This window comes from Methylocystis sp. sgz306128 (genome assembly GCF_056032725.1).
The window spans coordinates 1-113,698 of the sequence record NZ_JBVYWO010000010.1 but is presented as its reverse complement, the minus strand read 5'-3'; the positions used below and the strand labels follow the sequence as shown (position 1 = coordinate 113,698).

98 protein-coding genes are annotated in these 113,698 nt (G+C 58.3%); 60 read left to right on the top strand and 38 right to left on the bottom strand.

What is annotated here, in order from left to right; genetic code table 11:
- The 3 genes from rfbA to AC0N03_RS14135 form a co-directional block, all read left to right on the top strand.
- Window positions 1-699, top strand: a 699-nt coding sequence (gene rfbA / locus AC0N03_RS14145; RefSeq protein ID WP_474289459.1) for a glucose-1-phosphate thymidylyltransferase RfbA, incomplete at its 5' end; no start/stop codon positions are given.
- Between the two features lie 75 nt (window positions 700-774).
- Window positions 775-1,581, top strand: coding sequence for a sulfotransferase family protein (locus AC0N03_RS14140; RefSeq protein ID WP_474289458.1), 807 nt, complete (start codon window positions 775-777; stop codon window positions 1,579-1,581).
- A 12-nt stretch (window positions 1,582-1,593) separates the two neighbouring features.
- On the top strand, window positions 1,594-4,479 hold the full coding sequence (locus AC0N03_RS14135) for a glycoside hydrolase family 99-like domain-containing protein (protein ID WP_474289457.1): 2,886 nt from the start codon (window positions 1,594-1,596) through the stop codon (window positions 4,477-4,479).
- Here AC0N03_RS14135 and AC0N03_RS14130 read toward each other — a convergent pair.
- Both AC0N03_RS14130 and AC0N03_RS14125 read right to left on the bottom strand, forming a co-directional pair.
- Entirely contained in the window at window positions 4,476-5,681 is a 1,206-nt protein-coding gene (locus tag AC0N03_RS14130; protein ID WP_474289456.1) for a rhamnan synthesis F family protein, read from the bottom strand. The two genes, AC0N03_RS14135 and AC0N03_RS14130, sit on opposite strands and share 4 nt — an antisense overlap.
- Window positions 5,682-5,830: 149 nt before the next feature.
- Complete coding sequence (locus tag AC0N03_RS14125) at window positions 5,831-5,986, bottom strand: hypothetical protein (protein ID WP_474289455.1); 156 nt, start codon at window positions 5,984-5,986, stop codon at window positions 5,831-5,833.
- A 316-nt stretch (window positions 5,987-6,302) separates the two neighbouring features.
- Between AC0N03_RS14125 and AC0N03_RS14120 the strand changes: the two genes are divergently transcribed.
- The 8 genes from AC0N03_RS14120 to AC0N03_RS14085 all read left to right on the top strand — a co-directional run bounded on the left by AC0N03_RS14120 (window position 6,303) and on the right by AC0N03_RS14085 (window position 14,342).
- Window positions 6,303-6,536, top strand: coding sequence for a hypothetical protein (locus AC0N03_RS14120; RefSeq protein ID WP_474289454.1), 234 nt, complete (start codon window positions 6,303-6,305; stop codon window positions 6,534-6,536).
- Between the two features lie 214 nt (window positions 6,537-6,750).
- The gene (locus AC0N03_RS14115; RefSeq protein WP_474289453.1) at window positions 6,751-8,502 is read left to right on the top strand and encodes a hypothetical protein; all 1,752 of its coding nucleotides are present in this window, start codon (window positions 6,751-6,753) and stop codon (window positions 8,500-8,502) included.
- A gap of 8 nt (window positions 8,503-8,510) precedes the next feature.
- Complete coding sequence (locus AC0N03_RS14110; RefSeq protein WP_474289452.1) at window positions 8,511-9,773, top strand: hypothetical protein; 1,263 nt, start codon at window positions 8,511-8,513, stop codon at window positions 9,771-9,773.
- A gap of 44 nt (window positions 9,774-9,817) precedes the next feature.
- Complete coding sequence (locus tag AC0N03_RS14105) at window positions 9,818-10,246, top strand: hypothetical protein (protein ID WP_474289451.1); 429 nt, start codon at window positions 9,818-9,820, stop codon at window positions 10,244-10,246.
- 22 nt (window positions 10,247-10,268) lie between these two features.
- Window positions 10,269-10,673, top strand: coding sequence for a hypothetical protein (locus AC0N03_RS14100; RefSeq protein WP_474289450.1), 405 nt, complete (start codon window positions 10,269-10,271; stop codon window positions 10,671-10,673).
- A 28-nt stretch (window positions 10,674-10,701) separates the two neighbouring features.
- On the top strand, window positions 10,702-10,875 hold the full coding sequence (locus tag AC0N03_RS14095; protein WP_474289449.1) for a hypothetical protein: 174 nt from the start codon (window positions 10,702-10,704) through the stop codon (window positions 10,873-10,875).
- A 74-nt stretch (window positions 10,876-10,949) separates the two neighbouring features.
- Window positions 10,950-11,933 (top strand): deoxyribose-phosphate aldolase, encoded by a 984-nt coding sequence (gene deoC, locus AC0N03_RS14090; RefSeq protein ID WP_474289463.1) that lies wholly within the window; start codon window positions 10,950-10,952, stop codon window positions 11,931-11,933.
- A gap of 12 nt (window positions 11,934-11,945) precedes the next feature.
- On the top strand, window positions 11,946-14,342 hold the full coding sequence (locus AC0N03_RS14085; protein WP_474289448.1) for an aldehyde dehydrogenase family protein: 2,397 nt from the start codon (window positions 11,946-11,948) through the stop codon (window positions 14,340-14,342).
- 51 nt (window positions 14,343-14,393) lie between these two features.
- On the opposite strand, the gene AC0N03_RS14080 is transcribed toward AC0N03_RS14085, so the two are convergent.
- Window positions 14,394-15,161, bottom strand: coding sequence for a helix-turn-helix domain-containing protein (locus AC0N03_RS14080; protein ID WP_474289447.1), 768 nt, complete (start codon window positions 15,159-15,161; stop codon window positions 14,394-14,396).
- 115 nt (window positions 15,162-15,276) lie between these two features.
- On the opposite strand from AC0N03_RS14080, the gene AC0N03_RS14075 reads away from it, so the two are divergent.
- Both AC0N03_RS14075 and AC0N03_RS14070 read left to right on the top strand, forming a co-directional pair.
- Window positions 15,277-16,215 (top strand): dihydrodipicolinate synthase family protein, encoded by a 939-nt coding sequence (locus tag AC0N03_RS14075; RefSeq protein ID WP_474289462.1) that lies wholly within the window; start codon window positions 15,277-15,279, stop codon window positions 16,213-16,215.
- A gap of 3 nt (window positions 16,216-16,218) precedes the next feature.
- Window positions 16,219-17,148, top strand: coding sequence for a 4-hydroxyproline epimerase (locus AC0N03_RS14070; protein ID WP_474289446.1), 930 nt, complete (start codon window positions 16,219-16,221; stop codon window positions 17,146-17,148).
- A gap of 9 nt (window positions 17,149-17,157) precedes the next feature.
- On the opposite strand, the gene AC0N03_RS14065 is transcribed toward AC0N03_RS14070, so the two are convergent.
- From AC0N03_RS14065 to AC0N03_RS14055, 3 genes are all read right to left on the bottom strand, one after another.
- The gene (locus AC0N03_RS14065; protein WP_474289445.1) at window positions 17,158-18,780 is read right to left on the bottom strand and encodes an ABC-F family ATP-binding cassette domain-containing protein; all 1,623 of its coding nucleotides are present in this window, start codon (window positions 18,778-18,780) and stop codon (window positions 17,158-17,160) included.
- Window positions 18,781-18,901: 121 nt separating this feature from the next.
- Complete coding sequence (locus tag AC0N03_RS14060; protein WP_474289444.1) at window positions 18,902-20,866, bottom strand: glycosyltransferase; 1,965 nt, start codon at window positions 20,864-20,866, stop codon at window positions 18,902-18,904.
- Between the two features lies 1 nt (window position 20,867).
- Window positions 20,868-21,845: an HlyD family secretion protein gene (locus tag AC0N03_RS14055; protein ID WP_474289443.1), complete on the bottom strand. Its 978-nt coding sequence runs from the start codon at window positions 21,843-21,845 to the stop codon at window positions 20,868-20,870.
- Between the two features lie 893 nt (window positions 21,846-22,738).
- Here AC0N03_RS14055 and AC0N03_RS14050 point away from each other — a divergent pair.
- Complete coding sequence (locus AC0N03_RS14050; protein WP_474289442.1) at window positions 22,739-24,622, top strand: hypothetical protein; 1,884 nt, start codon at window positions 22,739-22,741, stop codon at window positions 24,620-24,622.
- A 21-nt stretch (window positions 24,623-24,643) separates the two neighbouring features.
- Here the strand turns inward: AC0N03_RS14050 and AC0N03_RS14045 are convergent, their stop codons facing one another.
- Genes AC0N03_RS14045 through AC0N03_RS14030 form a run of 4 tightly spaced genes read right to left on the bottom strand, consistent with a single transcriptional unit; the run spans window position 24,644 to window position 28,103 of the window.
- Window positions 24,644-26,074 (bottom strand): amidohydrolase family protein, encoded by a 1,431-nt coding sequence (locus tag AC0N03_RS14045; RefSeq protein WP_474289441.1) that lies wholly within the window; start codon window positions 26,072-26,074, stop codon window positions 24,644-24,646.
- A 46-nt stretch (window positions 26,075-26,120) separates the two neighbouring features.
- Window positions 26,121-26,504 (bottom strand): oxalurate catabolism protein HpxZ, encoded by a 384-nt coding sequence (hpxZ, locus tag AC0N03_RS14040; protein ID WP_474289440.1) that lies wholly within the window; start codon window positions 26,502-26,504, stop codon window positions 26,121-26,123.
- Complete coding sequence (locus tag AC0N03_RS14035; protein WP_474289439.1) at window positions 26,491-27,924, bottom strand: AtzE family amidohydrolase; 1,434 nt, start codon at window positions 27,922-27,924, stop codon at window positions 26,491-26,493. Before AC0N03_RS14035 ends, hpxZ begins: the two co-directional genes overlap by 14 nt.
- Window positions 27,921-28,103 (bottom strand): DUF4089 domain-containing protein, encoded by a 183-nt coding sequence (locus AC0N03_RS14030; RefSeq protein ID WP_474289438.1) that lies wholly within the window; start codon window positions 28,101-28,103, stop codon window positions 27,921-27,923. Before AC0N03_RS14030 ends, AC0N03_RS14035 begins: the two co-directional genes overlap by 4 nt.
- Window positions 28,104-28,650: 547 nt before the next feature.
- Between AC0N03_RS14030 and AC0N03_RS14025 the strand changes: the two genes are divergently transcribed.
- Window positions 28,651-29,055 (top strand): allophanate hydrolase-related protein, encoded by a 405-nt coding sequence (locus tag AC0N03_RS14025; RefSeq protein ID WP_474289437.1) that lies wholly within the window; start codon window positions 28,651-28,653, stop codon window positions 29,053-29,055.
- A gap of 4 nt (window positions 29,056-29,059) precedes the next feature.
- A complete protein-coding gene (locus AC0N03_RS14020; RefSeq protein ID WP_474289436.1) occupies window positions 29,060-30,295 on the top strand; it encodes an amidohydrolase family protein in 1,236 nt (411 codons plus the stop codon).
- Window positions 30,296-30,306: 11 nt separating this feature from the next.
- Here AC0N03_RS14020 and AC0N03_RS14015 read toward each other — a convergent pair whose 3' ends face one another.
- The 4 genes from AC0N03_RS14015 to AC0N03_RS14000 form a co-directional block, all read right to left on the bottom strand.
- Window positions 30,307-31,209 (bottom strand): ABC transporter permease, encoded by a 903-nt coding sequence (locus AC0N03_RS14015; protein ID WP_474289435.1) that lies wholly within the window; start codon window positions 31,207-31,209, stop codon window positions 30,307-30,309.
- 3 nt (window positions 31,210-31,212) lie between these two features.
- Window positions 31,213-32,100: an ABC transporter permease gene (locus tag AC0N03_RS14010; protein WP_474289434.1), complete on the bottom strand. Its 888-nt coding sequence runs from the start codon at window positions 32,098-32,100 to the stop codon at window positions 31,213-31,215.
- 221 nt (window positions 32,101-32,321) lie between these two features.
- Window positions 32,322-33,617 (bottom strand): ABC transporter substrate-binding protein, encoded by a 1,296-nt coding sequence (locus AC0N03_RS14005; RefSeq protein WP_474289433.1) that lies wholly within the window; start codon window positions 33,615-33,617, stop codon window positions 32,322-32,324.
- Between the two features lie 15 nt (window positions 33,618-33,632).
- Window positions 33,633-34,646, bottom strand: coding sequence for an ABC transporter ATP-binding protein (locus AC0N03_RS14000; RefSeq protein WP_474289432.1), 1,014 nt, complete (start codon window positions 34,644-34,646; stop codon window positions 33,633-33,635).
- Between the two features lie 574 nt (window positions 34,647-35,220).
- Here AC0N03_RS14000 and AC0N03_RS13995 point away from each other — a divergent pair.
- Window positions 35,221-35,850: a hypothetical protein gene (locus AC0N03_RS13995; RefSeq protein ID WP_474289431.1), complete on the top strand. Its 630-nt coding sequence runs from the start codon at window positions 35,221-35,223 to the stop codon at window positions 35,848-35,850.
- 182 nt (window positions 35,851-36,032) lie between these two features.
- On the opposite strand, the gene ptsP is transcribed toward AC0N03_RS13995, so the two are convergent.
- From ptsP to AC0N03_RS13970, 5 genes are all read right to left on the bottom strand, one after another.
- Window positions 36,033-38,000: a phosphoenolpyruvate--protein phosphotransferase gene (ptsP, locus tag AC0N03_RS13990; protein WP_474289430.1), complete on the bottom strand. Its 1,968-nt coding sequence runs from the start codon at window positions 37,998-38,000 to the stop codon at window positions 36,033-36,035.
- A gap of 44 nt (window positions 38,001-38,044) precedes the next feature.
- Window positions 38,045-38,416 (bottom strand): PTS glucitol/sorbitol transporter subunit IIA, encoded by a 372-nt coding sequence (locus AC0N03_RS13985; RefSeq protein WP_474289429.1) that lies wholly within the window; start codon window positions 38,414-38,416, stop codon window positions 38,045-38,047.
- Between the two features lie 95 nt (window positions 38,417-38,511).
- Window positions 38,512-39,519 (bottom strand): PTS glucitol/sorbitol transporter subunit IIB, encoded by a 1,008-nt coding sequence (srlE, locus tag AC0N03_RS13980; protein ID WP_474289428.1) that lies wholly within the window; start codon window positions 39,517-39,519, stop codon window positions 38,512-38,514.
- Between the two features lie 21 nt (window positions 39,520-39,540).
- The gene (gene srlA, locus AC0N03_RS13975) at window positions 39,541-40,224 is read right to left on the bottom strand and encodes a PTS glucitol/sorbitol transporter subunit IIC (RefSeq protein WP_474289461.1); all 684 of its coding nucleotides are present in this window, start codon (window positions 40,222-40,224) and stop codon (window positions 39,541-39,543) included.
- A 93-nt stretch (window positions 40,225-40,317) separates the two neighbouring features.
- On the bottom strand, window positions 40,318-40,764 hold the full coding sequence (locus AC0N03_RS13970; RefSeq protein WP_474289427.1) for a transcriptional regulator GutM: 447 nt from the start codon (window positions 40,762-40,764) through the stop codon (window positions 40,318-40,320).
- Between the two features lie 239 nt (window positions 40,765-41,003).
- On the opposite strand from AC0N03_RS13970, the gene AC0N03_RS13965 reads away from it, so the two are divergent.
- From AC0N03_RS13965 to AC0N03_RS13940, 6 genes are all read left to right on the top strand, one after another.
- Window positions 41,004-41,660, top strand: coding sequence for an HAD family hydrolase (locus tag AC0N03_RS13965; RefSeq protein ID WP_474289426.1), 657 nt, complete (start codon window positions 41,004-41,006; stop codon window positions 41,658-41,660).
- A 269-nt stretch (window positions 41,661-41,929) separates the two neighbouring features.
- Window positions 41,930-43,255 (top strand): NAD(P)H-dependent oxidoreductase, encoded by a 1,326-nt coding sequence (locus AC0N03_RS13960; protein WP_474289425.1) that lies wholly within the window; start codon window positions 41,930-41,932, stop codon window positions 43,253-43,255.
- A gap of 45 nt (window positions 43,256-43,300) precedes the next feature.
- Window positions 43,301-44,341: a thiamine pyrophosphate-dependent dehydrogenase E1 component subunit alpha gene (locus tag AC0N03_RS13955; protein ID WP_474289424.1), complete on the top strand. Its 1,041-nt coding sequence runs from the start codon at window positions 43,301-43,303 to the stop codon at window positions 44,339-44,341.
- A gap of 7 nt (window positions 44,342-44,348) precedes the next feature.
- On the top strand, window positions 44,349-45,347 hold the full coding sequence (locus tag AC0N03_RS13950; protein ID WP_474289423.1) for an alpha-ketoacid dehydrogenase subunit beta: 999 nt from the start codon (window positions 44,349-44,351) through the stop codon (window positions 45,345-45,347).
- Between the two features lie 2 nt (window positions 45,348-45,349).
- Window positions 45,350-46,690, top strand: coding sequence for an acetoin dehydrogenase dihydrolipoyllysine-residue acetyltransferase subunit (locus tag AC0N03_RS13945; protein ID WP_474289422.1), 1,341 nt, complete (start codon window positions 45,350-45,352; stop codon window positions 46,688-46,690).
- Window positions 46,691-46,988: 298 nt separating this feature from the next.
- Window positions 46,989-47,687 carry a hypothetical protein gene (locus tag AC0N03_RS13940; RefSeq protein ID WP_474289421.1) on the top strand — a complete coding sequence of 233 codons (699 nt, stop codon included), beginning with the start codon at window positions 46,989-46,991 and terminating at the stop codon, window positions 47,685-47,687.
- A 41-nt stretch (window positions 47,688-47,728) separates the two neighbouring features.
- On the opposite strand, the gene AC0N03_RS13935 is transcribed toward AC0N03_RS13940, so the two are convergent.
- The 5 genes from AC0N03_RS13935 to AC0N03_RS13915 form a co-directional block, all read right to left on the bottom strand.
- Complete coding sequence (locus AC0N03_RS13935) at window positions 47,729-48,730, bottom strand: sugar-binding transcriptional regulator (RefSeq protein WP_474289420.1); 1,002 nt, start codon at window positions 48,728-48,730, stop codon at window positions 47,729-47,731.
- 268 nt (window positions 48,731-48,998) lie between these two features.
- On the bottom strand, window positions 48,999-49,346 hold the full coding sequence (locus AC0N03_RS13930) for a carboxymuconolactone decarboxylase family protein (RefSeq protein WP_474289419.1): 348 nt from the start codon (window positions 49,344-49,346) through the stop codon (window positions 48,999-49,001).
- A gap of 53 nt (window positions 49,347-49,399) precedes the next feature.
- Window positions 49,400-50,368 (bottom strand): carbohydrate kinase family protein, encoded by a 969-nt coding sequence (locus AC0N03_RS13925; protein ID WP_474289418.1) that lies wholly within the window; start codon window positions 50,366-50,368, stop codon window positions 49,400-49,402.
- A 106-nt stretch (window positions 50,369-50,474) separates the two neighbouring features.
- Window positions 50,475-52,166 (bottom strand): glycerol-3-phosphate dehydrogenase/oxidase, encoded by a 1,692-nt coding sequence (locus AC0N03_RS13920; RefSeq protein ID WP_474289417.1) that lies wholly within the window; start codon window positions 52,164-52,166, stop codon window positions 50,475-50,477.
- A 22-nt stretch (window positions 52,167-52,188) separates the two neighbouring features.
- Window positions 52,189-53,223: a zinc-dependent dehydrogenase gene (locus AC0N03_RS13915; protein ID WP_474289416.1), complete on the bottom strand. Its 1,035-nt coding sequence runs from the start codon at window positions 53,221-53,223 to the stop codon at window positions 52,189-52,191.
- Between the two features lie 564 nt (window positions 53,224-53,787).
- Between AC0N03_RS13915 and AC0N03_RS13910 the strand changes: the two genes are divergently transcribed.
- From AC0N03_RS13910 to AC0N03_RS13895, 4 genes are all read left to right on the top strand, one after another.
- Complete coding sequence (locus AC0N03_RS13910) at window positions 53,788-54,753, top strand: substrate-binding domain-containing protein (protein WP_474289415.1); 966 nt, start codon at window positions 53,788-53,790, stop codon at window positions 54,751-54,753.
- A 55-nt stretch (window positions 54,754-54,808) separates the two neighbouring features.
- Window positions 54,809-56,290 carry a sugar ABC transporter ATP-binding protein gene (locus AC0N03_RS13905; RefSeq protein WP_474289414.1) on the top strand — a complete coding sequence of 494 codons (1,482 nt, stop codon included), beginning with the start codon at window positions 54,809-54,811 and terminating at the stop codon, window positions 56,288-56,290.
- A 17-nt stretch (window positions 56,291-56,307) separates the two neighbouring features.
- Window positions 56,308-57,291: an ABC transporter permease gene (locus AC0N03_RS13900; RefSeq protein WP_474289413.1), complete on the top strand. Its 984-nt coding sequence runs from the start codon at window positions 56,308-56,310 to the stop codon at window positions 57,289-57,291.
- Window positions 57,292-57,366: 75 nt separating this feature from the next.
- Window positions 57,367-58,314 carry a sugar-binding transcriptional regulator gene (locus AC0N03_RS13895; RefSeq protein ID WP_474289412.1) on the top strand — a complete coding sequence of 316 codons (948 nt, stop codon included), beginning with the start codon at window positions 57,367-57,369 and terminating at the stop codon, window positions 58,312-58,314.
- A 109-nt stretch (window positions 58,315-58,423) separates the two neighbouring features.
- On the opposite strand, the gene AC0N03_RS13890 is transcribed toward AC0N03_RS13895, so the two are convergent.
- Window positions 58,424-58,627 carry a hypothetical protein gene (locus AC0N03_RS13890; RefSeq protein ID WP_474289411.1) on the bottom strand — a complete coding sequence of 68 codons (204 nt, stop codon included), beginning with the start codon at window positions 58,625-58,627 and terminating at the stop codon, window positions 58,424-58,426.
- Here AC0N03_RS13890 and AC0N03_RS13885 point away from each other — a divergent pair.
- Complete coding sequence (locus AC0N03_RS13885; RefSeq protein WP_474289410.1) at window positions 58,615-59,313, top strand: L,D-transpeptidase; 699 nt, start codon at window positions 58,615-58,617, stop codon at window positions 59,311-59,313. The genes AC0N03_RS13890 and AC0N03_RS13885 overlap by 13 nt on opposite strands.
- A gap of 243 nt (window positions 59,314-59,556) precedes the next feature.
- Here AC0N03_RS13885 and AC0N03_RS13880 read toward each other — a convergent pair whose 3' ends face one another.
- Window positions 59,557-59,865 (bottom strand): hypothetical protein, encoded by a 309-nt coding sequence (locus AC0N03_RS13880; protein WP_474289409.1) that lies wholly within the window; start codon window positions 59,863-59,865, stop codon window positions 59,557-59,559.
- Window positions 59,862-60,653, bottom strand: a complete 792-nt coding sequence (locus tag AC0N03_RS13875; RefSeq protein ID WP_474289408.1) for a DUF2092 domain-containing protein — start codon at window positions 60,651-60,653, stop codon at window positions 59,862-59,864. Before AC0N03_RS13875 ends, AC0N03_RS13880 begins: the two co-directional genes overlap by 4 nt.
- A gap of 356 nt (window positions 60,654-61,009) precedes the next feature.
- On the opposite strand from AC0N03_RS13875, the gene AC0N03_RS13870 reads away from it, so the two are divergent.
- Window positions 61,010-61,360 (top strand): HdeA/HdeB family chaperone, encoded by a 351-nt coding sequence (locus AC0N03_RS13870; protein WP_474289407.1) that lies wholly within the window; start codon window positions 61,010-61,012, stop codon window positions 61,358-61,360.
- Between the two features lie 188 nt (window positions 61,361-61,548).
- Complete coding sequence (locus AC0N03_RS13865; RefSeq protein WP_474289406.1) at window positions 61,549-62,007, top strand: hypothetical protein; 459 nt, start codon at window positions 61,549-61,551, stop codon at window positions 62,005-62,007.
- Window positions 62,008-62,138: 131 nt separating this feature from the next.
- On the opposite strand, the gene AC0N03_RS13860 is transcribed toward AC0N03_RS13865, so the two are convergent.
- Window positions 62,139-63,326, bottom strand: coding sequence for an alpha/beta hydrolase (locus tag AC0N03_RS13860; protein WP_474289405.1), 1,188 nt, complete (start codon window positions 63,324-63,326; stop codon window positions 62,139-62,141).
- Between the two features lie 100 nt (window positions 63,327-63,426).
- The gene (locus tag AC0N03_RS13855; RefSeq protein ID WP_474289404.1) at window positions 63,427-63,678 is read right to left on the bottom strand and encodes a hypothetical protein; all 252 of its coding nucleotides are present in this window, start codon (window positions 63,676-63,678) and stop codon (window positions 63,427-63,429) included.
- Between the two features lie 484 nt (window positions 63,679-64,162).
- Here AC0N03_RS13855 and AC0N03_RS13850 point away from each other — a divergent pair, with 484 nt between their 5' ends.
- The 8 genes from AC0N03_RS13850 to AC0N03_RS13815 all read left to right on the top strand — a co-directional run bounded on the left by AC0N03_RS13850 (window position 64,163) and on the right by AC0N03_RS13815 (window position 75,438).
- Window positions 64,163-66,613 (top strand): arylsulfatase, encoded by a 2,451-nt coding sequence (locus AC0N03_RS13850; protein WP_474289403.1) that lies wholly within the window; start codon window positions 64,163-64,165, stop codon window positions 66,611-66,613.
- 383 nt (window positions 66,614-66,996) lie between these two features.
- A complete protein-coding gene (locus AC0N03_RS13845; protein ID WP_474289402.1) occupies window positions 66,997-69,390 on the top strand; it encodes a tetratricopeptide repeat protein in 2,394 nt (797 codons plus the stop codon).
- Window positions 69,391-69,686: 296 nt separating this feature from the next.
- A complete protein-coding gene (locus tag AC0N03_RS13840; RefSeq protein ID WP_474289401.1) occupies window positions 69,687-70,934 on the top strand; it encodes an ABC transporter substrate-binding protein in 1,248 nt (415 codons plus the stop codon).
- A gap of 187 nt (window positions 70,935-71,121) precedes the next feature.
- Entirely contained in the window at window positions 71,122-71,988 is an 867-nt protein-coding gene (locus AC0N03_RS13835; protein ID WP_474289400.1) for a branched-chain amino acid ABC transporter permease, read from the top strand.
- Window positions 71,988-72,941 (top strand): branched-chain amino acid ABC transporter permease, encoded by a 954-nt coding sequence (locus tag AC0N03_RS13830; protein WP_474289399.1) that lies wholly within the window; start codon window positions 71,988-71,990, stop codon window positions 72,939-72,941. The genes AC0N03_RS13835 and AC0N03_RS13830 overlap by 1 nt, the downstream gene beginning before the upstream one ends.
- Window positions 72,938-73,690, top strand: coding sequence for an ABC transporter ATP-binding protein (locus AC0N03_RS13825; RefSeq protein ID WP_474289398.1), 753 nt, complete (start codon window positions 72,938-72,940; stop codon window positions 73,688-73,690). Before AC0N03_RS13830 ends, AC0N03_RS13825 begins: the two co-directional genes overlap by 4 nt.
- The gene (locus tag AC0N03_RS13820) at window positions 73,687-74,409 is read left to right on the top strand and encodes an ABC transporter ATP-binding protein (protein WP_474289397.1); all 723 of its coding nucleotides are present in this window, start codon (window positions 73,687-73,689) and stop codon (window positions 74,407-74,409) included. The genes AC0N03_RS13825 and AC0N03_RS13820 overlap by 4 nt, the downstream gene beginning before the upstream one ends.
- Window positions 74,410-74,706: 297 nt before the next feature.
- A complete protein-coding gene (locus AC0N03_RS13815; RefSeq protein WP_474289396.1) occupies window positions 74,707-75,438 on the top strand; it encodes a hypothetical protein in 732 nt (243 codons plus the stop codon).
- A gap of 99 nt (window positions 75,439-75,537) precedes the next feature.
- Here AC0N03_RS13815 and AC0N03_RS13810 read toward each other — a convergent pair whose 3' ends face one another.
- From AC0N03_RS13810 to AC0N03_RS13795, 4 genes are all read right to left on the bottom strand, one after another.
- On the bottom strand, window positions 75,538-76,734 hold the full coding sequence (locus AC0N03_RS13810; protein ID WP_474289395.1) for an efflux RND transporter periplasmic adaptor subunit: 1,197 nt from the start codon (window positions 76,732-76,734) through the stop codon (window positions 75,538-75,540).
- Between the two features lie 2 nt (window positions 76,735-76,736).
- Window positions 76,737-79,076 (bottom strand): ABC transporter permease, encoded by a 2,340-nt coding sequence (locus AC0N03_RS13805; RefSeq protein ID WP_474289460.1) that lies wholly within the window; start codon window positions 79,074-79,076, stop codon window positions 76,737-76,739.
- A 2-nt stretch (window positions 79,077-79,078) separates the two neighbouring features.
- Window positions 79,079-79,828 (bottom strand): ABC transporter ATP-binding protein, encoded by a 750-nt coding sequence (locus tag AC0N03_RS13800; protein WP_474289394.1) that lies wholly within the window; start codon window positions 79,826-79,828, stop codon window positions 79,079-79,081.
- Between the two features lie 110 nt (window positions 79,829-79,938).
- Window positions 79,939-80,640 (bottom strand): hypothetical protein, encoded by a 702-nt coding sequence (locus AC0N03_RS13795; RefSeq protein ID WP_474289393.1) that lies wholly within the window; start codon window positions 80,638-80,640, stop codon window positions 79,939-79,941.
- Between the two features lie 389 nt (window positions 80,641-81,029).
- Between AC0N03_RS13795 and AC0N03_RS13790 the strand changes: the two genes are divergently transcribed.
- Window positions 81,030-81,893, top strand: a complete 864-nt coding sequence (locus AC0N03_RS13790; RefSeq protein ID WP_474289392.1) for a DMT family transporter — start codon at window positions 81,030-81,032, stop codon at window positions 81,891-81,893.
- Window positions 81,894-82,284: 391 nt separating this feature from the next.
- Here the strand turns inward: AC0N03_RS13790 and AC0N03_RS13785 are convergent, their stop codons facing one another.
- The 3 genes from AC0N03_RS13785 to AC0N03_RS13775 form a co-directional block, all read right to left on the bottom strand.
- Window positions 82,285-83,031 carry an aspartate/glutamate racemase family protein gene (locus tag AC0N03_RS13785; RefSeq protein ID WP_474289391.1) on the bottom strand — a complete coding sequence of 249 codons (747 nt, stop codon included), beginning with the start codon at window positions 83,029-83,031 and terminating at the stop codon, window positions 82,285-82,287.
- Between the two features lie 100 nt (window positions 83,032-83,131).
- Window positions 83,132-84,388, bottom strand: a complete 1,257-nt coding sequence (locus AC0N03_RS13780) for a serine hydrolase domain-containing protein (protein WP_474289390.1) — start codon at window positions 84,386-84,388, stop codon at window positions 83,132-83,134.
- A gap of 277 nt (window positions 84,389-84,665) precedes the next feature.
- Entirely contained in the window at window positions 84,666-85,403 is a 738-nt protein-coding gene (locus AC0N03_RS13775; protein ID WP_474289389.1) for a GntR family transcriptional regulator, read from the bottom strand.
- A gap of 165 nt (window positions 85,404-85,568) precedes the next feature.
- Between AC0N03_RS13775 and hydA the strand changes: the two genes are divergently transcribed.
- The 13 genes from hydA (at window position 85,569) to AC0N03_RS13710 (ending at window position 101,859) form a co-directional block, all read left to right on the top strand.
- On the top strand, window positions 85,569-86,972 hold the full coding sequence (gene hydA / locus AC0N03_RS13770; RefSeq protein ID WP_474289388.1) for a dihydropyrimidinase: 1,404 nt from the start codon (window positions 85,569-85,571) through the stop codon (window positions 86,970-86,972).
- Window positions 86,973-87,165: 193 nt separating this feature from the next.
- Window positions 87,166-88,473: an MFS transporter gene (locus AC0N03_RS13765; RefSeq protein ID WP_474289387.1), complete on the top strand. Its 1,308-nt coding sequence runs from the start codon at window positions 87,166-87,168 to the stop codon at window positions 88,471-88,473.
- 55 nt (window positions 88,474-88,528) lie between these two features.
- A complete protein-coding gene (locus AC0N03_RS13760; protein ID WP_474289386.1) occupies window positions 88,529-89,263 on the top strand; it encodes a maleate cis-trans isomerase family protein in 735 nt (244 codons plus the stop codon).
- Between the two features lie 166 nt (window positions 89,264-89,429).
- Entirely contained in the window at window positions 89,430-90,635 is a 1,206-nt protein-coding gene (locus AC0N03_RS13755) for a serine hydrolase domain-containing protein (RefSeq protein ID WP_474289385.1), read from the top strand.
- A 448-nt stretch (window positions 90,636-91,083) separates the two neighbouring features.
- Window positions 91,084-91,686: a hypothetical protein gene (locus AC0N03_RS13750; protein WP_474289384.1), complete on the top strand. Its 603-nt coding sequence runs from the start codon at window positions 91,084-91,086 to the stop codon at window positions 91,684-91,686.
- An 860-nt stretch (window positions 91,687-92,546) separates the two neighbouring features.
- Entirely contained in the window at window positions 92,547-94,208 is a 1,662-nt protein-coding gene (locus AC0N03_RS13745; protein ID WP_474289383.1) for an extracellular solute-binding protein, read from the top strand.
- Between the two features lie 255 nt (window positions 94,209-94,463).
- Window positions 94,464-95,486 carry a zinc-binding dehydrogenase gene (locus AC0N03_RS13740; RefSeq protein ID WP_474289382.1) on the top strand — a complete coding sequence of 341 codons (1,023 nt, stop codon included), beginning with the start codon at window positions 94,464-94,466 and terminating at the stop codon, window positions 95,484-95,486.
- Between the two features lie 12 nt (window positions 95,487-95,498).
- The gene (locus AC0N03_RS13735; protein WP_474289381.1) at window positions 95,499-96,341 is read left to right on the top strand and encodes a sugar phosphate isomerase/epimerase family protein; all 843 of its coding nucleotides are present in this window, start codon (window positions 95,499-95,501) and stop codon (window positions 96,339-96,341) included.
- 59 nt (window positions 96,342-96,400) lie between these two features.
- Window positions 96,401-97,822, top strand: coding sequence for an ABC transporter substrate-binding protein (locus AC0N03_RS13730; protein ID WP_474289380.1), 1,422 nt, complete (start codon window positions 96,401-96,403; stop codon window positions 97,820-97,822).
- Entirely contained in the window at window positions 97,819-98,757 is a 939-nt protein-coding gene (locus AC0N03_RS13725; protein WP_474289379.1) for a carbohydrate ABC transporter permease, read from the top strand. The genes AC0N03_RS13730 and AC0N03_RS13725 overlap by 4 nt, the downstream gene beginning before the upstream one ends.
- A 1-nt stretch (window position 98,758) precedes the next feature.
- Complete coding sequence (locus tag AC0N03_RS13720) at window positions 98,759-99,589, top strand: carbohydrate ABC transporter permease (protein WP_474289378.1); 831 nt, start codon at window positions 98,759-98,761, stop codon at window positions 99,587-99,589.
- A 17-nt stretch (window positions 99,590-99,606) separates the two neighbouring features.
- Window positions 99,607-100,671 (top strand): ABC transporter ATP-binding protein, encoded by a 1,065-nt coding sequence (locus AC0N03_RS13715; protein ID WP_474289377.1) that lies wholly within the window; start codon window positions 99,607-99,609, stop codon window positions 100,669-100,671.
- Window positions 100,672-100,857: 186 nt separating this feature from the next.
- Window positions 100,858-101,859, top strand: coding sequence for a Gfo/Idh/MocA family protein (locus AC0N03_RS13710; RefSeq protein ID WP_474289376.1), 1,002 nt, complete (start codon window positions 100,858-100,860; stop codon window positions 101,857-101,859).
- An 8-nt stretch (window positions 101,860-101,867) separates the two neighbouring features.
- Here AC0N03_RS13710 and AC0N03_RS13705 read toward each other — a convergent pair whose 3' ends face one another.
- Together AC0N03_RS13705 and AC0N03_RS13700 are read right to left on the bottom strand one after the other, a co-directional pair.
- Window positions 101,868-102,938, bottom strand: coding sequence for a substrate-binding domain-containing protein (locus AC0N03_RS13705; protein ID WP_474289375.1), 1,071 nt, complete (start codon window positions 102,936-102,938; stop codon window positions 101,868-101,870).
- 60 nt (window positions 102,939-102,998) lie between these two features.
- Window positions 102,999-104,420, bottom strand: coding sequence for an ROK family protein (locus AC0N03_RS13700; protein ID WP_474289374.1), 1,422 nt, complete (start codon window positions 104,418-104,420; stop codon window positions 102,999-103,001).
- Between the two features lie 411 nt (window positions 104,421-104,831).
- Between AC0N03_RS13700 and AC0N03_RS13695 the strand changes: the two genes are divergently transcribed.
- From AC0N03_RS13695 to AC0N03_RS13660, 8 genes are all read left to right on the top strand, one after another.
- Window positions 104,832-105,662: a sugar phosphate isomerase/epimerase family protein gene (locus tag AC0N03_RS13695; RefSeq protein ID WP_474289373.1), complete on the top strand. Its 831-nt coding sequence runs from the start codon at window positions 104,832-104,834 to the stop codon at window positions 105,660-105,662.
- Between the two features lie 38 nt (window positions 105,663-105,700).
- A complete protein-coding gene (locus tag AC0N03_RS13690) occupies window positions 105,701-106,828 on the top strand; it encodes a substrate-binding domain-containing protein (protein WP_474289372.1) in 1,128 nt (375 codons plus the stop codon).
- A 71-nt stretch (window positions 106,829-106,899) separates the two neighbouring features.
- Complete coding sequence (locus tag AC0N03_RS13685; protein WP_474289371.1) at window positions 106,900-108,069, top strand: levoglucosan dehydrogenase; 1,170 nt, start codon at window positions 106,900-106,902, stop codon at window positions 108,067-108,069.
- Complete coding sequence (locus tag AC0N03_RS13680; protein WP_474289370.1) at window positions 108,048-109,625, top strand: sugar ABC transporter ATP-binding protein; 1,578 nt, start codon at window positions 108,048-108,050, stop codon at window positions 109,623-109,625. The genes AC0N03_RS13685 and AC0N03_RS13680 overlap by 22 nt, the downstream gene beginning before the upstream one ends.
- Complete coding sequence (locus tag AC0N03_RS13675) at window positions 109,618-110,586, top strand: ABC transporter permease (protein WP_474289369.1); 969 nt, start codon at window positions 109,618-109,620, stop codon at window positions 110,584-110,586. Before AC0N03_RS13680 ends, AC0N03_RS13675 begins: the two co-directional genes overlap by 8 nt.
- On the top strand, window positions 110,583-110,903 hold the full coding sequence (locus tag AC0N03_RS13670) for a putative quinol monooxygenase (RefSeq protein WP_474289368.1): 321 nt from the start codon (window positions 110,583-110,585) through the stop codon (window positions 110,901-110,903). The genes AC0N03_RS13675 and AC0N03_RS13670 overlap by 4 nt, the downstream gene beginning before the upstream one ends.
- Before the next feature lie 20 nt (window positions 110,904-110,923).
- Window positions 110,924-111,979, top strand: coding sequence for a sugar phosphate isomerase/epimerase family protein (locus AC0N03_RS13665; protein ID WP_474289367.1), 1,056 nt, complete (start codon window positions 110,924-110,926; stop codon window positions 111,977-111,979).
- A 41-nt stretch (window positions 111,980-112,020) separates the two neighbouring features.
- Window positions 112,021-113,202: a Gfo/Idh/MocA family protein gene (locus AC0N03_RS13660; protein ID WP_474289366.1), complete on the top strand. Its 1,182-nt coding sequence runs from the start codon at window positions 112,021-112,023 to the stop codon at window positions 113,200-113,202.
- The last annotated feature ends 496 nt before the right edge of the window (window positions 113,203-113,698 follow it).

The window sequence follows — 113,698 nt, the reverse complement described above, 5'->3', positions numbered from 1 at the left end:
GATCTGCCTCTGTTCCGGGAATTGCTGGGCGATGGCAGCCAATGGGGCATCGACCTGTCCTATATCGTGCAGCCAAGCCCGGACGGACTGGCGCAGGCCTATATTCTCGGCGCCGAATTTGTTGCCGGCGGCCCGTCGGCGCTCATTCTTGGCGACAATATTTTCTATGGTCACGGCCTTGAGGACACCTGCCAGCGCGCCGCGGAACGGAATAGCGGTGCGACGGTTTTCGCCTATCAGGTGCATGATCCGGAGCGCTATGGCGTCGTTGAATTCGATGCTGACGGCAAGGCCATCTCCATTGAGGAAAAGCCCGCAAAGCCGAAATCGAAATTCGCCGTCACCGGGCTTTATTTCTATGACGGCGAGGTGGTCGAAATTGCCCGCAATCTGCGGCCCTCCGCCCGCAACGAGCTGGAAATCACCGACGTGAACCGCATCTATCTCCAGCGCGGCCAGCTTTCCGTTGAAACATTGGGCAGGGGCTATGCCTGGCTCGATACCGGCACGCCGGAATCGCTTGTCGATGCGGCGACATTCGTGCGCGCGCTGGAAAAACGGCAGGGTGTGCGCATCTGCGCGCCGGAGGAAATCGCCTATCGCAACGGCTTTATCTCCCGTGCCGGGCTTGTGCATCTGGCTGAAAAACTGGGCAAGAGCAGCTACGGGCAATATCTGCAAAGCATCGCTGAAGAATAGTCCGGTAACTGAAGCGTTTTGTGTCCCGGCGCGTATGCCTGCCTTATCTGTCAAACATCATCAAGAGGATTGAATATGTCCCGAATAGCTCTGCTTGTGCTTGGAATGCATCGCAGCGGAACCTCAGCCCTTGCCGGCGCGCTGGCGCTTGCGGGGGCCAAAGCGCCGAATAATCTGATGCCGGGCGATGCGAATAATGAGCGGGGCTATTGGGAATCTCTGAAAATCACGGAATTCTCCGATCGTGTGCTGGCGGATTCAAACAGCAGCTGGGATGATTTTACCCGGCTCGACCTGCCGCAGCAGGGCTCGCTGCAATGGGATGCCTGGCGTGATGCGCTGATCAGAGAAATCAATGCCGAATTTGGCGACGCGCCGGTATTTGTGGTCAAGGACCCGCGCATCTGCCGCATGCTGCCGCTATGGGTGGATGCGCTGAACATGATGGGCATCGCCATGAAATGCGTGCTCATTGTCAGAAATCCGCTTGAGGTCGCACATTCGCTGACGGTCCGGGACAAATTCGGGCTGCAGCACGGCCTGCTGCTTTGGCTGCGCCATTGCCTTGATGCCGAACAGGCGACGCGAACCTTACCGCGCGCTTTCGTGTCTTATGCAGATTTGATCGAAGCGCCGGTGGCAACGCTCGGGGCCATCGTCAACAATCTGCAGCTTGCGGAATTGATCCGGGTTGAGGAGAACGCCCGGGCCCTGCAGGATTTTGTCAGCGGCGATCTGCGCCATAACCGCTTCGCCAGATCTTCCCTGAACAATCTTGAAGCCAAATATATCTGGATAACCCAGACCTACGGCGCTTTCGACAGCCTGCGCAGCGCTTCTGTTGTGCCGGCTGAAACGCTTGCGCTGCTGGATGATGTCTGACGTGATTTTGAAATGCTGTGCGTACTGGAAGCCCAGAAGAAGCCCTCGGCGGCTGCAACCGCGCCCGATACTCTCGGCCTGCTTACAAGACTCTCAAACGAGCGGAATGAGGCCATCGCGCGCAGCAGTTCGCTGGATTTTGAATTGACGACACTGCAGCAGGAACTGGCGGGTGCCCACAAGAGCCTGCAGGCGGCGCGGCGGGTGTCTGCCGAAATCCGGGATATGAAGCAGAAGCTTGATATATCCGAATTTCATTTCAACGCGATGACGGACCTCAAGCGCCATAATGAGCAACTCGCCGCGCGGCTGGAAGAGCGCGAAAGCGAACTTGCACAGCTTCAGCAAGAAATGGCCGCGGCCGCAGAGCAGTACAATAGCCTCAACAGCGAGCTTGGCGCGCGTCTGGCTGAGCGCGAAAGCGAACTTGCAATCGTGCAGAAAGATCGCGCGCAGTCCGAAGCAAGCCTGAGCGAGGCCAGAGCCATCGCCGCGCAGGTGGATGGCCTTCGCCACGGGCTGGCCCTGTCCGCGCCGCGCCGGGCGGCACTGGCCGAATTTATATACAAGAGCGATTATGCCTCGCGGCGCAAAAGCCTGCGGGGGGCGCTGGCGCGCCGGTTCAGCAAATCCAAATTTGCCAAAACCTGCCGAATCCTGATGCAATCCGGTCTGTTTGACCGGCAATGGTATAAGGCCGCCTATCCCGATGTTGCCGCTTCGCGGTTTGAGCCGGTGGCGCATTATATCCTGCATGGCGCCTTTGAAGGCCGCAACCCCGGGCCGGCTTTTGACACGCAGTTTTATCTGGACAGCAACCCCGATGTTGCGCTCTCCGGCCTCAACCCGCTGCAGCATTATGTGATGTTTGGAAAGAAGGAGGGGCGATTGGAAGTTCAGACTGCAACGTCATTGGTTCTGCGAGGCTCCAAAGCGACTCTAGCTCTAAAATTGCGGGCCATGTGGAGACATCCGTTTAATAGCAAGAAACGGAAGGCATTTAGGACAGGTGCTGATCAAAATGATCAAAATTGTCAAATTCAAAATACAAATGAATATATGACCAATGATAGTATCAAAAAAATCGCCTTTTCATCGACTAATGAGAACTTTGTAAGCTATTGTCCTCCAGAACCCATTAATCCGCTTGTAAAAATCGTTGCATTTTATTTGCCACAATTTCATCCAATTCCGGAAAATGATCAGTGGTGGGGTAAGGGATTTACAGAATGGTATAACGTTGGAAAGGCTTTGCCTAATTTTGTCGATCACTATCAACCGCATTGCCCGATACATTTCGGATATTACGATCTGCGGGTTAAATCGATCATGGAGGAGCAGGCAATTGTTGCTAGGCAATATGGCGTGTCGGCATTCTCATTTTATTTTTATTGGTTTTCCGGGAAAACATTACTCGAAAAACCTCTGCTTGATTTTATCGAAAACCCAAACGTTGATATTGAATTTTGTTTAACTTGGGCAAATGAGAACTGGACGCGTCGCTGGGACGGTCAAGATCAAGAGGTTTTGATTGCTCAAAGCTATTCGGAAAAAGATCCGGCCGAATTTATAAAATACGTAAGTAAATATTTTAGAGATAATAGATATATTAAAATAGATAATCGCCCGGTTCTTATCGTGTACCGGGCGGATGTAATTCCTGACATAAATAAAATTGTAGGAATTTGGCGGAAGGAAGCACTAAATCAGGGATTTTCTGGGCTATATCTTGTCGCTGCGCTCACTTTCGGTATGCGCGATCCGGTTAAGTTCGGTTTTGATGCGGCTGTTGAGTTCCCGCCGCATCAAATAAATAGATCGAATATAAAGAATAAATTCGATATAATAAATGATAAATTCGAAGGCAATATTTATGATTATGCGGAAGCCGCGAATGGAGCGATAAAAGAGGCGGAGCCTGACTATAAATTATTTAGATCGGCAACATTGTCTTGGGACAATACGGCGAGAAGGCAAAATGCTTCGCATATAATGGGCAACTTTTCACTAACTCGCTACTTTCAATGGCTGTCCGCTCTTTGTTTCCGAGTTGCAGAAAATCAAAAATATGGAAGCAGTGAAAAGCTCGTGTTTGTCAACGCATGGAACGAATGGGCGGAAGGCACGCACTTGGAGCCGGATCGCAAACATGGCTTTGGTTATTTGCAAGCAACTTATGATGCTGTGGCGGCTCATACGAACGAATTCAGCTTGCCGTCATCCGTCCCGAGCAATAAACGCGGAGAATTTGCTCTGATCCTGCATATGCATTACGCTGAAACATGGAGAGAAATCAGGGAAGCAATAAAACCAATACAGTCATGCGATATTTATATCACAACTACAGATATCCATCTGGCAAGAACGATGAAGTTAGATCTGCCAAATAGCTGGATTGAAGTTGTTGAAAATCGAGGAAGGGACATACGGCCGTTTTTATCCATGCTAAGAAGGATCCGAAGATTAAATTATACAGCAGTTTGCAAATTGCACTCCAAGCGCAGTGTACACAGAGTGGACGGTGATGCCTGGCGGAGAAATTTGTTTGCAAATATCGTCAGTCCATCGATAACGAGGAGATTTCTTGATCAACCCAGGCTTGGTTTAATTGCGCCAAAGGAGCATTATGTCGAGTTTTCAGCCGAAAACATGCTCTATAATTCAAGCAACGTCATTGAAATATGTAAAGCGACGAATCTTGAATATCGAAATTCTGCCTTCCCCGCGGGCTCGATGTATTGGTTTCGGCCAGAGGCGCTGGCGTCCTTGGATCTCATAGACATGCACAAGCATTGGGATATGGAAGAAGGATTGGCTGACGGAACCGCAGCGCATGCTGTTGAACGCATAATTTCTCTTGCGGTCGAGCAGGCTGGTTATCTAGTTGAACTCGTTTAGGCTTGGGCTTTAGACAAAATTCGCTCACTATTCATGCCATCGGTATCGCCCAACTGATATCCATTCAGTTGGGTGGCTGTTGCCAACACGCGCTCGACAGCATGTTCGAGCGCGCCGTCCAAGGCGCCGTTCTCCGGTTCAAACCGTTCGCTCAATTTAAGCCGCGCCAGCGCCTCCAGCGCGGCGGGCCGCACCCAGAACATCGTGCCTTCAAAAAAATCCGGCCTGACGGCGGCCGGCTCGCCCCCCAGTTCGCGGATAAGCCGCACCATCTGCGCCTGATTGGCGCGCCAGAATATGCCGTGATCCCGCTTGCTGTTGAGGCGGAAAGCTTTCGGGCCGATCATGCCCAGTTGAGGGCTGGCGATGAAGCGCCCGGCAATATCCTCGACGCTGTTGGGCGCCACCAGCAGGTCAAACAAAATCCGCCGCCGGCAGATATCGCCCAGATTGCCCGAAGAATCGTTCGCCAGCGATCTCTTGCCGTGAATTTTGCACACCAGCTCATAGGGCGAAAGCAGCCCTTCCTCCAGCAGCACAAGGAAGGGGCGCACGTCCCGCCCGCGGTTTTCCACCAGCCGCAGGGTTGCATCGGGAAAGTCGCGCCGCATCTGTTCTGCCAGATCCGCCTGCCCGGCGACGGTGGTTATGAACAGGTCGTGCTGATAGGGGATATGGCGCAGCACCTCCGCCAGTTCCGGCCAGGTTTCCGGATAATAGACATGCACGACGATGGCGATCCGCACCGGCGGCGCAAGCCTTTGCAGCGGCGCGGCAAGCCGCACGGCATCCTTGCCCCAGCCGATCAGCAATTCAGGATGGCGGCGCACCACCGGCGAATCTGGCCGCGAATTGAGCCGCGTCAGCAGTTTGTTCGTCCGGATTTGCAGCTTGCGCGCCGGGGGCGGCGCATCGAACAGAATTTTATAGGCGTCAAATTTGAGGAATTTCTTCATTTTGACGGTTGTCATGGCATGAACGCGCGCGCGCAGGCTGGGCAACAGGGCCAGCTTGCGTGTTTCGAGATCTCCGCTCTCGATGTGCAAGGCCGAGGCGCCAAGCTGCGGCACAAGGGTGAAACACGCGTTGTCGCCATTGATCAGGAAAAGAGTTTCGCTCACACCCTTTTTGATGATCTGTGCTTTCAGCACCGGAAAAGATGCAGGATCGCGTTTGGAGTGGAGCCGGAAAACCTTCATCATCGCATTCTATAAATATTCACTGAAATAACCAATGCATCGCGATCTACGGTCAACAAATAAATTGTCAATTTTTAGGCGCGACGAGCAGGATGCCGCCGCTTTACGCTGGAGGCCTGCCGTTTTATTTTTGAGACGGCGGGTTTCTTCTTTCAGGGCAGGAGCCGGGGCGGCCAGATGCGCCGCAGATATCGCCCCAGCAGGGCGCGAAACTGCGGGCTGTGCAGGCAGATGCCGCCGATCAGCCCCACATAAGGCGGCACCTGCAGCAATTCGACCGATGCATAAATGCCGATGGAGGCCGCCATGATGAAAAACAGGTGCCCGGCGGCCCGACCATGCGGTGTCCCAGAGCAGTGTTGGGCGAGTACTGGAATACCAGTCCGCCGAGCGAGGACACGAGGCCGTAATCGCGATGGTCGAAATAGGCGCCGACAAGCAGAGGCAGCCCGGAGGCGAGCGCCGCGCAGAACGGCATCTGCCAACGCCGGTCGCTGGCGTTGAACGCCGCTAGATGGCGCAGTTCTTCCCGCACCAGGGCGCTTGCCTGTGTTCATTGCGGCCGTTTCATTGTCAGGCAGTCTCCTGATGCAATCGAATTAACTGCCTTTAGCAAATCTCGCAGTGAAACGCATGGATTACTGCCAAGTTTCGCGACGGCTTTTCTGCCTTGCTGGCAATGTCCGGCTGTTTATCACCATTTGCAACGGGCAGCATGCGCAAGATCCTGCCGCTATAATGGATCGGGGCGGGGGAAATTTCGTAAATATTCACATGTTGCTTGTTTCAGAAATGGAATTGTTTAATCGTATTGATGATAAATTCATTGCAATTTTGAAATATTTGCAAAAAAATTGAAGTATATATTAAATTTGGAATAATATTTATGGTTTGACAATTTAAAAAAGCTATGTTCATATCATCAGATAAATTCGATTTTTCAGAATAATATATAAAAAAATTATAAAATTGAATCAAAATTCCAATATTGCAATTCATAAAACTGTCAATATTTAACGCATCCATTTCAAGATCGATGCGCGCGGCCCAATTCAAGCTATGGGAGTGCGAAATGCCGGACGCAGTATCTCAACTTGGTTCCGTCGGAAATATCACCAAAGCCTTGCTTGATGCCCTCGACCAGATCGAGCGTTATGTGGCGGCCAGCCAGATCGGCCCCGATGGCAAGCCTTCAGGATCGGCGATCTATATGCATATGCCGACAGGCTATCCCATTGACCCAAAGATGTTCGCTAATGCCTGGACGCCGGGCGGCGGAGATTCGTCCAGCAGCTTCGGCAACGACGGCACATTTGTGGCGCCGCCGGCGCAATCTGGCGCTGCGGGCGGTACGGCTTCCAACGGCGTCGGGCCGGCGGGCGCGGTCTATCCTCCGCCAAAACCGCAGCCGAATCAGCAGCTGGAGAATTCTATCCAGAATGCCTGGTTCACGTCCAATCTCGTCGACCAGATGCTTGAAGTCACGCAGAATGGCGTTGCCGTTGCGTGGCCTGAGCGCAAGGTGAGCATCGAATATTACACGGTGCTCAAGGGCATGCAGCCGCTGCAGACGTCCCAGCCCGCGCAGTCGGTGCTGGATGCCGTGGCCGCCGCACAAAATCTGCTGTATCTGCGCGACAGCAATGGCAATTTCTGCGGCTATACGCAGCTTTATGCGCAATACCGGCGCAACCGAAAGGCATGGACGGATGCGATCGGCGCACAGGCCGCGGCCTATGCGCAGGCCATGGCAGATCCGGTTGCCGGTCAGGCCTGGCCCGTTCAGGCGCAGACCTACGCCAATGCCGTCACGCAGGCGCTTGACGATTTCAACGCCATGGGCCGCAAGCAAGTTGAAGACGCGCTCAATACAATCGCGACAGTGGGCGAGAATGCTGCGACGGCGCTGGTTGCGCTCGCCAATCAGATGTTTGAAGCCTATTCGCTCCAGCTCGGCGGCTCGGTATCCGTCAATGTGCCATGGTCTTATATCAGCCCGATTTCCTGGTGGGATGCGACGGACAGTTCTTTCGGTATCCAGAAAATTACCGGACATTCCGCGGCGCATGACGCCCGGACAGCCTCTGGGCAGGGATCATTCGCCGATAATTGGCAGAAGCAGCAGTCCTCATCCAATTCGGGCAGCGGCGGAGTCAATATCGGCATTGCCAGCGCATCCGCCAATGTCAGCCATGCGGACGCCTCGAATGCCTTTGCCAATCATGCCAACCAGTTCAACTGGACGTCTCATGCCGATCACTCCAGTTCGGCCAGCGTCACATTGGAATTTTTCATCGCCACTATCGAACGTCCCTGGCTGTTGGGGGATCTTTTCAACATTGAGGGCTGGTATCTGGTTGGCCAACGCAAGAACAGCATCAGCGACGGGACGATAGCCAATCAGATCGGCGACAAGACACCGGCAATCCTGCCCATGCTGCCCAAGGGGTTCCTGATTGTCCGCAACGTGACCATCACCTGCGATGACTGGGGAGATATCGGCACGGCGCTGAACACGGCGATGCAGAGCAGCGCCGGCTCCGGGCAGTCGAGCTCGACTTCGGTCGGCGTGCAGGCCAGCTACCTCTGGTACAATGCTTCGGGCAAACATGACGATCAGCAATCAAGCGGAGCCTTCGGATCAAGCGATACATCGTCCGGCTTCAGCTTCACCTCCGACGGCGGCAAGGGCGGAACGCTGAATTTGCTGGGCTCGCAGATCGCCGGCTGGATCGGCGAGATTCAGCCCGCCGCGCCCAAGATTGACGATCCCACTTTGCCAAAGCAAAAGCCGGCCGATGCAACAGCAAATGCGCAAGGCTAGGTGATGCCATGCCGGAGGTCGATCAGATAACAGCGCTCGGACAGGCCGTTACGGCGGCGCTGGTGAGCGCCTATGGCGGCAAGGCGGCACAGGCTTCGCTGGTGTTCCTGCCGGGCATTTCCGTGCCGGATGATCTGGTTCAGTCCGGCATTATCAATCCCACGCAGGTTCAGACCTTTCTGAGTGCCAATTTCGGCATGCCTTTTGTTGTCTCAGCATCCGAATGCGAGGTCAGCGGGATAGATCTGTCGCATGGCACCTCTCAGCAGATCTACAAGAACGCCGTCAGTTATGCCGTACCGGCCGGCGATCCTTCCGAGGACAACTGGAAGCGCGTGAGCGGCCTTATCCGCGATGCAAAGCAGAGCTTCGGTTCGGGCGACGTGCCCAATCCGGTCTTGTGCGAACCGGATGACTGGTGTCAGCCCGCGAATACGGGCTATTGGAATGTCTTCGATTCTTCAACGACCCAGAACACGCCTTCGCCCGCGCCGTCGAATGTTCCGGTTCCGCCGGTGATCCGCCCGCAATTCTGGATGATCGGCCAGCGCCGGTTTGTGCCGGAACCGGCCGTGACTTCGGCTGCGCCGCCAGCTGCGTCCGTTTCGCCGCCATCCGTAAACATGGCGAGATATGCTCTTGCCACCTCGCGGATATCTTCAGGCAATGCAGCCACACAGCCGCTTTTAGCCAGCCGGGTCGCACTGCAGCCGGTGACGGCCACAGCTTCTGTCTCGCAGGTGCCGCCCATAGCAAGGATATGGTTTCATCCGATAGATCCGATTCCCATCATCAAAACGGGATCGACATCGACTCTGACGCTGCATCTTGAACATCAATATGTCACGCTTGCCTATCTCTCGGCGGGCGCTCCCTGGTGGGACAGCATTTTTCTCGCAGACAAGGGCTGGTACATTCCGGGGTTGCCGCAGGGCGCACTCCTGCCCATGCCTCCGGCTCCGGCAAACAGCACCGAAGCGCCTGCGACCTATGGCCTTCCGGTCGCGCTGGTCATCGTCCGCAATTTGCGCATTTCGGGTCAATGGTCTGATGATGCGCGCGCCGCCCTCGCCTCCGCTGACGGGTTTCTCGGCCCGTTTTCCCTGCATGGCGCGACACAGACGACACAGGCTGACGGATCAATCACCTATTCGCGCGACGGGATGCAGGTCGCGGCCATGTTTTGCAGTCCGCTGCCTGTCCTGCCGCCTATGGACGCGCCGCAAACGGCGCAATCCGGCCAGACGACGGGGCCGGGTTCCGGCTCCTGACCTGTTTTGGCTTTTACATGTCTTCAAATCCGATGGAGGGTATCATGGCTGACGACAACACCAATGTCTGCGACGTTCGCATGGTGACGGCGCCTGACGGCGTTGACATTCCCGTGCCTTCGGGCGGTGTCGGACTGGCATCCGGCGAATTGCTGACGGTGCGGCCCGACGCTGACGTCAATATTCAGGTCGGCGACAGCGGCTATTACGTGACGGTCAACAACGCCGATCCGTCCAACAATGAGGCGCACGATCTCTTCGCCGAATTCACTGTTGAAGGCGCCATTGCCACGTTGGAGCATCTGGCGACGGAGGCCTTTGCCAGCGCCCCGCAAATCGCGTTCAAGGCGGCGGGACTTGTCGCCTCCGTACTGGTTTCGCTGTTCACGTCGTCAAATCTGACGCGGGAAATTTTTATCCGCGGATCGTTGCCCAATGACGGCGGCAATGTGACCTATTGCATTCTGGCTTAGGTGTCCGGAATCGGGGGGTATCATGGACAAGACTCTTATAAGCTGGCTGACCCTGCTCATCTTCGATGGCGGCATCATCCTGTTGCTGCGCCTTTCGTTGCACCAGGTGGACATGCGTGCCGTGTTGCGGGAAAAGGCGCCCGATTCTCAACCCAATCCGGTCGTGGATGTTGCTGCGGGTTCCGGGGCAACGGCAGGGGCCGGGATTTTGCCTGACAATACCAGCTACAGCCGTCTGGCCGGGTTCATCGGCGCTGTTGTGCTGGCCTGCTTCCTGTGGGCCGTGGGTAACGTCATAATCTTTGATGCCTTCAACGACGCAAGCGTGATTCCTGCATTCCTTGGCTCGCTCGGCTCTTATTTTCTTGCGGGCTCGTCCCTGTTCGCACCTTATGCGTTCAACAAATTGTCCGGAATATTCAAATAATGCTTTCCGGCTGGTGTTGATCCGGCTGGTGCACGCGCTGCTTCGCCGAGTAACCAGGCGCGCCATTACCCGGCGCGCTTCTGGCACATTATGGTGGGAATTTACCGTCATCCTCGAACTCTGTCTCGACAAACTGCCGGATATGTTTGAAAAATCCAAGGCACGGCTGATGTTTGTTTTCGAGTATCCTGTTGTCGGATGAAGCCCATCATGAAAAAAACCGATAAAATCCCGTCCGCTTCCGGCCAGACGGATCAGCCGGCCGGTTCGGCGATAATGCCTGTCGCGGCGCGGGAACCGGCCGTCTCCGGCCATCCGCGCAACCGGGGAACACCGCTCCATCCCGAATGGTTCGAGGCCGTCGAGGTCAATCTGACCGCTGCGGAACGGCGCGCTGCGAGCCTTGGCGGACGGCGCACGGTCAAGAAGGAATTTCAGGCCGCATGGCTGGTCAAGGCCCTGCAATGCATCGATCTCACCACGCTGGCGGGCGACGATACGCCGGGCCGGGTGCACAGGCTGGCGCTCAAGGCGCGCCGTCCTTTGCGCGAGGATCTCGTCAAGGCGCTTGGTCTCGAGGATAGCCCGCCGAAGGTTGGCGCGGTTTGTGTTTATCCGGCCATGGTTGCTGCCGCCGTCAGGGCGCTGGAAGGCTCGGGCATTCCGGTCGCCTCGGTCGCCACCGGCTTTCCGGCGGGCCTCACGCCGCTGGCCCAGCGCCTTGCCGAAATCCGCTATGCTGTCGATAATGGCGCGCAGGAAATCGACATTGTCATTTTCCGGCAGCAGGTTCTCCTCCAGCAATGGGACGCGCTTTACGACGAGATCAGCGCCATGCGTGAAGCCTGCGGCAGCGCCCACATGAAGGCCATTCTGGCCACGGGCGATCTCAAGACCCTGCGCAACGTCTATAAGGCCAGCATGGTGGCGATGATGGCCGGAGCCGATTTCATCAAGACCTCCACCGGCAAGGAAGAGGTCAATGCCACGCTGCCGGTCAGCCTCGTCATGCTGCGGGCGCTGCGCGATTATGGCGACCTGACCGGCGAGAAAATCGGCTTCAAACCGGCGGGCGGCCTGAAAAGCGCCAAAGATGCGCTCGCATGGCTCACACTGATGAAGGAAGAACTGGGCCGCGAATGGCTTGAGCCTGACCTGTTCCGCATCGGTGCTAGTTCGATGCTCGGGGATATCGAGCGCCAGCTCGAACATTTCGTCACTGGCCGCTATTCCGCCGCCAACCATCACGCGCTCGCCTGAGGAGCAACATCAGTGCCGACCATCAAGGACATTTTACAGACCATGGATTATGGCCCCGCTCCTGAATCTGAAACCCATGTCAGGGAATGGCTGGAGCGGCACAGCGCTGGTTTTGGCCATTATATCGGCGGGGCTTTCGTGCCGTCGCGGGCTGGGGGCACGTTCGAGGTCGCTAATCCCGCGCGGGATGTTGTGCTGGCGCGCGTGGCGGAAGGCACTGCCGGGGACATTGACGCCGCTGTCCGGGCTGCCCGCGCCGCCCAGCCCGCTTGGGCCGCGTTGCCGGGGCATATCCGCGCCCGTCATCTTTATGCGCTGGCGCGCCATGTCCAGAAGCGCGAGCGTTTCCTCGCGGTTCTGGAATCGCTCGACAATGGCAAACCGATACGTGAATCGCGCGATATCGACATTCCGCTGGTGGCCCGCCATTTCTATCATCATGCCGGCTGGGCCGAGCTGATGGAGAGCGAGTTTCCCGGCTATGCGCCTGTCGGGGTGTGCGGCCAGATCATCCCCTGGAACTTTCCGCTCCTCATGCTGGCCTGGAAAATTGCGCCCGCACTGGCAGCGGGTAACTGCGTCGTGCTCAAACCGGCTGAATTTACGCCGCTCACCGCGCTCGCCTTCGCGGAAATTTGCAGCGAGGCCGGGCTTCCGCCGGGGGTCGTTAATATTGTCACCGGCGATGGCGGCACGGGCGCGGCGCTGGTGGAACATCCCGGCGTCGACAAGATCGCCTTCACCGGCTCCACCGATGTGGGGCGCATCATCCGGCGCGCGACGGCGGGCTCGGGCAAGAAATTATCGCTTGAGCTTGGCGGCAAGTCGCCTTTCATCGTCTTTGAGGATGCTGATCTCGATGCCGCCGTTGAAGGCGTCGTCGATGCCATCTGGTTCAATCAGGGGCAGGTCTGCTGCGCCGGGTCGCGCCTGCTGATTCAGGAGGGCATCAATGCGCGGTTTCTTGATAAGCTCTATCGCCGGATGCAGACCTTGCGCGTGGGCGACCCGCTCGACAAGACCATCGATATGGGCGCTATTATCGCGCCGGTGCAGTTGCAGCGTATCCGCGAGCTTGTGCAGAAGGGCGTCGAGGAAGGCGGCCGGCTCTGGCAGGCGCCCTGCGCCCTGCCGGAAAAGGGAAGCTTCTTCCCGCCGTCGGTGATTGTCGATGTGGAACCGGCCTCGACCGTCGCCGAGGTGGAGATTTTCGGCCCTGTCGCCGTGGCCATGACCTTCCGCACACCCGACGAGGCGGTGCAACTGGCCAATAACAGCCGTTATGGCCTTGCCGGTTCGGTCTGGTCGCAAAACATCGATCGTGCGCTCGATGTCGCCTCGAAGATAAAGGCAGGTGTGCTATGGATCAATTCCACCAATCTGTTTGACGCTGCTGCCGGGTTTGGCGGCTACAGGGAAAGCGGCTTTGGCCGGGAGGGCGGCCGCGAGGGCATGTTTGAATATCTGGTTTCGCGCAGCGCCGCGAAGGCTCCGGCGGATATCGCCGCCAGTCCGGCGCCGCTGGTCGCCGTGCCGCAACCGACCGCCGTCGCGGATGGCATTCCCGGCATCGATCGTACCGCCAAACTTTATGTGGGCGGCAAGCAGGCGCGGCCCGATTCAGGCTATTCCTATCAGGTAATGGGCGCGGGCGGCGCGCCTCTCGGCCTTGCCGGTCTTGGCAATCGCAAGGACATCCGCAATGCCGTGGAAGCGGCGGCGAAAGCCACAGGCTGGAGCGGGCAGGCCGGACATAACCGGGCGCAGGTTCTCTATTACATGGCGGAAAATCTGGCCGCCAGAGCCGCGGAATTTGAGGCGCGGCTGCGCGATTTCGGCCAGTCGGCGTCGGGCGCGCGCGATGAGGTTGAGCAGTCCATCCGCCGCATGTTCTATTATGCCGCCTATGCCGACAAATTCGACGGCCGTGTTCATGCCACGCGCTCGCGCCATCTCACGGTGGCGCTGAACGAGCCCTTTGGCGTCATGGGCATTCTGTGCCCCGATGATGCGCCGCTGCTGGGCCTTGTCTCCCTCGTGCTGCCCGCTATCGCCATGGGCAACCGCGTCGTGGTGGTGCCGTCGCCCGTTCATCCGCTGGCAGCAACCGATCTATATCAGGTGCTCGACACGTCGGATGTGCCCGGCGGCGTCGTCAATATCGTCACCGGAGAACGGACCGAACTTGCCAAAACCCTTGCCGAACATGACGAGGTGGACTGTCTCTGGTATGCGGCTCCGCGTTCGGGCTGGGCCGGCGTGGAACAAGCCTCGGCGGGCAATCTCAAATCGGTCTGGACGATGGATCCCGCGCAGATCGACTGGCATTCGGATGTGCAGGGGCAGGGCGCCGAATATCTGCGCCGCGCCACGCAGATCAAGACCATCTGGGTGCCCTACGGCGAATGAGCGCGCAGAGCCGCGCGGCAGATTCGGCGCGCTATTCGGGCAAAGGATCTTTCATTTTCCGGCAGTGCCCGGAGCGGGCCGTGCGGCGGCGCGATAGGCCTTGGGCGTCAGGCCCACGGATTTGCGGAATTGCCGGGTGAAGGCTGCCTGATCGGCATAGCCGCATTCCTGCGCAATCTGGCCGATAGCGTCGCGGCCCTTGCGCAGCAGCGCGCAGGCAAGCTCGATGCGCGCGCGCGTGATATATTGGCCGGGCGACATGCCATAGAGGGCGCGCACCCGAGCATCGAACTGAAACAGCGACATGCCGGCTTTGGCGGCGAGATCGGGAAGACGCAAGGTCTGGTCGAGATGGTCGCGGATATGATCCAGTGCGCGCGAAAGGCCTGCCGTTTCGGACAAGCTGACGGTCAGGGGCTGCAGGTCGCGCGAGAGACCGGCAAGCCCGATGATTTTGCCCGCTGCATCGCGCAGGGGTTCCTTCCATGTCAGGCACCAGCCTTCCGCACCGCCCGAATAGAGATGCAGTTCCAGCGCCGCCTGAATGGATTTACCGTCGCGCAGCACAGCCTGATCCTGCGCGGCAATATGCCGGCCCAGCACACCGGGAAAGGCTTCCGGGGCCGTTCGTCCGATCAGATCCTGCTTGGTGCGCAGCCCGACGCGCTCAACCAATGTGCGGTTGACGGCGACATACCGGCCCGCACTGTCCTTGATAAAAAACACTGTATCCGAGACGGCATCGAACAGATCCTCGCCCAGCCATGACCGGCCAAGCGCCTTCAGGAATTGGTCTCGGATTTGATTTTGTTCGCTCATCGGTACAGTTTGTGCTGATTCTCTGGTGCAAGCCAAATTTTCCCGCAAGACGGCCTGGTCTGCTTCTGGCAGACTCATTTCAACATTCGAGGAGACAGCCATGACCGCCAATTCAATGAGCGCCAATATTTTCGCCGGAACCATACCCGCCCTGATGACGCCCTGCACCCCGGACCGGCAGCCCGATTTTGACGCGCTGGTGCGAAAGGGCGTGGAACTGATCGCGGCAGGCATGTCGGCGGTGGTTTATTGCGGCTCCATGGGCGACTGGCCCCTGCTCACAGACGAGCAGCGCATGGAAGGCGTCGAGCGGCTGGTGAAGGCGGGCATTCCGGTCATTGTCGGCACCGGCGCGCAGAATCCGGCGCGCGCGGCGGCGCTGGCGGCTCATGCTAAGAAGGTCGGCGCCAAAGGCCTGATGATCATTCCGCGCGTGCTGTCGCGCGGCGGTTCGGTTGCGGCGCAGCGCGCCCATTTCGAAGGCGTACTCAAGGCTGCGGTCGATCTGCCTTCGGTCATCTACAACAGCCCTTATTATGGTTATGAGACGAAGGCCGATCTGTTCTTCGATCTGCGTGCGCGCTATCCGCATCTTGTCGGCTTCAAGGAATTCGGCGGGGCGGAGTCTCTGCGCTATGCCGCCGAGCATATCACCGGACGCGACAGCGCTCTCACGCTGATGGTGGGGGTCGACACGCAGGTGTTTCATGGCTTCGTCAATTGCGGCGCGGGCGGCGCGATCACCGGTATCGGCAATGTTTTGCCCAAGGAAGTGCTGCATCTCGTGGCTTTATGCGAAAAGGCCGCCGCCGGCGATGCGGGCGCGCGCGCCAGGGCGCTGGAGCTTGAGCAGGCGCTGGGCGTGCTCTCCTCGTTCGATGAGGGCGTTGATCTTGTTCTCTACTACAAATATCTGATGGTGCTTGAGGGCAACCCCGAATATGCGCTGCATTTCAACGAGACGGATGCTCTGAGCGAGAGCCAGCGCCATTTTGCTGAAACGCAGCTCAGATTGTTCAAGCGCTGGTATGCCGACTGGACACGGAAAGCCTGAACGATGCGGGTTATCGATTCCCACACCGAAGGCGAGCCGACGCGGCTCATCGTCGAGGGCGGCCCTGATCTTGGCAAGGGCTCCATGGCCGAGCGCCGTGCCAGATTCGCCCGCGATTTCGACCATATGCGCAGCTTTGCGGTCAATGAGCCGCGCGGCTTCGATGCTCTGGTGGGCGCGCTGCTCTGCGAGCCCGTCGATCCGTCCTGCGCGGCTGGGCTGATCTTCTTCAACAATGTCGGCTATCTGGGCATGTGTGGCCACGCCACCATCGGTGCGGCGGTGACGCTGGCGCATATGGGACGCATCGGGCCGGGCGTTCACCGGTTCGAGACGCCGGTCGGCGTCGTCAGCGTCGATCTGCACGGGCGCAACGAGGTCACGATAGAGAACATCGCCAGCTACCGTTACCGTGAATCTGTTGGGGTGGATGTCGCGGGGCTGGGCTGTATCACCGGGGATGTCGCCTGGGGCGGCAACTGGTTTTTCCTCACGGAAAATGCGCCCTGTGCGCTGATTATGGCTAATATTCCGGAACTTACCCGCGCGGCGGAGGCGATCAAGGCCGCGCTTGCCGCCAACAATATCACAGGCGCCGACGGGGCGGAGATCGACCATATCGAGATATTCGGCCCGCCGCAGGCGCCCGGCGCGCGGAGCCGCAATTTCGTGCTTTGTCCCGGCGGCGCCTATGACCGCTCGCCTTGCGGCACGGGCACGAGCGCCAAGCTCGCCTGCCTTGCGCAATCGGGCAAGCTGGCGGAAGGCGCGCACTGGGTGCAGGAGAGCATTGTCGGCAGCCGCTTCACCGGGCGTTACCGGCGTGACGGGAGCGGCGCCATCATCCCGAGCATCACGGGGCGGGCCTTCGTGGTGAGCGAAGCGGTTTTGCTGCATGATCCGGCAGACCCGTTCGCCAACGGCATCTTTTAGCGCCCGGCTTCAGCTGTGCAGGCCCGGCGCCTCCTGCCCCGTGCGCGCCACATAGTCCACATATCCGCCGCCATATTGATGGACGCCCTCGGGTGTCAGTTCCAGCACCCGGTTGGACAGCGCCGCGAGAAAGTGCCGGTCATGCGAGACGAACAGCATGGTGCCTTCATATTGCGACAGGGCTTTGATCAGCATTTCCTTTGTCGCCATGTCGAGGTGGTTGGTGGGTTCGTCCAGCACAAGGAAATTCGGCGGATCATAGAGCATCTTCGCCATGACAAGCCGGGCTTTCTCGCCGCCGGACAACACCCGGCACCGCTTCTCGACATCATCGCCGGAAAAGCCGAAGCAGCCGGCCAGAGTGCGCAGGGAGCCTTGTCCGGCCTGCGGAAACGAATCCTCCAGCGACTGGAACACCGTGCGCTCGCCATCCAGCAGTTCCATGGCGTGCTGGGCGAAATAGCCCAGCTTCACGCTGCCGCCCAGCGCCACCATGCCGTCATCCGGCTCGGCAAAACCGGTCACCAGTTTCAGCAATGTTGATTTCCCCGCGCCGTTGATGCCCATGACGCACCAGCGTTCCCTGCGGCGCACCACAAGATCGAGCCCTTCGTAAATGGTGCGGCTGCCGTAACGCTTATGCACATTCTTGAGGCTGACGACGTCGTCGCCGGATCGCGGCGCAGGCGGAAAGTCGAAGGATACCGCCTGACGCCGCTTCGGCGGCTCCACACGTTCGATTTTGTCGAGCTTTTTGACACGGCTCTGCACCTGCGCCGCATGGGAGGCGCGCGCCTTGAACCGCTCGATGAACTTGATCTCCTTGGCGAGCATGGCCTGCTGGCGTTCAAACTGCGCCTGCTGCTGCCGTTCGTTTTGCGCGCGTTGCTGCTCGTAGAATTCGTAATCGCCCGAATAGCTGGTCAGCCCGCCGCCGTCGATCTCGATGATCTTGGTGACGATGCGGTTCATGAATTCGCGGTCATGCGAGGTCATGAGCAGCGCGCCCTCGTATCCCTTGAGAAACTGCTCCAGCCAGATCAGGCTTTCCAGATCGAGATGGTTGCTCGGTTCGTCGAGCAGCATGACGTCGGGCCGCATGAGCAGGATGCGGGCCAGCGCCACGCGCATTTTCCAGCCGCCGGACAGGGCGCCGACATCGCCGTCCATCATTTCCGGGGTGAAGCTCAGTCCGGCCAGAACTTCGCGCGCCCGGCCATCGAGCGCATAGCCGTCCAGTTCCTCGAAGCGGCCCTGCACCTCGCCGTAGCGCTCGATGATGGTGTCCATGTTATCGGCCTGATCCGGATCGGCCATGGCCGCCTCCAGCGCTTTCAGTTCGGCGGCCACGGCGCTGACAGGGCCTGCGCCATCCATGACTTCAGTCACCGCGCTGCGTCCGGACATCTCGCCGACATCCTGATTGAAATAGCCGATGGTCACGCCGCGATCGACGCCCACCTGGCCTTCGTCGGGGAGTTCCTGCCCGGTGATCATCCGGAAGAGCGTGGTCTTGCCCGCGCCGTTTGGGCCGACGAGGCCGACTTTCTCACCCTTCAGGAGTGATGCCGAGGCTTCGATGAACAGAATCTGGTGACCATTCTGCTTGCTGATATTTTCGAGACGGATCATGTTGACGCAGGACCTGAAAAAATTGAGGCGCCCTTATGCCACGTGTTGCGCAGCCTGACGAGTGCCGTGCAACAATTATGTGATCCTGCATATCTGTATCCCAAAAACGCCTGAACTCCGTTCACGCCTCCAGATATCGCGCAACCATGATTTTCATGAGCTGAAAGATGGAAAATCCCTCCAGCCTTTTGAAATAATTTCCAGAATAGATTTCCTTGATCAGGTGAATGCTGTTGGTGGTTACATGCTCGAATTCGACGCGAACGATATTGTCTTTGCTTTCGACAACTCTCGCGGACAGATCCCGGAACTTGGGAATTTTCAGCGAAACGCTGTCGTTTATGCCGATATCTCCATGATATAAAACATGAAAACGGCAGCCCCGCGTTGAAATATCGATAAGCTTGCCCAGCCGCGATGTGTTGCCGATGCCGACCTGTATGGGTTCGTTGGTGGCAAAGCGTTCCTCTGTCCGGAACCTTGGCCTCTCGATGCAGAGAAAAAATGCCAGCAGCAGGATCAATATGTTGTAGCAGCTCCAGAACAGCGTCATCACTTCGTTCGACGCCGTCGTGCCGACATCCGGCCCCTTGAGCAGAGTGTAGAAAATGCCGAGCAGGGTCAGGGCGATGCCAAGCGCGAACCATTTGGCCAGAGACCATTGGATCTGGGTGCCGTTTCGCGTCAGGCCTTTGGTCGTGACGACGAATTTCTGGTTCTTCGAACCGAAAAGCCCGATGATGCTGGCGCGTATCGATTCCTTGGCGCCGAGCAGCGCCGTGGCATCAGTGAGGATCGGCAGGTTGGCGCCGCGGCTGACCCAGCCGAGATAGATCACGCAACTGAGCCAATAGGGCGCAAAATATTGCAATATGCCCATCAGGTTTGTGTGCATGATGGTCAGGCCGAACGGCCAGTAAAGAATAGGCATGAGAATGGACAAAATTCGCATGACCGGGCTCACCGTCCAGAACAGCAGTGTGTCGAATGTGTGCAGCCGCATGAGCAGCGGTGTTGGCCCCGGCGAGAATGGTCCCCATTTCGATCTGATGATCTGCATGGCGCCGATGCACCAGCGCGAGCGCTGGGTGAGATATTCCTTCAGGCCTTCTGGCGCCAGCCCTGCGGTCAGAGGTTCGTTGAGATAGGCTGTCCGGTATCCAAGCCCCGCAAGCTTGATCGACAGCAGCATGTCCTCGGTGATGCTTTCGATGGGAAAGCCATTGATTTTCTTCAGGCATTCGAGACGCACCACAGAAGAGGTGCCGCAGCAGAAGGCCGTGCCATGTGCATCTTTCGAAGGCAGAATCGCATCAAAGAAGAACCGCTGCTCGTCGGGAACCAGATGGCTGCTTTTGAGGTTGAGCTGAATGGGATCGGGATTGAAAAAGTGCTGCGGGGTTTGAACTATGCCGACCTTGGCGTCCTGAAACAGCGGAATGCAGCGACGGAGAAAATCTGGTCCGGCGACAAAATCGGCATCGAGAACGGCGATCAGCTCCGGCGGCTGGTCAAGGCTGGCAAGGTGGTCGAGGGTCGCGTTCATATTGCCGGCCTTGCCGTGGGCATTTCCGGTACGGGTGCGATAGAATGCGCCGAGTTCGGCAGCCAGTTCGGCCAGCCAGTCCCGCCTGCCGTCATCAAGAACCCAGACGCGATAATTGGAATAGTTCTGGGAGAGCGCGCCGACGATTGTGCGGCGCAGGATTTCCCGCTCCTCGTTGTAGGAGGGGATCAGGATGTCGACCAGCGGCTCGGGCTTGTCACGGCAGGCCTCGCCTCTCGCATCGGCTTCGGTGCTGCGTTCCGAGACTTTCGAGAGAACATGCATCAGCAGGATGGTGGCGATGCAACTCAGCACTTCGACAATGAAAAATGCGTAAGTCGCAAAGCTGCTGACCGAATAATCGAAAGCGCCCAATGTATGCGTCGCCCGCCAGATGACATAGCGCACGAGCAGAAAGATGGTCAGCCAGGATCCGGCAAAGCGGACCGTGCGGTTGTTTGCGTCAATGCCCTGAAGAAACGAAATCGGCAGGACGATAACAGCAATGTATGGCAATATCGCATAGGTATCGAAAAACATGTTATTTCTCAATCGTCATGCGGCCCAATGCCGCCATTTCGCAGGCTGTATAGGACGTGCCGGCATCCATTCTGGCGATAACCTGAAACATGTCATTGCCATCGGCTGAAGAGCCCAGCACCGAAGTGCTCGTCACTGTACCCTGAAGCCGGTATCGGGAATCCGCCGATTCAAAATTGACAGTTTGTCCCAGTCGAACCCGCTTGAAGACATCCTCGGGCACCTTGGCCCGGACGATCGGCATGTCACACCGGACGAAATGGCCGACGACGTCCCCCTTGTGCACGAATTGTCCCGAATTGGCCCGCTGATCAATGATGCGGCCGCGAACCGGCATTTTGATCTGGTTGTGCTTCTGGATGTCCAGCAAGGTCTTTTCATGTTCATAACGGCTGCGAAGGTCGGCCAGCCGCGCGGTGAGCTGATCCTTGCGCGCATTCAGCCCGATCTCATCCTGCTTGAGGCGCAGGATCGTCTGCTGATCATTGCTGTATTCAACGGCATAATCGCTCATGAAAATATCAAGAGCGGCATTCGAGGCCTCGTCCGTGAGCACGCGCTGCCGATCCTGCATATTGTGCAGTTCGATCCGGGCAATGGTGGCTTCCCGGCGATAGGCCTCCGCATCGGATTGGGTGATCAGTCCGGATTTTGAAAGACTGAGACTGTGCGTATAGGCTGTGTCGGCCTCTTCCGAGCGGTTGGTTGCCAATGTCAGCGCCGTTGCAAAGGTCTTGAGACGGTCTTGCAACTGCGCGCTGCGCGTCAGCCTGAACTGATCGGCTTTGGCGAGATAGGCCGATAATTGATCGCCTGTGAGACGAAGCTTATCCTCGGTTGCCTTGGCTTCCGCGCTGGCATCGAGAATATCCGCGTTCAGTTGAGCGAAGCGACCCGTATCAATTTGGGAGTTGGACAGTTCGGCAATGATCTGTCCGCTTTCAAATATTGCGCCCGGAAAACCCGGCTCCGATTGCAACTCTCCGTCCACCGGCGCGGAAACGTCAAATTCCAGGCCGGTGAGAACTGCGTTTCTCGCCTCTGTGACGAAAATTCTATTATATAAAAATAAACCAATTATGATAATAAAAATTATCACAGAAAATATTCTTAACAAAAGACCAAAACGCATAATAAAAAATCCAAATAAGAAAAATATACATATGGATTAGGCTATTTTTATTAAAATTCTCTTGCATTTTTATTCAAAGGCACCGGGATTCGCTGTGCCCGTGCAGATGCGCGGCGCACTTTGGCGGCCGTGACGGTTTTCGACACGGCGCCCGTTGGCGCCGGGCGCGCACTCACCTGCGCCGGATTGGCTTGCCTGACCTCTTGTGCGGAGTCGTTCCTCTCATTGTGAAAGACGCGCTGGCAGCGCTGCCGAGGTGGTGCCGGCTCTCCGGATGCGCGTGGCTGATTGAGCACAGCGAAGTGGGCAACTGCGATTGGGCTTTGAATAAAACAATGAAATCAGCAGGGAATTTTGAACGATAATGAGATTATATGGAATGCTTTAAAATAATATCAAAATAAATATATTCAAAACGCGTCAATAAATTGGTTAATAAATGAATATTTGGCGTAAAATGAAAAATTTAGTAGAACAACATAAATATTTCAGGAATATTATTCATGAAGTAATTATGATTTGACAATTCATGGAAACATGGAGCGCGGATGGCCTTAAGTTTTGCCTGATACGTCAATGCCCGGTTTGCGAAAACCTGTCGCAGCCAACGATAGCGGATGGCCTTGCCAGACCGTGCCTCCGTTGCCGGAATGCCTTCGTGCAGGCGGGCATCGAAGGCAGACTGGTCCGAAGCCGAAATCTAACGTGTTGAAATATATGTAATATGTCGGGAGCATGTCATGGATTTTGTGCTTGAGCAGTTTGAACACGCCGTTTATTCCCGGCAATATGAGGATGCCGGCCGACTTGTCATTACTTTGCTCCAGCAGATTGATGCAAACTACGGCAATATCGGCCCGAAATTTATCAAGCTCCAAAAACAAGATCCCGCCAGTGATCTGATGGTTGATGCCGGTAAAATGACGCGGCTGGCGGCGGCTATAACCTGTCTGTTCTCAGACCCCGGTTTTCAGCTCTCACCGGCGGGATATTTGCAAATGCTGCCGATGCAGCGCTGGCTTTCTTTGATCTTTGCCGTCACGCCGTTCCGTCACGCAGACCACATTATCCGCGGTATGAACGCCGAGAAATGGGACAGCCCCAATCTGTCCTATCCGGCGCATTTTATGCCGAAACTGGCCTTGCTGTCCTTTCCTGACTCTGAAGTGCCGCTGGATCTCGATGCACTCTGGCAGGTCAGCCGCGAATTGGCGGCCAGTCTGGCCATGATCTGGCTGTCTCCCCGGTTCCTGGGAACAAAGGCTGCGCATGACAAGCGGGAATATGTTCTTGGCTGGCTGCCAGACAAGCTGCCCGAGTTGGATTTTGACACATTGCCCATGGGCATCATTCAGGATGTGGTGATGCACTCAAGCTATGCCGCCCGCCCGGATCGTCACAATGTTAAAAAAGGCGTTAATGCTGTAATCCGCAAAAAATTGGAAGCACAAGGCTGGAAAGATATTCGTATGCCTGAGTCTGCGCATAAGCCGGAGGGCAAGCCAGTTATGATGGTTGTGCTGGAATGGTTCAGCGCTCAGCATTCGATTTACCGCACGCACTCCACCACATTGCGCGCCGCGCGGGAGCGGTTCCATCTTATCGGCATGGGCTATGACGATCAGGTAGATCCTGCAGGTCGGGCGGTTTTTGACGAATTCATCCCGATCAAGCCGGCCGATATGTTTGAGCAACTCGCTCAGATCAGGGAGATTGCTCTAAACCGCTCTGCTAGTGTGCTGTACATGCCTAGCGTTGGCATGTTTCCATTGACAATTTTTTTGAGCAATGTCCGTCTGGCACCGCTTCAAATGATGGCGCTTGGCCATCCTGCCACCACCAAGTCGCCCAATATTGATTATGTTGTGGTCGAAGATGACTATGTTGGCGATGAAGCCTGTTTCTCCGAAAGCCTGTTGCGACTGCCTAAGGATGCCTTGCCCTACGTCCCGTCGGCGTCAGCCCCGAATGACTTGATCCCTAATCTCAGGCGCTCTCCCAAAGTCGTAAAAATTGCAGTCTGCGCGACCTCCATGAAGCTCAATCCCGCCTTTCTGAATGCTTGCGTCGCTATTTCAGAACGTACTCAGACCCCCGTTGAATTTCATTTCATGGTGGGACAGGCGACGGCGCTTGTTTATCCGCATATTAAGGCCTTCATCTCTTCTTATCTGGGTGATCGCGCTGTGGTCTTTCCTGGCAAGCCTTATGGCGAATATATGCGCAATATCAATGAATGCGATATGTTCATTAATCCGTTTCCGTTCGGCAATACCAATGGGATCGTTGACGTCGTGACTCTGGGCATGGTCGGCGTGTGCCTGACGGGGCGCGAGGTGTTTGAGCATATTGATCAGGGTCTGTTCGAGCGACTGCAGTTGCCGGACTGGATGGTGGCGACAACGGTTGCCGATTATGTCGCCGCAGCAATCCGGCTTGTTGATGATCATGCCGAGCGCCTGCAATTGCGCCGGGATATTATCAGCCGAAATGGTCTCGACACATTGTTCACCGGCAGGCCGGAAGTGTTCGGACAGGAGATTTTAAAACGGTTGCAGCAGAAGGCGCCTGCGCCCTTGCAGCCGCCGCCGCTCAATTTTGCCGATCAGTTTTCGGAGAGCTGAAAATGTGTTGACGCCAATGTGTCAACAGCAGCCGAGCCGGTCTGTGTAAAAGGCGGCAATCTCTGGTTCGAGCTGCCGCCATGCGCCAAGAAAGGCGGCCTGACCGGGTATTTTCCGGCGATACTCGGCACGTAGCTGCGTTTCCACGGCGTCAAGATCGATGGTGCTGACGCGCCCCTGACTGACAATGTCGCGCCCAGCCACCAGCAACTGCACCACATGGGCCCGGTTTGCCCGTCCGAACAATAGATCAACCGGCGCAACCGGCATCAGCGCATCCCGGTCGAGCAGATCGAGGTCGAGCACCAGAATATCCGCCGGTGCGCCGGTCTGCAGGCTGCCGCTGCCCGGCGCACCATTGGCATGGCGGCCATTGCACACTGTGGCCGCGAGCCATGCATCGCGGCTTATATGTGTGTCAAAGCCCCAGCCTCCGTGCAGGAAATGGCCAAGCCGCAGTTCACGCAGGATATCGTCGTCCTCGTCCAGAGCCGAACCGTCGACCCCGATTGCGATCCGGCAGCCCTGTCTGAGCGCCGCGCCGATGGGTGCTATGCCAGAGCGCAGATGCAGGTTTGAACTGGCATTGGTGACGATGGTTGCGCCTTTCGCGGCAATAAGCGCAAGTTCGTCCGGGCGCGCATGCACGCAATGGGCCAGAGCCAGCCTGTCGCTGAGCAGGCCAAGCCCGTCAAGATGGGCGACAACGCCGTCGGGATAGGCCAGATCGGCGAATGCGCGCTGATATCGGGTTTCCAGCAGATGCATATGCACCCGCCTTCCGGTTCGCGCCGAGGCGGCGGCTATGGCCGACAGCAGTTCATCGGAGCACCATTGTACGCCGCTGGGGCCGAACTGCACCCGGAACATGTCGGTTTCAACCACTGCGGCGATGTCTTCGACACGCGCGACCTGTGCGGCGGCATCGGGCATGGGCGCGCAGAACAGCGCTTCGATGAGGGCGCGCGCTTCGCCGGGCAGGCGGTTCAGCACCTTGTCTGATGGCCCGTAGACAAGCGGATTGCGGTCTCGCATGAACAAGGCAAAGGTGACGCGCAAGCCCACATCTCTGGCGGCGCGGGCAACTTCCTTCACTTCTTCAAGCGGCGGCATCGGCCCGTGCAGGCGGGTATAATGCGCCATGACCGAGCCTGCGCCCGCACGCGCCGCGCGCCCGAAGGCTGCGAGCGCGCCAAGATAGGGATCGGCCGCGGGCATGGCCGCGAGCGCCGGCAGCCAGCTTTCAAGCGGCTTGTTGCCCGCTCCGAACGATGTGGTCGAGAGCGGTCGGGCATGGTCATGCGCATTCACCAGCGCGGGCATGGCCAGCAGGCGGCGCTGCCGCGCATGTCCGGCGGGTGTGATGGCGGCGATCTGCCCGGCATCGATATGAATATCGACCGGCCCGCGTCCGGGGTTATCGAGCAGGATCACGCCGTGCAGCGCCGTCATGCTGGTTCTGTCCGTTTGGTTGGCCGCATATGGCGCGAGGCGTGAATCATGGTTCGTCGATCACGCTGACATGCGCGGCCACAATGCGCCAGCCCTGTGGAAAGCGCACCCAGCTCTGCATTTGCCGTCCCACCTTGCCCGGCGCGCTTTCGCGGGTGAAAAGCGTCGCTGTCGTGGCAAAATCGCGCCCATAGGTGGTGATGCTGGTCTTTTTCAGCCGCCGTGCCAGACCATCCGGCGGGCGGGCGGCGCGGAACGCCCGGATGGCGGCATAGCCATAAAGATTTTCGCCCGCGCCATAACGTATCGCCTCCTCGCTTTCCAGAAAAAAGGCATCGAGCGCGGCCACGTCATTGCTGACCAGCGCCCGCTCGTAGCTGGCAAATTGCGCGGCAACTTCCGCGACGATATCCGGATCATTGATGATCATGTGGGCCCCGGCCAGTTGCGGCCCAGCCAAATCTGGCCAGAGGCGCATGCACGACACCCTCGCGTTCGAGCGCCCGCGCAACGCGCATGACTAGATTTTCGCGCCATGGCGCGCCGATGATCTGCACACCGATGGGCAGGCTCTCATCCTTCGTCCAGACCGGCACTGTCACCACCGGCAGGCCGATGAAGGAAATGGGCTGCGAAAAAATGCCCAGATTGGGCCGCACGAGCATCTCCTCTGAGTCCAGCATCATGGTCTTCTGGCCAATCCTCGGCGCGCGGCAGGGCGTGGCCGGAGCCAGAAGAATGTCGGCGTGATGAAACACCTTGCTGACTTCGGCCTGAAACCAGCGGCGGAATTTCTGCGCCCGCACCAGCCATTGGCCGGGAATCATCGTGCCGGCCAGCAGGCGGTCGCGCACATCCGGGTCAAATTGCGCCGCGCGGCTTTGCAGGCGCTCCAGATGCAGGCCTGCGCCTTCCGTCATGGCGATGATATAGGCTGCGGAGCGGGCATTGTTGGCATGCGGCAATTCAAGCGTCGCGGTTGCTTTCAGGGCGGATGCGACGCGTTCTGTTGCTTCGAATGCGGCTGGCTCGCCCATCCGGGCAAAATAGCCGCCAAGACGCGCGATGCGCAGCCCATGGATACTATGCTCAAGGTCTGGCAACACCGGTTCGGGGAGAATTCTGGCCTGAGCAGGGTCGCTGTCGTCAAGGCCCAGCATTGCGTCATAGGCGAGGGCAAGATCGATGACGGAACGGGCAAAGGGTCCGAGATGGTCAAAGCTGGCCACGAAGGGAAATGTGCCGCTGCGCGACAGACGGCCATAAGTGGGCTTGAGGCCGAAAAGCCCGCAGAAACTTGCAGGAACGCGGATCGAGCCGTTGGTGTCGGAGCCGAGCGCCAGCGGCGACAGGCCGCCCGCCACCGCCGCCGCTGATCCGCCGGAGGAGCCGCCGGTCATGTGATCTGGCGCATGCGGATTGCGCGAGGCGCCGTCATGAGCATTTTCGCCCGTGAAATCATAGGCATATTCGCCCATATTCGCGGCGCCGACAAGAATGGCGCCCGCGGCCTCCAGCTTGCGCACCAGCATGGCATCCGCCCCGGCAGGGGCGCGGCTGCGGTTGATGGCTGAACCGGCGCGGGTTGGCAGCCCGGCAATGTCGAACAGATTCTTGGCGACGAAGGGCACACCGGCGAGCGGGCCCAGCGTTTCTCCGCGCGTTCGGCGGGCATCGAGCGCGTCCGCCCGCGCCAGAGCCCGCTGTTCCGTGATGTCGGTCAGAGCGCCCAGCGCGCTGTTGCGCTCGCTGATGCGATTCAGCGCGGCTTCAATGATGCCGCGCGCGCTCGACGCGCCCGACCGGACAGCGGCGGCGAGCACCGAGGCGTGTTGATCCATGAGGCTCATGGCGCGAACACCGGGGCTGGTTCCTGTTCATCGGGCAGCGGTACCGCCAGCACTTTGGCGGCATGGCTGGCGGCAATGGCCAGATGCAGCGCGATCTGCGGCTTCCATTCGGGGTTTATGGTCAGGCCGTTGAGCGGGGCCATTGCCTCGATCACGGCTTCAGGGGAAAATTCACTCATGTCACGGCCTCCCGTAATGCGGCCAGCGGTGTCACCCAGCCGATTGCGCCCTGTGCGCAGATCATGTCCAGCCTAGCCTGTTTGAACTGCGGAAAATAGCGGGCTGTTGCATCTTCGATCAGCAGGCATTCTTAGCCGCCCTTGCCGCAGAAATCGGTCTGCATGGCGATGATGATGAGGGCGGTGCTCTGCGGTGTCCACCTGCCGTTACAGGGCCGGGGACAGGCTTGCAGCATGTCCACGCACCATTTCCGGCGGCGCCCATGGCTTTGGCCTGCAAGAATTTGCGTCGGGATAAATCGCTCGATGACATCAGAACCCCCATTCGATCTCCCATGCGCGAAAAGGCACAGGATGCTCAGGGGTATTCAAGCAAGGAGCGTGCCGCGCTCGAATGCGCGCAGGAAGGGCCGGCCTGCCAGCGCGCCGCGCTATCGCACCAAAGACATCGGCGCAGGTTGAATGTTTGGGCGGGATGTCGGATTGCGGCCTTGCATGAAATTTGCTTGGTGTATGCTCGCGCTTCCAGATGACAAGGATAAATCTCATGTCAGCCCGTGATGTACCTTTGGCGATAGCCGCCATTCTGGCGGCGCATGAGGCTGGCCAGCCTTCGTCAGAGACGATAGAAGCGGTTTATGCGCGCATAGCCGCGCACAACGATCCGGCCCTGTTCATCACATTGCGCCCCGAGGCGGAATCGCTGGCGCTGGCCGCGCGCCTGCCCACGACAGCGGCCTGCCCGGATTTTGCCAATTCTGCCCAAAAATCAGCCTTTGTGGTTGGGCGGCCGGAGCAGGCGGGGGCGATCGTCATCGGCAAAACCAATCTCGATCAGTTCGCCGACGGCCCTTCGGCGAAGGGATTTCTTGTCGAAGCCGGGGCTGTGCGCGAGGCGCGCGACGTCAGTTCGTTTGGCGGATGGCGCGCCTATCTGGCGGCGGGAGCCTGAAGCCATGGCGATCGACCGTCTTTTCTGCAATGCGCGGCTGGCTGACAGGGGCGGCGAATGTGTCGATATTGCCGTCGAGGGCGGCAAAATCGCCGCAATCGGCCGGAATTTTGTCTGCGATGCGCCGTCGGAGGATTTGCAGGGCGCGCTGATCGTTCCCGGCTTTGCCGACAGCCATATTCATCTCGACAAATCCTGCATAGCGGAGCGGTGCCTGTGCCGCACCGGCACCCTGCAGGAAGCGATCGCGCAGGTATCTCTCGCAAAAAGGGCGTTCAGCGAGGAGGACGTCTACGCGCGCGGCAAAAATACCATCGAAATGGCGCTGGTGCACGGCACCACGCATATGCGGGCACATACGGAAGTTGATCCCCTGATCGGTCTGCGGGGTTTTGAAGCAGTGTCCCGGCTGAAAAAGGACTTTGCCTGGGCGATGGATATCCAGATCTGCGTTTTTCCGCAGGAGGGACTTTTCAACAATCCCGGCACGGAGGAACTGCTGCGGGCGGCCTGCAAGGCGGGCGCCGATGTGCTTGGCGGCTGTCCCTATACGGATTCGCAACCCGCCGCGCATATCGGGCGCATCTTCGACATGGCGCGCGAATTTGATCTCGACCTCGATTTTCACCTCGATTTTGATCTGGACCCGCGTGACATGCTGCTGGAGACGGTGCTGCGTGAGACGGATCGGCGCGGATATGCGGGCCGCGTGGCCGCCGGACATGTGACCAAGCTGGCCGCGGTTGCGCCCGCAATGCTCGACAATCTTGCGCGCCGCCTGCAGCAGGCCGGCATAGCCATCACCGCTCTGCCGGCAACGGATCTGTTCCTGATGGGCCGTGACTATGAGATCATGGCCCCGCGCGGCATAGCGCCGGTGCACAGGCTGGCCGCGCAGGGCGTTCTGTGCTCGCTGGCCACCAATAATGTGCGCAATCCGTTCACGCCTTTTGGCGATGGTTCGTTGCTGCGCATTGCCAATCTTTACGCCAACGCGCTCCAGCTCGGACGTCCCGGGGATCTGCGTCAGTGTCTGGATATGATCACCCGCGCCCCGGCGCAGCTCATGGGTTTGCGCCACTATGGGCTTGGAGTGGGCAGTGCCGCGGATTTTGTCGTGCTTGCGTGTCAGGACGACGTTAATGCGGTGGCCGGTCCGGCCCCTGTCCTGCGTGGCTTCAAGCGCGGACGCCAGACCTTCACCCGCCCGGCAGCAACGATCTGCACACCGGAGCTGTAAATGCGCGCCGGTCACACCATGCCCGAACCGGCATCCGAGCCATGGGCCTTCTGGCGCATCTGTATATAGCGGATAGCGAAGAGCGCTGAAAAGATGACAGCGAAGGAAATGGCCGAAATCACCGTGCCGAGGGCGTAGATGTCGGGCTTGGTGACGGTGGTGGTCAGGCCCTGCAGTTCGAGCGGCAGGGTGTTGACCGGGCCGATGGCCTGACTGGAGCGGGCGAGTTCATCCCAGGACAGCGTGAAGCCGAACAGGCCGATACCGATCACCGAAGGCATGATGATCGGCAGAACCACATGGCGGAAGGTCTGCCAGGGTGTTGCGCCCAGATCGCGCGCCGCTTCCTCCAGCCGGGGATCGAAGCGGTTGAAAATCGCGAACATGATGAGCAGGCCGAATGGCAGCGTCCAGGTAAGGTGCGCGCCAAGGCCGGAGGTGAACAGCCCCATGCCGGTTGTCCAGTTGTCGGCAAAATCCTGAAAGCCCAGCTTCGGCGCAATGAAGTGAACGGCATCGTCCAGCAGGCGGAATTCAAGAGCTATGCCGAGCGAGGTGATCAGCGACGGCACGATAAGGCTGGCGATGGCCGTGAAGAACAGGAGGTTCTGTCCTCTGAATTTCTTGCGGAACGCCATGCCCGCCGACACCGAGATGATCACGGTGAGCAGCATCACCACAACGCCGAGTTCCAGCGAGCGGAGGAACGCCGAGCCGAGATCGACAATGCCGTTGCCGTCATACAGCTTTGCAAACCACGTGAGCGAAACGCCGTTCATGGGAAAGGTGAGACCACCCTGCGGCCCCTGAAACGACAGCGCGTAGATTGCCAGCATCGGGCCGTAGAGAAACAGCACATAGAGCGTGAAGAAAGCCCCGAGAAGCCAGAATGCCTTGCCGCGTGTCTCCCTCATGGCTCAAAGCTCCTTGCGCACGTTGACCAGCCGCGTCAGCATCACGATGATCAGAAAGGTGATGCCGAGCAGAATCACGGAATTGGCAGCCGCGACCGGAAATTGCAGCGCATCCAGCCGTGTCTGGATCATTTTTCCTGCGGAGGCGATCTGCTCGCCGCCCATCACGCCGATGGTGATGAAATCCCCCATGACAATGGTGATCACGAAGATCGAGCCAATGACTATGCCGGGCTTGGCCAGCGGAATGATGACATTGACCAATGTCTGCCAGCCCGAGGCGCCGGCATCATAGGCCGCCTCGACCAGCGCCCTGTCGATGCGGATCATTGAATTGAAGATCGGCACCACCATGAAGAATGTGAAGAGATGCACCAGCGCCAGCACCACGGAAAATTGCGAGAACAGCAGCCATTCCAGAGGCTGGCGGATGAGGCCCATGCGCTCCAGCGTTATGTTGACGAGACCATTGCGCCCCAGCAGCGGAATCCACGCGATCATGCGGATGACGTTCGATGTCCAGAACGGAATGGTGCACAAGAGCGAGAGTATGATCTGCCACTGCTTCGAGCGGACATGAAAGGCAAGAAAATAGGCAATCGTAAAGCCGATCAGCAAGGTCAGCAGCCAGACGATAAAGCAGAATTTCAGCGTCGAGACATAGGTCTTGAGCATGGTGCAGAGCGTCGGCAATTGCGCAAGGCAGCCTCGGAAGCTGTCGGCATAGCCACGCGTGGTGAAGGCGGGGATCATTTCGTAATCATTGTAGTTCCAGAAGCTGACCACCACCACCAGCGCCAGTGGCAGCAGGAAAAACACAAGGAAAACCAGCATCATCGGTCCGGCCTGCAGCCAGGCGACGAGAGTGGCGTAACGTGACTTTTCTGCCATTGATCTGCCTTCTGGCTTATAATGAATGACTTCATTGGGAGGCGGCGTATTCCCTCTCCCCGTTAAAACGGGGAGAGGAGACGCGCAGGACGAATTCCACGTAAACGCAACAAGCTATAGCAAGTGGGCCGCTTCGCTTTGCTCGCAATGACGGACTTTTTCCCTCTCCATCCTCATCCTTTCAGAACGTCAGGATAAGGGGGGCGAGGCTGTTTCATGACTTAAGCTGCGATGAACTCGTTCCATTTGCTGACCATGTAGTCGTTTTCGTCCATCACGGCGTTCCAGCAGGCGATTGCGCCCATGCGTTCGTCATAGGAGCCGCCATCGCGCACGGCGCCGGCCTTTTCGAGCAACGTGCCGTCGGGGGCCTTGATGTCGTGCTGTGCGGGCTTGCCCTCCATCCAGTAGCCCCATTCATCGGCGGTCATATTGGCCTTGGCGGTGGGCAGAACGGCGGAATAATAGCCCTGCCGGTTGAGATAGCCGCCGGCAAAACCCGAAAGAAACCAGTTGATGAATTCATAGGCAATATCCTGCTTGGCGCCCTTCACGCCCTTCGACATGCAGAAGCCCGAAGCCCACGCGCGATAGCCTTCCTTGAGCGGCTGGAAAACGCAGGGGATGCCCATCGAGCGCACTTTGGTGACGGCAGGAGACCACATCGACTGGATCACCGTTTCACCCGAAGCCATCAGATTGACGCTCTCGTTGAAGTCCTTCCAGAAGGCGCGGAACTGGCCGGCCTTCTTGGCATCGCTCATCACCTTCATGGTGAAGTCGATTTCCTCGCGCGTCATATTGCCCTTGTCGGCATATTTTTTCAGGCCCATGGCCTCGACGACCATGGCGGCGTCCATGATGCCGATGGAGGGAATATTGAGAATGGAGGCCTTGCCCTTGAATTCAGGGTTGAGCAATTCCGCCCAGGACGTGATCGGGCGCTTGATCAGGTCCGGCCGGATACCAAGCGTATCGGCATTATAGACAGTCGGGATGAGGGTGACCCATTCTGTCGGCGTCTTGGAAAATTTGGTGGAATTCTTGCCCTCGAGATAGAGCACTTTCCAGGGTGCGGTGCCCTGACCGCCGATCTTCTTGCCGGAGGGCAGTTCGCCCTTGGTGAATACGGGCGTGATATTGTCGAATTCCTTTATCTTTTTGCTGTCCAGCGGCAGGATATTGCCCGAGGGCACCAGTTTCTTGAGGCTGAAATATTCAGTGTCCAGCACATCGAAGGAATTGGGCTGGGTCATGACGCGCTTGGTCACATCGTCGGTGGTGGCGGTGATATATTCGATCTTGATGCCCGTATCCTTGAAGCATTGCTTCGATATTTCATCGCCTTCATTCACGGCCGTGCCCAGATAACGCAGCACTTTGGGCTCCGAGGCCCGGATATAGGGAAAGCCGGTGATCGCGCCTGAGCCCGCCGCGACGCCCGCCAGTCCTGCAACACCCTTGAGCAGCGAGCGGCGGCTCAGGTCTGATTTGCCGAGAATATCCTGATCACTCATGTTCAGCACTCCATGTCATCCGGCTGACCGGCCGGTCGGTTTATCCGGTTCGCAGAATGTGTGGATAGCCGAATCCTGCCATCGCGCCGTCACCTGCTCCGAAACTTGAAAGGAATGGGCGTCGAAAGCCGCCTCGCTCAGATGGGCGACCAGTTCCTCGCCTGTCGCCGTAACAAGGCTGACCTGCACGAAGGTGCCCTGATATTCGATATCGGTAATTCTGGCGGCCAGACCCGCACCCGGTTCGCGGCTAAGTTCAAGTTTGTCGGCCCGTACGGCGAAGGCGCCGGACAAATCCCTGATGATATTGTGGCCGCCGATGAAACGCGCGACGAACTCGGTCTTCGGCGCGTTGAACACCGCGCGCGGATTGCCCTGTTGTTCGATTCGCCCGCCATTCATCACCACGACAAGATCGGCCAGAGCCATGGCCTCTTCCTGACCATGGGTGACATGAATGAACGTGATGCCAAGCTCGCGCTGCAGGCGTTTGAGTTCGGCCCGCATCTTTACCCGCAGGAAGGGGTCGAGCGCTGAGAGCGGCTCATCAAGCAGCAAAATCTGCGGCTCGGTGATCAGCGCGCGCGCCAAAGCCACGCGCTGCTGCTGCCCGCCCGAAAGCTGCGCCGGAAGGCGGCTGGCGAAGGGCGTGAGCGCCACCAGTTCTAGCAGTTCGGCCGCGCGCCGGTGGCGGGTCGCCTTGTCGGTTCCGCGCATTTTCAGGGCAAAGGCGACATTGTCGAGCACCGAGAGATGCGGAAAAAGCGCATAGGACTGAAACATCATCGCCGTGCCGCGCTTGGCTGGTTCCAGATCGGTGACATTGTGCGGGCCGAGGATAATGTCGCCGCTGCTGGCGCTTTCATGGCCCGCAATCATCCGCAGCGTGGATGTCTTGCCGCAGCCCGATGGGCCGAGCAGACAGCAATATGTGCCTGCGGGAATTTTCAGATCGATGGAATCCACCGCTGTAGTCGAACCATAAATCTTGGTCAGGGCGGCTAATTCCAGTGCGGCAGGCTTAACCATTCAGACTCTCAAAGCGTGTTTGTCCCGAAAGGCCCCGCAAGATCCGCATTTCTGACTATGCGGAATTCACGCGGGGCAAAGTTCATCCGCTTTGAAGCAATTGGCGTGCCACATGGCTTGGTTCTTGTTAAAATATTGATTTGATTTGGTAATTTAAAATTTCTCATTGCCGCGCGCGCTCATGGCGCGGTCAGGCGCAGAGCCGCGCTGTTCGGGGCGCTTAAAATTTTGCACTTGTCGCCATTTGACTGCCCGAATTGTGCGCAATCTGAACATTCTTTGGGTGTTGGCGCGCGTTTATGCAGTGCTGACGCAACGATAGGCGTGATGCGCGGGGCGGAGATGGCCGATATCCGGGAGGCCCGGGCGCAGGATCAGGTGCCTTGTCTTTCATCCGTCATCGGATAGGCCGGTTAAGCCGAAGAGGTTTCCCTGACCCTTGACGGATAAAGCCGGGGCTCGCGACGCCGACGTGCGGCTTGTTGAAATGGCCGCATTTGTGTAAGATGAACCGGTGATTTTGCTGCTGACTGTCCTTGATACCCAGCCAGATTTCTCGTGAGACAGGCAATTTATGGCCCAGACTGATTTCATTCATGCAGTTGATGTGGAACGGGTGCCCGATCTGATCCATCGCGTCCGTCGTCTGAGCTTTTTTGAGCAGCATGTTGCGCAGGGTATCCGCGCGATTGGCCGGCATGAGCATATGGCCGCAGCGCTTGACCCCAAGGTGGCGCCGCAGGTGTTCTGGGACTGGGTGCAATGCGTCGATGGCTGGAAGGGCTGTGCGCAGATCAATCGCCGGGATTATATTGCGTTCAGCGCGGGTTTGCTTTTCGACCATATGATTGCCCAAGATGCTGTCCGGGCGAATGTTTTGCCATCGCCCGAAGGGCTGTCAGGCGCCAAACTGGAAATCATCAGGTTCTGGCCTGCGGGCTTTGTCGCCATGTCCTATTGCATTACGGTTCTGGATACCGTCATCAGGCAGGAAGGGCTGGAGCCGTTCGTCGTCCAGCCTATTGCCGAAGATCTGAGCGCATGGTGGTCGATGCGCGAGAATATCATCGAGAATCCGGCTCTCGCGGTGCCCTTTTTCGACCTGTTCATCGGCAATGAGCCCAACTGGAATTCGCCGGATAATCCGTTCGAGCGCAAGGCGATCCGGGCGGCGGCCACTCCCGGCCGGATTCAGGCGCATTAGCGCCCCGATGTTTTTAGATGGAAATGCGCTGAGAGCGCTCCCTCTCCCCGCATGCGGGGAGAGGGAGCCGGTTCCGTTTAAAAGCAACAGACTCAAGCGCCAGCATTGCATTTATCTTTGTCATGTCCGCTGGACGGTTCAGGGCCGGCAAAAGGCGCATTAGCGCCTTGCCGCCTGACGCATCAGCCCAGAAATTCGGACAGCGTCTTCTTGGCGCGAGGGATCAGCGTCGAACTCATGCTGAATTCGGTCAGTCCCATTTCAATGAACCGCGGCAGGAGATCCACCCGGCCTGCCGCCTCGCCGCACATGCCAACCATGATTCCTGCGTCTGAACCGGCTTTGGCCGTCATGGCGATAGCCCGCATCACGGCAGGTTGGGCAACGTCGTTGAGCGCGGCAATGGTGGGGTTGAGCCGGTCCGCCGCCATCACATATTGCGTCAGATCATTGGTGCCGATGGAGAAGAAGGCGGCTTCTCGCGCCAGCTCCGGCGCGCTGAATACGGCTGCGGGGGTTTCAATCATGACACCCAGCGGAAAATGAGCGAAGGGTTTTTTTTCCGCGCGCAATTCCTCTGCGCAGATGTCCACCAGTTCTCTGGTGCGGCGCAGTTCCTCAAGTGTGGATATCATCGGCACCATGACCTTGATATTGCCGTAAGTCGCCGCCCGGAGCAGCGCGCGCAGCTGGATCTTGAAAATATCCGGCCGGTCGAGGCACATGCGCACGCCGCGCCAGCCGAGAAACGGATTTTCCTCCTCGGGAAACTCGATGCCCGCCACCGGCTTGTCGCCGCCGACATCGAGGGTGCGGATGATCACCGGATTGGGATCGAAGGCCTTGGCCAGAGCCGCATAGGTTTCGGCCTGCATGTCCTCGGTTGGCAGCACCTTGTGCCGCATGAACAGGAGCTCGGTGCGGAACAGGCCGACGCCCATCGCGCCAGCGGACAGCGCCTCGTCCATTTCTTCGAGCGAACCGAGATTGGCGGCGATCTCGATGACAGTGCCATCGGCGCGCCGGGGTATATAACCTGTAAACGCGCTCAGGCTCTCCCGATCGCGCCGGGCCGCGGCAATGCGCTCTGCGAATTCGGCGCGGATTGCCGGATCCGGATCGGGATGCAATGCGCCCGTGCCGCCGTTTATCGCCAGTTCGCGGGCCGTCCTGACCTCGCTGATCGCCTTGCCGACGCCCAGCACGGCCGGGATGCCATGCGCGCGGGCAATGATGGCAATATGCGAGGTGGCCGCGCCGCGGGCGCAGACAACACCGGCAATTTTCGACAATGGCGCGCCGGTCAGGTCAAATGCTCCGATATCCTCGGCCACAATGACGGAACCGGCGGGAATATCCGCCAGCCCGACTTCGCGCTTGCCCATGAGGGCGAGACAGATCTGCCGCCCGACGGACAGAACATCGTCAGAGCGAGCGTTGAAATAGCTGTCGTCCATCCGGGCGAACTGATCGGCGGTGCGCTCGGTGACAATATAGGCGGAAGAGAGAGCGTCGACGCCGTTGTTGATCTCGGCGAGGATTTCGCCGCGGATCATGTCGTCATCGGCAATATCGGCCAGTGCGGCAACGATGCTCCGGTCCGAGGCTGAAATATCGGGACGTTCGAGCGCGGCGCGCATGTGGCGCTGCACTTCGGCCATGGCGCTTTCAAAGCGCTTAACCTCGTCTGCGACATCCGAAGGCGCCAGCCGCCGGTGGCTCGGCTCGATCTTTTCGGGGAAATAGGGAAACACAGGCCCGACAGCCAGCCCTTCGCTGGCGCCGATGCCTTGCAGACCGGCAGGCGCGGCAGCCGTTGCAGGGGCGGGGGCCGAGGGCGTCGTCGCCTGAGCCGCCGGGGCTGTTGCTGCTGCCGGGGCTTCCTCTGCCAGACCCGAATCGGGGTGTTCAAGAAAGCCGATGAGCGCGGACATGGCGGCCTCGGCATCCGGGCCGTTCACCCGCAGGACAACCTCATCATTCTCCTTGACGGCGAGAAGCATCAGACGCACCGAGCTTTTGGCATTGGCGCTCTTTTCGCTCAGAATGATGTCAACCTCGCTGGTGAACGACTTCGCCAGTTTGACGAAGCTTGTAGCGGGGCGCGCGTGCAGGCCATCTCGCACGCGAACGATTGTTGACCGTTCCATTGTTCGAGCTTTCAAATTAACGCTTCCCGCAGGGGGAAGACAGTTCATGCGATGCTGATGGTGTTCCCAACAGAAAGATTGGCGATCAATATCTCGCCATCAAGATGTGTCGCGCAAATTTCGCCGGGCCGATCCGGCTGAGCGGCATTGTTGAAATTGATCACGACATGGCCGATTTCACGCACCTTCTTCCAGGCGGCGGGGCCAACGGCGGTGATCCGGCTTTCGAGATCGCCGATCCGGATGATGTGGCCGGGCGCCGGGTCGCTTTCGCTCGCCAGTGTTTCCACGGCATGCAGGACCGATACTTCAGCCAGCTCTGGCGGCGCGCCCTCGGCGAACAGGATGAGAATGCCGTCCTGGGCGAGAAGGCCGACTTCAGGGCCGATTTCGGTAATCCGGGTCTTGAACAACATTTCCGTTACTCTCAGGTGAAGCGCCCCAGGACCAAGGTCAGGGGCGGCGCTCTAAATGAATGGGCGGCCGGGCCCCGGCCCGGCCGCCCATAGCGTCAGAAGACGATCAGGCTCACGACCCAGGCGATGAGAACCGAGACAGGTCCCATGATCTGGCGGCTGATGAGCACGGCGGGCACGCCGATCTCGATGGTCTTGGGTTCGGCTTCGCCCAGCGCGAGGCCGACGGGCACGAAGTCGCAGCCGACCTGCGTGTTATAGGCAAACAGCGCCGGCAGAGCCATGGCCGGAGCGATGGTGCCGTTGGCGATCTGCGGGCCGATGATCGCCACGCCGATAACCTGCGCAATAACCGCGCCTGGCCCGAGGATGGGCGACAGGAAGGGCAGGCCGCAGATTGCCGAGATGACAAGCAGGCCGAAGATGTTGTTGGCCAGCGGTCCCATCGGATGCGCCAGCAGATCGCCGACACCCGTATACAGGATAAGGCCGATCAGCATGGTCACGAAGGCCATGAAGGGCAGCACGTTGCGCACGAGCTGGTCGATGGAGCGGCGGCCGGCATTGAAGAAAATGCCCACCACGCGTCCCATGACGCGGCCGATGCTGGCGATCAGCGCCACTACGCCGCTGTCATTGCCATTCGTCGGCGCGCGCGAAGGCGCAGGCTTGGCTGCTGCCGGCGATGTGCTGGCGGATGTGCCGGCCGTTGTCGGCGCTGCCGAACCGTCGGCCATCTCGACATTGTCCACTTTCACGCCAGAGACATAAATGTCCTCGACGATGAACTGGGCGAGCGGACCAACCTGCCCGACGGGCGTCAGGTTGACGGTCGGGATGCGCTTGCGCGGATAAACGCCGCAACGCGCCGTGCCGCCGCAATCGACAACCACAACGGCCATTTCGCTTTCGATCGGCGGCATCTTGAAGCCGTCAACGGCCTCTGCACCGGTCATATCCGCGATTCTCTGGGCAACGGGATGAATGCCGCCGCCAGTCACCGAAACGATCTTGCTGCGCTGGTCGGTCGGTTGAATGACAAGTGGGCCTCCCCAGCCGCCGCGGCCCTTGGAGATCTTAACTGCTTTATATTCTTTTGACATGTTCGTCTTCCCCCTTAGACCTTAGAGCTCAACGCCCTGGCGGCGAGCCAGAAAAGCCGTGATCCGTTCTGTCAGCATGCCCTTCAGCAGGATGACAATCAGACCGACAATGGCGTACCAGAGAGCCACCTGAATGTGATAGCCCTGGTGGACGGAGCCGTTCTTTTCAAGTTCGAGCAGCGCCACCAGCACACCGCCCCAGACGAAATATTCACCCGGATTGATATGCGGGAAGAGGCCGAGCGGCGGGTGCACATAAGACACTGCCGCATCGTAGAAGGCAGGCTTATGCTTTTCTTCAAGGAACGAACCGAAGGTGTAGGCCATCGGGTTGGTCAGGAAGAACACCGAAAGCACAGGCAGAACGGTGTAGCGGGTCAGTGCGGTCTTGCCCGCAGCGCGCGCAATGCCATGGACGCGCTCTTCGCCCACGAGGCCGGTCACGGCATAAAAGGCCGTCATCAGCACGACAAGCGTGGGAACAATGCCGGTGACGAAGCCGACAAAAACTTCGCCGCCCTTCTGGAAAATGCCGATGAAATATTTTGCGGCATTGGCCAGCCAGCCGACCTGAGTTTCCTTGCTGACGGTAGCCAGCTTTTCCTTGAACTGGTCGACGGTGATATTCTCCGCCACCAGAGTTACATGGGCCTCATGGCCGTTGCCCGTCGCATTGATTGCGTGGCCAAGACTGTCTGTCGCCATCTGCGCCGCGACAGGTAAGTGATGCAACGTGGCATCTGATAGATAAGTCACTAAATGCATTAATGCCATTATACTGCCTCCCCTTTTCCATCATTACGCCCCGAGTGTCTGGGGCCGCAATTCCGTTGAATCTGTTGATGTTTCCTTCAGGCGCGCAGCGCGTACGCGCTCTATCTGCTCGATGGCCTTGCCGAGAGCCTTTTTCATGCTGGCCGGGTAGCGTTTTTCTTCGGCTATGGTCTCGAGCCGGTCGAGGGCAACGCCCTCGAGTTCCGGGAATCGTTTAAATCTTGCGAGAAAGGTCATGCCGGTCATGATCATGACGCGCTGCGTGACAAGTTCGGGGGTGGTCACGATCACAGCTATGGAGCCGCGGGCCAGACGCCGGGGATCATGGCCCGAGCCGATATAGCCTTTCGAGAACTCGCGCTGCAGGCCGCCGGTAAGACGCGAATAGCCACGGACCTGAAACCACACGCCGACCGACTGGAGCGCCCAGAGGAATACCCAGGCGATTAAGATCACTTCCCATGCCGGCATTGACTTTTCCTACCCTGCTAAATCTAATTTTGCGTCGTTGCGCCCTGAACATTGTTTCTCAATAAGATAAAGATGTACATTTGATTTTTTTAGAGTCAATATGTTTGCGATGATTTTTCCACTGGATTGAAATATTGATCCGAACGGCTGTCAGAAGACAGGCGCCGGGGAAGCGTGGTTGGGTATGTGCTGATGAAGGCCGACTCGCTGCTGTTTCCGATTGGATCAAGGAGGAATGGATGCGTCTGGACGGCTTGTTGATTTTTGATTGCGACGGCGTGCTGGTGGACAGCGAGCCGATGTCGGCTCAGGCTTATCTGCAGGTCTATGCCAGGCGCGGCATGCAGGTCTCTCCGGAAATTTTTGCCCAATGCATCGGGATGAAACAAGCCGACATCATCGCCAGAATCCACCAGCTCACCGGACATCTCTTGCCGGCTGAACATCATGCCGAAATATGGACCGAGACGAAGACGCTGCTCGAACAGTTCTTGCGGCCGACTTCTGGTCTCGTCGATTTTCTTGAGCAGCACGAGGGCGCGCGCTGCGTCGCCTCGTCCTCGTCGCCGGAACGTATCGAACTGAGTCTGGCGGTCGCGGGGCTGCGCCCCTATTTCGCAGATGCAATATATAGTTCCACCATGGTGCAGCGCGGCAAGCCTGCGCCCGACCTTTTTCTGCTGGCTGCGGAAAAATCCGGCTTCCAGCCACGTGAGTGCGTGGTGATCGAGGATTCGCCGCTTGGCGTTCAGGGTGCGGTCGCAGCGGGCATGCGGGTCATCGGCTTTCTGGGCGGGGAGCACATCAGGCATGGGCATGACCAGCTTTTGCTTGATAATGGCGCGCACGCGGTTTGCTCCAGTTGGTCCGAGGTGATCCGCGAGTTGATGATGTGATTGGAAGTTGCAATCTGCAACCTTTTTTCCACGCAATTAACCGGTTTGTTCATTAAGCGCCGGATGAAATTTGAGAATTTTGCCCATCGCGCGCCCCCGCGTCGAGCCCGCGCTGCGCGTGAACTGCCGGCGGTAAGTTTGCTCATGGCTTTGCAGAGCGGCGCCGGTCACGATATTTTTGGCCAAATTTAAAACAAAATGATTTACAAAAATACAAATGTACAGTATGGTCATATGGATTTCTGCAGACAGGTTATATAGGAGGGAGCATGGCTGGCATTTCTCGGGTTGGATTTTCGACCGACATTCTGCGTTATGCGGATGCACACGGGCCGATCACGGTTGGTCTGGCAGGCACGGGTCAGATGGGCACCGACATTGTCGTTCAGCTTTCGCTGATGCCCGGCGTGCGGCTCGGCGCAATTTCCGAGGTGCGTCTTGATGCGGCGCGTGATGCGGTGCTGCTGACGGGGCGGGCCAACGGCGACATTGCCGAGGCAGGCAGTGCGTCGGCCATCGATGCCGCCATTGAAGCCGGCAAGGTGGCCCTGACCGGGGATTACCATGCTCTGTGCAGCGCCGGGCACATCGACGTCATCATCGACGCCACCGGCAATCCGAATATCGGCACGATGATCGCGCTGGAAGCGATGAAAAACGGCAAGCACATTGTCATGCTCAATGTCGAAGCCGACATCACCATCGGTCGTCATCTGCGCGAAGCCGCGCACAAGGCCGGCGTTGTCTATACGGGCGCCGCGGGCGACGAGCCGGCGGCGACGCTCGAACTGATCGGCTTTGCCCAGTCGCTGGGCTTCGACATTGTCGCTGCCGGCAAGGGCAAGAACAACCCGCTCAAATTCGATGCGACGCCCGACCAATATGAGGAAGAGGCCCGCAACCGAAACATGAACGCGCGCATGCTGGTCGAATTCGTCGATGGCTCCAAGACCATGATCGAAATGGTGGCGGTGGCCAATGCGACGGGTCTGGTGCCGGATGTTCCGGGCATGCATGGCCCGGCTGTCGGTCGCGACGATCTGGCTCAGGTTCTGTGCACCAAGGAAGATGGCGGCATTCTCAACAAGGCGGGCGTTGTCGATTATTCGATCGGCAAGGGCGTTGCCCCCGGCGTGTTCTGCATTGTCAAGCCGCGTCATCCGCGCGTCACTGAGCGCATGACCGATCTCAAGGTCGGCCCCGGCCCGTGCTATTCGATCCTGCGGCCCTATCACCTGACCAGCCTTGAGGTTCCGCTGAGCGCGGTGCGCGCCGTCATGACGAAGCGCCCGGACATGGAGCCGATCGAACGGCCCGTGGCCGAATGTGCGGCGCTCGCCAAGCGCGATCTCGTGCCCGGCCAGAAGCTCGGCAAGATCGGCGAATATGATTATCGCGGCTTTGCCATGACCTGGGCGGATGCGCGCAAGGGCGCCTGCGTGCCGCTCGGCCTCGCCGAATCCGCCATCGTGACCAAGCCTGTCAAGGCGGGCGAGCCGCTCACCTATGACAATTGTGCGCCGGACGAATCCTTCGTGATCACCAAGATCCGGCGTCAGATCGATCAGGCCGATGCCGTGAACTTCGCGGCCTGACCGCGCGGTTCCGGTTGCAGTTTATCCATTTCGGGAATGCGCACCATGGCACAAGCTAAATTACGTACCACCGCCGCGGACGGGGCCTCGGCTCCGGTGGCCAATCTTCCGCCGATCTATCAGCGTCTTTCGATCGCCGATCTCAAGGACGCTTTGCGCAAGATGCATCTGACGCGCCGCTTCGAGGAAAGCGCGGAAGAAGCTTATATGCGCGGCTTCATTCACGGCACCATGCACCTGTCCATCGGCCAGGAGGCGAGCGCCATAGGCATCTGCTCGGCGCTGACCGATGCGGACTACATCACGTCGACACATCGCGGCCATGGCCATTGCATCGGCAAGGGTGCCGAGGTCAAGCGCATGTTTGCCGAGTTTTTCGGCAAGGAAGACGGATATTGCCGCGGCCGCGGCGGCTCCATGCATATTGCCGATCCGCTGAAGGGCAATCTTGGCGCCAACGGCATTGTGGGCGGCGGCATACCGATCGCGGTCGGCGCAGCGCTTTCGGCCAAGAAGCGCGGCAGCAAGCAGGTTGTCGTGTCGTTTTTCGGCGACGGCGCCAATAACGAGGGCGCTTTCCACGAGGCGCTGAACATGGCCTCCGTCTGGAAGCTGCCGGTTGTCTTCGTCTGCGAGAACAATAATTACGGCATGTCGACCTCGACAGAGCGCTCCACGGCGGTGAAAAATATCGCAGACCGCGCCGCGGCCTATTCCATGCCGGGCGTGATCGTCGATGGCAACAGGTTTGCCGATGTCGCGGAAGCCGCGCATGCGGCCGCCGAGCGCGCCCGCGCCGGCGAGGGACCGACACTGATCGAATGCAAGACCTACCGCCTGCGCGGCCATTCCCGCTCGGACCGCAACCGCTACCGCACCAAGGAGGAGATCGAATCCTGGGCCAAGCGCGATCCGATTGCGCTGTTTGAAGCGGAACTGAGCCAGTTCGGCCTCATCGGCGCCGACGAAATCGCCGCCATCCGGGCCGGGGTCGAGACCGAAATTTCAGAGGCGATCGAATTTGCCAAGAACAGTCCTGCGCCTGCCGTTTCGGAGCTGACGCGCGACGTTTACACGACGGTTTGAGGACAAGATGGACAACGTTTCACGCGAATTGAGCTACGCCCAGGCGATTCAGGAGGCGATGGCCATCGCCATGGAGCAGGACGACCGCGTCTTCCTGATGGGCGAGGACATCGGCATTTACGGCGGCGCGTTTCAGGTGACGGGCGATCTCTTTCACCGTTTCGGGGCCGACCGTGTGATGGATACGCCCATTTCTGAACTTGGCGGCGCGGGCGTCGCGGTGGGCGCTGCGCTCACCGGCATGCGGCCCATATTCGAGTTTCAGTTCTCGGATTTCGCGACGCTGGCGATGGAGCAGATCGTCAATCAGGCGGCGAAACTGCGTTACATGCTGGGCGGCAATGTCTCCGTGCCGCTGGTCATGCGTTTTCCGGCCGGTTCAGGCACGGGCGCCGCAGCTCAGCACAGCCAGAGCCTCGATGCCTGGCTCGCGCATGTGCCGGGCCTGAAGGTGGTGCAGCCCACCACGCCGCATGACGCCAAGGGCATGCTGCTGGCCGCTGTTGCCGATCCGGATCCGGTGATGATTTTCGAGCACAAGCTGCTCTACAAGATGAAGGGCCCGGTGCCGGAAGGCCATTACACCGTGCCTCTGAACAAGGCCGAAACGCGCCGCGCCGGACGCGACCTCACCGTCGTGGCCACCGGCATCATGGTGCACAAGGCACTGGACGCTGCGGCGGAACTGGCGAAGGAAGACATCGAACTCGAAGTGATCGATCTTCGCTCATTGCGCCCGATCGATGTGCCCGCGATTGTCGCCAGCGTCAAGCGCACGCACCGGCTGCTGACCGTTTATGAAGGAGTCAAGACGCTGGGCATCGGCGCGGAGATCAGCGCCGCCATTGCCGAGAGCGAGGCCTTCGATTTTCTTGATGCGCCGATCGCGCGTCTGGGCGGCGCTGAAGTGCCGCTGCCCTATAATCCGGAACTGGAGAAGGCGGCTGTGCCGCAGGTCGCGGATATTGCCGCGGCGGCGCGCCGGCTGGCGAAGGGGCAGGTCTGATCATGGCCAGCGAGATTATTCTTCCACGCGTCGACATGGATATGGCGACAGGCCAGATTTCCCGCTGGTATGTGCGCGATGGCGAGGCGGTCGCCAAAGGGCAGGTCCTGTTCGAGATCGAGACCGACAAGGCCGCGATGGAGATCGAGGCGTCTGCTTCGGGCGTCCTTCGCGCCAGCGCGCCGACAGGCGTTCAGATGCCGGTCGGCAGCATCGTCGGCTGGATCGTGGCTGAGGGCGAGGCCTTCGAGGCGCCCGCCGCCGCTGCCATTGCCGCGGGGGCCGAAAGCGTTGCCGAGGAGAGCCCTGCCGCTGAAAGCAGCGCCGCGCAGGACATTTCCAGCGCACCCGTTCCTGCCACGGAAACGGGCAGCGAGATCCGCGCCACGCCGCTGGCCCGCAGGCTCGCCTCGCTCAAGGGTGTCGCATTGTCCGATATCGGGGGTTCCGGCCCGCGCGGCCGCATTCAAGCGGCCGATGTCGAGGCGCATGCCCCGGGGCGGCCTTCATCGCAGGCAGTCGCCGCATCGGCTCCAGTCGCCGCAGCACCGGCGCCGGTCTTGGTGCGTCGCGATAGTACCGCAGGCTCCGCCCTGCATAGCGTCTGGCTGCGCCAGGGGCAGGGCGATCCGCTTGTTCTTATTCATGGCTTCGGTGCCGATCTCAACAGTTGGCGGCTCCTGCTGCAATCGCTCCCCGGCGCACGTCCGGTGCTGGCGATTGACCTTCCGGGTCATGGCGGCTCGGCGCTTGGCGCTGTCGGCTCCATCGAGGACATGGCCGATGCCGTTGCCGCGGCCATTGCCGCGCAAAATTTGACGGCACTGCATCTTGTTGGTCATTCGCTTGGCGCCGCCATCGCGGCCAAGGCCGCCGAACGCATCCCCGCGCAGCTCAAGTCCCTGTTCCTGATCTCGCCCGCCGGGCTGGGTCCCGATATCAACGGCGCCTTCCTTGACGGCTTCTGCCGCGCGCGCAGCGAGGCGAGCTTGGCCGCCTGGATGCGCGAACTGGTCGAGGATCAGAGCACCCTCACACCGGTGATTGTCCGCGCTACGGCGGCGGGCCGGGCCGAAGGCGACGTCGCGGCCAACCATCAGGCCATTGCCGCTCTCCTGTTCCCCGACGGCACGCAGGCATTCTCGATCCGCGCCGATCTCGAGCGTCTGACGATTCCTGTCCGGGTTGTCTTCGGCAATCAGGACAGAATCATCCCGGTGCGTCATACCGCCGGCCTGCCGGGACATGTGGCCCTGCATTATTTTGCCGGTATCGGGCATATGCCGCATGTCGAGGCCAGAGACCTGCTGGCCCGCCTCATCGCACAAGCCTGCGGCAACTGAACAGGATCTGCGGCAGCCAGATATTTCTGCGGCAACTGGAATGCATCGCCTTCAGGCAGAATCGCCCCTCTCCCTCCGGGAGAGGTTTTGGGTGAGGGGAAGAAGCGCGCGTCGGCGGTCGTTTCCGCTTGAGCGCAGCATGTTCCGGCGTTCCCGCAGCGGATGAATATTCCCGGCGTTGGATTTTGCCGTTGCGATCCGGCGCGATTTGAACGAGGGTTGGGGAGAAGCCCGGCCTCTCCGGAAGCCGTGAAATCCGGCGACATTGCGGCCGGGCGATGAGGAGTTCCTTGTCACCATGATAGTTCGTGACCTGAAGATTCTGATCAAGGATACGGTACGGGGGGCGCGCTTTGCCGTGCGCCGTTCAGCCAATGCCGGGCTTATTCCCGAAACATTGCTGCCACCGGGCCTTGCCGATCTGGCGGGCGAGGTGGCGCGCACGCTTGACCGGGACATTTCCGGAATTCTCGGCGCAGGCGCGCAATCGGCAGGCGCGGCGCTCGCCGATCTTGCGGTGCTGGCGGCGGCGGAGGATGAAGGCCATTTCGAGGACCGCCTCGTGCGTGATCTCTATGCGCTGACCAAGGCTGTTTTCACTATTCTCGGCATAGAAAACGCCTTTATAGCCCAGCAGTTCATTGCCCGCATGGCAAAGCCGCTCTGGCTGTGCCGGGAGAGTGCCGATCCGTCGCAGTTCTTCGCCCATCTCGCACTGCAGATGCTCGCCGTCCGGCCAATTCGCATGATCGACAGCCCCGGCGCTGCCGGAAACGAAGCGCCCATAGCGCAAGTCAATGAATCCGTGGCTCTGGCTCTGGGGCTGGCCGCCACGGTTCAGGCCCGTAATCCTGACGCGCCCGCCGAGGCATGCCTGCGCAGCGCTGTCGAAACCGTCGATGCCGCTGGCAAGCGGTTTGCCGCCGCCCTGCGCAACAGCCAGAAGCCTGCCGCTCTCGCCGCTCTCTACAAGGATCTCGCGGCATTTCTTCCATAAAAGGAATCAGCGCCGCGCATTGGCTGGTTCAGGTTGCGCGCTCAGCTCTTCTCGAGCATCGAGCGCGCGGTGATCTCGTCGGTGACAAAAATATTCGGGCGCAACATCCGCATTCCGCCCAGCAACGCTGGCACCTTGTCGGCGCCGCCCGATGCGACGATGCGCAGCGGCACCTGCTGCAACTGCGCCAGAGGTACGCTCATCACCCGTTCGTTGAGCGGGTGATCCACGAGACGGCCATCCAGACCGTAAAAATTAAACAATATATTGCCCACCGCGCCGGCTGCCGCGAGACTTCTGCGGTCCTCCGGCGCGAAGAGGTCAAACAGGCCTGCCGTGGAATTGGCCGACAGGCTGCCGACGCTGAGGAGCACCGCATCAAGCTGCCGGGCCATTTCAAAAATTGGTCCTATGCCGCACCTCTCCACCAGCGCGGTCTTGGTCTGCTTGCTGTCAACCAGCGCCGGGGCGGCGATAAGATAGCAATCGGCATGAAACAGCCGCGAGAAGCGCCAGGCGAATTCCGCCGGATTATACTGCCGCACGGCGGATATTCCGCCCAGAAGCGACACCACCGTCAGGCCCTGTGCATCGATTTCGTCAATGAACGGCAGGCTGTGCAAAAGAGTCCGGCCCCAGCCGACGCCCAGCATCATGCCCGGCTTGATCAGTTCGCCCATCAATTCGCCAACGGCAGCGCCAATCGGCTGAGTAGGGTCCGCCTGCGCCGATGAGATGGGCACGACAAGCGCGCGGTCGATGCCGAAACGTCGTTCCAGCGCCGACTCGAGCTTTGCGAGATCGGCAAATTCCCGGCGCAGCGAGACACGTATCTCGTTCAGCGCCTTGGCCTCCGCCAGAAGACGCACGACCGTGACGCGCCCGATATCCAGAGCCTCCGCAATCGCATTCTGCGTCATTTCTTCGGCATAATACATCCATGCCACGCGATGCCGTAAAAGCGCCGACCTCCGGTTTGGCATTTCGCCTGCGCCGCCGTCATCTCCAGAGCGCCTTACCACTGTGCCTTTTACTCTCGCCATGCCGGGTTTCTTCCGATCTGAAATTTTCCATTATCCTGACAGGAATTTGCTGTCGCACAATCAACCATCAGTATCATACGCGCGATATGATTCGAGCGAGATTACTTTTGTCGATTCGATCAGAAACTCGCTGTCAGGGCAATTCTCCCTTGTTCCCGCAAGCCTTAGACATTGCTTCAGGAACGGTCAATTTCACTGGGATTATACCTTTGTTTAGAGTTTTGCTTCCCTGACGGGCGACGCTTCGCGGGCGAAGCGTCACGCCAATCTATGGGTTGGTTGTTTCCTTAAGTTCGTCATAAGCCGCGAGGGCCTTGCCGCCATAGACTGTGGCGGGGCCGCCGCCCATTTCTATGGCCAGTTCGATGGTTTCGACCACTTCCTTGCGGCTTGCGCCGTGCTTTATGGCGTTCTGCAGATGAAAGACGATGCAGCCTTCGCATTTTACCGAAATGGAAATGGCAACCGCCATCAGTTCTTTCATTTTGGCTGAAATCTCGCCCTCATGCGACGCAGACTTCATCAGTTGCTGAAACGAATTCATCGTTTCGGGCGCAGACTTGTGAAGCGCTATCGCCTGACGGCGGGTCTCCTGAGATAATTCCCTGAAATTCATGTCGCCTCCTGATCCGGCGCGCGCTCATGCGCGGTGCGGAGAGTCAAAAAGAATCAAGCAGCCTTGATTGTGTGAAGGGAAGGACGGTGCGGCGTCTTCTTCATGAAGTCCAGCGTTGCCTCAAAACTCTGGACACCGGCCTGCGAGCCGAGTCCGGTCGCGTTGAGCGCCGATGTTGCCTGAGCAAAGCGTACGGCTTGCTCCGGGTCCATGCCACGGCAAAGCGCCACGGCAAAACCGGCATCAAAGGCATCGCCGCAGCCGCATGTGCACCGCACGTCGATGTTGAATGCCGGAATGAGGAAGCGTGTGCCGTCCTGATGGTGATAATAGGCGCCATCGGCTCCGAGGGTGAAGATGCAGCACTTGACGCCCTTGTCGAGGAAGAACTGTGTCGTTCCTTCAAGATCGTCGCGCCCGGTGAGCGCATGCGCCTCTTCGATTGAGGGCATGAAATAATCCGTATAGGGCAGGACACTGGCAACGGCCGGCAGGTCGTCGCTCGATCCGGCAAAAATATCGACTGTCGTGATCGCGCCTGCGGCTTGCGCCTGCCGGGCCAGTTCGGCATTGCGCCCCTTGTCCATTTTGTTCATCAGGCCGACGCCGCCCAGATGCACCACGCGTGCGTCGATGACATCCGGCATCAGCGTGTCATCGATGTAAAAATCTCCGGTGGCGCCCTTCATGTGCAGCGCCGGGCGCGAACCGTCGGGGCGGGTGCAGACGATGGACGAGGATGTCCGCGCGCCCGGGATTTTCGGCAGGGCCGAGACATCGATATTGAAATCCTTGAGGCGCTGGAGCACCCAGTCGCCCATCAGATCTTCGCCAAGGCCGCCGACTGCCCGTGTTTTAAGCCCCATTTTGGCAGCGGCTATGGCCGCCGTTCCCGCCGCGCCGGAGACGGCCAGCGTCAGTTCATCGATGAAAAAAGTGCCGCCGCCCTTGGGAATATCCGTCACGGGCCAGCCAAGACAGTCGAAGGTGATGAAACCAATGGCTGAATAATCGAATTTCATAGCGGGTTCTCCTTGCGTTTCAGTTATGCGCAGCCGGGCCGGACTGATCGCCGTTCGGACCGGTTGTAGCGGGGGATGGGTTGAATTTATTCATTTTCTTCATGATCTAAAAGACAATTCCATGTCGTGAACGGGCCAGATCGAGCGTCTTGACGATTTCCGCCTGCAGGCGGATTTCATCCCAGTTCTGTGCTTGCGCCCCGATGCCGGCCACTTCGCGGATGACATCCGGCGTCAGCCGTCCGGACAGGGCGATATCGGTTCTGCGGAACAGCACATCGTCGAGGCTTGCCGCCAGTTCATGCCGGAAGATGAATTGCAGCTCGCCTTGCGAATAATCGGGCAGGGATGCGAGCGGAGCATCCGCCGCGCCGGAGCACCCCGCGGCGACCTCTTCGGCGCGCGTGCCATATCGGTCCAGCAGAAGTTCGGCGCGGGCCGCTGATTGCCCGGCCGATTGCAGCTTGCGCAGGAACGTGGCGCGGCTGGCGGCATCCTGAGGGTAGTTCCGGCCGCCGCCGATCGCCAGAAGGCGGGTCGAGGTCTTTCGGGGCATGCGGATGAACCGCAGAATATTATCCGCAGCCTCCTCCGCAAAGCCGCGGAATGTCGTCCATTTGCCGCCGATCAGCGAATGAACTGGAATGGTGGTGCCGGGCAGATGGTCGATCCTGATGGAATGATCGCGGCTCACCGCGCCCGGATCCGAGGCATCGCTGCGCGGCAACGGACGCACGCCGCAATAGGAATAAACGACATCACCGGTCGAGATGGACAGATGCGGGAACACCTCTTTCAGGGTCGCGAGCATGTAATCGCGCTCGGACATGTCGCAGACGGCAAGATCGGGATCATCGATGGGAATGTCGGTCGAGCCGACGAGCACCTGCCCCATGAACGGATACATGAGGCCGACGCGCCCGTCCGCCGCGCCAAAATAGATCATCCGGCCCTTCAGCGCGTCATGAAGCTTTCTGTTGTGCAGGATGAGATGCGAGCCCTTGTTCCCGCCCATGTAGCGGGTCGGAAGGCCGAGGCAGGTGTTGACCTTGTCGATCCAGGCGCCAGCGGCATTGACGACAATATCAGCCGTGACATGCACCGTTTCACCCGAAATCGCATCCTGCAGGCGCAGGTCCGCGCCCTCGCAGCCGGCCAGACGCATGTAATTGACGGCAAGGCTGCGCGGATTGGCGCGCATGCCGTCCAGCGCGAGTTCAAGCCCAAGGCGCTCGGCATAGGTGACGCGGGCATCGTAATAAGTGGCTGTAGCGACCACATCCTGAGCGATATCCGGAAATTCCTTTCTGGTCGCGGTGCGAAAACGCAGGCTGTGGCGCGGCAGCACGCGATGCCTGCTGCCGAAAAAATCAAACAGTTCCAGGCCGAGCTTGGTGATCAGCACGCCGCGGTCCGTCAGGCGCACCTTGCCGCCGAAAAAGCGGATGACGCTGGTCAGTATGCCGCCGAACCATGAGCGGATCGGCAGCACCGTTTCAATGGGCTTGACATAATGCGGAGCGTTTTTGAGCAGCAGATTGCGCTCCAGCGTCGATTGACTCACGAGGCCGAATTCGCCGTTCTCCAGATATTTTATGCCGCCATGGATCAGCCGCGAAGGCGCCGCGCTGGCGCCGGCGCAAAAATCTCCGGCGTCGATCATCAGGCAATCCACGCCCTGCGCCGACAGATCGCGGAATGTGCCCGCGCCATTGATGCCCGCGCCGATGATCACGACGCTGTAATGCGCCGCCGGAACCCGGTTGGACAGAAGCGTTGTGGGTGTGGATTGCAGCACGATGTCTCCGCCTCTTGGCTGGTCAGGAAATGATCGCAACCTTGATGGCGCTGCCGTTCTCAGCCATGGCCATGGCTTCGCCGATGGCGGGCAGTTCATAGCGATGCGTGACGAAGGAGGCAACATCCAGACGCCTGCCCGCGATCAGGTTCAGCGCCTGTTCGAAATGCAGCCGGCCAAGGCCGAAGGCTCCCGTCACCAGCAATTCGCTGTAGTGAATGAGGTTGATGTCCAGCGCCGCCTTGTCGCCGACCGAAAAACCGGCAAAGAGATTGACGCGCCCGCGCCGCCGCACCAGCATCAGCGCGGTATTGGCCAGCACCGGCACGCCGATCGCGACAATGGCGACATCGGCGCCGATGCCTCCGGTATTGTCCTTCACGATCTGGAGCAGATCCTGCGCGTTCGGATCAACCACGACATCGGCGCCTGCTGAAAGAGCAGCGGCGCGCCGTCCCGGATTGGGCTCGCTGACAATGACGCGCCCGGCCCCGGAAAAGCGCGCAAGCTTGACATGGAGAAGCCCGATCGGCCCGGCGCCAAGGATGACAACCCTGTCTCCCGGGCCGACCTGCGCATTGCGCTGGCCGTTGATGACGCAGGCCAGCGGCTCCGCCAGTGCCGCTTCCTCAAACGAGAGCGCATCGGGGATCGGATGCACATTGCCGCAGGCAATGGCCCGCGCGGGAATGCGGATATATTCGGCAAACGCCCCGTCGACCTCATATCCGATCGCCGTGAGATTTTCGCAGATATTCTCGTAGCCCCTGATGCAATACTGGCAGTGACAGCAGGGAATGGCCGGGTCGACGCAGACGCGCTGACCGCGCTTGTAAAGCGCATTGCCGTTGGTCTCGACAATCTCTCCGGCAAATTCATGCCCCAGAACCGAGGGGTAGCGCACGCCGGCTGTCTTGCGGCCGCGAAAAATCCGGATATCGGTGCCGCAGATCGTCGCTGCCTTAACCTTGAGGATCAGGTCGCCCGGCTCGCTCTTTGGATCGGGCAGGTTCAGGAATTCGAGAACATTCGGGGCCTGCAATACGCCAGCTTTCATATCAGTCGCTCCAATGTTCCGCCGTGTTATCCGTCATTTTGCCCCTCCAGAGGCAGCGGCCCCGATGTTTTTGTGTCTGGCCGCGCTGCCCGCGCGTGTGTGTTGAATCTGCGGCCTACGGAAGGCTTCCGGCGCATGGCTTTGATCGAAGGCGGTTCTTACATTTGTTTTGTTAAAAGTCAATATGTTTAGATATGAGACTTGCAAGAATTTTTAAAATCTGCCGGATTTTGTCCAAAATTTATAGAATTTGGAGCAATTTTGTAATTTTCTACGCAATAATCCGTAAATCGATAGAAATTTCGAGATATGTAGTTTTGATAAATTGAATTTTAAAAAATACAAATGTATTGACACTATGGTGCGTTTCTGGCATCAGAAGCCAACAACAGGGCCGGAGCCAACCGGTCGTTGTCCGATGATCTCTGCGCGGGAAGCTATCGAGAATAGCGCCCGGATGCGTTGAATGGCGCCCGGCCGGGGGAGGAGAGCGGACCTTGAAGTAAATAACCGGGCCTTGTTCCGGGGCTCGTCCAGAAGACAGTGTTCCCAAGGAGAATCTTAATGAAATCGCTTAAGTCCACCTTCATTTACAGCTTGTCGCTTACAGCCGGCCTTTTGGGCGCAAGCGGCGCTTTTGCCGCTGGTGCCGATCAGGGCGCTCTGATTCATCCGATCACCAAGCACCAGACGATTGTCTTCATCCCGAAGGTGATTCACCCCTGGTATGAAGTGGTCAAGGCTGGTTCGATGTTCGCGGCAGCGGAACTGAAAAAGGAAGGCATCGACGTTGAGGTTCAGTGGGATCAGCCGCCGCAGGCCGACGTCTCCGATCATAACCAGCGCATCGAGAGCAACATCACCAAGCATCCGGACGGACTGGCCGTCTCCTGCCTCGACCCTGCAACCAACGTTCAGATGCTGGACGAGGCCGTGAAGGCCGGCGTCAATGTCATCACTTTCAATTCGTTCTGCGCCGACCGTTTCGCCTTTGTCGGACAGAAGGATTCCTACCAGGACGGTTATGATCTCGCGGAATTTCTCGCCAAGCAGATCGGCGACAAGGGCGAGGTGGGCATCTTGTCCGGCAGCCTGACCGCGCAGGATCACATCCGCCGCATTCAGGGCTTCAAGGCCGCCATGGCCAAGCATCCCAATGTCAAGATCGTCTTCGAGCAGCCGGACAACGACGATCTCGACAAGGCCGTTTCGATCACTGAAAACGAGTTGCAGGCGCATCCCAAGCTCGTGGGGATTTTTGGCTGTAACGCCTCCAATCCGATCGGCGCGGCCCGCGCGGTCGCCAATGCCAAGCTGGCGGGCAAGGTCAAGATCGTCGGCCTCGACGACCTGCCTGAAACCATCCAGTTCATCAAGGATGGCGTCATCACCGCCACCATGGCGCAGCGCCAGTGGGAGCAGGGGTATTGGGCAGTTAAATATCTGGTGGCCAAAAACGAGGGTCACACCATTCCCATGGATCACGAGACCGGCTCGCGCATGATCACCCAGAGCAATCTGACAAATTGAGGCCGGGTTTTCCGATCATCCGGAACAGCTTTGATCTCATATGAGGAGAAGGTCGATGGTCACCGTTTTTGAAGCCAGGAATATCTCGAAGAATTTCGGGCCTGTTCATGCGCTCACCAATGTCTCGGTGACCATCAATGCCGGCGAAGTCCATGCCATCATCGGCGAGAACGGCGCCGGCAAATCGACCCTGATGAATATATTCTGCGGCAAGATCCCGCCTTCGTCGGGCAGTCTGGCCTGCGCCGGGCAGCCGGTCGCGTTCGGCTCCCCCGCCGATGCGCAGCGCGCCCGCATCGCTATCGCGCCGCAGGAAATCAATCTGGTTCCCAAATTGTCCGTCGCCGAGAATATTCTGCTGGGGGCGCAATCTGGCGGGAACTGGATCATCGATTGGCGGGCGACCCGCCTCAAGGCCGCAAAGGCCCTCCATGAAATTGATGACACCATCCACCTCGATGCGCGCGTCGAGACGCTGAACAAGGCGCAGCAGCAACTGGTGCAGATTGCGCGCGCGGTGGCGACATCGGCCAGAGTGCTGATATTTGATGAGCCGACGGCCTCCCTCACAACCAAAGAGACCGAGAAGCTCTACGATTTCATTCGCATGTTCCGCTCAGGCGGCGGCGCGATCTTTTATATTTCCCACAGGCTGGATGAAATTCTCGCACTGTCCGACCGCATAACCGTCCTGCAGGATGGGCGCAGCATCGCCGAACTTGATCCGCGCGCCACCAATAAGCAGGAAATGATCAATATGATGGCGGGGCGCGCCGTGCAGGGCACACACCAGCCGCGGGCCTTCACCGAGCGAAGCGAGGTTGTGCTCAAGGTGCGGGGGATGAGCCGTCACGGCGAATTCGAAGATATTTCCTTCGATCTGCACAAGGGTGAAATTCTCGGCATTGCGGGCCTGATCGGCGCCGGCCGCACGGAACTGGGCCGGTGCCTGTTCGGCGTTACGCAGGCCGATGCCGGGCAGGTGGAGATATTCGGCCAGCCTGTCCGTATCCACCATCCGTCCGATGCCATCGCCAAAGGTCTGGTTTATCTGCCCGAAGAGCGTAAATCAGACGGGATATTTCCGGTCTTGAGCATCAACGAGAACATGTGGCTGCCCAGCCTCGGGCGTTACGGTTCGGTACTCGGCCTGCGCTTTGATGAGCTTGCCGGTGCGGTTTCGGAATATATCGACAAATTGCGCGTCAAGATCGGTGCCGGAACGGACCCTATCACCAGTCTTTCGGGCGGAAACCAGCAGAAGGTTCTGCTCGGCCGGTGGCTGATGAACGGTGTCAGAATTCTCATTCTCGACGAACCGACGCGCGGCATCGATGTTCACGCTAAATTTGAAATTCAGAGCGTGTTGCGCAGCCTGTGCGAGAAGGGCCTGTCGGTCATCTACATCTCATCGGAACTGATGGAAGTACTCGAGGTTTCCGACCGCATTCTCGTGATGCACGAAGGACGGCTGAAAGGCACTCAGCGGGCGGATCAGGCAACTCAGGAATCCCTTTTACAGCAGGCGATGAGCTGAGCGGAAAGGCTACGATAATGATGGAACAATTGACCATTTCAGGCACCCCGAGACAAAATCACAATATCCTCTCCCGTTTCCGGCAATGGGAGGCCAGCGGCGTTCTCATCGCGCTGGTTGTGCTGTGCCTGCTCCTGTCGGTGGCGACGCCGAATTTCTTCTCCCTGACCAATCTGCCGATCGTGATGCGGAATGCCTCCTTTGTCGGCATTGTGGCTCTGGGTCAGACGCTGGTGCTGCTGATCGGCGGCATCGACCTGTCCGTCGGCTCGGCTGCCGGTCTTTCGGCGATTATCGGTGCGCTGATCCTGACGAAACTGGGGGTGCATCCCTATGCGGTCATTCCGCTGACGGCCGTTTTCGGGCTTTGCCTTGGCTGGGCCAATGCGGCCTTTATCGCCCGGCTGCGGCTGAACCCCTTCGTCGTCACACTGGCTTCGGGCGAGATTTTCGCCGGGATCAATCTCGTCATCACGCAGGGTTACCCGATTCGTCCGCTCGGACCGGCATTTCACATTTTTGGTCAGGGCGAAGTCTATGGCGTGCCGGTGCCGGTTCTGGTGTTCCTCGGCGCGGGCTTCTGCCTGTGGTGGATGCTGACGCGCACCCGCTTCGGGCGCAACATTTACGCCGTGGGCGGCAACCGGGATGCCGCGATGCTGGTAGGCATCAAGGTCTGGCGGGTTGAGTTCATCGTTTACGGCCTTGCCGGCATGTTCGCCGCGCTGGCGGGGATCTTTTATGCGAGCCGCATGGACGCCGCGCAGCCTTCCGTCGGCGAGGGATGGATGCTCACGGCCATCACCGCGGCCATTATCGGCGGAACGTCCCTGCGCGGCGGCGAAGGCACGGTTGTCGGCACCATTTTCGGCGCCGTCCTGCTGACCGTTCTGCAAAATGGCACAGTTCTGCTTAATGTGTCGGGCTATTGGCAACGCATCATCGTGGGGGGAGTTGTGCTGGTTGCCATTCTGGTTGACCTGCTGCGCCGGAAAAAATGATTTGCGCAACCCGGCGCACCGGTTGTTTCGATTGCCGTTATTTGGTCTGATAGCGTAAGAGGGAACCGGAGGCGGATGCGATTGACAGAGATTTACGATCTTCAGAGTGATATCCGGACCAGAGTGGCCTGGCTCTATTTTGTCGAAGGCCTGACACAGGATCAGGTGGCGCAGGTTCTCAACCTGACCCGGGCGCGCGTCATCCGCATGCTGGCGGCGGCGCGCGAGGATGGAACGGTGCAGATCCGCGTCACCTCGCAACTGAGCGAGTGCGTCGATCTCGAACGGCGGCTTGAGCAGCGCTACAAGCTTGAGCGTGCCGTTGTCATTCCCAAACCGCAGGACGATTCACAGGTCGGCCCCGTGATCGGCGCGGCCACGGGCGCCTATCTCGAGGATGTCCTGCAGGACGGCATGACGGTGGGGCTGGGCTGGGGGCGCACGCTTTCATCGAGTCTGCCGCACATCATTTCCCGAAAATTCAACAAGATGACCGTGGCATCGCTGTTGGGCGGCCTGACCCGCGCGGCCCTGTTCAATCCTTCGGAATTCGCCTGGCGCTTCGCCGATCGTCTGGGCGCGGAATGTCTGATCATGGCCGCGCCGGTCTTTGCGCCGGACAGCAGAACCAAGGAAGCCCTCGTTCGTCACCCGGGCATCTACGATATTTTCAAACATGCCGAAAAGCTTGATCTGGCGATTGTCAGCGTCGGTGACCTGTCGCCGAATTCGGCCCTGAACAGGTATAATCTGGTCAGCAAGGAAGATGTGGCCACCTTGAAGAAGGCCGGCGCTGTCGGAGATATCCTGTGCCGCTTCATCGATGCAGACGGCAATATTCTGGATCACCCTTTGAATGAATGCGTCATCTCGGCGCATCCGGACATGATCCGGAACGCCCGCAAGGTTGTTCTGGCTTCGGGCGGGTGGGAAAAAGTGGCGGCGATCCGGTCTGCCCTGAAAATTCTGGAACCGAACGTCCTGATCACGGATGCGCATGTGGCCGAAACCCTCGTCATCTGACGAGGGTCATAACCGTTGCCGTGCGTGCGAAGACGCGCGCCGCAGGGCGGCACCGGCGGCGCATTTCTTTGCACGTCTTCGCGCGGCGGTCGGCGCACACGCCTGAGCCTCAGGCCTTCTCTGCCAGCATGTGCGGCGTTCCGGGGATAGTGGCGCAAAATCCACCATCTGTGTTTTTCCGACTGAAAACCTGCTGCTTCGGAGATTTTTCGCAATTTTTTTGCGGAATAATCATGATCTCTGCGCTAGGTTCATTTTTGCGCTCGATTCCAATTTGATGATTCATCGAAAGGCAACAGATTGCGTCACTCATTTTTTCCCGATATCGAAAGCTGGTCAGATATACGTCCGTCCCGGCGCGCCTTCATTGCCGGGCTGTTTCTGACGACCGCTGGCTGCGCCTCGCCAGTCCGGCTGAGTTCCGGTGCGAATTTCATGTCCCCGTCGCTGGCCGATGCCGCGCAGATGTACGGACCGATCACGACGGAGCCCTATCCGATCGATGGTCTGGACGTCAATGCGATCGACCCCGAACTCTTCCGGCAGGAAGTGCCCTACCAGACGCGCTATGCCCCGGGAACGATCGTCGTCAATATAGCCGAGCGGCGGCTCTATCTGGTCCAGAAGAATGGCATGGCCCTGCGCTACGCGGTTGGTGTCGGGCGCGAGGAAGCGCTGAATTTCAGCGGTGAGGCCGTGATCGGGCGCAAGGCCGAATGGCCGAACTGGACACCGACCGGAAGCATGATTGAACGCATGCCGGAATATTCGGCCTATGCGGGCGGCATGCATGGCGGTATCGATAATCCGCTTGGCGCGCGGGCCCTCTATCTTTACCGCGACGGCGTCGATACGCATTTTCGTCTGCATGGGACAATCGAGCCCGAGACGATCGGCACCGCCGTTTCCAGCGGATGCATCCGGCTGTTCAATCACGACATCATCGATCTTTACAATCGCGTGCCCGTGGGTACGAGAGTGGTCGTTCAGCAACATTGACAGCTTGGCGCGTCCGCATATGTCAGGCCGCGTGCCTCATGCGGCTTGGCGCATGGCGGAGACGGCGCGATGTTTGATCGTGCCGGATCAGGTTCCTTGTAAGCCGATGTTCCGATCGTGGGTGATAAACGCCGCCTCAGTCCCATATCGGGCTGTTGCCCGATTATGAACTGAGGCTTTCCCAGCACTGAACCGGCTCAGAAGCCTGTCGGCGGCGTTCATCCTGAAATCACAGCGTCTCGATCAGAAATAGACGACCACATAGCCGCCGCCGGATTTTTGGTAGTAGGTCCCACCGCAATAATAGAGGTTATATCCATCGTAGACGCCGTAAGGGCAGCCGACGGGAATCACGGCGATATATGCGCCCCTGCGGATAACCCTGCGCGTCGTGCGTCGCGCCACACCGGCGGCGCTGACGGGCGTCAGAGGCCGCCCCACACGCGCTTCAGCGCTGGAAATTATGGCTGATGGGCCGCCGGCAATTTCAACTCCGTCCGCCAGAAGCAGCAGAGCCAGAGCAGCGAAGCCATATCGGGTCACTTTGTTCATTTCAGTGCTCCTTCTGCCTTCATCTCGCTGAGTTCGTCGAGACCCGAGAACTGGTCAATGGCCACAACCTTTGCATCTCCCGGCTCGATCTGGAATTTGGCCTCCGCAACCTCGGAGCCGGTCTTCCAGTCATGAATGTCGACCCGATAGCTGGGCGCCTGCGCCATCAGCTTGCTGGTGATTTCGAAGCGGCAGGGATAGGGCTTGTCGCCCTCTGCGATCCATATCTGCCAGTCGGTCTGCGATGTGCGGAAAACGAGGTGGTCGCAGACCTGCCCGCCGATCACTCCGACACCAAGGTCGTTGGCGCTGGTGACGTCAGCCATCATCAGGTCGTATGCGCCGGGCGAAAGCAGATCCGCCGCGGGCAATTCCGCGCCATAATCGGATCTGAGCCTGTCAACGAGCTCGTCAATGGTTCCGTCAGCCTTGACGCTGGTAAATACATTAAGCCGCTTGCCCAGCAGCGTCATGCTTTTGCCGTCAAAAGCCAGTTCGGCATCGGCGAAGCCGCCGGTGCGCGTGATCCTGATTTTGTCCGGGCGATTAACGGTGACGCTGCCGGAGCTTGCGAAGCCGATTTTCAGCAGATCCGGGGTGACGATCTCCAGATTGGTATCTACCGCGAACGAAAATGATTGTTGCGAGGCGAGATATTTTGACATCGCCTTGAACAGATCCTTCGCACTTTGTTCGTCTGCCGCGGCAGGCGTTGCCGCCGCCCACCCGACAGCCATTGAAAGCACGGTTGCGCTCAGCACCGTCGCCTTCAAAAATGAAGTAAGCATTTTGCTCTCCTTGACTAGGTTGATCTGATGCCCAACCGCACGGCCCGCCCAAATCGGCTGATCGTCATAAATTCCCGATCTTCATGCATTGCATCACAGCTATTGCCGCTCAGCTTTGATCCGGATCAATGAAGCTGCCTGATTTTTAAACTTTTTGGCCAGCGAAGTGCGGGATTTGGACGGCAGCACCGCACCCGACCTTATACCTTTTCTCGGCTTTGCGCCGTAACCGGGAAAATAAAATTATATGTCTCAATAACGACATGCTGCACAGAAGACCGGATCATTGACAGAAACATCAAGCGGCCATACGCTTTCATGCGTAAAAAGAATATTTTAAAATATCGGGGGCATTTATGAAGAAATATATTTTTGCAATTATTTTGGCGGCTTGCGCAACCCAGGCTCAGGCGGCAGTTGAGTTGTCAACTTATGCGGATGCCGATGGCTACATAGATGTGCAGAAGCTCACCTGCGCCCAATTGGCGAACACCTATCAGGAGGACGCTGATTTTCTGGCTGTCTGGTACAGCGGTTGGTACAACGGGCTGGGCAAGAAGCATATGATACAGGTAAGCCGGGCCAAGGCGATTGAGCACGAGGTTGTCACCTATTGCATGGCAAATCAGGACAAGAAGGTCATTCAGGCGATTGACATTATCCAAAAAAAATACCGTGCTGAAAAAGGCATAAAAATGAAGAACTAGGTCGGTGCCGGGTACCGGGCTACTAAGCCCGGTTCTTGCCCGCTTTGGCAGGTCTGACCTTCGCGAACTGGCCCCCTGCCGGTCTGGCTGGCCGCGGGCAAGCGCGGCTGCAGTCCATGCCTTGTAAATCCGGCGTTTTCCCGGCGAAACGAAGCCATCGCAAATAAATATCAACGAGGCGCTCTCCCATGCGATTTTCCTTAGCTCCCGCGCTCCTGTCAGCCGCTGTGGCTGTGTCATTGATTAGTCCGGTAAGAGTATCGGCGCAGGAGGCCGCGCCCTCAACGCCGTCCGGCTCCGTTTCTATCAAGAGCGTGCAGGTTGGTTTCATCGGCAGTGCCAATGCTGGCGGCGGCACGCTTCGCTTCAAGGGAAAGACCTATAAATTTTCCATAGCTGGGGCAGGCATAGGCGGCATTGGCATGTCTAAAATGCGTGCGAGCGGTTCTGTCTATAATCTGAATTCTGCCGCCGATTTCGAAGGCGTCTACGGTCAGTTGCGTACCGGCTGGGCGGCTGGCGATCAGGGGCGAGGGAAGCTCTGGCTTCGTAATCCGCATGGCGTCATCATGGAGTTGCATGCGAAGCGGGAGGGGCTGGCGGTTTCGACCGGTCTCGACGGTATGGCTGTATCCTTCTCCAAATAGGCTTGGATCGTGCCGGGCTGACGCTGGCACTCAAATCGCGACACAGGCGATTGCGCGCGCCATCCCGCAGATGTGCGCGACGCTTCACCCGGCGCGTGCTGCAAGCGCGGTTGTATAATCCCAAACAGCGCTTATTGGCCTGCAAAAATTTTGATCGGTGCTGTCAGCACCGATCCGCCCAGCGCGGCAAGGGTGCCGGCAGGATTGTCCGCGGCGACATCGGCGACCGTCGGGCTGGATTTGTCCCGCACGCCCGCCGACAGAACGTTCCGCAAATCTGGGCCGATATTGACCAACTGCAGGAATTTGTCGTGGTTTGTCGAATCTGTACCCGCGACATCTGTCAGATCGATCACATTTGCCCCGAGTGCCTGCAATTCGCTGATATCCTCTTCCGCTCCAAGCCGCCTCTGGCCTCCAGCAATGAATTTCGACAGCATCAAGGCCTTGTCGTCTTTTGAGATCACGACATAAAACGGCTTGTGGGCTCCCGGAAAACTGCGCATCTGGGATTTGAACACGTCAAAATCAATATCCGGGGCCGCGAGGAGAATGTCTCCAACCTTGTTCTTATTTCTGAGGTCGCCGGATATTTTGATTTGCCGAAGAGCCTCGACCGTTACCCAGTTACCCATTGAATGGGCAAGAATGTTTACTTGTTCAGCATTGCTGGCCACCAGCAGCCGCAATGTATGGACAAGATCGTCGCGGGCGGCGGTTGCGCTGTTGTTGTCATAGACGTAGTCGGTCAGCTTGCCGCGCGAAGCCCAGGTGAAAAGCACCGGAACGCCGGGCGCATGGGAATCGTGCACGATCTGGGTGAAGCGATACAAACCTTCGGCAAACATAGTGTTGTAGCCGTGAATGAAGAGAAACACCTTGCGGTCACCTTTTGGGCGCGCCGCAAGCTGGGCGTTCAGCATCTGAATGAATTGCTTGTCGCCATCGAGATAAGCCTCTTTCCGGACGACGAAATTGGCCTTCGGGTCTCCCGGCGGCGTTCTTGGCCACTCGATATTGCTTTGGACATGATTGGGCGGAACGGAGACGTCGACCGTTGCATAGTCGATCGATGCCGCCCGCTCGCCATTGAACAGCGTTCCGGGCCGGGGGTCGCGCTGACGCGTGGTCGCCACCAGAATGGTATGGTCGGCCGTGCCCGGCGCTGTCTCGGCCACAGGCGCGAGAAAGCCGGCTTCAGGCCTTGATGCGCAAGCGGCCAGCGGAACACAAAGCAGGATCAGGGCGAAGGCCACGCCATGGCGCCGCAGCGCACGCAGCAAGGCTCGGGCCGGAGCGCCGGCAGACAACAAGGACATTATGTTCACGTCAGCCCCCTCAGAGCCCTAACCATAGGTGATGCGATACAAGAATTTGTAATTATTGTTAAATCTTTGACACTATCCGCGGCGCCGGCTTCTATCTCATCACACATCCTTTAGGATAGCCAGCGCGCTTGCAGTAAACCACGGTCGGGGTGCGAGGCGTGGCGGGATGGACAACCACCTTGGCTCCGGCCCCTGCAGGGCGGGCGACACAGCCGCGCGGCACGCCGACAGCTTTGCAATAGACCACCGCGTTCGCCGACCCCTGCGTCATGAGCAAGCCCCCGCCTGCGATAAGCGCCGCCGTGGCGGCTCCGATAACTCCGGCAAAAATTGACTTCAGCATGTCTGTCCCTCCCCGTCACGCGTTCCGGATATTGGCTCTTCCGGCTTTCCACCCGATAAAAATTATATTTTATCAAATTATAGGCATTGATCTGCGTCATCTGCAAATGATCGTCCTCTTCACTCGAACGGCGCCAGGTTCAGGTATCGTTGTGATCTTGATGGAAACCTGCAATCGGAGGCGAGATACGTAAGCTTGATAAAATTGTCACGAAGGTGCAGCGGATTAATTATATGGATCGATTGATTATCATAATTTAGATAGCTTCAGCGCATAATTTGGATTGGACCAATTCGATAAGGATGCACTATCGTCGGACTTGGTCTAGGTATTTCAGGCCTTCGCGAGCCTTACGTTGACGAAGATCAATGACGGTGGCTCACGAGAGGCTAAGAAGAACGAGCAGGGTATAAACCGCGTTTCGCGGCCACAGCAGATTTGATTAATGGATTTTGCGCGCGTCGTGCAGATAGGGGGTTCTATCATGAAGCATTTATCGTTGACGATCGCCGTTGGATTGTCGCTCTCATTGGTGCAGACGCTGACGGCGGCACCCGTCTTTGCGCAGTCGAACACGCCGGTCAGTGTCGTGCTGCCGACGGACCGCTCGGTGCTGCCGATCCCCGAACCAAGTTACCCGCACAGCACGGTTTTCAATGCCAGAAATGCGCCGCCGCCGCCCCGGTTCGAGGTGAGGGCGCCGAAGGACGCGCCCAATGTGCTGATTGTGTTGATCGACGACATGGGCTTTGGCCAGTCGAGCGCCTTCGGCGGGCCGGTTCACATGCCCACAGTCGAGGCTTTGGCAAACGATGGGATTCGGTATAACGAATTCCATACCGACGCTCTGTGCTCGCCGACCCGCGCGGCGCTGCTCAGCGGCCGCAATCATCACATGAACAATTTCGGTTCGATCGCGGAAACAGCGACGACATTTCCCGGTCAGACCGGGAAGCGCCCGAACAATGTCGCGACCATTGCCGAAATGCTACGGCTGAACGGCTACAGCACCGCCCAGTTCGGAAAAAGCCATGAGACCGCGCCCTGGGAGGTGAGTCTTTCGGGCCCGACGGATCGCTGGCCGACACGGCAGGGGTTTGACAAATTTTATGGCTTCATGGGCGGCGAGACCAACCAATGGGCCCCGCTGATCTATGACGGCATGACTCAGGTCGAGATCCCGAAGGATCCGAATTATAATTTCATGACCGACATGACCAATCAGGCTGTCAAATGGGTGCAAGCGGAGAAGTCGCTGACGCCGGACAAGCCATTCTTTATCTATTTTGCGCCGGGCGCCACGCATGCGCCGCATCATGTACCGAAGGCCTGGATCGAAAAATACAAAGGCAAGTTCGACGAGGGCTGGGACAAGCTGCGCGAAGAGACGCTGGCCCGGCAGATCAAATTGGGTGTCGTGCCTCCGGGTACCAAGCTTGCGCCAAAGCCTGACGCAATTGCCGACTGGGCGTCCCTGAGCGCGGACGAAAAGAAGCTTTACGCACGGCAGATGGAAGTTTTCGCCGGTTTCGGTGAATATGCCGATACCGAAATCGGGCGGCTTGTCGATGCAATCAAGGCGACCGGCCAACTCGACAATACGCTGATCTTCTACATTGTCGGCGATAATGGCGCGAGCGCCGAAGGCGGCATGACCGGGTTGTTCAACGAGAATACCTATTTCAATGGCGTGAAGGAAACCGTTCAGGATATTCTGAAGCATTACGACGAACTCGGCGGTCCGAACACCTATCCGCATTATGCTGCGGGCTGGGCGGTTGCCGGCGACACGCCGTTCACATGGACAAAGCAGGTTGCCTCGAACTACGGCGGCACACGCAACGGCATGGTGATCCACTGGCCAAAGGGGATTGCCGCCAAAGGCGAGGTGCGGTCGCAGTGGCATCATGTGATTGATGTCGCGCCGACCATTCTCGATGCAGCGGGCCTGCCCGAACCCAAGATCGTGAATGGTACGCCGCAGACCCCTATTCAGGGCGTGAGCATGATGTACACGTTCGCCAATGCCAATGCGCCCAGCACGCATACGACCCAATATTTCGAGATATTCGGAAACCGGGCGATCTATCAGGATGGCTGGCTGGCGGGCACGGTTCACCGTGCGCCGTGGGAGTTCAAGCCGCGGACCGCGCTTGAAGACGACAAATGGGAACTTTACGACACGCGGACCGATTTCAGCCTCGCCAATGATCTGGCTGCGAAGGATCCGGAGAAGCTGAAGGAAATGCAGGACGTGTTCCTCAAGGAGGCGGTCAAGAACAATGTTCTGCCTCTAGACGACCGGACGTTGGAGCGGTTCAACGCGGCCTTGGTCGGGCGTCCTGATCTGATGGCCGGACGTACGTCGCTGACGGTTTACCCCGGCATGGTCGGAATGACGGAAAACGTCTTCATCAACATCAAGAACCGCTCGCACAGCATCACTGCGGATGTTGAAGTTCCAAAAGGCGGCGCCAATGGAGCCATTCTCGCCCAGGCCGGGCGGTTTGGTGGCTGGAGCCTCTATGTGATCGATGGCAAGCCGACCTATACCTATAATTTCCTCGGCTTGCAGAAATATACGGTCGCAGCCAAGCAGCCGTTGCCGGCTGGAAAATCGACGATCAAGCTTGAGTTTGCTTATGATGGCGGGGGAACCGGCAAGGGCGGCACGGCGACGCTCTTTGTCAACGGCAAATCCGTTGCGTCGGGCCGGATCGAAAAAACCCAGTGTTGTGCATTCTCGGGTGACGAAGGTGCCGATGTCGGCGCCGACGAGGGTACGCCTGTAACCGATGCCTATAAGTCGCCCTTCAAGTTTACCGGCAAGATCGTTTCGGTAACCGTAGACCTTAAGGAGCCGGATAAGGCGGATTCGGAAGATGCGACGCGCGTCAAGGGAGAGTCCATCCTGAAGAAGGATATGTCCGACTGACGATGTTGCGCCAATCCATAGGACGGGCTGATCATGCGGGCGGGCTTTTCGCCCGCATGATTGTTCCGGATGGGATGGCTTTACGATGTCGTCGGTATTTGCCGCGCAAGGCTTGCCAATTTTTATCCCTGCTGCCATGCGGCAATGTTCTTCCCGTCCGGCGTTATCATTCTGCGCCCGGCAGAACAGGCGAAATGCTGAACCATTGATCGGCACAGAGGCTCAGCTCAGTACGCTCCCGATGCAGAATTAAAAGATATTCGGTGTTGGCTGCCCGCGTCTCTGCATACGCCCCCGTTTCACCTCAGGGTTGTGCAGACGCGGAGATATAAGCCGTGCTAGCCTGAGAACCGGTGTGCGGGCTTTAAGTTTTGGAGAGGGCAATGCGCCAAAGGTATGCGTCAAAGCTTCTCGGCAGAACCGCCGTGCTTTTTGCGCTTGCTTTTGTGTTCGTTGTGGGTTGCTCAACCTGGCCGCTTGTCTTCGCCGGCAATGCGGGCGTGCAGCCGGACCCGCCTGCGGGCACAAGCGCATCCCCGGCGAGTTTTGTCGGCGCCGAGGTCTGTTCCGGATGTCATCGCGCAGAGTTCGAACTCTGGCGCGGCTCGCATCACGCGCAAGCGATGGATCACGCGACGGAGCGTTCCGTTCTCGGCAATTTCAACGATGCCGCATTCGACTATTATGGCGTCCATTCCCGCTTTTTCCGCCAGGACGGCAAGTTCATGGTCGAAACCGATGGGCCGGACGGCAAGCCCGCTACATTCGAGGTCAAATATACTTTTGGCATTGATCCGTTGCAGCAATATCTGGTCGAATTCCCCGATGGCCGTTTGCAGGCGCTGCCGCTTGCGTGGGACACACGGCCCCTGAGCGCGGGCGGTCAGCGCTGGTTTCACTTGTATCCCAAGGAAAACATTGGTCACAGCGACGAACTCCATTGGACCAAACTCAACCAGAACTGGAATTTCATGTGCGCCGAATGTCACTCGACAAACGTGCACAAGAATTATAACGCGGCCGAAGATCGCTTTGCGACAACATGGTCGGAAATCAATGTTGCCTGCGAAGCCTGCCATGGGCGCGGCTCGCGCCATGTCGAATGGGCGCAAAGGTTAAGCACCGCTCAGGCACCATCGCCGGTGGCAGGCGACCCGAACAAGGGCCTTGAAGTCCGCTTCGATGAACGTGCCGGTCCGAACTGGAGCCATTCGCCGCAAACGCTGAGTCCGGTGCGCATGACCGCCCCGCCCCAGACGCGCAAGGAAGTCGAGACCTGCGGCCTTTGCCATGCGCGCGCCAGCCAGATTTCGGAGGACTGGATTCCCGGCCACCCGCTGTCCGACACGCATGTCGTGACGCCGATGAGCCGTGGTCTCTATTCTGCCGACGGCCAGATGATGGATGCCGAGGAAACCTACAATTACGTCCCGTTCAGGCAGAGCAAGATGTTCGCCGCTGGCGTGACCTGCAGCGACTGCCATGACCCGCACAGCGCAAAACTCCGCCTTTCCGGCGATGCGGTCTGCCTTGCCTGCCATTCGGGCGAATTCAGCACCGCGAAACATGTGCATCATGACAAGGCAGAGCCGCCGCTCCAATGTATTTCGTGCCACATGCCGACCCGAACCTATATGGGTGTCGATCGCAGGCACGATCACAGCTTTCGGATCCCGCGGCCCGATCTTTCGGCGACATTGCACACGCCCAATGCCTGCAATGATTGCCACGCCGATAAGACTGCGCAATGGGCAGCCTCGGCCGTCACCGAATGGTTCGGACCTGAGCGGAAGGCGTTCCAAACCTATGCGCCTGCGTTCCACGCCTCATGGAGCGGAGCGGCCGATGCCCAGACGCTGCTGATGCAGGTTGTTTCCAATGCGTCCGCGCCGGCTATCGCGCGGGCAAGCGCCCTGACGGAATTATCGGCCAGTCCGACACAATCGAGCGTCGACCTTGCCATATTGTCGCTTGCTGATCCTGACCCGATGGTCCGGATCGGCGCGATTGACGCGCTGGAAGCTGTCCCGGCGGCGCAATTCTGGCCGCTTCTCGCGCCTTTGCTCGCGGACCCTGTCCTTGGGGTGAGAATCCGCACGGTTTCCCTGCTTGCGGCGGTGCCAACGGCGGACCAGCCGCCGGCAGATCGCGAGAGCTTTGAGCGGGCCGCCGCCGAATTCGTCGCGGCCCAGCGCCTGAATGACGACCGGCCGGAATCGCGCAGCGCACTGGGAAGGTTTCTGGCTCTGCGCGGTCGTTTTAAGGAGGCGGAAGCCGAATATAAGGCCGCTATCCGCCTTAACGGGCGGTTCGCACCGGCGGCGATCAATCTCGCCGATCTTTATCGCCAGCTCGGCAAGCCGGCAGATGCAGGCGGGGTACTTCAGACAGCGATTGCCGCCTCGCCATCGGACGCGGGCCTTCATCATGCGCTCGGCCTCGAACTGGTGCGCGAGAAGCGCCTCGACGAGGCGCTGCTCGAGTTGCGCCGCGCCGTGGAACTTGAACCCGACCAGACACGCTATGCCTATGTCTATGCGGTCGCGTTGAACTCAGCCGGCCGGCGGCAGGAAGCGATGAAGGTCCTGACCGACGTGCTTGCGCGACGTCCCGCCGACACAGGCATTCTCTCGGCGCTGATAACATTTTCGCGCGCCGCCGGAGACGATGCATCTGCGCTTGAATATGCACTGCGGCTGGCCAAGATCACGCCGGACGACCATGGTCTGGCGAATTTCATTGACGCGCTCAGGAAGCGGATCGGGCAGGGGAAATGAGTGCGGCGCGAGCCTGATTTTTCCGCGCGATCCGCCGGAACCGAAGAACGGAAACCGGAATGCGCTCTCTTCCGGCCGCTGATTGAAATCTCGGATCACCATCTGCGCCCTGCCGCAGTGGTCCAGAGTCTACAACATTAGTCTGAGATGTTAGCGGTTGCGTACCCAAATTTTTATGGATAGCCTCTGTATTTAATGAGGGCTGAGAAAATGACTCATAGTCGTGCCAGTCCGCGATCGGCGACAAAAGATCGAAAATAAAAAAACAAAAAAAGACTGAATAAGGGAGGAAGGAAATGAAGGACTTCGGTATCGACCGCCGTTCGGTGGTCAAAGCTGTTGCGCTTGCCGGTGTTGCGCAAGTGGCCTCACCATTCATAATCAGGGCGCGCGCCGCCGAGACCGTCAAAATCGGATTGGACAATCCGCTGACCGGCACATATGCCGCCGTTGGCAAGAATGAGTTGATTGGCTGCCAACTCGCTATCGAGCAGATCAACGCCAAAGGCGGAATTCTGGGGCGCCAGGCGGAACTGCTGGTTGAAGACTCCACTTCCGGAGACGCGGGCACGGCGGTTCAGAAGGCGCGCAAGCTGATCGACCGCGACAATATTAATTTCCTGCTCGGCAACGTCAATTCCGCTCTGGCGCTGGCAATGGCGGGTGTTGCTGCGGAAAAAGGCGTCCTGCATGTCGTTCCGGGCGGACATACTGACGCGATAACCGGCTCTGCGTGCCACTGGAACGTGTTCCGTGTCTGCAATACGACCCAGATGGAAGCCAATGCCGTTACGCCGACGCTGATAAAAACCGGCGGCAAGAAATGGTATTACATAACCCCTGACTATGCCTTCGGCCATACGTTGCAGGCGGGGCTTGAAAAGGCCTGCGCCAAAAATGGCGGCTCGAAGGTGGGCGGCGACCTGACGCCGCTCGGCACAACGGATTTCTCATCCTATCTGATCAAGGCACAGGCCGCCAATCCGGATGTGATCGTGTTCCTGACGCAGGGCGACGACATGGTCAATGCGCTCAAGCAGGCGGTGCAGTTCGGCCTCGATAAAAAAATGCACCTTGCCGGCGCGCAGCAGGAACTTGAAGCCCTGGAGGGCCTGCCTCCCGAAGCCCGCGTGGGCAGCTGGGTCTTCGAATGGTACTGGAACCAGCCCGGCGTTCCGCATGTCGCTGAATTCGTCGCCGAAATCAAAAAGAAGACCGGTCGGGTGCCGACCGCCCGGACCTGGTTCGGCTTTACGTCAACCTGGACATGCGCGCTGGCGGCCAATGGCGCCAAGTCTCTGGAGACCGTGAAAATGGCCAAATTCCTTCAGGACTTCAAACTGCCGCCCGAAATCGCCCTGATGCCCGACGGCGCGTTCTATCGCGGGGGTCAGAACCAGCTCATTCCCAACCTGTTCGTCGGCCAGGCACAGGCGCAAGGCAGCGTGCCTGATGACCTGTTCAAGGTCACGGATGTGGTCAAGGGAACCGATGCAGCTGACTCGCTTGAGGAATCGGGCTGCAAGATGGTGTGGCCATCCTGAATTCCTGAAAAGGGCGGGGCGCAGCTTCGGTGCCGCGCCTCGGCTCCCGCATTCTGCGGGGAAACAGGTCCGCACATTTTCGGAATGGCCGGGCGCGCTGGCGCCCGGACTGGGCGCATGAACATAAATTCGGCGCGCTCACCGGAGATGTGTCGGCCAACGCTTCAGGGAAGCCAGGGTTGTCGCCATGACGCAGGTTGTTTTATTCAACATATTCAATGGGCTGATCGTGGGCGCATTTTATGCGCTGATGGCCCTCGGCCTTTCGCTGATCATGAATCTGTCTGGCGTGATCAATTTCGCGCATGGCGGCTTTCTGGCTATCGGCGGCTATCTTGCATTCTCCTTGATTCCCTTCGTGGGGTTCTGGGGCGCGCTGGTTCTGGCGCCGGTTCTGACAGCCGCGCTTGGTCTTTTGGTCGAACGGGTGCTGATACGCCGGCTTTACGGGCGCGATCCGCTCTACAGCCTGCTGCTGACCTTCGGTCTCGCTTTCATGTTCGAGGACGGGACACGTTTCATCTGGGGCGCGCAAAGCCTGCCCTTTCAGGTTCCGGCCTGGCTGCTGTCGCCCCTTTCCAGCAATTACTTCTTTCTCACCGGCTACAGGCTGTTCATGGTTGTGATCGTCGCGATTGCGGTGGCCGGGCTGTTTTACATCCTCAACCGCACACGGCTCGGTATGCGCATCAGGGCCGGGACGCTGGATCTTGAGACCGTATCGGTTCTGGGCGTCAATGTCCGGGTGTTGCGTAACATGAATTTTGGCCTTGGCATTTATCTTGCCGGCCTTGCGGGCGTTCTGGCCGTTGGCCAGCTTGGGTTGCAGCCAACAATCGGCTCATCGCTGATCATGCCAAGCTTTGTGGCAATCATCGTGGGGGGGCTTGGCAGCCTGCCCGGCACATTGCTTGGCGGCCTGCTGATCGGCGTGGCTTCCGGCGTCACGACGGTTTTCTTCCCCTCGGCGACGGAAGCTGTGATGTATGTGATGATGGCCGTGGTGCTTCTGGTGCGTCCGCAGGGCCTCCTCGGCGAAGAAGGACGTTTCTGATGGGCACCTTTCTACAAAAACAGGCTCCGAATGCGCTCATCTGGCTTCTGCTGCTGACCATGCCGTTCTGGCTGACGCATGTCGGCGGCTATGTCGAGCTGGGCAGCCGGGTCGTTGTGCTGGCATTGGCCGCGATGGCCCTGAACTTTCTTCTTGGCTACACCGGCGTTCTGTCATTCGGACACGCGGCCTATTTCGGCCTCGGCGCCTATGGCGCCGCCATGACAATACGCTATCTGGTGCCAAGCTCCGGCGCCGGGTTGCTGGTTGGCACGCTCGCGGGCGCGCTTGCCGCGGCTGTCATCGGGCCGATGATCATCCGCCTGCGCGGCGTTTATTTCGCCATGGTGACCATCGCATTCGGGCAGGTTTTCTACTTCATCGCCTTCCGCTGGAATTCGGTGACGGGTGGCGACGATGGCCTTACCGGCTGGGAACGTCAGCCGATTCATCTCGGCGTCACAACGCTCGATATCCTGCATAGCCCGATAGCCTTCTATTTTCTTGTGCTTGCGGTATTTGCGCTGGCGACGGCGGCCATGGCCTGGCTGCTGCGCTCGCCCTTTGGCCGCACCCTGATCGCGATCCGGGAAAACGAGCGGCGGGCGCGCTTTCTCGGCATTCCCGTGGATCAGCATATCTGGATCTCGTGGACGATATCCTGCGCCATTGTCAGCGCTGCCGGGGCGCTTTACGCCCTGCTGAACAACTTCGTCGACCCCCGCGCATTATACTGGAGCCAGTCGGGCGACTTCGTGATCATGGCCGTGCTGGGGGGCATGCGTTCGTTCTGGGGGCCGCTGATCGGCGCTGCCATTTTCGTGGTGCTGCAGGATTACCTTTCCAGCCAGACCGAGAACTGGATGTCGTTTGTCGGTCTCTTCTTTGTGTTGGTTGTGCTGTTCTTTCCGCGCGGCATCCTTGGCATAATCCGACGGAAGGTTACCCAATGAGCCTTTTACGCGTTGAAAACGTCTCCAAGCAGTTCGGCAGCCTGATTGCGGTGAACGGCGTCTCGATGAATGTCGCGGCGGGAGAGCTGCGCGCCGTGATCGGGCCGAATGGGGCCGGCAAAACCACATTCTTCAATCTGATCAGCGGCTTTCTGATGCAGACATCGGGCCGGATCATCTTCGACAATGATGATATTTCGACCCTTGCGCCCGCGAAGCGCGTGGGGCGCGGAATTGCCCGCACCTTTCAGATCACCGAAGTTTTTCCTGAACTCTCAGTGCGCGAGAACCTGCGTATTCCGGTGGAAGTCGCTTTGGGCTTACGTCTCAGCCCGTGGCTGTCGCGCGACCGCGATCTCAAGATTCGCTCGCGGATCGACGATCTTCTCGGCATGGGCGGCTTGAGCGGTAAGGCCGACCGCCTTGTCGGAGAGCTCAGCCATGGCGATCAGCGCGCCACGGAAATCATGATGGCTCTGGCGCTCAACCCGCGGCTGCTCCTGCTCGATGAACCAACGGCAGGCATGGGCGATCAGGAGACATATGACATCACGCAACTTGTCCGCCGGCTGCATCGCGAAGAAAAACTCACAATCGTATTGATCGAGCACGACATGCGCGTGGTGTTTCATCTTGCCGACCGCATTCTCGTGCTCGCGGAAGGGCGCATGCTGGCGGAGGGCACTCCGCAGGAAATCGCAACCAACGAGGCCGTGCAGGCCGCTTATCTCGGAAAGGCCACGACATGAGCGGCACAGTGCTGGAGGCGCATGATCTCAATACTTTCTATGGCAAAAGCCATATTCTACATGGCGTCAGCATGGAGGTGCGCGAGGGGGAGATCGTGACATTGCTGGGCCGCAACGGCGCGGGCAAAAGCACGACATTACGCAGCCTCATGGGGCTGACTCCGGCGCGGCAGGGCGAGGTCAAGATTTTTGGCCAATCAACCACCAGCTGGCCGCCCTATCGTATTGCCGCCCTCGGCGTGGGGTTTGTGCCGGAGGGCCGGCGTATATTCCCCAATCTGACCGTTGAGGAAAATCTCAAGGTTCCGATCGATCGTCCCGGACCCTGGAATATCCAGCGCATTTATCAGGTGTTTCCGCGGCTCTCGGAGCGCAAAGGCAATATGGGCCGGCAATTATCCGGCGGCGAGCAGGAAATGCTGGCCATTGCGCGCGCCCTGCTGCTCAATCCGAGTCTGATCTTGCTGGATGAGCCCTCGCAGGGGCTGGCGCCGCTGATCGTTCAGGAGGTTTTCCGCATCATCATGGCCGCGCGCAGTGAGGGCATTTCCGTTTTGCTTGTCGAACAGAATGTGCGCGCGGCATGCGAGATCGCCGACCGGTGTTACGTGCTCGACGATGGCAAGGTGGTGCATACGGGTTCAGCCCCCGAATTTGCCAAAGACGAAGAGCGTGTGCGCTCGCTCGCGGGTGTCAGCAGCGAAAAATGGGATGATTGATTGGCAAAGGGCGGCGCGCGTCAAAAGGGCGTGCTGACCGGTCAAAACATCTTGCCGCCTTTTCAAACCGGCCGGGCATTCGCTCAAAATTAGGCTGTCCCTTAAATGAATTTGAATTCAACAATTCGGGAAAAGAACAAAGACGCTGATTTAATCGAGTTCGGGCAGAATAAAACGAAGTGCGCGCATTGATAAATGTGCAAAGGAAATTGATCGGCCATCGGCCATTCGTTCTTGTATGGTGCTGAAAAAACATGTAAAATTCGCGCATTGGATAACCTCTTGGGAGGTTCGGCCATGAACCGTTCCAGATGCCTGACCCATATAATGGCGGCCGCATATTTGCTGGCGGCAACCGCAAAGGCGCTGGCTGCTGAAGCCGCTGTGGTGCCGGAACCGCAGGCAAAGGACATGAACGGCGAGGCCTCGCCCATCGTCACGTCCATCGATGTCAAGCCGGGCGACCGCTGGACCTACCAGACCTATGATGAAATTACCGGCGAGCTCAAATACACCCAGACACTGACCGTCACCGAGCTGAGGGGCAGGACATACAGCGTGAATGTTGCTACGTCCAATCCGAATGCCGCATTCGCATCCTCGACGATTCTGGCGGTTTATGACGACAACTGGAACCTGATCGACGATGGGATGTGGCGGCGCACGGCAAACGGGGATCAATCGAGCGGTGTAAAGTTGCCTCTGAAGGTCGGCGCAAGCTGGAAAACGAAATTCATCGCATCCAAGCAAAATCCTGACATCAGCTTTACCTGGTCAACCTCGTCAAATGTTGTGGCCTATGAAGACGTGGCAACCAGATCGGGCACTCATTATCATGGGTTCAAAATCGAGACGACAATGACGAGCGTTTCCGGCAATAACAGGAAGATTGTCGCCAAATCGACGCGCTGGTACGTTCCGGAAGTCAATCGCTATGTCAAGAAGGTGGCGGAGGGCACCAATAATGGCCGCCTGGCCTGGAAAACAACCGAATATCTGACATTCTACGGGCGACGCTCCGAGGAATAGCCAGACCATGCGCGTGAGGCTCTGGCCAGTTTGCCTGACTCCCGGCCCTGGCGGGGTTATGGGGTCTGAACTATTCACTCTGGAGCGTTCAGCCGATTTTCATTCGGTGCTGCGTCTGGCAATGCTTTTTCCCTGAGCAAGTTCGCGCGGTGGATAGATGACCACCTCGTCGCCTTGGCTCAGGCCGGAAGAGACGGTTGCGCTGCCGCTTCCGCGCTGTCCGATATCGATTTTCTGCAATTGCGCAACATTGTTCCGCACGACGAAGGTGTAATCGCCGTCAGTTTTATGAAAGATCGCGCTTGCCGGAATGATGAGGGCGCTGTCGGTTTCATAGGTGATAACCCGAACATTGACACGATATTGATCCCCCAGATTGTTCCAAAGATCGGACGGCGAGACAATGTCAATCAGAATGGGCGTTCGTTGCTCTTCGATGCCGAGCGCGGAAATCTTCGTTATCGCCGATGGTTCAATACGCCGGACGCGTCCTTCGAGCGGAACCGGTCCTCCCCATTTATCGATGATGACCCTCTGGCCGGGTCGGATCGTCGCGACATCCGGCGTCAGAATATCCGCGACAACTTCGAGATCCTTCAGATCGCCGATATCGAGCAGGGGCGACCCGCTCGTCACGATGCCTTCGCTTTCCTGAAAGACTTTGACGACAATGCCTGAAATCGGCGCTTTGACCGTCCATTGGTCGTTATGCTGGGCTGCCTCGAACGAGGCCGACAGCTGCCGCACCTGTTCGAGCACATGCTCGGCCGCATGGCGGCGTTTTTCGGCGGCGATCTGGCTGCGCTCGGCTACGTCCTTTGCCAGCTGCGAGCGGTCAAGTTGCTGACGGGTTGCGGTGCCCGTTTCATTGAGGGATTTTACGCGCTCGAATTCCTTCAAGGCCTGCGCATATTCCATGCGGGCGCTTTCCATGAGCGTCGTTGCTTCTTCGATATTCGCTTCGGCGACGCCAATGCGCTCCTGCAGTTCGGCTTTGAGGCGTGCGTCAAGCAGCGGCGAGGGGGCCGAGTAAAGCGTTGCGACAACATCGCCTTGCTCGACCTTGTCGCCAGCCTTCAAACGTGGCCGCAGCAATGTGCCAGTGAACGGAGCTGAAATAGTATAGCGATTGCGCAGGCGTGTTTTACCGTCCTCGCTGAACGAGGACTGGAAGGCATGTTCGGTTATCCTGACCGTCTCGACGGGAATTGGCTGAGACATCAGCGACCAGACGAGAATGGAAAAGCCTGCCATCACGACAATTGCGACAATCAGCAGTCCTTTGGCGGTGCGCATGGTCAGTCTCGTGTTTTCAGGGCGGAAACAAGATCGAGCGTGTCGATACGACGCTTCACCGTCCAGCCGCTGGCAAGGGCGGTTGCGATTACGATTGCCGCCGCAATGGCCATCGTATCAGGTTTGATAACAGCCGGAACGCTGAAGCTTTCATTGCTGCGCGTCGCCAGAAGAAAGGCAATTCCTGTCTTTGCAAGATAAAGTCCGATAGGGATCGAGGCCAGAAGCTCAATGGCAAGTTCCGTGAACAGGATATTGGCGACCTCGTTACGCGAGAAGCCAAGAACCCTCAGGCTTGCGAGTTCCCATGTCCGTTCCTGAAGCGCAATACGGGCACTGTTATAGACAACGCCAATGGCGACGATGACGCCAAAGAGCGTAAGAATTGTCGCTGAAATGACGATTAAACCCATGATCTTTTCACGAAACATCGCGATCCATCGTTCTTTTGACTCGTTGGCGAGAACACGGGGCAGTGCTCCAGCACGGTCAAGCGCAGCCTTAAGGTGAGCGGGAGATCGGATCAGCGCGTGTGAAATGACCGGAGAATCTCCCAGCAGCCTGTTGAGCGCGTCCAGATCCATGTAGGCACCCGCGCCCAGAACCTCGTCGACGAGCCCTGACAGCGTGGTCTGCGCTGAGGGATGCTTTCCGTCAAGAATGTCGATCGTCACATGGTCGCCAACTTCAAGGCCAAGATCTTTCGCAATCAGGCGGCTCAGGACGATGCCATTGCCCGGTATTGCAACGGGCCGAAGCTTCGCATCGCGCAGCGTGCGAAATTGCGCGCCGCGCGGCAGCCCTGTGAGGACAATGCGCTTTTCCTTGTGGCCCGTCTGTAATTTTATGGGCACTATTCTGAGACCCTCGACTTCGGCATCGGGCGCAAGGCGACGAATTTCTTCGAGCGCAGAAAGTGGTCTGGGCGTGAGAAATGTGATGGTGGCCTGGCTTCTGTCAATGAATTCGAATTGCGTGCTGATCATGCTGTCGAGCGCATCCCACCAGAACAGCCCCAGGACGATCATCGGGATTGCGCTCGACAGACCAATAATCGTAAGGAACGTCCGGAACGGGCGGCCAAGCAGATTGCGCAGCGAAATCTTCAGACGCGGCGTCAGAAAGCGCGACATCAGTTGGTGCGACGCCTCGCCCGGAACTGCGGGGCGCAAGGCTTCAGCCGCGGTCAGGCGAAGAATACGCAAAACTGCCGTGACGGCGCCGGTCAGCGCGGCTGACAGGCTGGCAATCGCAGCCACGACGGGCACCCAGAGCGGCATCAGATACGGAAAATCCGGGAAGCGAAAGAATGATGCGTAACTTGTCATGACGGCTTTGCCGTAAATCAGGCCAAGGCCTGTTCCGGCGAGCGATCCTGCCAAGGCAATGAGAAAGGCGAATTCGGCATAATGCAGGGCAATCGGGAATGCCGGATAGCCCAGCGCTTTCAGCGTGGCGATCTGCTCTCTTTGCGCGTTCACGAGCCGGCCCATGATGGCATTCAACAGGAAGGCAGCCACTGCAAAGAAGGTTACAGGCACGACCACGGAAACGGTCTTCTGTTCGACGAGTTCATCCGAGAGAAATCGGTTTGATATCTGCTCGTCTCTGGTTATGGCTCCGAGCGAGCCATAGGCTGCAAGGCGCTTGTCTATGGCGTTGACGGTCGCGGCTTCATTGGCGCCGGGGGCCAGCCGTACCGAGAGAGAATTGAAGGCGCCTGTAAGGTCGAGCGCGGCTTCAAGCTCGTTGCGCTGGACCCACAGGAGGGCGTAGTTCCGGTCATTGGGAAGCGGGTTTTCCGGGCGCGCCGCGTAGACATATTCAGGCGAGTAAACGGCTCCGACTATCGTGAAGACCCGCTTGTGACCATTGAGGATAACCGCGATTGTCTCATCGGGACCTATCGACCAGGCCTGCGCGAAGGCCGTGTTCACGAGCGCTTCCTGCGGTGCGTTTGGATCGGGCCAGCGACCGGTCTGAAGGGTCAGCGCGTTGAGGCTTTCATCCGGCGGGGCTGGAATGGAGATCAGCTTGCCGCTTATCTCGTTTGGTGCGGCCTGCCAGTCGATGCGGACATCCTGAGTGATGCGCGTCTGAAGCGTGCCCACCCCGTTGATGTCGGCAAGATCACGTGTGAGTGGGTTGGGCGCGCGCTTCAGATCAACAAAAAGATCAGCGAAATGCGTCTTCTGATAATAGGCATCGCGTGTGCTGAGAAGCGAAAGATAGGTGCTGATCGATCCCGTCATGACGCCCACGCCGGCCGCAACGAGAAGACCAACCGTCACAGCGGGGCCTCTGAGAGCGACAAGATCCCGAAGGAGTTTCCGGTCGAGCATGCTCACCACGATAATTCCTCGGGGGCGATCCGCGATGGATTTTTGTCGATTGAAACAATCCTTCCGTTTGCAAGATGGAGGACGCGATCCGCCATGCCTGCAATCGATGTGTTATGCGTAATGACAATTGTTGTCGTCCTGAGTTCGCGGTTGGCGCGGGCAATCGCTGCGAGAACGAGCTTGCCCGTGTCGACGTCGAGGGCGCCCGTCGGTTCGTCGCAAAGCAGCACGTCAGGGTGTTTGACAATAGCGCGTGCCACCGCAACGCGTTGCTGTTCGCCGCCGGACAATTGCGAGGGAAAGTAATCCAGCCGATGGGATAATCCGACGAGAGCAAGCGCCTCCTCGGGGTTCATCGGATTATCGGCAATCTCCGCAACGAGTTCGACATTTTCCTTGGTCGTCAGCGAAGGGATCAGATTGTAAAACTGGAACACGAACCCGACATGCTCGCGGCGGTATCGTGTCAGGTCGGCTTCTGACGCGCCGGTCAGTTCGTGATCGCGCCAGCGCGCCGTTCCGGCCGTTGGCGCATCGAGACCACCGAGAATATTGAGCAGCGTCGATTTTCCAGATCCCGAAGGGCCGAGAAGAACCACAAATTCGCTTTCGCTTATGTCGAGATCAATCTCACGAAGAGCATAAACCAGCGCGGCACCTGAGCCATAACTCCTCGATAAGCCACGCGCCTCAAAGACGATGGAAGTCCTCGTCGGTTGAGCGGCAACAGGCACATCTGCACTGAAAGTCATGTTGACACATACCATGCGATAAAAAGGAACGGTCCCTGGTCTGGGAAAATCATAGAAATCATTCTGCCGCGAATGGCGGGTGACGATTGTCCGGCACCAATGCCGGACAGTTATCGCGATCGTAGCTCCGGATCGTAGGGCAGCGTCATCGGCGCCTCGGGCTGCCAGGGTTCGAGCAGGCGGGTGATGATATTTGAATGATGCATCTGAAACAATTCGTGGCCGCTCATCCAAAATCCTCCCGGAACATAGAGACGGTTGTGTTCCGAAAGGAAGGACAGGAAGGATTCGGATACGCCGCCATCACGCAGCAGCTCTACATAGCGGCGCGTCGAATTCGACGATGGAACATTGGTGTAGACGCGGCGCGGACCGTGAAACATCCAGGCGGTCGCATTTCCGGCTATCCTCTGTTCACCCTGCAAATAGACCAGAACGCAGGCGGAGAGGCACTTGTGATTTTCAGTGACGAGCGTGGTCAGTTTCGCGTCACGGCGAATTTCTTTCAGAACTTCGATGACCTTTTCGGCATGGCGCATTGAACCGCCGCCGCTGTCGAGTTCAAGGACAATGTTATCTCGCCGGCCGCGCAGCTCAGACCAAATGTCTTCGAGGTTCTCCGCCATCGGATATTCGATGGGGCCTTCGTAAAGAATTACGACTGCATCGGCGTGGATCGAAGGGCGGTGAGAATGTGCAAAAATATGAAATCCGAGGCGCTCAGGATGCTCATGCTCTGCACAAAGACTTGCGGTCGGGGCTATGAGCCAAGCTGCAATCCACACGATAAGAGATATCGAGGCCTGAGACATCCGCTCATTATAAAAGCGGTTTTTTGAAGAGCATTGACGCGGATCAAGAGCCGGAAAACTCTGCTTTCCGGCTATCCGAGCCATGACGCTGATTTAATACCTCAGTGTCATTGCAATTTTCGACGCAGAATCAGGCTATTTTCATTCTGGGCCGAACGATGCAGGCAATTTGAATCGGTGTCCTGTCCTATGGGTAATTGCAGAGCAGTTGCTCACGACACATAGAAGGCGGCGCAAATTTTAATGCACATCATTTGGTGCTTGTCATGGTCCGGCGCGCGTTGCGCACGGATTGATGCGCCATAACAGTTTGAAGAAACGAATTCTCACTGTAACTGATAATGTCAGGCCTTTGCTCTCGAAAAGGCTGTAACGGCGAGAGGAACAGCATGGAGCGGGCAAGCAGCGGCTGGATCAACGGATTGATCGGCGTGATAATTTTCAGCGGATCGCTGCCGGCGACCCGGGTAGCCGTGCAGGCGTTCGATCCGATATTCCTGACAATTGCGCGCGCGGGCATTGCCGGTATTCTGGCCGCCGTTCTGCTCGCCATTTTTGCGAAGCGCTGGCCGGGGCGGCGTAATTTTGCCTCGCTTGTCATTGTCACGTCAGGTGTCGTTTTCGGCTTTCCGCTGTTGACGGCGATGGCCCTGCGGCACGTCACCTCGGCGCATTCGATCGTCTTCATTGGCCTTTTGCCGCTTTCTACCGCCATTTTCGGAGTTTTGCGCGGCGGAGAACGCCCGAAAGCTGTCTTCTGGCTGTTTTCGATTCTCGGCAGCCTGTTGGTGGCGGGATATGCCCTCTCGCAAGATATTACGGCTTCGCTGACCGGTGACGGCCTCATGCTCGCGGCAATTATCATTTGCGGGCTTGGTTATGCCGAAGGCGCGCATCTTTCGCGGAAACTGGGCGGCTGGCAGGTAATCAGCTGGGCGCTGGTGATCTCGCTGCCAGCAACGGGCATTCTGGCCTTCGTGTTCTGGCCGGCGAGCTTTTCAGGGATTGCCCTCTCCTCATGGGTGGGGCTTGCCTATGTGGCCGTGTTCAGCATGCTGATTGGCTTTATTTTCTGGTATCGCGGACTGGAGCAGGGCGGCATATCCTCGGTCAGTCAGTTGCAACTCCTGCAACCGTTCTTCGGATTGGCTCTCGCTGCGACACTGCTTGGCGAGCCTGTGAACCCTGTGATGATCGTGATTACCGCCGGAGTCATTGGCTGCGTGGCCGGTGCGCGCAAATATGGAAAATAGCCTGCCGGCCTTCGTGCGGATTTGTGCTCCTGAAAAATACAGATTCGATGAAGAACAATGGCGGTGGACGCAACCTCATCGGAGCGTATCGCAGCGCCAGAATTTCCTATTTACAGTTGAAAAAAGGAAATTTCGTAATTTTGAGGTCAATCGGGCCGAATTGTCCGAATTTGGCGCAATTTTTGGTGACTTGATCGATTCTCGTGAACAATTGACAGAGAAATAATTGCATCCTGTCAGGGAACAGCGCTGGCCGTGCAGAGAGGGGCAGGTGACCTGACAGGGAGAAAATTATTGCAGCCTTCGCCTGAGTTCCTCAAGTTCTTTCAATTTTGAGCGGTTCAAGCCCGGCACGCCCGCATTCTGGGGGTCAGTTCCCAATTCCGAAACTTCAATCCCGATGTTCAATGCGTCGGGCCAGGGCGTCGCCGAGACCGATCGTCGGCTTGGCATCCGGGCGACGGAAAGTGCCGGTGGCCGCCTTGCGCAGTTTTAGGCCGACGAGCCCTTCGGCCTGTTTCACCGCAGCAGCCATCTGGTCGATCACGGGCACGGGAATACGCTCCTGAACGCGGGCGGCCAGCCCTGCCAGCGGCGCACCCGCCAGAATGATGACATCGGCTTCAAGTTCGCTGATAGCTTGATTGGCGAGATTGACCAACAGATGTTCCTTCTCGTCCTGCACGTCGGAAACAGATATGAACGGGTCGTCAAGCATGCGGATGCCCGCGCAGCGCTCTCTTAACCCATGCATGTCGACGCATTCCTGATACCAGGGGCCGAGAGCACGCGCAAAAGTGACAATGGCAAAATGCCGACCCATCATGCAGGCCGTGAGCATTGAAGCTTCCGCCATTCCAATCACGGGAATATCGAACAATTCCCGCGCGCCGAACAGGCCCGGATCGCCGAATGCCGCGATGATTGCGGCATCAAAATCCTGATGTAATTCCGCAAGCATCTCAAGGGCAATGGCGCCGCCGATCTGGGCTTCGGCCCGCGTTGCGATGTAGGGAACGCCGCGTGTCGCCGTGACTGTTGCGATCGTGGTGCCCGGCGAGGCGGCCTCCTCGGCCGAGCTGGCAAGCCGCGCGGTAATGTCCTGGCTGGTGTTGGGGTTGAGAACGAGAATGCGCATGTGTCGATGTTGCTTTTTCTTTGGCCGGATCGGACGCTCCGGACGGGTTCGCGGAAGGCGATAGCCTGCGCCCCTGATGAGGCGCAGGCAGGCACCGGGCTTATTGCGGCGTGTCGGTCGGATCTGCACCGACGCCGGGCACGCCCTTGCTGTCTTCAGCCTTCTGCAGCTCGGCAAGAAGCGCCCTTTTTTGCGCGTCGGTTGGCGTTGCAGACTTCTTGTCAAGCGCAGGCAGAATGTACTGGCTCATCATGTAGCGCAGAATCTGCAGGCATTTGGCATCGCGCAGACCGCCATCGACGGGCAGCATGCTGGTCATGGTTATGACAGCATTATATTTTGGCAGAACAACGATGTTCTGACCTTTGAAACCCATTGTATCGAATTCAGGCTGGTTGCCACCTTCGACGCCGCCCTCGACAATATTGTGCACCCACCAGTAATAGCCGAAAAAGGGCGTACTCTGGCCGGAGGTCATCTGCTTCATCCAGTTTGCCGGTGCAACCTGCGTGCCGTTCCATCGGCCGTTCTGCAGGGCCAGCATGCCCAGACGCGCCATATCCACTGCGCGCAGGCGCAGTCCCCAGCCGCCGGAAACAAGCCCTTTTTCGTCAGCCCGTGTCCAGGCATAATGTTTCATGCCAAGCGGCTTGAAGAGCCTTTCTTCAGCGTAATTTTCCAGTTTCGTGCCGGCAGCAGCACTGAGCATTGCTGTGGCAAGGATGGGATTGACATCCATGTACTGGAACACTTTGCCCGGTTCCCAGGCCGGGGTGGTGGTTGCCGCCAGTTTCAGGCGGTCGGGCGCCTCATAATAGATAGGGTCGTTCGGCGGCTTGAAATCATAGTAAAGTCCGGTTGTCATGGTGAGCACATTGCGCAAGGTGACCTTGCCCTTGTCGGCCAGTGCGGCCTTGAGGTCGGGACGCGCGTCTGCCAGAACATCCTTGACCGAACTTTCGAGTTTGATCTTGCCATCGCTGATGAGATCGCCGGCAAGAATTGCGGTTGCGGCCTTGGTGATGGAGTAAAGTTCGTAATTATTGTCGCGGGTAAGTCCGGAACTGTAACGTTCAAATGCGATCTTGCCGTCCTTGACGATGACCAGACTGCGAATGTCGAGTTTGGAATCCCGGATCCATTGCGACAATTGCACAAGCGCGCCGGAGTCGATACCGACCTGCTCCGGCCAGACCTCCTGCAATTCTGTCGGATCCGGCTTGGCCGGAAATTCAACCTTGCTGCTTTGCGCAGCGGCCATGCCGGCGGCGCCGATGCTCATACTCAGGGCCACTGCCGGGGCCAATACCGGACGAAGCCACGGCGTTGCCTTATGCCTTGGGTTAATTCGCGTCATTCCTTCCTCCCATAATATTCTGCGCGCATTATTTTGCGCGCTACGGCAGGAATGGTGCCTCAGCCCTTTGCCAAGATCAAGAGAATTTTGCATTTTGAATGCAAAATTTTTAATTCGACATAAATGCAGGAATATCAAAAGTGGCGAAGCGGCAATAGAGGTGTTGATCCCGTCCGCACTGGTGAAGGAATGGCGCGTATCAATCTTCCGATTCGCGCAGAAGCGACCGGGCGAAGCCAAATGGTGTTGGATGGCGTGGTTTAGCCGCGCGTGCGCTTCATTTGCCGGATTTTTCGGCGGCATCCATCGATGCGCGGACGATGTCGCCGGTCTTGGCAACGTGAGCACGCATCAGTTCGCCCGCACGTTGGGAATCGCGGCGCTCCAGAGCAGCCAGAATTTCTGCATGTTCCTTAACGGACTCGCTCCAGCGTTCCGCTGTCTGAATGGCCATGTAACGCGCCCGCCGCACCTGAGCGATCAGCCGCGCATGCATGTCAATCAGAACAAGATTGCCTGAAAGCCTGACAATCGCCTCGTGCAGCAACTGGTTATCGTGAAAATAATCGTGGCGGTTCCGGGACTGATGATGCTGCTCGATACGAGTTTGCAGCCGATGCAGCATTTCAATATCGGCAGGCGTTGTCCGGAGTGCTGCCAGTTCAGCTGCAATACGTTCGAGACCGCTCAGCATTTCGAACAGATCGGCTATTTCCTTCGCGCCCAGCAGCGCCACATGCGCGCCGCGTCTCGGCAACAGGTTGATAAGCCCCTCGGCGGCCAGAATTTTCAGTGCCTCGCGCAAAGGTGTGCGGGAAATCTGCAATTGCTGGCACAATTCAGCTTCGTTGATCCATTCGCCAGCTGCGAGCTGACCTTCGACAATCATGTCGCGCAGCCGCTCGGTGGCTTCATCATGCAGGGGACGACGGCGTATTGGTTCACCGGGCGCCTCGGCCCCGCCGGACAGTGCACGCGCGGCAATTGCTTCGCTGGTTAGGTCCGATCGCGACAAGGGTGCGCCCTCCTTCATGGCTGCATGCGGCGCGTCTCGCGCACTTGAGTTGAGTCATAGTCACTTGACAAAGACGCGGCAAGTGGAGTAGCTCTTTCCGCCATAAATATTTTGCATGCAAAATTATGAATGCAATAAAATAAAAATTGAGACTGGGAGGTCTGAATGTCAGCGTTCGAATGCGTCATCAGGGGCGGCATGGTTGCGACAGCGGTTGACACGTTTCGCGCCGACATCGGCATCCGAAACGGCAAGATTGCCGCTCTGGCTGACAATCTGCCGGCTGGTACGCGAGAAATAGATGCAAGCGGACTGCTTGTTCTGCCCGGCGGAGTCGATGCGCATTGTCATCTCGATCAGCCCACGGGCGATGAATCGGTCATGGCAGATGATTTTCTTACCGGCTCCCGCTCGGCCGCGTGCGGCGGCACGACGACAATCATGCCATTTGCCGCCCAGATGAAAGGCCAGAGTCTGCGTCAGGCCGTCGATGACTATCATCGCCGCGCCGGCAACAAAGCCTGCATCGACTATGCATTTCATCTTATCGTCACCGATCCGACCGAGCAGGTTCTGGGACAGGAATTGCCCGCGCTGATCCGTGAAGGCTATACGTCTTTCAAGATCTACATGACTTATGACTCATTAAAGCTGAGCGATTATCAGATTCTGGACATTCTTGCCCTCGCCCGGCGCGAGCGGGCGCTGGTGATGATTCATGCGGAAAACGCCGATTGCATCAGCTGGCTCACGCAAAGGCTGGAACTTGAAGGCAAGACTGCGCCGAAATACCATGCGACAGCCCGTCCGCCGCTGGTCGAACGCGAGGCAACCCACCGCGCCATCACACTGGCGGAACTGGCCGAAGCACCTATCCTCATCGTGCATGTTTCCGGCCCGGAGGCCATCGAGCAAATCCGCTGGGCCCGAAGCCGCGGCCTGCCAATTTACGCCGAAACCTGTCCGCAATATCTTTTTCTCACGGCGCACGACCTCGCCTCGCCGGGTTTTACCGGCGCCAAATGCATCTGCAGTCCGCCGCCGCGCGATATCGCCAGTCAGGAGGCCAACTGGAACGCCTTGAAAGAGGGGCTGTTGCAGGTTTTTTCATCTGATCACGCGCCATTTCGGTATCAGGACCATCAGGGCAAGATGGTCAATGGCACGTCAGCGCGTTTCTCCTGCATTCCTAACGGTATACCCGGATTGGAGACGCGCCTTCCCTTGCTGTTTTCCGGAGGGGTCAATGGCGGGCGGATCAGCCTGCAGGAATTCGTGGCACTGACCTCGACGAACCCGGCTAAAATGTATGGGCTCTATCCGCGCAAGGGTTCGATTGCCATAGGCGCGGACGCTGATCTTGCCATATGGGATCAGCAGCGCGAAGTGAGGATCACCAATGAAATGCTGCACCACAATGTGGATTACACGCCTTACGAAGGCATGAACGTGCGCGGCTGGCCAGTGATGACCCTCTCGCGCGGCCAGGTGCTTTGGGCGGATGGGAAATTTTCGGGATTAACCGGTCATGGGCAGTTTTTGCCTTGTGGCCTGCCGTTGGTCGCATGAGCGCTTGCATGACATGGCGCGCCATGTCTCATTGCAGAGGTTTAGCATGCGATCGGCCGCAGATGAGCATCAGGGGCGATGTATTCATCGGCATTTCACAGGCCCTTGGGAGCGCAGCAGCAGACTCCTGAAGTAAGACTTCGCGCAGCATTTTGAGATCTGCCGGCCCATTTATCAACATCAGGAATTGAACATGACAACCACTTCACCTCGTGCTGCCGTCGCATCCGGCAACCTTCAGCGCACCAATGTCCGATGGAAGATATTCCTGCTGATGCTGATGCTGATCTCCATCAATTATATCGACCGCGCCTCGCTGTCCGTGGCCATGCCGATTATTTCCAAGGAATTCAACCTCGATCTGACCACGCAAGGGTTCATTTTGAGTTCGTTCTTTCTCACTTATGCTTTGATGCAGATTCCCGGCGGCATGCTGGCCGACAGGTTCAAGCCGCGGATTGTCATTGCCGCGTCGACTTTGGGCTGGGGGCTGTTTCAGGCGCTGGCGGCGCTCTCGCCTAATGCGCTGATGCTGATCGTGACTCGCCTTGGGCTTGGCGCCGCCGAGGCTCCGATCTATCCGGCAGGTGGAAAACTCAACGCCATGTGGATGACGCCGAATGAACGGGCCCGCGGGGCAACCCTTCTCGATGGCGGCGCGCCGCTGGGAGCGGCGCTCGGAGCGGCGATCATCGCAGGTCTCATTGCAGAATTTGATTCCTGGCGCGTCTCCTTTGCCATCGCCGGCATCGGCACGGTGCTCTGCGGCGGCTTTGCATGGTGGTACATCCGTAACAATCCCGCAGAGCATCCCCGCGTTAACAAGGCCGAGGCGGATTACATTGCCGAGGCCCATGCCGCCGAAGATGCATTGGCTTCGGGTGCTCCTGCCCGCAGCATTGCGGCTTTCTTCCAATTTCGCTCGGTCTGGTGCATGTGCCTTGGATGGATGTTCTTCAATTCCGTGTTCTACGGATTGCTGACATGGATGCCGACCTATCTTTCCGTGGTTCATGGCCTCGATATCAAACATCTTGGCGGGTCGCTGTTCATCATGTTCTTCGCGGGTTTCATCGGAGAACTTGTCGGTGGTCAGATCGCCGATATATGGCGGGTGCGCGGCGGCACGCCCAATGTAATCTTCCGGACCTTGTTTGGCATTGCCGCAATTGTCGCCACCATTTCCATCGTGCTTGTCGCCTATGTGCATGACGCCCTCCTTGTGGTTGTGCTGCTTTCGACCACACTGTTCTTTCTGCGCTGGTGCGGCATGTACTGGGCTATTCCAAGCATTCTCGGCTCGCGCAGCCGGTCTGGATTTCTTGGCGGCTGCATGAATCTGGGAGGCAATATCGCCGGCATCACGGTGCCGGTGATTGTGGGCTTCATCGTGCAGGCCACCGGCTCGTATTTCATGGCCCTGATGTTCTTCGCAGGTTGCGGCATCGCTCTGCTGGTGTGCTCCAGCGCCATCGACTACAGCCGCAAGCTGCCGGTCTGAAACCGGGGGCGCGACCCGCGCCTCCTCTTCCGCTCTCGAATATTCGGCCCGCTCAATGACCAGATTCATACGCCTTGGAATGCTGACGCCTTCATCCAACACTGTGCTGGAGCCGACCACATGTGCCATGCTGGCCGGCCTTCCCAACATTTCCGCGCATTTCGGACGATTCAAGGTGACGGAAATCGCCTTGTCGGCAAGCTCCGACAAGCAATTCGATGATACGGAAATTCTGCGTGCTGCCGATCTCCTGGCCGATGCAAAAGTCGATGTTATCGCCTGGAACGGCACTTCCGCCAGCTGGCTGGGTTACGATCGTGACGAGGTGTTATGCGAGCGTATCACAGCGGCAACTGGCATTCCGGCTTGCACTTCGGTGCTGGCCTTTCGCGAAATATTCAGGCGCACCGGTGTGCGGCGCCTCGGACTCGTCACGCCCTATCTGGCCAGCGTGCAGCAGAAGATTATCAGCAACTGGCAGGCTGCCGGATTTGAATGCGCTGGCGAGTGTCACAGCGGTTTACAGGACAATTTCTCCTTTGCCCAAGTGGGTGAAGAGGACGTAGCCGCCATGATCCGTCGCGTGGCCGGTCAAGGCTGCGATGCGATTGCGGTGGTGTGTACCAATATGCGCGGTGCAGCTCTGGTCGAACGCCTTGAGACGGAACTGGGCGTGCCAATCTACGATTCCATCGCGACAACGCTCTGGAAAAGTCTCGCTCTGGCTGGCGCGCCGCCCGACCAGCTGAAAGGGTGGGGCAGCTTGTTCCAAAAGGTCAACGCAGCCTGAACCAGTAAGGGCAGCCGGCACGTGCCGCTGTTCAAAGTGCTTGTACGCTTTTCCGAAATGAAGACCAGCCACACCTCTTGGCTGAAGGAAGGCTCATGCCTTTTTGGGAAAGCGTGACAGGAAAACGGCCAGGATTGGCCAGATCTTCAAAATGGGAGTGAAACGCATGACAAAAACTGGATCATATCAAAAATCGGCGTGGCTTTTGGCTGGCGTTGCGAGCATCGCATTGCTTGTCACAGCGCCGGTTCGCGCCGCCGATGAGCCGGGTCTTCCCGTAGCGGCGCCGGAGGATGTCGGAGTGGATTCCGGCCCGCTGATCAAGATGTCGGAATGGATCCGCGGCGACAAACTCGATGTGCGCAGCCTGCTGGTGGTCAAGGATGGCAAGCTCATTTTCGAGCGTTACGAAGGGGGGCTGAGCCGCGATTACAATTACGAGCTTTACTCGGTGACCAAGACCATTACGGCGCTGAATTTCGGCATTCTCGCCGACCAGGGTAAGATCAGTGTCGATGACAAGGTCGCGCCGTGGATTCTGAAGATCAAACCGGAATTCAAGGATGCCCTGGCTGACAAGCAGGACATTAAATTGCGGCATCTGATGTCCATGTCGAGCGGCCTTTTGTACAAGCAGGTGGAGGGCTCCGATCCGCTTTATTTCAAGGCGCCGAACCGCCTGCAGGTAGCCCTGACCACTACCCCGCGCATCCCGCCCGCAACTGAATTCGAATATACCGATGCAAATCCGGTGCTGGTTGGTGCGGCGATCCAGGCAGCTTCCGGCGAGCCGGAGGCGCAATTTGCGCAAGAGCATCTCTTCAAGCCGCTCGGCATGCAGAATGCGCACTGGACCGGCACTGACCAGACCGGCATGGTATCGGGAGGCTGGGGGTTGCGTCTGCGGGCAGTCGATATGGCCAAGCTCGGGCTGCTGATGCTGAACGGCGGCAAGTGGCAGGGCGAGCAGGTCGTGTCGAAGAACTGGATCGACCAAATGTCGACACCCTCGGCAACAGCGACGGCGAATGATTACGGCTATTATTGCTGGATAAACCATATCGTCGAGTCTGAGCCGGAATATGGCGCCATGGGCTTCAAGGGACAGTTCATCACCGTACTGCCCAAGGAGCATGCTGTGGTAGTCATGACCAGCATCCTGCCGACCGATGGTGGCCTGCGCACCGGAACCTATCTGAATATGTATCGCCGGATGGTCAATGATTACATTCTGCCCGCCATGCATGGCGGCCAGAAGCCCGCCGCAACCGATGCACAGCGGGAGGCGCTGCGCAAGGAACTGGAACTGAGCAATCAAAGCAAGGGTGTGCCGGGAACGGATCTTGCCTTCAACGATGGTGCTGAGCGCTGAAAATGACCTGCAGCCCCCAAAAATTGGGGGCTGCTATTCTGGCAATCCACTTGTCCCGCTCAATTTTGAAAAAATGGGGCTTTCGGTCTGCGCTGCTGCGGGAGACGGTAAATCTTTTTCTGGACTTCTGACATGAAGGGAACCGCCCGGCACTGCGGCATCGTCCTCTCAAATCTTGGCATTCCGCATAAAAGCTGGCGCTCAGGGAAACCTATCGCCTATTGCGTCCGGGGTGGCTGTTTGGCGCTGACCCTGTATGAGCCTGACAGATCCGATGATTACAGGCGCTGATAAAATGTAGCCGGATATTTTCAAAGCGAAGGGACGGGGCGGTTCGAAGTAAAAGGTAAACATCGTCCCGGATTTTCTGTTTTCGGATCAGACGCATCTCGCATTCGGCTAAATGCGCCTTACCTATTCGTCATGGTCGAAAGTGGAGGGAATAATTATGCAGCTCAAGACAATTGCAATGATAGTGGCTCTCCTGGGTTTTGCCGCGCCTGCCGCCGCCCAACAGGTGGAACGCATACGCGGAACGCTGGACAAAAGTGAAAACGGCACGATCTCGGTTACAACCCGCGAAGGCTCCTCCGTGATGGTGGCTGTGGCTCCGGATCAAAAAGTCAATACGGTCAAAGCGATCGATCTGTCGGCGATCCAGCCCGGCAGCTTTATCGGCACCGCAACCATGGGCAAAGCCGATGGCAGTTTTGTCGCTATGGAGGTGCTTGTTTTCCCTGAATCTGCGCGTGGCACCGGTGAAGGCAAATATCCGTGGGATCTTACTCCTGAAAGCACCATGATCAATGCAACGGTGGCCACTGTGGTTGCGGGCGCGAACAACACGCGGGAATTGTCAGTGCAGCAAAAGGGTGAGACATCGAGGGTGATCGTTCCGGACGGAATCCCGATCGTGACCATAGAGCCTGCCGATTCAAAGGCTTTGGTTAAAGGCGCCCCGGTATTTATTGTGGCCAAAAAGGGTGCGGACGGGCAAATGTCTGCTGTGCGTATTTTGGTGGGCAAAGATGGCGTAGCGCCGCCGATGTGAAGGCGCGAACCGGTGTCTGCGTCAAAAATGCCTTTAAAACGCGGAAAATGAAAAAAGCTTCGCAGACACCGATCACACCGGTACTGAAAGAGCCGCATAACATGCGTCTCAGCCGGAAATTCTGCGGAATTTTCGCCATAAGGCACGGAAATGACGAAGCAATTTGTGCTCGTCGCAAAATATGAATCTTTCCAGAAAGAAATGCTGACGGACGCCGTATGACAGAGGTGTGTCTTTAGCCAAAAATTCCCTGTTAACAGGGGCAAAACAGAGAATTTTTTACTAAAGCAGCATTTTGGAAATTGCGGCTTTGATTGTCCTTCCTGTCGCGATGCAGACCCGGCTGATCCGCTTATTCCATCCAGAGCAGAGCCTGAATAATCTTAAATGCTGAATGGATTTTTATGCATGGACAGATTCAGCGGAACATGGTTGGACGCGAGAGGGCAACTCAGCACGAAAGTCATCCGGCTTCCAGCAAACCAGATCGCCATCCCGCTGAACTCGCAAAAATTTAATCCATTTTGGATGGACTTGGTTCTTCGCGAGATAAGTCTGCGCTGACAACCCCAATTCATCTGCGTAATATATCCATTTTGGGCATCGGACGTGTCGGGTTATCGCCCGCCCGGCCGGATCAGCGATGGCGGCGCGCTGTGTAATGCAGCGTGAGCTGTTCAGCAAACAGGCGATAAATCTTGGCCAGCAAGTTTGGTTTGATGATGAAGCAGAAAAATCCGCGGCAGCTTCAAAAAGCTCCTCCCACCCCGGAAGGCCCTTATGAGGGCGGAACTTTGGATACGAGCGGGCGGAGTTTATTGCCGCGCGAAGCCGGGCAATTTCTCGATCTGATTGAGTTCTTGCAACGGGAATCTGAGTCTGCGCTGGGCCTGACAGCCGGGCGGCGCGAATTGCGTATGATTGTCTATCTGATGCGGAACCACTTTTCGGGAAGTCTGGTGACGAGTTCCTCGCTGGCAACGGCATCAGGATTGACCTACGGCACCGCCATGCGGGCCATTGAAGCTATGTTGACGGAAGGAATGATCGTCAAACGCCCAAAAACCGGCACGGGAAAGTCCTTTTCGATTCATCCTTCAGAGGACCTTCTCTCTCGCTGGCACCGCTTTACATGGCGGTATAACGAGTTTTCCAGACTGAACTTGGAGCCTGCGCTGCCGGACGTCGGGCGCAAATCCAAAAGCCGCAGCCGGGAGGAAATGGGCGCTGTTTTGCCGCCGCCGGCCGTGCTCGCCAGCAAATTGCCCTTGCGGCAGGGCTTGCGCGTGCTCGTGCATGCCGATCCGACCTTCATGGCGATGCGTTCCTTCAAGCGCCAGCAGGAAATGATGTTGGGAGTGCCGATCACCAGCAAGGCTTTATCGATCGACCGTCTGCACGACGAAGTCATCGAAAACAGCAAATTGCCCCATTCACGCTATGACATCATTGCCTGCGATTATCCGTGGTTTGGCGAGATGGCATCACAAAAGCGTCTTTTGCCGCTGGATCACCTGATGGCGGAAATTGGCGCGGATGCACGGGACTTTTATCCCGAGACTTTGGCGACATCGCGCTGGAATGGCTCGCAATATGGCATTCCGGCCATGATGACCGGCGAGCTGCTGATCTATCGGACGGATGTTTTCGAACAGAATGGCATCGCGCCGCCGCGCACCACTTCGGAAACGATTGCTGCCGCGCGCAAACTGCACAACAAGATCGAGGGCATGGCTGGCATCGCCTGGAATGGCCGTCGCGGCACGCCGATCGGCCATACGTTCCTGATGATCATGGCGGCCTTCGGTCAGCCGATCATTGATCTGGCTCGCACGAAAGATGGCTTCGATACGGCAAACATCCGATCTGAACATATGCGACCGATGTTTCTTTCGCTGGAGGCGCGTCAGACAGCCGAATATCTGCTCGAAATCCTGCCTTATTCAGTTGCGAATGTGCTGGATATGGCGTGGTATGATCGCGCGCTGGCCTATAAGTCCGGCAAGACGGCACTGGCCTATTCGCACACGATGCTGGCGCCCCTTTATGAAACAGATGCTAACGCGCCGGCTTATCGACGCACCGGCTATCTGCCTCATCCGCACGGACCGCGCGGCAGGCCTATCGTGCCGATGGGCGGCTATGGCCTTGCAGTACCGGCAAATCTTGCGCCGGAGCGCGTGGAGCCGGTCATGACGGCCCTGAAGGCCATGACTTCGGCAAATGCAGCCAAGCTCTATCTGATGAATGGCAGCCTCGCCAGCCCAAGGCGCAGCGTCAGCCTTGATCCGGAGGTGAAGGCCTTGTCGCCGATTGTCTCTGTTGTGCATGACATGGCGGAGAGCGGCGTTGTGCGCATGTGGCCGCGCGTGCCAATCCCGGAGATCACCGGCATCATACGGATTGCAGGCGAAGAAATTCATGCCTTGCTTGTGGGAGACAAATCCATCGGCGTTGCTTTGCAAGATGCGCAGAATCGCAGCGACGCCTTGATGCGCGCTGGCGGCTATTATTCGTTTTAGCGGAGACGCTTCCCAGTAGCTCGTTATATTTAAAATATCCATATTGGATAAAAAAGCATCTTGGATGAAGTGTCCGAATTGGTAATATCCAAAACGTGATGTGCGGAAATTGATCGCGCAACTGAGCAAAGGCCGGAGTGCCGAGGCTCCATAACAATAATGAGCGGCACCCCGAACTGGGGCAAATGTCAGGCGGAAGCGGTCATGGGCCGTTTTTCCGAATGCCGTGCTGTGCCGCTGAGCGGAGGATGCAAGATGAAAGCCGTATTTCTTCCCGGCAACAAGCGCGTGGAAATCCGCGCAGTGGCGGTGCCGGAGCCCGGTCCGGGCGAGGTGCTCGTGGAAGTCAAGGCCTCCTGCATCTGCCGCAGCGATCTGAGCCTCTATTATGGTAACGCGGTCGTCGGCGGCGATGCGGCGGGAAAATGCGTTACCGGCCACGAGCCTGCCGGGCGCATTGCCCGCGTTGGAACGGGCGTCAACAAGTTCAAGGCTGGCGATCGCATCGCCATTCATCTGGCTATCGGTTGCGGCGTATGTGCCTATTGCCGCGCTGGCAATTACCATATCTGCCCGGAATGGAAATGCATCGGCTTCACAGCCGATGGCGGCAATGCTGAATATATTGTCGTTCCGGAGCGTAATTGCCTCGCCATCCCGGACAGCATGTCCTATGTCGCGGCGGCGATTTCGACCGACGCCTTCGGCACGCTCTACAGCGCCGCCAAGAAATTGCAGCTTAATCATCTATCTGTGATGGGCATCTGGGGTCTCGGACCGATGGGTTCTGCGGGAATTCTGGCGGCCAAGGCACTGGGCGCCAGCGTTGTTGCGCTCGATCCTATTGAGGAACGTCGCCACTTTGCCGAGAGCTTGGGCGCCGACATGGCGCTCGACCCTTCGGCGCCTGACACCGCTGCGAAACTGCGCGAATTCACCAACGGGCATGGACTTGACGCCGCTATCGACTGCTCCGGCAACAAGATCGCTCACAATATGGCGCTGGACGCTCTGCGCCCGTTCGGCCGGATGGCTTTCGTAGGCGAGGCTGCGGAAACAACCATTCGCCCAAGCGAGCAATTGCTGCGCAAGCAGCTTACGCTTTTTGGCTCCTGGTATTTCAATGTCGCGGAATATCCGGAAATCGTCGAGGTGCTGACCTCGCAAAATATCGATCTGGAACGCCTGGCCACGCATCAGTTCAAGATTGATGAAGCCGAAACCGCCTTCCGCATGTTTGACGAGCGCAAGACCGAAAAAGCCGTCTTTGTCTTTTGAGAGGAAACGCAGATGCCCTTCAAATATTCCTTCAATACGTGGTGTTATGGCAGCTTCCCGGTCTGGGTGCCGTCCTATTCGCTGGAAGAAACCATCCGTCGCATTGCCCGCGCGGGATATGACGCGATCGAGATCGGCTGTGCCGCGCCGCATGCATGGCCTGCGCATCTGAGCAAGACCCATCGCTCTGATCTGCGCAAGCTGATTACGGATGTCGGCATGGTCGCGTCAAGCCTGCTTCCTGCGCCGGGCGGCGGGCCGGGCAACAATCCGGCCTCATTGCTGGCTGAGGAGCGGGCGGCCACCATCGCTCATTATAAGGAAGTGGTCGATCTGGCGCATGATCTTGGCTCGAAACGGGTGCTCTATATTGCCGGCTGGCGCTCTTTTGGCGTTGATGCGGCGCAGGCGCGGGACTGGAGCCTGACGGCCCTTAAGGATATTGCCAAATATGCGGCTGACAAAGGTATTACCATTTGTATCGAGCCGACTTCAGCCGACTCAAACCTGATCGACACAGCGGCTCACGCGCTCAGCCTGCGCGCCGACAGCGGCTGCGACAACGTCAAGGTGATGTTCGATACCTATCACGCGCTTTATCGCAACGAAGTCAGCTCAGATTATGTTTATGAGATGGCGCCGCACCTCGATCACATCCATTGCGCCGATCTCGACCGCAAGGCGCCGGGCGATGGTGTTGTCGATTGGTATGGCGTGCTTCAGGCCGTTAAGGATATTGAGTTCAAAGGCTATCTCACCATGGAAATTGCCTTTGCCGCGCGCCGTGTCGAGCCGGATTTCTATGCCCGCAAGGCGCTCACCTATCTCAAGAGTATCGAGCAGCAGCTGAAATAAACCCAGACCTGTTCATAACCAGGCCGGCCCCGGAGGCTGGCTTATTTCGGGAGGAAACAATGACAGACAAATCGAATATCCACCTCACACGTCGCGCCGTTTTGATGTCCGGCGTTGCAGCCTTGACCAGCGCCAGCGTGATGGGCGCCAGCCGCGCCTTTGCGGCCGCGCCCAAGCCAACCGGCCTGACCATGCTTTACGCGACAGCCGAGGCCAATTCCGATGCGGTCAAAGCCGCGGCAGGCGATTTCAAGGCGGCATTCGGGTTCGACATCAAGATCGACACGATGCCCTACAATGCCCTGCAGCAGAAGACCTTCGCCGAACTGGCTTCCGGCAGTTCCTATTATGACATCATGATCATCGATACGCCCTGGATGCCGGCGCTCACCAACAAGATCGAGCCGATCACCAATATGGTGCTGGATCCGGCTGCCTCTGGCGACCTGAACATTCAGGACTTTATCGCCAAGGTGTTCTTCGATACGGCAGTCTACAAGAAGGACGCCAGCCATCAGCATTTTGACAAGACGGAGACAATTGATCCGGCGGCGATCAAAGCTGGAGGCTTCGACATTTTCGGCCTGCCGATGCAGGCCAATGTGCTCACGCTCGCTTATCGAAAGGATCTGTTTGACGATGCGGCCAATAAGGCCGCATTCAAGGCCAAGACGGGCAAGGATCTCGCGGTTCCGACCAACTGGGATGAATTTGCAGCCGTCGCGGCTTTCTTCACCAATCCGGCCAAGCGGCAATGGGGCACCACCCTTATGGCGGGAGCAGGTGACTGGGCAACCGATGATTTCAAGACCCTGCTCGCTGGCTTTGGCGGCGACGGACATCTGGTCAGTGACAATTTCGAGCCGGTATTCGACTCGCCCGAAGGCGTCAAGGCTCTGACCTATTACGTCGATCTTATCAACGGCAAGAAGGTGACGCCACCGGGTACCACTTCATCGAGCTGGGATGAAGTTGCCACGTCGTTCAGTAACGGCCTGACAGCCATGACCATGAATTATCACGATCTGGCTCTCGCTCCCAGCGTCAAGGGCGAGGTGGCCTATGCCGTCGTGCCGCAGGGTGTCGGCATCGGCCCGCATTTCGGCACCTGGATGTTGTCGGTCAACTCCTTCTCGAAAAACAAGGAATGGGCCTATCAGGCGATCAAATGGTTCACCAGCAGCGCTGTGCAAACCAAGGCTCTGGCCAAGCAGCTTCACCCCACCCGCAAGTCGGTCTATGCTGAGGCGCTGAAGGATGCGGCGATTACGGCCAAGCTGGGCAATTTCTATGATATTCTCGGCAAGTCGCTGGCAGTCGGCGTAGGTCGTCCGCGCCTCTCGAATTATGGTGACGTGGATCGCGCCATCTGGATCGCGGTTAACAATGCAGCGCGCGGCGCCGCCAAGCCAGAGGCGGCCTTGAAGGAGGCTGGCAATCAGGTGCGCGACCTGTTGAAACAAGCCGGTTATGTGAAATGACAACCTCGGTTTCACCTGTTGCAGCAGAAGGGCGGCTTGAAAGCCGCTCTTCGTCCAATGGACAGGCGCGGTTTGGCTGGTTCATGCTATCGCCTGCCATGACGATCCTGCTGATCATGTCGGTGGCTCCGGCGATTTACCTGCTTTATGTCAGCTTCCGCCATGAGAATCTGCTTGGCCCCGGCTCCGGCTTCGTCGGCTTTCAGAATTATATCAGGGTATTCAATAGCCCGGAGAACTGGTCGGGCGCGGTGGCGACGTTCCAGTTTGTCGCTATATCTGTCGTGCTGGAACTCGGGTTCGGACTCGGGCTGGCGCTGCTGCTCAACCGTAAGTTCCCGGAAACCAACCTCCTGGCAGCCTTGTTCATTCTCCCGCTTGGCGTTGCGCCGGTGGTCTCGGCGCTTGTGTTTCGCGTGCTTCTGGATCCTGCCTACGGCTGGGTCGACTATTATTTGCAGCTCTGGGGCATCATCTCCGATCCGATAGACTGGCTGGGGCAACCCTTCACGGCCTGGGTAGCGGTGATTGCGCTCGATGTCTGGCAATGGACGCCTTTTGTCGCGCTAATCCTGCTTGCGGGCCTTAGCGGCGTGCCGGCAGAGCCGAAAGAGGCTGCGATGATCGATGGCGCGGGGCCGATCCGCCTGTTCTGGCATATTACTCTGCCGTTCTTGCGGCCCTTCATCGCCATTGCCTTCGTTTTGCGCACGATTGAGGCGTTCAAAACCTTCGGCAGCATTTTCGTGCTGACCAATGGCGGGCCGGGTTCGTCCACGGAAGTGATCAACCTCGATATCTACCGGATCGCCTTGCAGAATTTCGATGTCGGGGCAGCGTCGGCTTTGGGCATCGTCTTTCTGCTGATTTTGTCGCTGATCACCAAACAATTGCTCGCCATTCTTGGCCGAAGCACCGACATCATGGAAGAATGACATGAGCTGGCTTGGAAAACTCATTACCCGCGCCGTTTTATGGCTGGCGCTTGTCATCGTGATGTTCCCCATTTTTTGGGTGCTGCTGACCTCGTTCAAGCCCTCGGAACTGGCGCAGGCTTTGCCGCCTGTCTGGGATTTCGCGCCGACATTGCAGAATTACCGCGATGTCCTCTCGGGCAATACATATACAAGCCAAGTGTTTGGTGTGTTGCTGATCCATACGATTATTGTCACGCTCGCCTCGACGCTGCTGGGGCTGGCAGCGGCCGTTCCGGCGGCCTATGCTCTGGCGCGGGTGAAATTCGCCGGACGGCAAGCGACGGCCAACTGGATTCTGTCCACCATCATGTTTCCGCCCGCGGTTTCTGTTATCCCGGTTTTTGTCATTGCCTCGCGTCTGGGCCTAACCGACACCTGGCCGGTGCTGGTTGTGCCCTATGCAGCCTTCGGCCTGCCGATGATGATCTGGATGCTGCGCTCGGCGATCAAGCAAATTCCATTCGAGATCGAAGAAGCCGCGATGGTCGATGGCGCCTCGCGCGGCCAGATCATCTGGCACATTGTTCTGCCGCTGCTCACGCCCAGCATTGTGTCTGCGAGCCTGCTCGCCGGCATGCTGGCCTGGAACGAATTTCTCTTTGCCCTGACACTGAGCCGCTCGGTCATCAAGACCGCGCCGGTTGGCATCAGCGAATTTACCAACATGTATGGCACGCAATGGGGCACGCTGACCGCCGCTGCAACAGTTACGGTGGCGCCCATCCTGCTCATTACGCTTCTGCTGCGCCGCCGTGTGATTGAAGGCCTGACCTTCGGCGCCGTGAAATAATCTTTGAGGAAACGCTAATGGCTTCGCTTGGAATTCAAAATGTCGTCAAATCCTACGGCGTGGTGCCGGTCGTGCGTGATGTCAGCATCGACGTGGCCGATGGTGAATTTGTCGTGCTGGTCGGCCCGTCGGGCTGCGGTAAATCAACGCTCCTGCGCATGATCGCGGGGCTGGAAACGCTCAACTCCGGCAAGATAATCATTGGAAATCGCGATGTCAGCAATTTGCCGGCAAAATCACGCGACATTGCCATGGTCTTCCAGAATTACGCGCTTTATCCCCATATGACAGTGGCGGAAAACATGAGTTTCTCGCTGCGGCTGAAAAATGTACCGCAGGAGGAAATCAACCGCCGCACCGAGCGCGCCTCGAAAATTCTCGGACTGGAAAAGTTGCTCGATCGTCGTCCCGGCCAGTTGTCCGGCGGACAGCGCCAGCGCGTCGCCATGGGCAGGGCCATCGTGCGCGACCCGCAGGTCTTCCTGTTTGACGAGCCGCTTTCCAACCTTGACGCCAAGCTGCGCGTGCAGATGCGCACCGAAATCAAGGAACTGCACCAGCGCCTGCGCACAACGACTGTCTATGTCACGCATGACCAGATTGAGGCGATGACAATGGCCGATCGCATCGTAGTGCTGCATGACGGCATTGTCGAACAGATAGGCACGCCGCTCGAGCTTTATGACCGCCCGGCCAACCAGTTTGTTGCCGGCTTTATCGGCTCGCCCGCGATGAATTTCATCGAGGGGCAGGTTCATGCTTCGGGCCAGACCTTCATCTCTGAAACGGGCGCGGAGATCGCGCTTAAAAACGCTCCGCGCGAGGCGCATGGCCGTGCGGTGAAACTGGGCATCAGGCCGGAACATTTTGTGCTGGATGCCCAGAACGGGCTTGCCAGCCAGATTGTAGTGGTTGAGCCGACCGGGGCTGAAATGCAGATCATCTGCCAGTTTGCCGGGCAATCCGTCACGGCCGTATTCCACGAGCGTCTCAATGTGCAGGCGAATGACGTGATCAAACTCTCGCCGAAACCGGAGGCCATTCACCTGTTCGACGCCGCTACTGGGGTGGCTTTGCGCTAGAGCATGCTGTTTTTAGGTTGAAACGGCTCCCTCTCCCCGCATGCGGGGAGAGGGTTGGGGTGAGGGGCATTTTTATGATTTATGCCCTTCATCTTGTCCTTCTCCCCGTTAAAACGGGGAGAAGGAACGCTCACAACGCATTTCTACTTAAAAACATCGTGCTCTGGTTTCATGGGGAGGTTCGAAATGGGCGTAAAGTTGCGGTGGGGGATTTTGGGTGCGTCGTCATGGATTGCACGCGATGCGATCATGCCCGGGATCGACAACAGCTCAAATGGGCGGATCGTCGCGCTGGGGTCGCGCAACCCGGAGAAATTGGCAAGGCATGGTGAAGCACGGCTCATGACCTATGAGGCCATGTTGGCTGATCCGGAGGTCGACGCCATTTATGTCCCGCTGCCCAATTCCATGCATGTGGAATGGGCCATCCGCTGCGCCGAGGCTGGAAAGGCGGTATTGCTGGAAAAGCCGCTGGCTTTGAACCTTGCCGAGGCCAGCCGGATTGTCGAGGCCTTCGCCAAACATAATGTGCCTCTGATGGAAAGCTTCATGTATCGCTTCCATCCCCAGCACAAGCGCGTGCGCGCATTGCTGGAGAGCGGCATCATCGGCGACATTGTCGAAGTGCAGACGCATCTCTCCGTCGACCTGATGTCGCCGCCTGATTACACCAATATCCGGATGAGGCCAGAGCTTGGCGGCGGCGCGCTGCTGGATATGGGCTGTTATATCGTGAGTTCTGCGCGGATGCTGTTTGGCGGAGAACCGCGCGCGATACGGGCCTGGTGGAAAATCGATCCGGTTTCCGGCGTCGATATTGCGGCCTCTGCCGTGCTGGAATTTTCTGCAGGGCGCACGGCACTTGTCAGTTGCTCGTTTGAAGGCTGGGCCAATGGCATGTATCGCATCATCGGCCGCAAGGGTGTGATTGAAGCGCCGCGCGCACTTATCCTTGGCCTTGGCACGCGAACCGGCGAGGCTGCGATTATTACCATGGATAAGGACGGCCATCGTTCAGAGGAGATTCTGCCCGATGTCGATCATTATCAGCTGATCGTCGAGGCCTTTGCCGAGGCTGTTCTGAACGGAACACCCGTGCCGTTGCCGCCTTCGGATTCTCTCGCCAATATGCGCGTGATCGATGCCTTCGCGCAATCGGCGCTGGAGGGCAGGGAAGTCCGGCTCTGAGCCCGCTCTCAGGCCTTCTTTTCCTGATGTTTTGACTTGTCGCGGTGAATTGACTTGCGCCATGCCTTGATAAGCTTCGGCGGGGCAGGGCTGTGCCAGACAGTCTGATAGGTTTCGACAACATTTTCCGGCGTTACGGCAAGGCCGGGCATGGCGATCCACGGCGGCAGTTCGCGGCCAAGCAGCGACAGAATCGTGGCATTGGCCAGCGATACACCCAGATTATAGGGCTGCTGCGCGCCAATTCCCTTGATCAGTCCGCTGCCGGCCATGTCGATGGCTGCATCATTGCCGAGATCGATCGTGGTCACGGGGATTAAAGCGGATTTTCGGCGCAGCGCTTCGACGGCCTGCATGGCCGGCTCGTCCCAGACGATGAACATGCCCTTTAATTCAGGGGTGGACTCGACAAACCGCTCCGTCACCGAAGCAACTGATTTTACATCCGGGAATTTTGCCTGTTTGACGACAAGGTCGGGACGTTTGGCTTCCATCCATTTGCGAAAGGCGATGTCGCGTTGGTTGGTGGCGAAGAAATCCACGCCATATGAAAGCAGGCCGATGGCTTCTCCCTGACGCACATGCGGCGAAAGCAGTTCAGCGCCCAACTGACCCAGGCCGAAATTGTCTGCGGAAATAACCGTGACATAATCCTTCCCCGGCAGCAGACCGGTTGGGGCATTGTCGATCAGAATGAGCTTGATTCCGGCATTCTGGATTTGCCGATGCGCCTCCGCCACCGCTTTGTTGCCGATGGGGATTGATATGATCGCGTCAGGCCGCTCGGCAACCAGCCGGTTCAATGCTTCAATCTGAGCCGCAGTATCGAAATTGCAATCGACAACCTCAATAACAACAGCCGAGCAATAGCCGAATGTGGCCACCAGTCCGGCAAGCTGCTGCTTGGCCCAGTCGCTGGTCGTCGTATGCAGGACAATGGCAATCGTGAACCGGGCCTCGCGCGCCCTGGCAGTGTCCTCTTCCGACAATCTGAGCAAGGAAGGGGGAACGGCGCGTTCCCCATGAGGACCAAGACCTGCAATGGCCATGTTTCTAAGACTCTCGGATACAGATGACATGGATAGGATGGTTCATTTTCGACACCAGAACAAGGCCTTGCCGACGCGACATCGCGCCGGTCAGGGATTGAGCGCGGAGATATGAAGAGGAGCAGGGGGCATCGGCGGATTATGGATGTTCCCGACGATTTGTTTTGTGCGTTTAATCGACGTCTGGACATCAGGATGCTTCAGCGGCGAGGCAAAGTTTACCCAGGCGCTGAGCGTATACGGCTCGAAAGTCTCATCGGCCACCGAAATGGCCGCGCCCACTAACGCGGCCGAGCTGCCCATCTGCGAGCGCACGATGCGCAGGTCGCGGCTGACCAGCGGATGCGAGCGGCGATAGACGGCCTCGCGCACCGCCGCCAGCAGAATGTCGCTGCTTTGAGCCAGCGCGCCGCCCAGAACGATCAGCGAAGGATTGTAGGAGTTCGTAAGCGCCGCCAGAGTGTAGCCGACAAGGCGGCCGGTGCGGGCCAGCAAATCGGCGCAGAACGTATCGCCAATGACGGCGGCGGCGGCAATGTCCGTGGTGGTGATCTCGTCATTCACGGCCAGCGCTTCGGCCAGCAGCGGGCTGCGGCCCTCCTGCACGGCGCGCATTGCGGCGCGAATCAGGACGTCGGAACCGGCCACGGCCTCCAGACAGCCGATATTGCCGCATTTGCAGGTGAATTGCGGATCATCGGAGACAGCGATATGGCCGATCAGGCCCGCACCGCCCTGCGCACCGCGATAAAGCCTGCCGTCACAGACGATTCCTGCAGAAATGTCCTGGCCAATGTCGACATAAAGCATGTCGAGCACACCCGTGCTGATGCCGGAACGCAGTTCGCCAAGGGTCATCATCTGCGTGCTGCTGCGCACCCATACGGGTGCTTCATACCGGGCGACAAGCTTTTCGACAAAGCGAAAGCCGTCCCAGTTGGGCATGAAGGGCAGGCTGGGCGAGGTGAAAGGCTGCCCTTCCGAGGGCTCGACGGCGCCTTCGACCGTGATGCCTATGCCCCAGATCGCCTGATCCTTCGGTTGCTGTTCCCGCGCCCAGTCAAACAACGTGCACAGCCGCTTTAAAATTGGCGCCGGATCCGAGGTTGTATCGGAGGCTTCATGATGTTCGATAAGTAACCGGCCAGACAGATCGGCCAGCGCTATGCCTATCGTCGACTGTCGCAGAATCGCGACCATGAATATGCCGGCCAGATCGTTGAATCGCGAGTTGCGCGGCGCTCTGCCACCACTTGCCGGACCGGTTTCACCCTCGTGGATCAGCCCCAGTTCCGAGAGCGTTGCAAGTCTGTCGGCAACGATGGCACGGCCAAGGCCCGAGACACGCTCAAGTTCAAGGCGCGTGTTGGCATCACCTGTCCGGATAAGATCGAGGATGAGCGCAAGGCTGCGTTGCTCCGCGCTAACCGGCTTGGCGGGGCGAAGGCCGGGGCGCATCAGATAAGGGCCCGTGCTGGTAATCTGCTCGCGCATATTCCCCGAAATGTCCATTTTGGACCGACTTTCCTTCGTTCTCCAGATCAAAACTGGTTAAATTTGACCGGCTCGTTTCATAACGACGGCCTCGCGCCTTGTGAGGGCGAGAGGATTATGGCGAGCGATTCTCACAGTCTGATCACGGGATATTAACGTCGACCAGACCGATGAAAAGCCGAAAATTGCAACAAGTTGGATTGATGGGATCATTTTTCCAACCGTTTTGTCGATTTTAAAGGCAGTTCGGACAATTTTCAACATATAAAATTTTGTTCTGCATAAAATTTATAATCTTTTGCATTTTTATGTTTGACTTTTGCAGAAAATGGAATTTAAATCCCATCAACAACAAATGATGTGTTCTGCCCCGTTTATGGAATCCCATTGCGGTCAGGTTCATGTGAAACAGTTTTCAGGGAGCGAAAAATGTCGGCTTGGAAGAAAGCCTATCACGCCAACTGCTGGGGTCCGCTGGGCGGCAATGCCGTGGGTGTCACCTCAATCACGCAGCTTACTTACCGCACGTTCGGCGACATGGAGCGCGCCATGGCGGATATCGCCGCCTGCGGCTATTCAGGCATCGAGCTGTTTGACGGCAACCTGCTTGACTATGAAGGCCGTCTTGGCGATCTGCGCCGCGTGCTTGACGCCAATCACCTGCAGCTGGTTGCTACATATGCCGGGGCCAATTTCATTTTCGAGGATATTCTCGATGAGGAAATGGCCCGTATTGAGCGCGGTGCCCGCGCCGCGGCCGAGCTTGGGGCGGAGCATCTTGTCGTTGGCGGCGGTGCCAAGCGTGCCCGCGGCCTGCAGCCTGACGATTTCAGGAAGCTTGGCGCTGCGCTCGACAAAGTCGCCGCGCTGGCCCGGCAATATGGACTGCGCGGACATTATCACCCGCATCTCTCGACCATCGTCGAGGGGCCGGAGGAGGTGCGAAAGATATTCTCGCAAACTTCCATAGATTTCTGCCCCGATACCGCGCATCTGGCTGCCGCAGGAGGCGATGTGCCGGCGATGATCCGCGAGCATGCCAAGCGCATTTCCTACATTCACCTTAAGGGTTGGCAAAGCGAGCCTTTCGCGTTCACGCCGCTGGACGAAGGTACGCTGGATATGGCCGCCATAGTTGCCGCCATCAAGGATATCGGATTTTCGGGATGGATTGCGGCCGAGCTTGATAGCTGGCCTGACCCCAGAGAGGGCGCGCGCCGAAGCATGGAGTTTCTGCGCCGTTTTGAAGAACAGGCGTGAAGCCTGAAAAATATAACGCAATTTCAATGGAGGAAAAAATGATAAACAAACGCGTGTTTCTGAGCGGCGTTGCTGCCGTGGCTATGTCGGTTTCGTGCTTTGCGTCTTCGGCCTATGCGACCGATCCGGACGCGGCGCTGAAGGCGCTCGCCACCAAGGTGCTGAGCGTCGGCCCCAATAAGGAAGAGCCGACCGCCGCTTCCGCCGTCAAGCTTACTGATGACGAGCTGGCCAAGATCAAGGCGATGCATGCAACCGCCGCGCTCGTGTTTCATTATGGCGGCAATGACTGGTCGCAGGCTCAGATGAAAGCCTTGAAGGCTCAGTTTGAAGTCATGGGCATCAAGGTAATTGCCGTGACCGATGCCGGTTTCAAGCCGGAAAAGCAGGTCTCCGACCTTGAAACCGTGCTGGCCCAGCACCCATCCATTATCGTTTCTATCCCGACAGATGCGGTTGCTACTGCCGCTGCTTACAAGGCTGCCGCCGAGCAGGGTGTGAAGCTGGTGTTCATGGACAATGTCCCAGCTGGCTTTGTTGCGGGCAAGGATTATGTCAGCTCGGTTTCAGCGGATAATTACGGCAATGGCGTGGCCGCTGCCCATCTGATGGCAAAGGCGCTTGGCGGCAAGGGCGAGATCGGCCTTGTCTTCCATGCGGCTGATTTCTTCGTCACCAAGCAGCGCTATGATGGTTTCAAGAAGACCATCCTGGAGGATTACCCAGATATCAAGATTGTTGGCGAGCAGGGCATCGGCGGCCCCGATTTTGCTGGCGATGCCGAAAAGGCTGCTGGTGCCATTCTCACCGCGCATCCGACGGTCAAGGGCATATGGTCCGTTTGGGATGTTCCTGCTGAAGGCGTCATGGCTGCCGCCCGTGCCGCAGGGCGCGACAATAACCTTATCATCATTACACAGGATCTTGGCGAGAACGTTGCCATTGAAATGGCGCGGGGCGGCATGATCAAGGGCATTGCTGCGCAGCGCCCCTATGATCAGGGCGTCACTGAAGCGCTTCTGGCTGGCTATGGCCTGCTCGGAAAGAAAGCGCCGGCCTATGTCGCGCTCCCGGCCGCGCCGATCGAGAAGAGCCAATTGCTCAATGCCTGGAAAGAAATCTACCACACCGATGCAACGGCCAAGATCAAGGCCAGCATGAACTAGCTCTCCCCAGGTGGCCGGCATTTTTTCTCCCTTAGCCGGCCACTCTTTTCTTTTCGATATGGAATGATCTCATGACCAAGACGCTTAATGTCGCCATGATTGGTGGCGGATTCATGGGCAAGGCCCATGCTCTGGCCTATGCGGCCATGCCGATGTTTTTCTCACCGGCCCCGGCGGTTCCGCGCCGCAAGGTTCTGGTCGACGTCAATGCCGACCTCGCCAAAGCAGGGGCCGAGCGTCTTGGTTTTGATGAATCCAGCGCGGATTGGAAGTCGGTGGTCATCCGTCCCGACATTGATGTCGTGGACATTGTCACGCCCAATGACTCGCATGCCGAAATTGCCATTGCTGCCCTGAAGGCCGGAAAGCACGTCATTTGCGAGAAGCCGCTTGCCCGCACCGGCGCGGAAGCGCGCACCATGTACGATGCCGCGAAAGCGTCGGGGGTCGTTCATATGGTCGCCTTCAATTATCGCCGCACTCCGGCGGTGGCTCTCGCCAAGAAGTTCATTGAAGAAGGCCGTATCGGCAAGATCCTCAATTTCCGCGGCACCTATCTGCAGGACTGGTCGGCCGATCCGAACGGGCCGAAATCCTGGCGCTTCGACAAGAAAATCGCCGGATCTGGTACAGTAGGTGATATCGGCACCCATGTTGTTGATTTTGCCCGCTATCTGGTGGGCGAGATTTCTGCTGTCAACGCAATGGTGCATACCTTTATCAGGGAGCGCCCGGTGCAGAGCGGCGGCGTCGACAAGCTCGCGGCTTCCGACAAATCGGGGGCAGGTCCGAAAGCGGTGGTCGATGTCGATGACGAGATGATCACGCTGCTGCGCTTCAGCAATGGCGCGGTCGGCTCCATCGAGGCCACACGTAATGCCTATGGCCGCAACAATTTTCTTACCTTTGAAATTCACGGCGACAGGGGTTCCATTGCCTTCAATTATGAGCGCATGGACGAACTGCAGGTCATGTTCGCCGACGATCCGGCTGATGCACGCGGCTTCAGAACGGTCTACACGGGACCGGCGCATCCTTATGGCGAAGGCCTCTGGCCCATTCCGGCTCTTGGCATCGGCTATGGTGAAACCAAGATCATCGAATGCTATGATTTCTTCAAAGCGATCATGAGCGGGCAGCAGCCATCGCCGAATTTCGAAGATGGATACCGCATTTCCCTGATCGCCGATGCCATTCTCGAATCGGGACGGAGCGAAAAATGGGTGCAGGTAGCCAATTGACCGCCCGAGGCGCATCAGACATTGCGGTGCTGATGAAGGGCGTCACCAAGTCCTTCGGCGGCGTGAATGCGCTCAGCGACGTGAATTTCGAAGTTCGCAGCGGCGAAATTCACGCGCTTCTCGGCGGCAATGGCGCAGGCAAATCCACCATTCTCAAAGTCCTGAGAGGCGTCCACGCCCCGGACAGCGGCACGATCGAAGTTTATGGCGAGACGTTGCGCGCCCATACGCCAGAAGAATCGCGCCGCGCCGGCATCGGCATGATCTTTCAGGAGATGAGCCTCATTCCCACCCTGACGGTGGCGCAGAACATTTTCCTTACTCACGAGATCAAGGGCGGGCTTGGCTTCATCGACGACGCCGAGGCGGTGAAGCGCTCGCGTGAACTGTTTGCGGCGTTGGATGTCGAGGTTGACCCTAAAGCACTTGCGGGCGACCTTGGGGCGGGCCAGCGCCAGTTGACTGAAATCGTCAAGGCCATTTCGCAAAAGGCCCGTGTGCTTATTCTCGATGAACCAAGCACAGCCCTTTCGGCGCACGATGTCGACAGGCTCTTTGCCTTTCTCATGCGCCTCAAGGCCGAGGGCGTCGCGATCATCTATGTATCGCATCGCATGGATGAAATCATGCGCATTGCCGACCGCGCCACCATTTTGCGTGACGGACGCCATGTTCTGACAGCGCCTTTGAGCGAACTCAGTCTGGAGTCGATCATAGAATATATTGTCGGTAAACAGTCGCGCGGCCTTGCCGGAATTGAGCGTGAAAATACCAGACGCAGCGAAGTTCTGCTCGAACTCAAAAATGTTTCAGGCGTCCATAAGCCGCTCAATCTCGATCTCAAGGTGCATGCCGGCGAGGTTATCGGCGTCGCCGGCCTCCTTGGCAGCGGGCGCAGCGCTATGGCGCGCCTTTTATTCGGTATTGACCCGAAAGCCGCCGGTCAAATTCTCATTAACGATAAGCCGGTTGATATCGGCTCGCCAGCCGATGCCATTCGGCATGGGATTGCACTCATTCCCGAAGATCGCCTGCGTCAGGGCGTGGTGCTTGAGCACAGTGTGGCGGATAATATCTGTCTGTCGATTTTTGATCGCATCTCGTCCCGGGGCTGGATCTCGGCCCGGCGCTCGTCGGATCTCGTCGGCGGGAAAATTTCCTCGTTGAAGATAAAGACGGCGTCCGCACTGGCAGCTGTGCGGACTCTCTCGGGCGGCAATCAGCAGAAGGTGGTGCTGGGCAAATGGCTGGCAACCGATCCGCGCATCGTTATCCTGGACGAGCCGACCTCGGGCATTGATATCGGCTCCAAGTCTGAGATCATTATGCTGGTCCGTGATCTCGCGCGTCAGGGGCGGGCTGTCATCATGATTTCATCCGAACTGACCGAATTGCTCGCCGCCTGCGACCGCATTCTGGTGATGTCGGACGGTGCTGTCGTACGCGATCTTACCCGTGACGGCTTTGACCATCCCGAATCAGACGGGAGCCGCGATCTGCAATATGCGGAGCGCCAATTACAAAAAATGCTGCAGGAGGTTCGCGCCAATGGCTAATGTTTCAACTGGTATTTCCCCCCTGCAATGGGTTGCGGGTAATTGGCGTCAAAACATTATCTATCTCGGTTTTGTCGCTATCTTCATCTTCTTTTCGATCACGCTCGGCGAGCGCGGCTTTCTGGAGACGACCAATCTTCTGAATATTGTGCGCCAGACGGCAATGATCTCGGTCATGGCTGTGGCCATGACCTATGTGCTCTCTGCGGGCGAGATCGACCTTTCCATCGGAGCCGTCGCCGGGCTTGTGTCGGTGACGACCGCGTTGGGTATGGATTTTGGCGGACCGTTCGCCGGCATCGCTTTCGGCCTTCTGACCGGCTTTGCCGCCGGCCTCGTTAATGGCGCATTGACGACAAGGGTCGGCATTCCTTCCTTTCTGACCACCTTGGCGATGATGGGAATTGCGAAGGGCGTCGCCATGTGGATCAGCGACACCAAGGCTATCCCCATCCTGTCGCGCAATTACAGCTGGTTCTTTGGCGGCGGCAATATCGGACCTGTTCCGGTTTTGCTGTTCTGGACACTTGCGGCCTGTGTGGTTGGCCATATCGTGCTGCGCAAGACGACATTCGGGCGCTGGGTGCTGGCAACAGGCGGCAGCGAAACAGCCGCACGCTATTCCGGCATCAGGACAGCCACAATCAAATATCAGGTGCTGATCATTTCCAGCATGGCCGCGGCCATTGCCGGCATGCTTTATGCCGGACGTCTGCAATCCGGTCGCTTCCAACTCGGTGAGGGCGACGAACTTTCGGTCATTGCCGCAGCCGTGCTGGGCGGCACCAGCCTTTTCGGCGGCAAAGGCACGGTGATCGGCTCGATCATGGGCGCTCTGATGATCGGCCTCATCAATAACGGCCTCATTCTTATGGGCCTCGAATTCAGCCAGCAGCTGATTGCCCGCGGCGCCATCATCATTCTGGCAGTCGCCATCAGCCAGAACAGGAAAAAATCATGAAAAAGCCCAGCTGTACGATTATCGGCACTGTTGTCGCGAAGCCCGAAAAGCGCGAGGAACTTTTTCACATTCTGATGGCGCAGGTCGCTCCGACCCGGGCAGAAAAAGGCTGCATTTCTTACGACTTTCATTGCGACAAGAATGATCCGAATGTTTTTGTCTTTTATGAAAATTTCGTCGACAAGGCAGCGCTGGATTGGCATTTGCAGCAGCCGCATCTGCATCCGCTGATGCAGCGCGTTGATGAGCTTCTGGCCGAACCGGTAAATATCCGATTTCTGGACATGCTGAGCGAACGCGACGTCAACTCGCAATAATATAGTGTCGGGAGAATATTATGCCCTCTAACCTTAAAGGTCCGGCGATATTTCTGGCACAATTCGCGGGAGATGCGGCGCCGTTCAATTCATGGGAGTCCATCTGCAAATGGGCTTCGGGCCTTGGCTACAAGGGTGTTCAGATCCCGACCTGGGACGGACGCCTGTTCGATCTGGCCCAGGCCGCGAATTCAAAGACCTATTGCGACGAAATCGCCGGTGTCGCCGCAAGCCATGGCCTTGAGATAACCGAACTTTCAACGCATTTGCAGGGCCAGCTGATCGCTGTGCATCCGGCCTTTAACGAAGCGTTTGACGGATTTGCTCCCGCCAGCGTACGTGGCAATCCGACCGCGCGTCAGGCCTGGGCCAGCGAGCAGTTGCTTTTTGCTGCCAAGGCCTCGAAAAACCTTGGCCTCACCGCAACCGTGACCTTCTCCGGCGCGCTCGCCTGGCCCTTTGCCTATCCCTGGCCGCAGCGTCCGCAAGGCCTGATCGAGACCGCTTTCAGGGAGCTGGCCAAGCGCTGGCTGCCGATCCTGAATGCCTATGATGATGCCGGCTGTGACGTTTGCTATGAAATCCATCCCGGAGAGGACCTGTTCGACGGCGTAACTTTTGAGATGTTCGTCGATGCGGTGAAGGGCCACAAGCGCGCCAATATCAACTACGATCCGTCGCATTTTGTGTTGCAGCAACTCGATTATCTTGCTTTCATCGACATCTATCACGAACGGATCAAGGCTTTTCACGTCAAGGACGCCGAATTTAACCCCACCGGCAGGCAAGGCGTCTATTCCGGCTACCAAAGCTGGATCGATCGCGCCGGGCGCTTCCGCTCTTTGGGTGACGGACAGGTTGATTTTGCCGGCGTTTTCTCGAAAATGGCCCAGTATGATTATAAAAGCTGGACGGTGCTGGAGTGGGAGTGCTGTCTGAAACATCCCGAGGACGGAGCGCGCGAAGGGGCGGAATTCATCAAGAATCACTTGATTCATGTCACCGAACGCGCTTTTGACGATTTTGCGGGCACCGCGGTGAACCAGCAGCAGGTCAATCGCTTTCTTGGGCTGTAATAGAAAAAGATAAACAAGAACAAGAATTAAAGGGAGTTTCCATGACCATTGAAGCACGCAATGAGGCTGGCGGCGGCCGCATCCGCATCGGCATGGTCGGCGGGGGCGAGGGGGCTTTTATCGGCGCGGTGCACCGCATCGCCATGCGCATCGACGATCAGTATGAACTGGTGGCAGGGGCGCTGTCCTCGACGCCGGAAAAGGCCTTGCGCTCGGGCGCGGCGCTCGGCCTCGACCCCAAACGCACCTATGCGACCTACGAGGACATGGCAAGGCGCGAGGCGCGGCGCAAAGACGGCATCGAAGCGGTGGCGATCGTCACGCCCAATCATATGCATGTGGCGCCGGCGCTGGCCTTTCTGAAGGCGGGCATCCATGTCATCTGCGACAAGCCGCTGGCCCTGAGCCTGAAGGAAGGCCTGAAGCTGCGCGCGGCAGTGGAAAAATCAGGCAGAATATTCGCCCTGACGCATAATTACACCGGCTATCCGCTGGTGCGGCAGGCGCGCGAGATGGTGGCGGCTGGCGAACTTGGCGAGATCCGCCTTGTGCAGGTGGAATATCCACAGGACTGGCTGGCCGAGAATATCGAGGCGACGGGGCAGAAACAGGCGGCCTGGCGCACCGATCCGGCACGGTCGGGCGCGGGCGGGTCCATCGGCGACATCGGCACCCATGCTTATAACCTGGCGGATTTCATCACGCAGATTCCGGTGGCGCAGCTGTCGGCGGAACTGACGACCTTCGTGCCGGGGCGGCGGCTGGACGACAATTGCCAGATCATGCTGCGTTATGCCAATGGTGCGCGCGGCATGTTGTGGGTCAGCCAGGTGGCAATGGGCCACGAGAACGGGCTGAAGGTGCGTGTCTATGGCACGAAGGGCGCGATCGAATGGGTGCAGGCCAATCCGAACGTGCTTGTTTGGTCGCAGCTTGGCAAGCCGCAGGTTCTGTTGACGCGCGGTGGGCCGGGAACGGGCGCGGCGGCGGCCCGCGTCACCCGCATTCCGGGCGGACATCCGGAGGGCTATCTGGAGGGCTTCGCCAATATCTACACCGAGGTCGCCCGCGCCATCCGCGCGGCGCGCACCGGCGCCGCGTCAGATCCGGCCGTCGCCTTCCCCGGCCTCGAGGACGGCCTCAAGGGCATGGCCTTTATCGAAGCCGCCGTTGCTTCCGCGAAAAAGGACGGCCGGTGGGTGAGGCTTTCAAACGCGGTTTGATTTATTCATGAAGCCGACCGGGAATTTGCTCCTTAAGCTTGGCGCCGGTTCAATCGACATGGAGCGGATATGATCCTGCTGGTTGTTCGAGAACGGCCTTGATCTGCTCTCTCGAAATTGGTCAATTTTGAGCTGGCTGCCTGAGACGCTAAATCTCCGGTGAAAATCTTGCCGGGTCCGTCGCTGGATGCGACGGACAAGCTGAAGGGTTCCCGGATCTGGGAAGAGCAGATCGTCGGGCGGGTTCGTCATCTGGAATGGACCCGGATTTTCATCTCGCTTTGTCCCGCTCGCACAACGAAAGACGCAGCCGCTGCGAGGACTGAGGGGCAAGATCGCGGATTGATCCGACATTGCAATCTGGATTGCCAGCAGACGCAATCCAATATTATGGAATCTTATCGTCGAACAGGCTGGCGATGAAATGTTGCCAAAAGCCGTCATCCACCGGCAGCATGCGGTTTGTGGCATGAAACTGGCTCTGTCCCGGTTGGCG

What these genes read in the sequence shown, in the direction of transcription:
- AC0N03_RS13730 (WP_474289380.1), top strand. Translation starts at nt 96,401, where the DNA reads ATGACAGACAAATCGAATATCCACCTCACACGTCGCGCCGTTTTGATG.
- AC0N03_RS13910 (WP_474289415.1), top strand. Translation starts at nt 53,788, where the DNA reads ATGAAATCGCTTAAGTCCACCTTCATTTACAGCTTGTCGCTTACAGCC.
- AC0N03_RS14045 (WP_474289441.1), bottom strand. Translation starts at nt 26,074, where the DNA reads ATGACGGCGCTGCACGGCGTGATCCTGCTCGATAACCCCGGACGCGGG.
- AC0N03_RS13825 (WP_474289398.1), top strand. Translation starts at nt 72,938, where the DNA reads ATGAGCCTTTTACGCGTTGAAAACGTCTCCAAGCAGTTCGGCAGCCTG.
- AC0N03_RS14005 (WP_474289433.1), bottom strand. Translation starts at nt 33,617, where the DNA reads ATGAGTGATCAGGATATTCTCGGCAAATCAGACCTGAGCCGCCGCTCG.
- AC0N03_RS13890 (WP_474289411.1), bottom strand. Translation starts at nt 58,627, where the DNA reads ATGAGTGACGCAATCTGTTGCCTTTCGATGAATCATCAAATTGGAATC.
- AC0N03_RS13840 (WP_474289401.1), top strand. Translation starts at nt 69,687, where the DNA reads ATGAAGGACTTCGGTATCGACCGCCGTTCGGTGGTCAAAGCTGTTGCG.
- ptsP (WP_474289430.1), bottom strand. Translation starts at nt 38,000, where the DNA reads ATGGAACGGTCAACAATCGTTCGCGTGCGAGATGGCCTGCACGCGCGC.
- AC0N03_RS13665 (WP_474289367.1), top strand. Translation starts at nt 110,924, where the DNA reads ATGCCCTCTAACCTTAAAGGTCCGGCGATATTTCTGGCACAATTCGCG.
- AC0N03_RS14100 (WP_474289450.1), top strand. Translation starts at nt 10,269, where the DNA reads ATGGACAAGACTCTTATAAGCTGGCTGACCCTGCTCATCTTCGATGGC.
- AC0N03_RS13945 (WP_474289422.1), top strand. Translation starts at nt 45,350, where the DNA reads ATGGCCAGCGAGATTATTCTTCCACGCGTCGACATGGATATGGCGACA.
- AC0N03_RS13830 (WP_474289399.1), top strand. Translation starts at nt 71,988, where the DNA reads ATGGGCACCTTTCTACAAAAACAGGCTCCGAATGCGCTCATCTGGCTT.
- AC0N03_RS13685 (WP_474289371.1), top strand. Translation starts at nt 106,900, where the DNA reads ATGACCAAGACGCTTAATGTCGCCATGATTGGTGGCGGATTCATGGGC.
- AC0N03_RS13855 (WP_474289404.1), bottom strand. Translation starts at nt 63,678, where the DNA reads ATGCTGAAGTCAATTTTTGCCGGAGTTATCGGAGCCGCCACGGCGGCG.
- AC0N03_RS13930 (WP_474289419.1), bottom strand. Translation starts at nt 49,346, where the DNA reads ATGAATTTCAGGGAATTATCTCAGGAGACCCGCCGTCAGGCGATAGCG.
- AC0N03_RS13740 (WP_474289382.1), top strand. Translation starts at nt 94,464, where the DNA reads ATGAAAGCCGTATTTCTTCCCGGCAACAAGCGCGTGGAAATCCGCGCA.
- hydA (WP_474289388.1), top strand. Translation starts at nt 85,569, where the DNA reads ATGTCAGCGTTCGAATGCGTCATCAGGGGCGGCATGGTTGCGACAGCG.
- srlA (WP_474289461.1), bottom strand. Translation starts at nt 40,224, where the DNA reads ATGGCGACAGACAGTCTTGGCCACGCAATCAATGCGACGGGCAACGGC.
- AC0N03_RS13820 (WP_474289397.1), top strand. Translation starts at nt 73,687, where the DNA reads ATGAGCGGCACAGTGCTGGAGGCGCATGATCTCAATACTTTCTATGGC.
- AC0N03_RS13670 (WP_474289368.1), top strand. Translation starts at nt 110,583, where the DNA reads ATGAAAAAGCCCAGCTGTACGATTATCGGCACTGTTGTCGCGAAGCCC.
- AC0N03_RS13700 (WP_474289374.1), bottom strand. Translation starts at nt 104,420, where the DNA reads ATGGACATTTCGGGGAATATGCGCGAGCAGATTACCAGCACGGGCCCT.
- AC0N03_RS14115 (WP_474289453.1), top strand. Translation starts at nt 6,751, where the DNA reads ATGCCGGACGCAGTATCTCAACTTGGTTCCGTCGGAAATATCACCAAA.
- AC0N03_RS14135 (WP_474289457.1), top strand. Translation starts at nt 1,594, where the DNA reads ATGCTGTGCGTACTGGAAGCCCAGAAGAAGCCCTCGGCGGCTGCAACC.
- AC0N03_RS13985 (WP_474289429.1), bottom strand. Translation starts at nt 38,416, where the DNA reads ATGTTGTTCAAGACCCGGATTACCGAAATCGGCCCTGAAGTCGGCCTT.
- AC0N03_RS13935 (WP_474289420.1), bottom strand. Translation starts at nt 48,730, where the DNA reads ATGGCGAGAGTAAAAGGCACAGTGGTAAGGCGCTCTGGAGATGACGGC.
- AC0N03_RS13750 (WP_474289384.1), top strand. Translation starts at nt 91,084, where the DNA reads ATGCAGCTCAAGACAATTGCAATGATAGTGGCTCTCCTGGGTTTTGCC.
- AC0N03_RS14125 (WP_474289455.1), bottom strand. Translation starts at nt 5,986, where the DNA reads ATGGCGGCCTCCATCGGCATTTATGCATCGGTCGAATTGCTGCAGGTG.
- AC0N03_RS13895 (WP_474289412.1), top strand. Translation starts at nt 57,367, where the DNA reads ATGCGATTGACAGAGATTTACGATCTTCAGAGTGATATCCGGACCAGA.
- AC0N03_RS13880 (WP_474289409.1), bottom strand. Translation starts at nt 59,865, where the DNA reads ATGAACAAAGTGACCCGATATGGCTTCGCTGCTCTGGCTCTGCTGCTT.
- AC0N03_RS14110 (WP_474289452.1), top strand. Translation starts at nt 8,511, where the DNA reads ATGCCGGAGGTCGATCAGATAACAGCGCTCGGACAGGCCGTTACGGCG.
- AC0N03_RS13675 (WP_474289369.1), top strand. Translation starts at nt 109,618, where the DNA reads ATGGCTAATGTTTCAACTGGTATTTCCCCCCTGCAATGGGTTGCGGGT.
- AC0N03_RS14010 (WP_474289434.1), bottom strand. Translation starts at nt 32,100, where the DNA reads ATGGCAGAAAAGTCACGTTACGCCACTCTCGTCGCCTGGCTGCAGGCC.
- AC0N03_RS14050 (WP_474289442.1), top strand. Translation starts at nt 22,739, where the DNA reads ATGGATTTTGTGCTTGAGCAGTTTGAACACGCCGTTTATTCCCGGCAA.
- AC0N03_RS13705 (WP_474289375.1), bottom strand. Translation starts at nt 102,938, where the DNA reads ATGTCATCTGTATCCGAGAGTCTTAGAAACATGGCCATTGCAGGTCTT.
- AC0N03_RS13795 (WP_474289393.1), bottom strand. Translation starts at nt 80,640, where the DNA reads ATGTCTCAGGCCTCGATATCTCTTATCGTGTGGATTGCAGCTTGGCTC.
- AC0N03_RS13900 (WP_474289413.1), top strand. Translation starts at nt 56,308, where the DNA reads ATGATGGAACAATTGACCATTTCAGGCACCCCGAGACAAAATCACAAT.
- AC0N03_RS13790 (WP_474289392.1), top strand. Translation starts at nt 81,030, where the DNA reads ATGGAGCGGGCAAGCAGCGGCTGGATCAACGGATTGATCGGCGTGATA.
- AC0N03_RS13680 (WP_474289370.1), top strand. Translation starts at nt 108,048, where the DNA reads ATGGGTGCAGGTAGCCAATTGACCGCCCGAGGCGCATCAGACATTGCG.
- AC0N03_RS13725 (WP_474289379.1), top strand. Translation starts at nt 97,819, where the DNA reads ATGACAACCTCGGTTTCACCTGTTGCAGCAGAAGGGCGGCTTGAAAGC.
- AC0N03_RS13925 (WP_474289418.1), bottom strand. Translation starts at nt 50,368, where the DNA reads ATGAAATTCGATTATTCAGCCATTGGTTTCATCACCTTCGACTGTCTT.
- AC0N03_RS13695 (WP_474289373.1), top strand. Translation starts at nt 104,832, where the DNA reads ATGTCGGCTTGGAAGAAAGCCTATCACGCCAACTGCTGGGGTCCGCTG.
- AC0N03_RS13810 (WP_474289395.1), bottom strand. Translation starts at nt 76,734, where the DNA reads ATGCGCACCGCCAAAGGACTGCTGATTGTCGCAATTGTCGTGATGGCA.
- deoC (WP_474289463.1), top strand. Translation starts at nt 10,950, where the DNA reads ATGCCTGTCGCGGCGCGGGAACCGGCCGTCTCCGGCCATCCGCGCAAC.
- AC0N03_RS14065 (WP_474289445.1), bottom strand. Translation starts at nt 18,780, where the DNA reads ATGATCCGTCTCGAAAATATCAGCAAGCAGAATGGTCACCAGATTCTG.
- AC0N03_RS13785 (WP_474289391.1), bottom strand. Translation starts at nt 83,031, where the DNA reads ATGCGCATTCTCGTTCTCAACCCCAACACCAGCCAGGACATTACCGCG.
- AC0N03_RS13875 (WP_474289408.1), bottom strand. Translation starts at nt 60,653, where the DNA reads ATGCTTACTTCATTTTTGAAGGCGACGGTGCTGAGCGCAACCGTGCTT.
- AC0N03_RS13970 (WP_474289427.1), bottom strand. Translation starts at nt 40,764, where the DNA reads ATGCCGGCATGGGAAGTGATCTTAATCGCCTGGGTATTCCTCTGGGCG.
- AC0N03_RS13765 (WP_474289387.1), top strand. Translation starts at nt 87,166, where the DNA reads ATGACAACCACTTCACCTCGTGCTGCCGTCGCATCCGGCAACCTTCAG.
- AC0N03_RS14030 (WP_474289438.1), bottom strand. Translation starts at nt 28,103, where the DNA reads ATGAGTGAATTTTCCCCTGAAGCCGTGATCGAGGCAATGGCCCCGCTC.
- AC0N03_RS14060 (WP_474289444.1), bottom strand. Translation starts at nt 20,866, where the DNA reads ATGTTTTTCGATACCTATGCGATATTGCCATACATTGCTGTTATCGTC.
- AC0N03_RS14035 (WP_474289439.1), bottom strand. Translation starts at nt 27,924, where the DNA reads ATGAGCCTCATGGATCAACACGCCTCGGTGCTCGCCGCCGCTGTCCGG.
- AC0N03_RS14140 (WP_474289458.1), top strand. Translation starts at nt 775, where the DNA reads ATGTCCCGAATAGCTCTGCTTGTGCTTGGAATGCATCGCAGCGGAACC.
- AC0N03_RS13955 (WP_474289424.1), top strand. Translation starts at nt 43,301, where the DNA reads ATGGCACAAGCTAAATTACGTACCACCGCCGCGGACGGGGCCTCGGCT.
- AC0N03_RS13835 (WP_474289400.1), top strand. Translation starts at nt 71,122, where the DNA reads ATGACGCAGGTTGTTTTATTCAACATATTCAATGGGCTGATCGTGGGC.
- AC0N03_RS14025 (WP_474289437.1), top strand. Translation starts at nt 28,651, where the DNA reads ATGTCAGCCCGTGATGTACCTTTGGCGATAGCCGCCATTCTGGCGGCG.
- AC0N03_RS13780 (WP_474289390.1), bottom strand. Translation starts at nt 84,388, where the DNA reads ATGACGCGAATTAACCCAAGGCATAAGGCAACGCCGTGGCTTCGTCCG.
- AC0N03_RS13845 (WP_474289402.1), top strand. Translation starts at nt 66,997, where the DNA reads ATGCGCCAAAGGTATGCGTCAAAGCTTCTCGGCAGAACCGCCGTGCTT.
- AC0N03_RS13715 (WP_474289377.1), top strand. Translation starts at nt 99,607, where the DNA reads ATGGCTTCGCTTGGAATTCAAAATGTCGTCAAATCCTACGGCGTGGTG.
- AC0N03_RS14070 (WP_474289446.1), top strand. Translation starts at nt 16,219, where the DNA reads ATGCGGGTTATCGATTCCCACACCGAAGGCGAGCCGACGCGGCTCATC.
- AC0N03_RS14105 (WP_474289451.1), top strand. Translation starts at nt 9,818, where the DNA reads ATGGCTGACGACAACACCAATGTCTGCGACGTTCGCATGGTGACGGCG.
- AC0N03_RS14080 (WP_474289447.1), bottom strand. Translation starts at nt 15,161, where the DNA reads ATGAGCGAACAAAATCAAATCCGAGACCAATTCCTGAAGGCGCTTGGC.
- AC0N03_RS13690 (WP_474289372.1), top strand. Translation starts at nt 105,701, where the DNA reads ATGATAAACAAACGCGTGTTTCTGAGCGGCGTTGCTGCCGTGGCTATG.
- AC0N03_RS14075 (WP_474289462.1), top strand. Translation starts at nt 15,277, where the DNA reads ATGAGCGCCAATATTTTCGCCGGAACCATACCCGCCCTGATGACGCCC.
- AC0N03_RS13965 (WP_474289426.1), top strand. Translation starts at nt 41,004, where the DNA reads ATGCGTCTGGACGGCTTGTTGATTTTTGATTGCGACGGCGTGCTGGTG.
- AC0N03_RS14000 (WP_474289432.1), bottom strand. Translation starts at nt 34,646, where the DNA reads ATGGTTAAGCCTGCCGCACTGGAATTAGCCGCCCTGACCAAGATTTAT.
- AC0N03_RS13865 (WP_474289406.1), top strand. Translation starts at nt 61,549, where the DNA reads ATGCGATTTTCCTTAGCTCCCGCGCTCCTGTCAGCCGCTGTGGCTGTG.
- AC0N03_RS13940 (WP_474289421.1), top strand. Translation starts at nt 46,989, where the DNA reads ATGATAGTTCGTGACCTGAAGATTCTGATCAAGGATACGGTACGGGGG.
- AC0N03_RS13710 (WP_474289376.1), top strand. Translation starts at nt 100,858, where the DNA reads ATGGGCGTAAAGTTGCGGTGGGGGATTTTGGGTGCGTCGTCATGGATT.
- AC0N03_RS13870 (WP_474289407.1), top strand. Translation starts at nt 61,010, where the DNA reads ATGAAGAAATATATTTTTGCAATTATTTTGGCGGCTTGCGCAACCCAG.
- AC0N03_RS13800 (WP_474289394.1), bottom strand. Translation starts at nt 79,828, where the DNA reads ATGACTTTCAGTGCAGATGTGCCTGTTGCCGCTCAACCGACGAGGACT.
- AC0N03_RS13995 (WP_474289431.1), top strand. Translation starts at nt 35,221, where the DNA reads ATGGCCCAGACTGATTTCATTCATGCAGTTGATGTGGAACGGGTGCCC.
- srlE (WP_474289428.1), bottom strand. Translation starts at nt 39,519, where the DNA reads ATGTCAAAAGAATATAAAGCAGTTAAGATCTCCAAGGGCCGCGGCGGC.
- AC0N03_RS13735 (WP_474289381.1), top strand. Translation starts at nt 95,499, where the DNA reads ATGCCCTTCAAATATTCCTTCAATACGTGGTGTTATGGCAGCTTCCCG.
- AC0N03_RS14015 (WP_474289435.1), bottom strand. Translation starts at nt 31,209, where the DNA reads ATGAGGGAGACACGCGGCAAGGCATTCTGGCTTCTCGGGGCTTTCTTC.
- AC0N03_RS13720 (WP_474289378.1), top strand. Translation starts at nt 98,759, where the DNA reads ATGAGCTGGCTTGGAAAACTCATTACCCGCGCCGTTTTATGGCTGGCG.
- AC0N03_RS13850 (WP_474289403.1), top strand. Translation starts at nt 64,163, where the DNA reads ATGAAGCATTTATCGTTGACGATCGCCGTTGGATTGTCGCTCTCATTG.
- AC0N03_RS14130 (WP_474289456.1), bottom strand. Translation starts at nt 5,681, where the DNA reads ATGATGAAGGTTTTCCGGCTCCACTCCAAACGCGATCCTGCATCTTTT.
- AC0N03_RS13660 (WP_474289366.1), top strand. Translation starts at nt 112,021, where the DNA reads ATGACCATTGAAGCACGCAATGAGGCTGGCGGCGGCCGCATCCGCATC.
- AC0N03_RS13805 (WP_474289460.1), bottom strand. Translation starts at nt 79,076, where the DNA reads ATGCTCGACCGGAAACTCCTTCGGGATCTTGTCGCTCTCAGAGGCCCC.
- AC0N03_RS13950 (WP_474289423.1), top strand. Translation starts at nt 44,349, where the DNA reads ATGGACAACGTTTCACGCGAATTGAGCTACGCCCAGGCGATTCAGGAG.
- AC0N03_RS13760 (WP_474289386.1), top strand. Translation starts at nt 88,529, where the DNA reads ATGACCAGATTCATACGCCTTGGAATGCTGACGCCTTCATCCAACACT.
- AC0N03_RS13755 (WP_474289385.1), top strand. Translation starts at nt 89,430, where the DNA reads ATGACAAAAACTGGATCATATCAAAAATCGGCGTGGCTTTTGGCTGGC.
- AC0N03_RS14020 (WP_474289436.1), top strand. Translation starts at nt 29,060, where the DNA reads ATGGCGATCGACCGTCTTTTCTGCAATGCGCGGCTGGCTGACAGGGGC.
- AC0N03_RS13860 (WP_474289405.1), bottom strand. Translation starts at nt 63,326, where the DNA reads ATGTCCTTGTTGTCTGCCGGCGCTCCGGCCCGAGCCTTGCTGCGTGCG.
- AC0N03_RS13815 (WP_474289396.1), top strand. Translation starts at nt 74,707, where the DNA reads ATGAACCGTTCCAGATGCCTGACCCATATAATGGCGGCCGCATATTTG.
- AC0N03_RS13960 (WP_474289425.1), top strand. Translation starts at nt 41,930, where the DNA reads ATGGCTGGCATTTCTCGGGTTGGATTTTCGACCGACATTCTGCGTTAT.
- hpxZ (WP_474289440.1), bottom strand. Translation starts at nt 26,504, where the DNA reads ATGATCATCAATGATCCGGATATCGTCGCGGAAGTTGCCGCGCAATTT.
- AC0N03_RS13915 (WP_474289416.1), bottom strand. Translation starts at nt 53,223, where the DNA reads ATGAAAGCTGGCGTATTGCAGGCCCCGAATGTTCTCGAATTCCTGAAC.
- AC0N03_RS13905 (WP_474289414.1), top strand. Translation starts at nt 54,809, where the DNA reads ATGGTCACCGTTTTTGAAGCCAGGAATATCTCGAAGAATTTCGGGCCT.